This is a genomic window from Pseudomonas sp. PS01303 (genome assembly GCF_029959385.1).
In the GTDB taxonomy this organism is placed as follows: domain Bacteria; phylum Pseudomonadota; class Gammaproteobacteria; order Pseudomonadales; family Pseudomonadaceae; genus Aquipseudomonas; species Aquipseudomonas rustica.
This window is the reverse complement of the sequence record NZ_JASCPK010000007.1, coordinates 1-90030: the sequence shown is the minus strand read 5'-3', so window position 1 is coordinate 90030 and position 90030 is coordinate 1. Positions and strand designations below refer to the sequence as shown.

At 54.1% G+C, this 90030-nt stretch carries 59 protein-coding genes and 11 pseudogenes; 39 read left to right on the top strand and 31 right to left on the bottom strand.

Features of this window, described 5'->3' with window-relative positions; translation table 11 throughout:
* Positions 1-52: 52 nt before the first annotated feature.
* Positions 53-2041 (bottom strand): U32 family peptidase, encoded by a 1989-nt coding sequence (locus QMX93_RS05040; protein WP_282353241.1) that lies wholly within the window; start codon positions 2039-2041, stop codon positions 53-55.
* 405 nt (positions 2042-2446) lie between these two features.
* A complete protein-coding gene (locus QMX93_RS05035; RefSeq protein WP_053120702.1) occupies positions 2447-2827 on the bottom strand; it encodes a RidA family protein in 381 nt (126 codons plus the stop codon).
* 138 nt (positions 2828-2965) lie between these two features.
* Between QMX93_RS05035 and QMX93_RS05030 the strand changes: the two genes are divergently transcribed.
* Entirely contained in the window at positions 2966-3664 is a 699-nt protein-coding gene (locus tag QMX93_RS05030; RefSeq protein ID WP_282353239.1) for an alpha/beta hydrolase, read from the top strand.
* 100 nt (positions 3665-3764) lie between these two features.
* Here QMX93_RS05030 and QMX93_RS05020 read toward each other — a convergent pair whose 3' ends face one another.
* Positions 3765-3974 (bottom strand): hypothetical protein, encoded by a 210-nt coding sequence (locus tag QMX93_RS05020; protein ID WP_159812076.1) that lies wholly within the window; start codon positions 3972-3974, stop codon positions 3765-3767.
* 212 nt (positions 3975-4186) lie between these two features.
* Here QMX93_RS05020 and QMX93_RS05015 point away from each other — a divergent pair, with 212 nt between their 5' ends.
* The 3 genes from QMX93_RS05015 (at position 4187) to QMX93_RS05005 (ending at position 7263) form a co-directional block, all read left to right on the top strand.
* A complete protein-coding gene (locus QMX93_RS05015) occupies positions 4187-4747 on the top strand; it encodes a hypothetical protein (RefSeq protein WP_282353234.1) in 561 nt (186 codons plus the stop codon).
* 302 nt (positions 4748-5049) lie between these two features.
* Positions 5050-6180, top strand: a complete 1131-nt coding sequence (locus tag QMX93_RS05010) for an alkene reductase (protein WP_282353232.1) — start codon at positions 5050-5052, stop codon at positions 6178-6180.
* A gap of 15 nt (positions 6181-6195) precedes the next feature.
* On the top strand, positions 6196-7263 hold the full coding sequence (locus QMX93_RS05005; RefSeq protein WP_282353230.1) for a LysR family transcriptional regulator: 1068 nt from the start codon (positions 6196-6198) through the stop codon (positions 7261-7263).
* A 41-nt stretch (positions 7264-7304) separates the two neighbouring features.
* Here QMX93_RS05005 and QMX93_RS05000 read toward each other — a convergent pair whose 3' ends face one another.
* Complete coding sequence (locus QMX93_RS05000; RefSeq protein ID WP_053120692.1) at positions 7305-8603, bottom strand: MFS transporter; 1299 nt, start codon at positions 8601-8603, stop codon at positions 7305-7307.
* Positions 8604-8911: 308 nt separating this feature from the next.
* The gene (locus tag QMX93_RS04995; RefSeq protein WP_178124156.1) at positions 8912-9805 is read right to left on the bottom strand and encodes a LysR family transcriptional regulator; all 894 of its coding nucleotides are present in this window, start codon (positions 9803-9805) and stop codon (positions 8912-8914) included.
* A 95-nt stretch (positions 9806-9900) separates the two neighbouring features.
* On the opposite strand from QMX93_RS04995, the gene QMX93_RS04990 reads away from it, so the two are divergent.
* Together QMX93_RS04990 and QMX93_RS04985 are read left to right on the top strand one after the other, a co-directional pair.
* Positions 9901-11073, top strand: a complete 1173-nt coding sequence (locus tag QMX93_RS04990) for an MFS transporter (RefSeq protein ID WP_212550679.1) — start codon at positions 9901-9903, stop codon at positions 11071-11073.
* 123 nt (positions 11074-11196) lie between these two features.
* Entirely contained in the window at positions 11197-11475 is a 279-nt protein-coding gene (locus tag QMX93_RS04985) for a hypothetical protein (RefSeq protein ID WP_282353216.1), read from the top strand.
* A gap of 59 nt (positions 11476-11534) precedes the next feature.
* Here the strand turns inward: QMX93_RS04985 and QMX93_RS04980 are convergent, their stop codons facing one another.
* The 3 genes from QMX93_RS04980 to QMX93_RS04970 form a co-directional block, all read right to left on the bottom strand.
* Positions 11535-13925: a TonB-dependent siderophore receptor gene (locus QMX93_RS04980; protein WP_282353214.1), complete on the bottom strand. Its 2391-nt coding sequence runs from the start codon at positions 13923-13925 to the stop codon at positions 11535-11537.
* A 118-nt stretch (positions 13926-14043) separates the two neighbouring features.
* On the bottom strand, positions 14044-15033 hold the full coding sequence (locus QMX93_RS04975; protein WP_282353212.1) for a FecR domain-containing protein: 990 nt from the start codon (positions 15031-15033) through the stop codon (positions 14044-14046).
* Complete coding sequence (locus QMX93_RS04970; protein ID WP_053120679.1) at positions 15020-15535, bottom strand: sigma-70 family RNA polymerase sigma factor; 516 nt, start codon at positions 15533-15535, stop codon at positions 15020-15022. The genes QMX93_RS04975 and QMX93_RS04970 overlap by 14 nt, the downstream gene beginning before the upstream one ends.
* 220 nt (positions 15536-15755) lie before the next feature.
* Here QMX93_RS04970 and QMX93_RS04965 point away from each other — a divergent pair.
* A pseudogene (locus tag QMX93_RS04965) lies at positions 15756-17882 on the top strand (TonB-dependent siderophore receptor).
* A gap of 226 nt (positions 17883-18108) precedes the next feature.
* On the opposite strand, the gene QMX93_RS04960 reads toward QMX93_RS04965, so the two are convergent.
* Positions 18109-19482 (bottom strand): MFS transporter, encoded by a 1374-nt coding sequence (locus tag QMX93_RS04960; RefSeq protein WP_282353210.1) that lies wholly within the window; start codon positions 19480-19482, stop codon positions 18109-18111.
* A gap of 60 nt (positions 19483-19542) precedes the next feature.
* Positions 19543-20481 (bottom strand): 2-hydroxyacid dehydrogenase, encoded by a 939-nt coding sequence (locus tag QMX93_RS04955; RefSeq protein WP_282353208.1) that lies wholly within the window; start codon positions 20479-20481, stop codon positions 19543-19545.
* A 128-nt stretch (positions 20482-20609) separates the two neighbouring features.
* On the opposite strand from QMX93_RS04955, the gene QMX93_RS04950 reads away from it, so the two are divergent.
* A complete protein-coding gene (locus QMX93_RS04950) occupies positions 20610-21500 on the top strand; it encodes a LysR family transcriptional regulator (RefSeq protein ID WP_282353206.1) in 891 nt (296 codons plus the stop codon).
* 8 nt (positions 21501-21508) lie between these two features.
* Here QMX93_RS04950 and QMX93_RS04945 read toward each other — a convergent pair whose 3' ends face one another.
* The 5 genes from QMX93_RS04945 to kdgD all read right to left on the bottom strand — a co-directional run bounded on the left by QMX93_RS04945 (position 21509) and on the right by kdgD (position 27871).
* A complete protein-coding gene (locus tag QMX93_RS04945) occupies positions 21509-22255 on the bottom strand; it encodes a FadR/GntR family transcriptional regulator (protein WP_282353204.1) in 747 nt (248 codons plus the stop codon).
* A 114-nt stretch (positions 22256-22369) separates the two neighbouring features.
* Positions 22370-23953, bottom strand: coding sequence for an aldehyde dehydrogenase (NADP(+)) (locus QMX93_RS04940; protein ID WP_282353202.1), 1584 nt, complete (start codon positions 23951-23953; stop codon positions 22370-22372).
* Positions 23954-24117: 164 nt separating this feature from the next.
* On the bottom strand, positions 24118-25470 hold the full coding sequence (gene gudD / locus QMX93_RS04935) for a glucarate dehydratase (protein ID WP_282353200.1): 1353 nt from the start codon (positions 25468-25470) through the stop codon (positions 24118-24120).
* 41 nt (positions 25471-25511) lie between these two features.
* A complete protein-coding gene (locus QMX93_RS04930) occupies positions 25512-26879 on the bottom strand; it encodes an MFS transporter (protein ID WP_282353198.1) in 1368 nt (455 codons plus the stop codon).
* An 80-nt stretch (positions 26880-26959) separates the two neighbouring features.
* A complete protein-coding gene (gene kdgD / locus QMX93_RS04925) occupies positions 26960-27871 on the bottom strand; it encodes a 5-dehydro-4-deoxyglucarate dehydratase (RefSeq protein ID WP_282353196.1) in 912 nt (303 codons plus the stop codon).
* A gap of 369 nt (positions 27872-28240) precedes the next feature.
* On the opposite strand from kdgD, the gene QMX93_RS04920 reads away from it, so the two are divergent.
* Both QMX93_RS04920 and QMX93_RS04915 read left to right on the top strand, forming a co-directional pair.
* A complete protein-coding gene (locus QMX93_RS04920; RefSeq protein ID WP_282353194.1) occupies positions 28241-28951 on the top strand; it encodes a FadR/GntR family transcriptional regulator in 711 nt (236 codons plus the stop codon).
* A 448-nt stretch (positions 28952-29399) separates the two neighbouring features.
* Positions 29400-30629 carry a site-specific integrase gene (locus QMX93_RS04915; RefSeq protein WP_282353192.1) on the top strand — a complete coding sequence of 410 codons (1230 nt, stop codon included), beginning with the start codon at positions 29400-29402 and terminating at the stop codon, positions 30627-30629.
* 1510 nt (positions 30630-32139) lie between these two features.
* On the opposite strand, the gene QMX93_RS04910 is transcribed toward QMX93_RS04915, so the two are convergent.
* From QMX93_RS04910 to QMX93_RS04900, 3 genes and pseudogenes are all read right to left on the bottom strand, one after another.
* The gene (locus tag QMX93_RS04910; protein WP_282353190.1) at positions 32140-32469 is read right to left on the bottom strand and encodes a hypothetical protein; all 330 of its coding nucleotides are present in this window, start codon (positions 32467-32469) and stop codon (positions 32140-32142) included.
* Positions 32470-33002: 533 nt separating this feature from the next.
* A pseudogene (locus QMX93_RS04905) lies at positions 33003-33155 on the bottom strand (transposase); the annotation flags it as partial.
* A 570-nt stretch (positions 33156-33725) separates the two neighbouring features.
* Positions 33726-34137: pseudogene (locus tag QMX93_RS04900) on the bottom strand (WYL domain-containing protein); the annotation flags it as partial.
* A 978-nt stretch (positions 34138-35115) separates the two neighbouring features.
* Here QMX93_RS04900 and dpdE point away from each other — a divergent pair.
* The 6 genes from dpdE to dpdJ are packed head-to-tail and all read left to right on the top strand — an operon-like array spanning position 35116 to position 49842.
* Positions 35116-38196, top strand: a complete 3081-nt coding sequence (gene dpdE, locus QMX93_RS04895) for a protein DpdE (protein ID WP_282353188.1) — start codon at positions 35116-35118, stop codon at positions 38194-38196.
* A complete protein-coding gene (gene dpdF / locus QMX93_RS04890) occupies positions 38196-40670 on the top strand; it encodes a protein DpdF (RefSeq protein WP_282353186.1) in 2475 nt (824 codons plus the stop codon). Before dpdE ends, dpdF begins: the two co-directional genes overlap by 1 nt.
* On the top strand, positions 40670-41572 hold the full coding sequence (gene dpdG / locus QMX93_RS04885) for a protein DpdG (protein ID WP_282353184.1): 903 nt from the start codon (positions 40670-40672) through the stop codon (positions 41570-41572). The genes dpdF and dpdG overlap by 1 nt, the downstream gene beginning before the upstream one ends.
* The gene (gene dpdH, locus QMX93_RS04880; protein ID WP_282353183.1) at positions 41569-44646 is read left to right on the top strand and encodes a protein DpdH; all 3078 of its coding nucleotides are present in this window, start codon (positions 41569-41571) and stop codon (positions 44644-44646) included. Before dpdG ends, dpdH begins: the two co-directional genes overlap by 4 nt.
* Positions 44633-45385 carry a hypothetical protein gene (locus tag QMX93_RS04875; protein WP_282353182.1) on the top strand — a complete coding sequence of 251 codons (753 nt, stop codon included), beginning with the start codon at positions 44633-44635 and terminating at the stop codon, positions 45383-45385. Before dpdH ends, QMX93_RS04875 begins: the two co-directional genes overlap by 14 nt.
* Positions 45385-49842 (top strand): protein DpdJ, encoded by a 4458-nt coding sequence (gene dpdJ / locus QMX93_RS04870; RefSeq protein ID WP_282353180.1) that lies wholly within the window; start codon positions 45385-45387, stop codon positions 49840-49842. The genes QMX93_RS04875 and dpdJ overlap by 1 nt, the downstream gene beginning before the upstream one ends.
* 229 nt (positions 49843-50071) lie before the next feature.
* Here the strand turns inward: dpdJ and QMX93_RS04865 are convergent, their stop codons facing one another.
* The gene (locus QMX93_RS04865; RefSeq protein ID WP_282353178.1) at positions 50072-50212 is read right to left on the bottom strand and encodes a hypothetical protein; all 141 of its coding nucleotides are present in this window, start codon (positions 50210-50212) and stop codon (positions 50072-50074) included.
* Positions 50213-50376: 164 nt separating this feature from the next.
* Here QMX93_RS04865 and dpdD point away from each other — a divergent pair, with 164 nt between their 5' ends.
* Positions 50377-52554, top strand: a complete 2178-nt coding sequence (dpdD, locus tag QMX93_RS04860; protein WP_282353176.1) for a protein DpdD — start codon at positions 50377-50379, stop codon at positions 52552-52554.
* Between the two features lie 36 nt (positions 52555-52590).
* Here dpdD and queE read toward each other — a convergent pair whose 3' ends face one another.
* From queE to QMX93_RS04830, 6 genes are all read right to left on the bottom strand, one after another.
* Positions 52591-53226, bottom strand: a complete 636-nt coding sequence (queE, locus tag QMX93_RS04855) for a 7-carboxy-7-deazaguanine synthase (RefSeq protein ID WP_282353174.1) — start codon at positions 53224-53226, stop codon at positions 52591-52593.
* Between the two features lie 63 nt (positions 53227-53289).
* Positions 53290-53991, bottom strand: coding sequence for a 7-cyano-7-deazaguanine synthase QueC (gene queC / locus QMX93_RS04850; RefSeq protein WP_282353172.1), 702 nt, complete (start codon positions 53989-53991; stop codon positions 53290-53292).
* Positions 53992-54019: 28 nt separating this feature from the next.
* Positions 54020-55075 (bottom strand): DGQHR domain-containing protein DpdB, encoded by a 1056-nt coding sequence (dbpB, locus tag QMX93_RS04845; protein WP_095965350.1) that lies wholly within the window; start codon positions 55073-55075, stop codon positions 54020-54022.
* Entirely contained in the window at positions 55072-56370 is a 1299-nt protein-coding gene (dpdA, locus tag QMX93_RS04840) for a tRNA-guanine transglycosylase DpdA (protein WP_282353165.1), read from the bottom strand. Before dpdA ends, dbpB (QMX93_RS04845) begins: the two co-directional genes overlap by 4 nt.
* On the bottom strand, positions 56367-57488 hold the full coding sequence (gene dbpB / locus QMX93_RS04835; protein ID WP_282353163.1) for a DGQHR domain-containing protein DpdB: 1122 nt from the start codon (positions 57486-57488) through the stop codon (positions 56367-56369). Before dbpB (QMX93_RS04835) ends, dpdA begins: the two co-directional genes overlap by 4 nt.
* Positions 57485-58420 (bottom strand): hypothetical protein, encoded by a 936-nt coding sequence (locus tag QMX93_RS04830; protein ID WP_282353161.1) that lies wholly within the window; start codon positions 58418-58420, stop codon positions 57485-57487. Before QMX93_RS04830 ends, dbpB (QMX93_RS04835) begins: the two co-directional genes overlap by 4 nt.
* A 181-nt stretch (positions 58421-58601) precedes the next feature.
* Between QMX93_RS04830 and dbpB (QMX93_RS04825) the strand changes: the two genes are divergently transcribed.
* From dbpB (QMX93_RS04825) to QMX93_RS04800, 6 genes and pseudogenes are all read left to right on the top strand, one after another.
* Positions 58602-59657 carry a DGQHR domain-containing protein DpdB gene (dbpB, locus tag QMX93_RS04825; protein ID WP_282353160.1) on the top strand — a complete coding sequence of 352 codons (1056 nt, stop codon included), beginning with the start codon at positions 58602-58604 and terminating at the stop codon, positions 59655-59657.
* 32 nt (positions 59658-59689) lie between these two features.
* Positions 59690-60127, top strand: a complete 438-nt coding sequence (locus QMX93_RS04820; protein WP_282353158.1) for a hypothetical protein — start codon at positions 59690-59692, stop codon at positions 60125-60127.
* 46 nt (positions 60128-60173) lie between these two features.
* Complete coding sequence (queD, locus tag QMX93_RS04815; RefSeq protein ID WP_282353156.1) at positions 60174-60536, top strand: 6-carboxytetrahydropterin synthase QueD; 363 nt, start codon at positions 60174-60176, stop codon at positions 60534-60536.
* Between the two features lie 158 nt (positions 60537-60694).
* Positions 60695-61245: pseudogene (locus tag QMX93_RS04810) on the top strand (IS630-like element ISPpu2 family transposase); the annotation flags it as partial.
* Positions 61246-61606: 361 nt separating this feature from the next.
* Entirely contained in the window at positions 61607-63115 is a 1509-nt protein-coding gene (locus tag QMX93_RS04805; protein ID WP_282353154.1) for an Hsp70 family protein, read from the top strand.
* 35 nt (positions 63116-63150) lie between these two features.
* Positions 63151-63813 (top strand): hypothetical protein, encoded by a 663-nt coding sequence (locus QMX93_RS04800; RefSeq protein ID WP_282353152.1) that lies wholly within the window; start codon positions 63151-63153, stop codon positions 63811-63813.
* 758 nt (positions 63814-64571) lie between these two features.
* Here the strand turns inward: QMX93_RS04800 and QMX93_RS04795 are convergent.
* On the bottom strand, positions 64572-65444 hold the full coding sequence (locus tag QMX93_RS04795; RefSeq protein WP_282353151.1) for a WYL domain-containing protein: 873 nt from the start codon (positions 65442-65444) through the stop codon (positions 64572-64574).
* Between the two features lie 228 nt (positions 65445-65672).
* Between QMX93_RS04795 and QMX93_RS04790 the strand changes: the two genes are divergently transcribed.
* The gene (locus QMX93_RS04790; RefSeq protein WP_282353149.1) at positions 65673-67781 is read left to right on the top strand and encodes an AAA family ATPase; all 2109 of its coding nucleotides are present in this window, start codon (positions 65673-65675) and stop codon (positions 67779-67781) included.
* A 92-nt stretch (positions 67782-67873) separates the two neighbouring features.
* Here the strand turns inward: QMX93_RS04790 and QMX93_RS04785 are convergent, their stop codons facing one another.
* Complete coding sequence (locus QMX93_RS04785) at positions 67874-68623, bottom strand: IS5 family transposase (protein ID WP_282353147.1); 750 nt, start codon at positions 68621-68623, stop codon at positions 67874-67876.
* A gap of 154 nt (positions 68624-68777) precedes the next feature.
* Here QMX93_RS04785 and QMX93_RS04780 point away from each other — a divergent pair, with 154 nt between their 5' ends.
* The 9 genes from QMX93_RS04780 to QMX93_RS04740 all read left to right on the top strand — a co-directional run bounded on the left by QMX93_RS04780 (position 68778) and on the right by QMX93_RS04740 (position 80532).
* Positions 68778-69923, top strand: coding sequence for an ankyrin repeat domain-containing protein (locus tag QMX93_RS04780; protein WP_282353145.1), 1146 nt, complete (start codon positions 68778-68780; stop codon positions 69921-69923).
* Positions 69924-70532: 609 nt separating this feature from the next.
* Complete coding sequence (locus tag QMX93_RS04775) at positions 70533-70787, top strand: hypothetical protein (protein WP_282353143.1); 255 nt, start codon at positions 70533-70535, stop codon at positions 70785-70787.
* A gap of 11 nt (positions 70788-70798) precedes the next feature.
* Positions 70799-71851: an ADP-ribosylglycohydrolase family protein gene (locus tag QMX93_RS04770; protein WP_282353141.1), complete on the top strand. Its 1053-nt coding sequence runs from the start codon at positions 70799-70801 to the stop codon at positions 71849-71851.
* A 467-nt stretch (positions 71852-72318) separates the two neighbouring features.
* On the top strand, positions 72319-73293 hold the full coding sequence (locus QMX93_RS04765) for an ATP-binding protein (protein ID WP_282353139.1): 975 nt from the start codon (positions 72319-72321) through the stop codon (positions 73291-73293).
* Positions 73280-74545: a hypothetical protein gene (locus tag QMX93_RS04760; RefSeq protein WP_282353137.1), complete on the top strand. Its 1266-nt coding sequence runs from the start codon at positions 73280-73282 to the stop codon at positions 74543-74545. The genes QMX93_RS04765 and QMX93_RS04760 overlap by 14 nt, the downstream gene beginning before the upstream one ends.
* On the top strand, positions 74542-76626 hold the full coding sequence (locus QMX93_RS04755; RefSeq protein WP_282353135.1) for a hypothetical protein: 2085 nt from the start codon (positions 74542-74544) through the stop codon (positions 76624-76626). The genes QMX93_RS04760 and QMX93_RS04755 overlap by 4 nt, the downstream gene beginning before the upstream one ends.
* Positions 76623-77276 (top strand): OmpA family protein, encoded by a 654-nt coding sequence (locus QMX93_RS04750; protein WP_282353133.1) that lies wholly within the window; start codon positions 76623-76625, stop codon positions 77274-77276. The genes QMX93_RS04755 and QMX93_RS04750 overlap by 4 nt, the downstream gene beginning before the upstream one ends.
* A gap of 80 nt (positions 77277-77356) precedes the next feature.
* Complete coding sequence (locus QMX93_RS04745) at positions 77357-78679, top strand: DUF262 domain-containing protein (RefSeq protein WP_282353131.1); 1323 nt, start codon at positions 77357-77359, stop codon at positions 78677-78679.
* A complete protein-coding gene (locus tag QMX93_RS04740) occupies positions 78676-80532 on the top strand; it encodes a DUF262 domain-containing protein (protein WP_282353130.1) in 1857 nt (618 codons plus the stop codon). Before QMX93_RS04745 ends, QMX93_RS04740 begins: the two co-directional genes overlap by 4 nt.
* Before the next feature lie 389 nt (positions 80533-80921).
* Here the strand turns inward: QMX93_RS04740 and istB are convergent.
* Positions 80922-81461 (bottom strand): annotated as a pseudogene (gene istB / locus QMX93_RS04735) (IS21-like element ISPre4 family helper ATPase IstB); the annotation flags it as partial.
* Positions 81462-81612: 151 nt separating this feature from the next.
* Here istB and ltrA point away from each other — a divergent pair.
* Positions 81613-82812 (top strand): annotated as a pseudogene (gene ltrA, locus QMX93_RS04730) (group II intron reverse transcriptase/maturase); the annotation flags it as partial.
* Between the two features lie 56 nt (positions 82813-82868).
* Here ltrA and QMX93_RS04725 read toward each other — a convergent pair.
* Positions 82869-83048 (bottom strand): annotated as a pseudogene (locus QMX93_RS04725) (IS21 family transposase); the annotation flags it as partial.
* Between QMX93_RS04725 and QMX93_RS04720 the strand changes: the two are divergent.
* From QMX93_RS04720 to QMX93_RS04700, 5 genes and pseudogenes are all read left to right on the top strand, one after another.
* Positions 83033-83239: pseudogene (locus tag QMX93_RS04720) on the top strand (PAS domain-containing protein); the annotation flags it as partial. The pseudogenes QMX93_RS04725 and QMX93_RS04720 sit on opposite strands and share 16 nt — an antisense overlap.
* Before the next feature lie 876 nt (positions 83240-84115).
* On the top strand, positions 84116-85477 hold the full coding sequence (locus QMX93_RS04715; protein WP_282353128.1) for a sensor domain-containing diguanylate cyclase: 1362 nt from the start codon (positions 84116-84118) through the stop codon (positions 85475-85477).
* 27 nt (positions 85478-85504) lie between these two features.
* A pseudogene (locus tag QMX93_RS04710) lies at positions 85505-86062 on the top strand (PAS domain-containing protein); the annotation flags it as partial.
* 121 nt (positions 86063-86183) lie between these two features.
* Entirely contained in the window at positions 86184-86375 is a 192-nt protein-coding gene (locus QMX93_RS04705) for a hypothetical protein (RefSeq protein WP_282353126.1), read from the top strand.
* An 86-nt stretch (positions 86376-86461) separates the two neighbouring features.
* Positions 86462-86967 (top strand): annotated as a pseudogene (locus QMX93_RS04700) (IS630 family transposase); the annotation flags it as partial.
* 337 nt (positions 86968-87304) lie between these two features.
* Here QMX93_RS04700 and QMX93_RS04695 read toward each other — a convergent pair.
* Both QMX93_RS04695 and mobH read right to left on the bottom strand, forming a co-directional pair.
* A pseudogene (locus QMX93_RS04695) lies at positions 87305-87781 on the bottom strand (carbohydrate porin); the annotation flags it as partial.
* A gap of 277 nt (positions 87782-88058) precedes the next feature.
* A complete protein-coding gene (gene mobH / locus QMX93_RS04690; protein ID WP_282353124.1) occupies positions 88059-89798 on the bottom strand; it encodes a MobH family relaxase in 1740 nt (579 codons plus the stop codon).
* Positions 89799-90030: the final 232 nt, after the last annotated feature.

Genomic DNA, 90030 nt, shown 5'->3' with positions numbered 1-90030 from the left:
GGCTTGGTGATACAGGCGTGCGCGGTGCCGAAGCACCGCGCATGCCGTCCACTCAGTGCGGTGCGCGCGGAATGGTTTTCATCAGGTCTTCGGGGCTGATGTGGCCGACCACGCTGCCCGGTTGCGGCAGGTTGAGGATGTGGCCCTTCATCTTGCCGATGATGTGCATCTCGCACGGCTTGCAATCGAACTTCAGCGTCAGCACTTCATCGCCGTGGATCAACTGCATCGGCGCGACTTTGGTGCGCACGCCGGTCACGCCTTTGGCCTGTTTCGGGCACAGGTTGAAGGAGAAACGCAGGCAGTGCTTGGTGATCATCACCGGCACTTCGCCCGGTTCTTCGTGCGCCTCGTACGCCGCGTCGATCAGCTTCACGCCGTGACGGTGGTAGAAGTCGCGCGCCTTCTGGTTGTAGACGTTGGCGAGGAAGGTCAGGTGCGAATCCGGGTACACCGGCGGCGGACTGGTTTCGGCCTTGCGGCTGCCACGCGGGTGAGCGGCAACACGGGCGGCGGTCAGGGCTTCGATCACTTCACGGCGCAGGGCTTTAAGCTGCGAGTTGGGGATGAAGAACGCCTGTGGCGCATCCAGCTTGATGTCGGTGGCGTGGTACTGCGTGGTGCCGAGTTGGCCGAGCAAATCGCGCAACTGTTCCAGCGCTTGCTCAGGCTTGTTGGCGACGCCGAACGGGCCGTTCAGGGTAACGCTGGCGCTGATGCCTTCTTCGCTGGTAGCGGTGACTTCCAGCTGTTCTTCACGCAGACGTGCGACCCAGCTCAGGGCGACGCGACGTTCTGACGAGGTCTTTTGCAGCGCCTGTTGCCAGTTGTGGTCGAGGTTGCGATTGAGCGGGTGATTCGGACGCAGCTTGAACAGGCCTTCGGGCATTTCGTTCGGCTCGACGCGGTAGCGGTAGCGCTTCTCGCCGTCCTCTTCGAACTCGCCTTTGGCTTCAGCGATGTTGGCGCGGAAACCGACCACTTCGCGTTTCACCAGCACGTTCAAACCGTCGCCGTTGGACAGTGGCTCGTGGGTGATGACCTGCATGTCGCGTTTGCCGACTTTCTCGACGGTGCCCACCGGCAGGCCGGTGAAGGTCGGCGAGTCGAAGGCGCCGATGTCGATCTTGCGATCGGTTACGAAGTAATCGGTGCTGCCACGGTGGAAGGTTTTTTCCGGGTCAGGCAGGAAGAAATGCGCAGTGCGGCCGCTGGAAGCGCGGGCCAGATCCGGGCGGTCTTCGAGCACGTCGTCGAGGCGCTGGCGGTAGTAGGCGGTGATGTTTTTCACATAGCCCATGTCCTTGTAGCGACCTTCGATCTTGAACGAACGCACGCCGGCCTCGACCAGCGCGCGGATGTTGGCGCTCTGGTTGTTGTCTTTCATCGACAGCAGGTGTTTTTCGTAGGCGATCACGCCACCCTTTTCATCTTTGAGGGTGTACGGCAAGCGGCACGCTTGCGAGCAGTCGCCACGGTTGGCGCTGCGCCCGGTCTGCGCATGGGAGATGTTGCACTGGCCGGAGAAGGCCACGCACAAGGCGCCATGGATGAAGAATTCGATGGCAGCGTCGGTTTCGTCGGCGATTGCGCGGATTTCTTGCAGGTTCAGCTCACGGGCCAATACCAGTTGCGAGAAGCCGGCCTGATCGAGGAATTTCGCTCGCTCAAGGGTGCGGATGTCGGTCTGGGTCGAGGCGTGCAGCTCGATCGGCGGAATGTCCAGCTCCATCACACCCAGATCCTGAACGATCAGCGCGTCGACACCGGCGTCGTACAACTGATGGATCAGCTTGCGCGCCGGTTCCAGTTCGTTGTCGTGCAGGATGGTGTTGATGGTGGTGAAAATGCGCGCGTGGTAACGGCGAGCGAATTCGACCAGCTCGGCGATTTCGCCGACTTCGTTGCAGGCGTTGTGGCGCGCACCGAAGCTCGGGCCGCCGATGTACACGGCATCGGCGCCGTGCAGGATCGCCTCACGGGCGATGGCGACATCGCGGGCAGGGCTGAGCAATTCCAGATGATGCTTGGGCAAGGACATAGTTTTTTTAGTCAGGCTGTCACGGTTAGGCGCGCATTCTACCCCCGAAACGCGCGCCCGGCACGCCCGTGCTGCCCGATGGCACCGGGCCCTTGCAGGAGCTACGGCATGCTGCGATCTTTTGACCTTTTCAGATCAAGATCAAAAGATCGCAGCGTGCCGCAGCTCCTACAGAATCCAGCGGTGGTCGCCGAATAGGTGGGCGACACACAAACCTGTAGGAGTGAGCCTGCTCGCGAAAGCGGTGGTGCATCCAACATAGCCGTCGCCTGACCTGACGCCTTCGCGAGCAAGCTCGCTCCCACAGGGTTGGGCAGTGATCGCCAAATAGGCGGGCGACATAGAAATCTGTGGGGGCTTGCTCGCGAAGGCGTCAGTTGGTTCGGCGCAAGGCTGGGGTGAAAATCAGGCCTTGGCAGCCATGGCGGTGACTTCTACGCGCATGCCTTCGACGGCCAGGGACGCAACGCCAACCGCAGCACGTACCGGCCATGGCTTGGCGAAGTAGCGTTTGTAAACTTCGTTAAACGCGGCGCGATCGGCCATGTCGGTGAGGTAGATGGTCAGGTGCATCACGCGATCCATCGAGCTGCCCGCACGTTCCAGTGCAACCTTCAGCGCTTGCAGGGTGCATTCGCTTTGCAGGGTGATGTCGCCGAGTTCCAGGCTGCCATCGGCACGGGTCGGAATCTGCGTGGACATCATGATTCCGTTGAACGTGGTCACGTCCGAGGAAATGGAGTCCGCGTCCGGATCGGGAGTGAAGATGATGTCTTGGTTGGCCATGGGTGATCCCTTGTGTGAGCGACTAAGAATCGCGCCAGTTTACAGATTCATCAGCGACATGGCCCGTTTCGGCAATCGGCACCATACTTCGGCGCGGTATTGGCAAACGATCTTCTCTTCTCAGACAGGAGCAGGGCCATGAGCAACAAACCGACGATTGTGCTGGTTCACGGATTCTGGGGTGGCGCCGCGCATTGGGGCAAAGTCATTCTCGAACTGGCGCGCAAGGGCTACACGGATATTCACGCGGTTGAGATGCCGCTGACGTCCCTCGCCGACGACGCCGAACGCACGCGCAAAATGATCGCGCAACAAAGCGGCCCAGTGTTGCTGGTCGGCCACTCTTACGGCGGCGCGGTGATCACCGAGGCGGGCAATCAGCCGAACGTCGTCGGCCTGGTGTACATCGCCGCGTTCGCCCCGGATGCCGGCGAAAGCCCCGGCGCTCTGACCCAGCAACACCTGCCGGCCGCCGCACCGAATCTTGCGCCGGACAGCGACGGTTTCCTCTGGCTCAAAGCCGATAAATTCCACGAAAATTTTTGCCAGGATCTCAGCGCCGATGAAGCACTGGTCATGGCCGTCGCACAGAAGGCCCCGTTGGCCAGCACCTTCGGCGACACGATCAGCAATCCGGCATGGAAGAACAAGCCGTCGTGGTATCAGATCTCCACGGAAGATCACATGATCCATCCCGATAACCAGCGGCAGATGTCGGCAAAACTCGGTGCGAAAAAGATCATCACACTGGATGCCAGCCATGCGTCGTTGGCCTCGCGTGCTGCTGAAGTGGCGGCGTTTATCGATGAGGCGGCAACGGCTGCGGTGAAACCTTAGGGATCAGACCGGCTGCGTCGCCGCCTCAGCCGCGAGGGCTGCAAGGACACTCGGTCGAGCGGCGATGCGCTGCGTGTAAGCAGCCAGCGTCGGCCAATCTTCAATGCAGCGTAATCACCCGCCGACTCTCGCCAATGCGGATCCGGTCGAGTGCGCGGTTAAGCGCATCCAAAGCGTCCAGCAAAGCTTTGGCCTCGGCTTCGCGACCATCGCCCCAGAGCCGTTCAGCCATTTTGTTCAAGGCCTGAATCGATCGCTCAATCTCTGTAGCGGTGGCGGCTTCTTTGTTTTCTGGCGTTTTCTTCGACATTCATCAACCTGTTCACTGAGTCCAGCCGCTGAATAGAGCGGCTACGACAAACATGTTTCCTCGTCCTGCCGGCCTATCCAACCATTGCGATACAAGCAGGACAAGTTTTTCAGTCAGCTGCCAAGAACCTAGGAACCGCTAGGTGGCTGAAAAAGTGGCTAAGTGCTAGCATTCGCGACTTCGTTGGATTTTACACTCTCAAGGATTTTCGAATGACTTATCTGCGCCTGCTTTTAGCTTCTGCCCTGATCGCCCTCTGCACGGGCTGTGCCACGTCCGCTCAAATTTCCGGCATGACGGTCGCGGCCGATCAAGACAAGGAAAGCACCTATGACGCACAGCTGAAAAATAACGTACGGGTTTCGGAAGTGAATGGCGGGGATAAAACCAATCCTCTGTGGACGTCGGAAATCGACAGCCCTGACTTTGGCGCTGCACTCAAGCAATCGCTCGCAAACGCTGATTTGCTGGGCAGCGAATCCGCTGCTTATGCCCTGCGGGCGAATTTGCTGCGCGTTGACCAGCCGCTGTTCGGGCTGAATTTCGAGGTCACCAGCGAGGTGGAATACACGTTGGTGGAAGCCGCGACCAACAAGGTTGTTCTGCGTGAAATCATCCGTACGCCTTTTACCGCGGGTTTCGGTGATTCCGTTATTGGCGTCAAACGTCTGCGCCTGGCCAATGAAGGCTCTGCTCGCGTCAACATCATCGCCATGCTCAAGCGCCTCAGTGATCTGAAAATCGAGGCCAAACAGGTTGCGTTGAAGAACTAGGCCTTTCCTGAAATGGATTCAGGCGTGACCCTCAGATGGGCGGCTCAAGTAGCCGCCCATTTGCTTTATCTCTCTCGCACCGGCAACAACCCTCCAGAAATTCCGAAGAGAAAAGCCGAATTCCGTTGCTGAAAAAGCAATAGTCATTTGCGATTTCGGCGGATTGTTGCCGTCTGGCTCAGAAGTTAGCATCGATCCATCGTTGCAACTCAGGGCCTTTGGCGCGAGTTCGAGACAGTTCGCACCGCCAACCTGTCGCTCCCGCTGATCGTCGCCACATTCGATCTACTTCGGAAACTCCAATGTCCAAACTCTTCAACGAATTCGCGCTGGGCGACACCACGCTGAAAAACCGTATTGTCATGGCGCCGCTGACCCGCTCGCGCGCACCCCATGATGCTGCCGATGAACGCATCGCATTGTATTACGCACAACGCGCTACCGCCGGTTTGATCGTCAGCGAAGGCACGCCGATTTCCCGTGAGGGGCAGGGCTATCTGTTCAACCCCGGTATCTTCACGGCCGAGCAGATCGCCGGATGGCGCCTCACCACCGACTCGGTGCATGCGGTGGGCGGCAAGATGTTTGCGCAGCTCTGGCATGTCGGTCGCGTCTCGCACCCGTCGATCCAGGAAGGTGGAAAATTGCCAGTGAGCGCCACGTCGAAGCAAGCGGTCGGCGCGACTGCGTTTGGTTACGACGCTGACGGCAAGCCGGCGCTGGTACAGCCACCGGCGCCACGCCAACTGGAAACCGCCGAGGTGGCGCGGATCGTCGGTGAGTTCGCCCAGGCTGCGCACAACGCGATCGAGGCGGGTTTTGATGGCGTGGAAATTCACGGTGCCAATGGCTATCTGTTCGAGCAGTTCATGAACCCGTTGGTCAATGATCGAACCGATCAGTACTCGGCGGATCGCCTGGAAAACCGTCTGCGCTTCACCCTGGAAGTGATCGATGCCGTGGTCGCACGCATTGGCGCGGCTCGGGTGGGCATCCGTATTTCGCCATATGGTCAGCTGTTCGACATGCCGTTGTATGAGCAGATCGATGAAACCTACACCGCGTTGGCAGCCGAGATTGGCGCGCGGCAATTGGCCTACGTTCATGTGATGGATCAGTCCGGGTTTCCGGCTCCGGGTACCGAGGGCGGTGGTGGCGGGCCGAAGGAAACATTCCTCGATTTGCTGTCGACCATTCAGTCGAAACTGCCTGACACCGCGTTGATTCTGGCGGGCGGCATGTCGCGCCAGCGTGCGGATGACCTGATCAATGACGGCATCATCGACCTCGCCGCGTTCGGCACCGCTTACATCAGCAACCCTGATCTGGTGGCGCGGCTGCAGAACGACTGGCCGCTGAGCGAAGCCAAACGCGAAACTTTTTATGGCGGTGGCGCCGAGGGTTATGTCGATTACCCGCCTTATAAAGGCTAAGTAGCCGCTGACACATTGGCAGCCGCCACCGTTATTCGGGGCGGCTGCTTTTACGTGCCCGGTGCAAACAGGCCTGAAAGGATCTCGCGGCGGGACAAGCAGACGAAGTTCTGCTGTAGTGCCCATCAACTGTTCTTGATGATCGGACTTTTTATGCACCTCAAAGCGCACCGGTACTTTGCCATGGTCGCCGTGACTGGAAGTTTCTCGGCGACGGCTCGGCACTTTCGCGTACCGGCGTCCTCCGTTTCTCGCTTCATCGCGGCGTTGGAGCGAGAGGTCGGTCAGCAACTTTTGTATCGAAACACCCGTGCGGTGAAACTGACGGAGGCGGGCGAGCGCTACTACCAGCAAATCCGCGAAGTGCTCGAACTGCTCGATGCCGCTGATGAGGAAATCACCGGCAAGGGTGGCGAGGTTCGTGGACTGGTACGGATTAACGCACCGGTCGCGTTCGGCAGCCTGCACATCGTCAAACTGTTGAACGGTCTGTATGACCAGTATCCCGAACTGACGGTCGAGCTGACCGTCACCGATGCCTTTATCGACCCGGTGCAGGAGGGCGTCGACATCATCTTCCGGGTCGGACACCTGAGCGACTCCGGGTTGATCGGCCGCAAAATCTGCGATCAGCAATACGTCCTTTGCGCCAGTGCGCAGTACATCGCGAAGCACGGCAAACCCGCGTCGCCAGAGGAGCTGCGGCATCACGCCTGTCTGGTTTACAAGGGCACGGGCGGGGCGCAGCGCTGGTATTTCACAAAGCCTGGCAGCGACAAGACCGAGATCATCGACGTGCAGGGGCCGCTTCGAAGTAACAATGGTCAGGTCTTGGTGGAAGCGGCGCTGGCGGGCAGGGGGATCGTGTTCTTTCCGTCCTGGCTGTTTAGCCGTGAGAGTTTCGTGAGCCAGCAGCTCATTCGGCTGTTACCGGATTGGCAAGGATCGGTGGAGCCAACGCCTAGCCCGATCCATTTGCTGTCCCCGGAGAATCGCATGCGCTCCCAGAAGGTTCGCGTGGTGTGGGAGTACTTCATCAAAGCGATCGGCACTCCGCCTTATTGGGATGATCTGGGGGATTGATGCTTAGGCGCGGGCCGCCAGCGTCCGCACTGGCGTGGGACTCAGCGCGTTTCGCACTGCGGCGCCGGCTCGCCGCTCAATGCATCGACCATGGGCGGGTGCTCTTGCACCGCTTGGCGCAAATCTTCGGTCACGCGCAATTCCGCGCCTGTCGGCGAGAAAGTCGCCGCGGCTGCGAAAGGCGCGGGGTTGGCCGGAACCGGGCGTTTGCCGCGCCGCCAGAAAAAGAACGTGACCATGCACAGATTGACCAGAGCGAAGACCCAGAACAGACCGTTTGCGCCGAACGAGTTCATCACCGGCGAGATCATCATCGGACTGATCGCCGAGCCCAAAGAGTTGATCAGCAGCAAACCCTGAATCATCGGCACCAACGCTTCCGCCGGGGCGCGGTCGGCGGCATGACTGACGGCAACCGGATACAGCGCAAACACGCCGCCGCCGAGCAAAAACAGCATCACCGCGAGCATCGTCGACGACAACGGCAGCCAGACGATCACCAGCGACAACACCGTGCACGCCACGGTCAGAAGGGTCAGCACCTGAAGGCGATCCTGACGGTCAGACCAGCGTCCGACCGGGTATTGCAGAAGCATGGCGCCAAGGATCGTCCAGGCCATCATGCTGCCGACTTCCCCCACGTTCAGACCCATGCGTTGCAGGTACAGCGGCAGCAACGTGTAAATCGCCGCGATGCTCACGCCCGAGCCGAAACACCCGACCAGCCCGGTCGGCGTCACGCCCAGCAACTGCCGGGGCTTGAGCGGCTCGACCTGATCGAGCAGGGGCGACACGCGCGGCAGGATCACGATCGGCAGCACCGACAGCGATGCGAGCATGCCGGCAACCATGAACGGTGCGCTGTCGCTCAAACCCGTGATCTTGCCCAGCGTTGCCTGACCCAGCACACCGGCGCCGTACAAGACGATCATGTACAGCGCGAGCAAGCGTCCGCGAATCTTCGCGTCACCCGCCAGCAGCAGCCAACTCTCGATCACCAGAAACACGCCGACTGTGGCCCAGCCATTGATCAGGCGCAGGGCGAACCAGCCCCACGTGTCGTAAAACAAGCCCTGCATGAGGATGGTCACGGCGATCAGCGAGGCAAAGCTGCCGTAGGCACGGATATGGCCGATGCGCAGAATCAGACGGTCGTTGAACAAGGCGCCCAGGGTCAGACCGATGAAATAGGCCGATGACACGACACCGATCATCGTTGCCGACGCACCGGCGGCGTCCAAGCGAAGGGTGGTCAGGGACGACAGAAATCCGTTGCCCAAGGCAATAATGAACAGCCCGAGCAGGGGCGCCAGCGCCATGGCCAGCAAACGCGGAGACATAGAAACCTCAAGGGATCGGGCAGCGGAACGTGCGTCTCTGCGCAGGGCAATGCCAAACCGAAGTGTGTTGTGCAAGCGCCCGCCGAACGGGCAGGGCAGTTCAATCGGCCGCACTTGAGCAAGTGTGGCCAGCCATTCTGGTACGTGATTTTTAACAGCGATGCTTTCAGCCACCGACTCGGGTGACTGTTTGAGAGCGCGGGATTCTAAGGCTTGTGCAGGATTTGCCAATAGCTGTTTGCTGCGACGTTAGGACGCAGGTGAGTTACGGCAGATCCGCCGCCTGAGCATCGAACGATGAACACCGCTTACATCCGGTGATGCTCCAGCAAGAAGTCGACGAACAAGCGCACTCGCGCCGGCATTGTCGAGCCGCCGACGAACACCGCATGAATCGGTTCCTGATCGCCGGGGTTCCAGGTTTCCAGTAGCGGTATGAGGTCGCCGCGCTGCAGATCCTCGCTGACGCTGAACTCGCCGATGCGCGCAATGCCGGCGCCGACTCGGGCGAGTTGTGCCAGTGCTTCACCACTGCTGCATTCGATGTTGCCGCTGACTTTCAGGGAAAACTCGCGGCCGTCGCGCATAAACGGCCAGTTGGGTTCGGCACGGCGAAAGTTGAAGCGCAGGCAGTTGTGACGGAGTAAGTCTTGCGGTTCTTGCGGGGTGCCGTGACGCTGCAGATACGCGGGCGATGCCACCACCACTTGGCCGGTCGTGCCGATCCTGCGCGCGGTCAGCGGGCTGTCGGGCAGATGGCCAAAGCGCACCGCCACGTCGGCCTGGCCAGCGAGGATGTCGACTACTTCGTCGCCGAGCGTGAGGTCGACGACGATATTCGGGTACTGCGCGCTGAACGCGGCCACCAAGGGCACGATAGCCAGCCGACCATGGCCAAGCGCCGCGCTGACGCGCAATCGGCCCTTGGGTACGCCTTGATCGGCGATGGCGTCTTCAACCTCGTCCATGTCCGCCAGAATACGTCGGGCGCCCCGCAAGAATGCTTCGCCCTCAGCGGTGAAGGTGATCGCTCGCGTGGTGCGCAACAACAGGCGAGTGCCCAGACGCTGTTCGGCACGCGCGATGATCCGGCTGACTGCCGAGGGTGTGAGCCCCAATGCGCGCGCCGCCGCCGAAAGGCTGCCTTCCTGCGCCACGGTGACGAACACGCTCATTTCACCTGACCTGCCATTGACGTCCATTTGTGCCTCTTACGCAAAGGTGATTGCCGAAATCGCTATCTACCGCCTCAAACGCCTGGATCGTAGCATTGGCGGCATAGATAAGGAGCCTTTCCATGCGTATCAATCCACCTCTTGTTGCACTCGCCATTGGTGCCTTTGGCATCGGCGTTACCGAATTCGCCCCGATGGGCATGCTGCCGGGCATCGCTGCGGACCTCGGCGTGTCCATTCCCGCCGCAGGCCTGCTGGTCAGTGCTTACGCGTTGGGCGTACTGCTCGGCGCGCCGTTGATGATCCTCACCACCGGCAAAATTCCGCGCCGAACGTTGCTGATCGGTCTTATGGCGATTTTTACCTTGGGTAATCTGATGTCAGCGCTGGCGACCGACTATTACAGCCTCATGATCGCCCGGGTGGTGACCTCACTGAATCACGGGGCGTTCTTTGGCGTTGGCTCCGTCGTCGCTGCCAGCGTGGTCGCGCCGGAGAAACGTGCCGGGGCGGTCGCGGCAATGTTCATGGGCCTGACTTTGGCGACCATCGGCGGTGTGCCGCTGGCCGCGTGGTTTGGCGAGCTGTTCGGCTGGCGCACTGCATTTTGGGGTATTACCGGCCTTGGCGTGGTGACGATGGCAGCGTTGTGGTTCGCGCTGCCCAATCTGCGCGCACCGCAAAGCGTGGGCGTACTGGCCGAAATACGCGTGCTGGGCCGAGGCCCGGTGTTGGGCGCGTTGGCCCTGACTGTCGTCGGCTCGAGTGCGATGTTCACTGTCTTCACCTACATTGCACCGATCCTCAGCAGCGAGACCCACGCGTCCTCCGCGTACATCACCGCCATGCTGGTGCTATTCGGTGTGGGCCTGACGCTGGGCAACATGTGGGGCGGCAAGGCTGCGGATCGTTCGATCGATCGCACCCTGATCGTTTCGCTGAGCGTGCTGATTGTGATCTTGCTGGCGTTCACTGTCCTGATGCGCTGGCCTTTGCCGGCCGCGGTGGCCATTTTGATCTGGGGTATCGCCAGCTTCGCCCTGGTACCACCGCTGCAGATGCGCGTGATGGAAGCGGCCAAAGACGCGCCCAATCTGGCTTCGGCGGTCAACATCGGTGCCTTCAATTTTGGTAACGCCATTGGCGCGGCGCTGGGCGGCGCGGTGATCAATGCCGGGCTGGGTTATCCGGCGATCTCCCTGGCCGGTGCAGCGATGGCGAGTCTGGGCCTGCTGATGGTGCTGGCGTTTACCTGGCGCTCGAAAGCAAGTGCAGCGGCGCTGACCCAACCATAACGAGAGGGCGGTCAGGCGCCATCACGAGTGATTCGAACTTTGCGCAAGACGGTGCTTCGTCAGCCCTTTTGAACCTATTTCAAAACAGCCTGCTCAACCGGGAAATGTTCGGGGGTAGATGTGATGAATGTTTTCAGAAACCAGCTGACGACTGAGCAAGAAGCAAGACTGCTGGCGTTGGATGCCTGGCATCGGATGTCGGAGAATCGAGCACTGCGCATGGACTGCCCCGATGCCTGGCACGACGAACTGTTGCGCCAGTCTGACGAGATGGATCGGTTGGGCATGTTAACGCTGACCGAATGGTGCGACCTGCGAAGGGACGCAGACGAAGCCTATCTGCGCACGGTGGCGGGTGAGGATTATCACGCAGGTCATCAAGCTAGGGTGTATCGAGGTTGACGGTACCCGCCGTACAGCGGGTACCGCTTCCAATGTGCGAGAAAGGCCTGCCTACCGGCTTACCACTTGTAACTCACTTTGGCGGTAGTCTCACGACCCGGGTTGTAGAAGTTTGCGGTGCCGGAACCGACCACGTGCTGCTCATCCAGCAGGTTGCTGAGGTTCACCGCAAGGTCGGTGCCCTTGGTGATTTTGTAGTTGAACGCGGCGTCGAACAGCGTGGTGCCATCGCTTTTGCCGGAGTTGGCGGCGTCGAAGTAATACGAGCCGACGTAGCGCGCACCCAAGCCAACGCTGACATTCGTGGCGGGGACGTCGTAATAACTCCAGAGCGAAGCGGAATGCTTGGGTGCCGTGGCGAATTCATTACCCTTCAGGGAGCTGCCGTCATACAACGAACCGCGCTGTACCTCGGACTCCATATAGGAATAACCACCGATCAGGCTGAGGTTCTGCGTCACCTGCGCCTTGGCCTCCAGGTCGAGGCCGCGCGCACGCGACTCGCCCACTGTCTGTTGCTCAATGATGCCGCTCGGCAGCACCACGGCGATGGTGACGTTTTCCTGGGTCAGGTCATAAACGGCTGCGGAGAACAGGGCGTCCATCCCCATCGGCGCATACTTCACGCCTATCTCGTACTGCCTGCCGGTCTGCGGTGTGACACCAACCTGCGGCGGCGAGACCGATTCCACCATGCTCACATAGGTCGACACCTCATCGTTGACGATGTAGGTCAATGCACCTCGGTAAGAGGTTTCGGAGAAGGTGTCTTTCTCAGTCGATTCCAGGCCTTTGCTGGTCAGGTCCATCGAGTCGTTGCGCACGCCCCCGGTGACGATGAACCGCTCGTAGAACGACAGGTTCTGCTGCAGGAATACGGCTTTGGTGGTCGCGTCTCGCTTGTTCACGGCATACGGCGCGATTGAGCGTGAAACGCCAGTGAAGACGGGGTTTGCAATGTCAATCGAGGTCGTCGGGGCGTAGACCGAGCTTTCCTTGGTGGTCGAATCGAGGTACTCCACGCCCACCAGGCTGCTGCTGTCGATGTTCTCGAAACGGGCATCGTATTGCAGCATCAGATTGCCGTTGAACTGGTCGGCTTCGGTGTCCGTTCCAAACTGATAGCGGTCAACGGTAGTACCGACACGTGCGGCGCTGTCGCTCAGATATACGTAGCCAAAATCATCGGTCAACTTGCTGTAGCGCAGATTGCTGCGCAGCACGAAGCCATTGTCGAAGTCATGGGTGATGTTACCGCTGAGGCTGGTGCGCTCGACATCGTGAAAGTTGTAGCTGGGCTCGCCATAGAACTTGCTGCGGTCGTATTCCTTGTCCAGCGGATAGCCGCCACTGTTGGGCGAACTTTCGGTTTTCAGGTAGTCGAGAATCATCGTCGCCGACGTGAAATCCGTCGGTGCCCAGGTGAGGCCACCCATAAACAACTGGTTGTCGTCCTGCGAGTGATCGTACTCGCGGTCGCTGTTTTGGCCTTTGGCAGTAAAGCGGCCAGCCAGGGTTTTTTCGTCGTTCAACGCATCGCCGACATCGATGCCTGTCTCGACATGGTCAAAGGAGCCGTAGGTCACATAGCCTTGGCCAAACTGCTCGAAGCGCGGCTGTTTGGTCACGAAGTTTACCGAGCCTCCGGGATCGGCCGGGCCGAACAGGGTGGAGTTGGCGCCGCGCAGAATTTCGATGCGCTCATAAGCGAATGGATCTTCGCGCACGCCGCGCATCGAACTCAGGGTCAAGCCGTCACGGTAGGTGGTGGCCTGGAAACCGCGGATCTGGAAATAGTCGTTACGGTCATCCGTGCCGTAGAAGTCAGTGATCACGCCCGGCGTGTATTGCAGCGCCTCTTCCGTGGTGCTGACGCTGCGCTGTTCCATTTCCTTGTTGGTAACCACCGATACCGATGCCGGTGTATTGAGAATGCTGGTGGCCACTTTGCCGCCAACCCAGAGTTCCTTGGCGACCACTGAGTTGGCGTCGTCGTCGGCACTGACCCTGACCTTGGCATTGATGATGAGGGGGGCGAGGCGGTAGTCCTCGATACCCGTTGCGTCGAGTTCAAGTGGGCCGGCAGGCGCTGGTTGAGGTGTCAGCAGGTAAGCGGACGGGCCTTGCTGCTCGATCTGCAATTCGCTTCCCTGCAATAACGTCGACAGTGCGGTCGACGTATCCAGGCTGCCGTTCACGCCTGCCGTTGTGCGATTCGCAACGCTCGAGGCATCGTAGGAAAGACTGATGCCAGCCTCGCGCGCAAAACGGTCAAGCGCCGGCGCCAGTGGGCCGGCAGCGATATTCCACTGCTGAACCTGTTTGCGCTGTTCAGCGCTCGAAGATTGCGCCAGCGACGGCAGGGCGTAACTGCTGACCATCAAACCCAAAATCACACCGTGTACGGCGTGGCTCAGTGGATGGCGCTGTGTGACCGCGGACGAACTCATTTTCTCGCTCCAAGGAAGGGTATCGACAGATTGGCCTGTAAGTCGGCCTTCCTTACAAGTCGAACGAGAATGAGAAACTACCTCATTAATTTTGCTAAATAAGACAAAAGAAGCTTATTCAACTGGCAGCGGTCAACGTCACCCAATAACGCGTCCGATAATCAACGCGCAAATGCAGCGACTGCGCGACCAATGTCAGTACCTGATCGTTGTCGGCGAGCTGAAAAGTGCCGGAAACCCGAAGGTCGGCAACCTCTTCGGCGCAGCGCAATACGCCGGGGCGGTAGCGCGACAACTCCGCGATAAAATCACCAAGGCGCATATTGCGTGCGCTGATCACCCCGTCATTCCAGCCCCAGACATCCAGCCCGTTGTCCCTGTACTCACGGGCGCCACTTGATGTAAACAGCAACTGATTGGCGGTCTGGGCACTGCGGCTACCGCTGGCGGCCAGGGTTTGACTGGCGCCAGGAAATACCGTGACGGTGCCTCCCTGAACCGCGAGCAAGGTGCCGTCGTCACGTTCCCGCGCCAGGAAGCGGGGACTCTGTGCGCGCATGATTCCGTCGCGTGTTTGTACCCAAAAGGGACGCGCGTGCGCCGCGTGTTCATCCGCGCCGACATTCACGATGACCTCACCACGCCGCAGAATGAGCAGACGTCGCTGGGCGTCGAAATCACTGTCGACAGCGCTGTCGCTATTGAGCTGGACAAGGCTGCCGTCATCGAGTTGCACGCGGCGTTGCTCGCCGGTGCTGCTGCGTTGCTGCGCAAGCATGGCCGGTACGGGTGTGTAATCCCGGCCGAGCCAGGCGGCGGCGCCAACCGTGGCCAAAAGGCCTAATAGCTTCAAGCTTTCCCGTCGGCGCAGGCCATGGCGGGAACCATCAAGGGTTTGTCGGGCCAATTGCGGCGGCATGCTCGCGAACTCATCCCCAAGCGATTCCACACGCTGCCACGCCAATCGATGCTCTGGACGCTGCTGCAGCCAATGCTCAAAAGTGCGCTGCGTTTGCTCATCTGCCTTGTTGAAGCGCAGACGCACTTGCCAGTGGATGGCCTGGTCTACAACGGCCGGATCCAGCGCCTGCGACTCATGCCTCGACATAACGCAACCGATAGCAGTGTTGCAGTGCGGTGGCCAGGTCGCGCTCCACCGTCGCCCGGGAAACGCCGAGTTTTTCGGCTATTTGCGCACAGGTCAAACCGTCGAGCCGGGCAAATAAAAACGCCTGGCGAACTCGCGGTTTGAGCATGTCGAGCATGCGGTCGATTCGCTCGAGCGAATCCAGAATGAGCAGTCGGCTTTCTTCCGAGGGCACCTCGTGTTGAGGCAGCAACGCGACGCTTTCCAGGTAGGCACGTTCGAGTTCGCGACGACGATACTGATCAATCATCAGCCCGCGGGCAATGCTACTCAGATAAGCACGGGGTTCGCGCAAGGGGCTTGATTGCCGGGATTTGAGCAGACGCACAAAGGTGTCTTGCGCCAGGTCTGCGGCGTTATCGCGACAACCAATGCGTCGGCTCAGCCAGCCATGTAACCACGAGTGGTGGGTGCGATAGAGCAGCGCTAGATCTGCAGTGCCTAGTGTGTCGTCGCTGCTCATCGGCATCCCGGAAAGTACATGATTGATAATTACTCGCATTCTACTCAGGCGATAGCACCTCAGGCAAATGCGGGCGTAGGGTCTTGGGGGAGGGGAGGTATACCAGCGCTGCATACGTTAATGGGAATTTGTGTCAATTGCGAATGTGTTTGTATAGCATGCGCGGGATTTTGGCGGTTTTACTCCCTGTATTGGCCTATTCGTAAAGGTTTCTCTCTTCATGCGTCGAACCCTGCTTTCCATTTGTGTGCTGCAAGCCTAGTCGCCTGCCTCTTGGGCTGAACAAGTGGAGGGCACACCCTCAACGCTCGAACTCGACGCAACCGATGTGATCGGTACTGCCAATTACGAGAGGGCGGACGGCCCGGTGCAGGGTTATCGGGCGACTCGATCGGCCAGTGCCACACGTACCGACACGTCGATCCACGAAACCCCACAATCGATCAGTGTGGTTTCGAAGGATGTGGTTGAGGATCTGGGCGCCACCCGTTTGCAGGACGCGCTGGACTACGCCGGTGGCGTCGGGCGGGCGAACAATTTTGGTGGCCAGGGCCTGACCACATTTACCGTGCGTGGCTTCACCACCGGCGAGTTTTATCGCAACGGTTTCCCGATCAACCGCGGCTATCCGAACATGCCGGATGCCAACACGATCGAACGCCTCGAGGTGCTGCGCGGCCCGGCCACCATGCTCTATGGTCGGGGTGATCCTGGCGGCACCTTCAACGTGGTGACCAAACAGCCGTTGCCCGAGCGCACCGTCACTCTTGGCAGCCAACTCAATGATCAGGGCATGAAGCGCGGCACGCTGGATGCTTCCGGCCCGCTCGACGAGGAAGGGCGTCTGGCCTACCGACTTAACGTAGTGGGCGAGGGCGGCGACACCTTTCGAGATCACGTTGAAACCGAGCGCTACGGCATCGCGCCCGTGCTCACCTGGCAGGCAACCGACGCGACCAAGCTGATTTTCGAAGGCGATTTCATGCGCAACAACGCGCCTCTGGATCGAGGCGTTACTCGCTATGCGAAGCAGATAGGGACTGCCTCGCGCGACAGTTTTTTTGGCGAAAAAGACGTTGGTAAACTGCATAACGACAACAACATGGCGCAACTGCGTTTCGAGCACATGCTCAACGACGACTGGACGTTAGGCGGCGGCTTCCAGTGGCTCGACGGATCGCTCAAGGGCAATGCCATCGAGGCCAACGGTATTGCCGCTGACGGCCGCACTCTGGGGCGCAATTTCAACTATCGCAAGCTGGAGTGGACCGACAAGGATACCCAGGTCAATCTGACCGGCCATTTCGAAACCGCGGGTTTGCAGCACACGTTGCTCACCGGTATCGAGTATGAGGATTACGACTACAAGTCGATCATTCAACGCTCCAGCGGAGCCGTTGGTGCTTACCCGATCGACATCTTCGATCCGGTGTACGGCCAACCACGTCCGGCACTCACCCGCACGCCCACTGATGACAAGGAAAACCTCAAGACGTATGCCGCGTTCGTGCAGGATCAGGTGGCGTTGACTGACAGACTGAAAGTACTGGCCGGGGCGCGTTTCGAGCGCTTTGAACATGACTACGAAACCTATGTGCCCGGCGCCAAGAGCTGGCAGGCGAGTGACAACGCGGTGACGCCGCGCATCGGCGTCACCTACGACTTGACCGACACATTAGCGATCTATGCCAACACCGCGCGCTCGTTCAAACCGAACACCGGCGCCAGTCGTCAGGGCGGCGGGTTCGAGCCGGAGAAAGGCAAGTCGTACGAAATGGGCATCAAGTGGGAAGCGCTGGATCAGCAGTTGAGTGTCGACGCGGCGATCTATCAGATCGAAAAGCGTAACGTGCTGACCACCGATCCTGTTGATTCGACCTTCAGCGTCGCGGCGGGTGAGGTGCGCAGCCGTGGTTTCGACGTCAACGTGGCCGGCAACCTGACGCCCGAATGGCGCGTGATTGGTGGGTACGCCTATGTCGATGCCGAAGTGACCAAAGACAACGTATTACGCTCCGGCACGCGACTGCTGAACATCCCGAAAAACAGCTTCAGCCTGCTGAATATGTATGAGTTCCAGGATGGCACCTTTAAGGGGTTGGGCTTGGGCACCGGGCTCAAGTACGTCGACGAGCGCGCGGGACAAACCGCCAACACCGCGTTTTCGATGGGCAGCTACACCGTGGTCGACCTGCTCAGCTTCTATAAGGTCAATGACAAGGTGCGGCTCAATCTTGACGTGAAGAACCTGTTTGACCGTGATTATGAAGAGGGTGCATTCGGTAACGTCTATGCCTATCCGGGAGCGCCGCGAACAGTACAAGTCGGTATTGCCTACACCTTGTAACGTGCAGTGCCGGTGCAGGCCTCACCTGCCGCGATCACGCGGGAGGTGAGGCAATGTGCGCCATTCCCGAATGGCAGAAACGGCGACTATGGATTTGCACTGGAAGAGTAAAACAGCTGCATTTATGACGTGGCCTGTATTGTCCGCGTTCGGCCAGAAGCAGCCGGTCACAACCGACGGAGAACAGCCAAAAGCGCATACTTCCTGGCCCCAGCCACTCATTTACTCAGGAGGTTTCCCGGGAAGTCTCTGCATCCTCGATAACGACACGCTCAAATCGCCCGGCAAGTACCACGTAGCCAAAGATTCCAAGCAAACCGTGAGCGGCTACAAACCATAGTGCCGAGTCGAACGAGCCAGTGGTTGCAACAAAATAGCCAATGACTACCGGCGTGATGATCCCTGCCACGTTACCGATGCCGTTAAATACCCCGCCACTTAACCCCACCATGCTTTTGGGCGCTGTGTCGGACAGTACTGCCCAGCCTACCGCTGCCAGTCCTTTGCCGAAAAATGCCAGGGCCATCAACGCTATCACCATCCAGTTGGCATCGACATAATTTGCGGAAACCAGGCTGGAAGCCAATGCCATACCGATGATGAAAGGCGTTTTGCGAGCCCTTGAGGGATGTACGCCTCGACGGATCAGATAATCGGAAACCACGCCGCCCAGCACACCTCCCGAGAAACCACAGATCGCCGGCATCGCAGCCACCCATCCTGCTTGCATGATCGTCATGCCTCGCCCCTGGATCAGGTAGATAGGAAACCAGGTGATGAAGAAGTAGGTGAGGGCGGTGATGCAGTATTGCCCCAGATAGATCGCCCACAGTGTCCGGTTATTGAAGAGCTGGGCGACTTCCTTCAATTTCAGTTTTGGTTTGGTGGCTTTACGCGTGATTTCCAGATCCACCAGAGCACCGCCATCGCGCATGTACTGCAACTCGGGTTCGGTGAGGCGAGGATCACTGTGAGGCTCGTGATAAAGCGCGAACCAGAACACCGTGGCCACCAGCCCAAGCCCGCCCATCCAGATGAACACATGTTCCCAACCCCAGGAATGGGTCAGCCAGGCCATGAGCGGAGCGAAGACCACAACGGCCATGTATTGCGCCGAGTTGAACAGTGCGGAAGCGGTGCCACGTTCACTGGTCGGAAACCAGCAGGACACGATACGGTTATTGGCCGGGAATGCCGGAGACTCTACAAGACCGAGCATGAAACGCATGCCGAACAAGGTGATTGCTGCCGAGGAGCCGACGAGCCCGATCCAGCCCACGGTGCCTTGCATCATGGTGAACAATGACCACAGGAACAGGCTGCAACCGTAGACCCTTCTTGCGCCGAATTTGTCCAGCAACCAGCCGCCTGGGATTTGGCCCAGCGCGTAAGCCCAGGCAAACGCAGAAAAGATCATGCCCAGCATCATGGGATCCAGTCCCAAGTCTTTGATCACGCCCGTACCGGCGATGGACATGGTCGCCCGGTCGGCATAATTGAGGACGGTGACAATGAAAATCATCGCCAGAATGACAAAGCGCCGACGCCCGACATGGGCCTTTTCAAGCGGGATTGCTAGCGGTGCGATCTTGGAGGTCATGGTGCTTTCCGGCTTCCCTCGGGGGGAAGTTTTATTGTTGGAGTAAGTAGCGTGCATTTCTCAGCAAGCGACAGCAGTCGGTAGCGGAGAACCGGCAAAGCAGGCCCGCAAATTGGCCAATACGATTTCGCCCATGGCCAGGCGCGTTTGTTCGGTGGCGCTGGCGCGATGCGGTTGCAGCACCACATTGCTCAGCGAGCGCAGGGCATCCGGCACGCGTGGTTCATCGGCGAACACATCAAGGCCGGCGCCGGCGATGGTGCCGTCGCTTAAGGCCGCTATCAGCGCGGGCTCATCCACCAACTTGCCGCGCGCGACATTGATCAGATAGCCGTTGGCGCCCAAAGCCTGAAGTACCGCAGGTGTGATGATCGCGCTGCCGTTATCGGCGGACGCCGCCAGCATCAGCACATCGCTGCGGCGCGCCAGGTCGATCAGGTCGGGAACGAAGTGATAGCCGCTCTGCGGTTGCTCACGCAGGTCGGTGTAGCTCACCGTCATATCGAAGGCCGAGGCGCGTTTGGCGATGGCATGGCCAACCCGACCCAGCCCGACGATACCCAGTTGAATGCCGGTCACTTTGCGTGCCAGCGGTTGCGCGACACTGCCCCATTGGCCGTCGCGAACGATGCGGTCGCCGGTGACGAGATCGCGCAGGGTCATGATCAACAAACCCATGCCCATGTCCGCGACGTCATCGGTCAATACACCGGGCGTGGTGGTCACTTGAACACCGCGAGCGGCGGCATTGACGAGATCCACTGCGTCAGTGCCGATGCCACTGATCGCGATGACTTGCAGTGCAGGCAGGCGATTCATGATCGAGTTGGACAGACCTTTGGCGCCACCGGTGACCACGCCGCGAATGGTGTGGCCTACCTCGGCCAGAAACGCGTCCTGATCGGCGGCTTCGTACAGACGGTGAACGGCATAAGACGCCTGTAACCGGGCATCGATCAGATCCGGTACAGGTTGGGTAAGGAGGATGTTGATCTTCATGTCGCGTTCCTTGAATTGTATTTATCTGGGCGGGCGACAAGCAGTTGCCTGCGTGTGGTTCCAGAGTAGGAAAACGAACGATGCTGGTCTAACATTGATACTGGATCGATCAATACAAGAATTGAATCATGGAACTCCATCAACTCCGCTGTTTTGTGATGGTTGCCGAAGAGCTGCATTTCGGTCGGGCCGCCAAACGTTTGTTCATGACCCAGCCACCTTTGAGCCGGCAGATCCAGATGCTGGAACGTTCGCTGGGCGTCACTTTGCTTGAGCGCAGTAATCGCAACGTGCAGCTCACTGTCGCCGGGCAGCATTTCCTGCGTGACGCCCGGCACGTCTTGGCGTACACCGAGCAAGCAGGTACAGCGGCGCGGCGTTTGGCGCGGGGCGAAGCAGGGCAGCTGCTTTTGGGGTTTACCGCAGTCAGTGGCTACCACCTGATTCCCGGTTTGCTGGGACATGCTGCGCAACGGCTGCCGGACGTTGGTTTTGAGTTGCACGAAATGGTGTCCGGCGCCCAGACCGACGCCTTGGCGGCGAGCATGATTGACGTCGGTTTCGTACGGCGAGCGGCGCCCCATCTGGGGTTCGACTCGCAGTTGATTTGCAGCGAGCCGCTGCTGGTGGTGATGTCGAACGCGCACCCTTTGGCGCAGCGGGCGACGATTGCGGTGGCCGATCTGGATCAGCAACCCTTCGTGATGTATTCGCCGGATGAGGGGCGCTATTTCTATGACTGCATCGTCGGGCTGTTCGCCATGGCAGGTGTTTCGCCGCGTTACCTGCATTACCTGGGGCAGACCCACTCCATTCTCGGATTGGTGCGGGCGGGCCTGGGTTTGGCGATTGTGCCAGCCGCTGCTCGTGAGCTTTACATGGGGCATTTGCAGTTCCGTCCCCTTGAAGATGCTCAGCCGCGTGCGGAGGTGCACATGGTTTCCAGGAGTGACAACGACAACCCTGCACTGCCACCTTTCCTGCGCATGGCACAGGATTACTTCCGCACAACCGGTTGAGTCAGTCGTTATCTGAAGAGAGCGTGACGTAAACGCTCACGAATACTGCTGAGGTGCAGATGCATGGCCGCCTTGGCAGCGACAGGGTCACCATCGGCAATGCTTTGGTAAATCGCTTGGTGCTCGCGCTGTAAACGCAATCCGTATTCCGTTCGATCCCCACCATTGAGAGCGGCGCTATTCAGGCGCTTGCGGGGTATCAGGTCGATGCCGAGATGGTCGGTGATATCCACGAAGTAACGGTTAGCCGTTGCCATGGCGATCTGTCGGTGAAACGCATGGTCGGCTGCTGCCGCCACATCACGACTGATGGTCGGGTCTGCAAGTATGTTGAGGGCTTCTTGCATGCATGCCAGATCCTGCGGACTTCTACGCTGCGCGGCAAAACCTGCGGCTTCCACCTCGACACTGATACGCAACTCGATGACGGCGATGACGTCTTCAAGGGAGGCATTTGAATTAGGGTGTAAGTCGCAATCCGGTGTGTCGCTGACGAATGAGCCGATGCCGTGTCTGGTAATGATCAGTCCACGGGTTTGCAGTTGCGAAATGGCTTCACGCACAACGGTTCGGCTGACGCCATGCTCAGCCATGACTTGCGCTTCTGGAGGCAGTCTCTGCCCGGGTTCAAATGCACCGCTGATGATTCGCTCGGTCAGTACCTGAGCGAGTATGGACGACAGGTTTCTTGACTGATTCAAACCAGTGGATCGTCGATGAAGGGGATGGCAAGGCTCAATCGTGATGGTGTCCATATCAACCCCAGCTTGTAATGGATCCTGCCGACGGCCCTTGATGCGGCTTGATTCACAGGATGGCGGCGCAAATTTCTGCGCCGCGTATCCGGCTATCAAACCGTGGGTGGCGGCTTAACCGATAGCGGCTTCACTCCACTCGCTGTTGACCAGGCGTTTGAGCTTGAGTGGGTTGCTGTTTTGCAACGCTGGAGGTAAGAGCGCATCGGGATAGTTCTGGAAGCAGACCGGGCGCAGAAAGCGATCAATCGCCAAAGTGCCTACGGACGTGCCGCGCGAATCCGATGTGGCCGGGTACGGCCCGCCGTGAACCATGGCCTCGCAGACTTCCACGCCAGTCGGGTAGCCGTTAACCAATATCCGCCCGACCTTTTGTTCCAGTACCGGCACAAGCCATTGGTACTGTTGGAGGTCGGCAGGTTCGCCAATCAGCGTGGCGGTCAGCTGACCGCGTAACGATTGAAGGGCAAGCTTGAGTTCAGCATCGTCTGCTACTTCGATCACAATCGTGGTCGGGCCAAACACTTCTTCCTGCAACAGCTCGTCACCTTCCAGCAACAGGCTCACATCCGCTTTGAACAGTTGTGGGTGCGCCTGATTGCCGGTCTGAGCAGAACCCGTCAGGTGGGTGATGCCGGCATGGGCATGCAAATGTTCGAGTCCTTTGGAATAGCTGCGCAAGCCTCCAGCGTTCAGCATGGTCTGCGGTGCCTGCACAGCCATTTGGCCTTGCAAGTGCTCAAGGAACTGAGTGTGCTGCGGCGATTTTATGCCGATCACCAGGCCAGGATTGGTGCAGAACTGACCGCATCCCATAACCACGGATGCCGCCAGATCCTTGGCTACGGTCTCGCCTCTGGAGGACAAGGCGACAGGCAGCAGCACTACCGGGTTGATGCTGGACATCTCGGCAAACACGGGGATCGGTTGTGGGCGTTCTGCCGCCATCTTGCACAGCGCATTGCCGCCGCCAAGCGAACCGGTAAAACCGACTGCTTGAATGGCCGGATGCTTGACCAGCCATTCACCCACGCCAGCGCCGAAAATCATATTGAACACGCCCTTGGGCATGCCAGTGCGCTCGGCCGCTCGAAGAATGGCGCAGCCAACTTGGTCGGCCGTTGCCATGTGGCCGCTGTGCGCCTTGAATACGACAGGGCAACCCGCCGCCAGTGCTGCGGCGGTATCGCCCCCCGCAGTCGAAAACGCCAAGGGGAAATTACTGGCGCCAAACACGGCAACCGGGCCTACACCGATACGGTATTGACGCAAATCGCCTCGTGGTAGTGGCTTGCGATCAGGCAAGGGTAAGTCGATGCGTGCGCCGAGATAGTCGCCACGGCGCAGCACGTTGGCGAACAGGCGCATCTGGCCACTGGTGCGTGCCCGTTCTCCCTGAATGCGGCCCGCCGGCAACGCGGTTTCCTGGCAGACGATGGCGACGAAGTCTTCACCCAGTTGATCAATCTCATCAGCGATGGCATCGAGAAACTCGGCCCTGCGTGTCGAGCTCAGTTGACGATATTCGAGGAATGCCGCCTCGGCAGCCAAAGCGGCGCGGTCTACTTCGGCTTCTGTCGCTTGATAAAAATCGTACGGCAGAGGCTGGCCAGTCGTTGCGTCCAGGCTTTTTAGTTGCTGTTCGCCGTCGGCGCTACGTTCGCCAGCGATAAAATTTTCGCCAAGTAGTGTGAACATGTCGGTCTCCATGCGCTTCAGGTTGAGCAATGTCTGCTTGTCTGAAGCCGGTTAAATGATGCGACGCAGGGGAAGGGGCACTGTTGGTGCCCCCTTGTTGCTGAAAGATGAGGCTCTATAGATGAGTTGGCGGTACTTGTGGCACCTGAACGTGTCTCTATGGATCAGCGCACCAGACAAGGTTGCTTGTTGTTGAAGCTCCAGCCAGGAATCAGGAATTGCATCGCGACACTGTCGTCCCGAGCGCCGAGGCCCATGCCTTTGTAGAGTTCGTGCGCCTTGGCCACGGCGTCCATGTCGATGTCTACGCCCAGGCCATGCTTGGTTGGCACCTTGACGTAGCCACCTTCAATTTTCAGCGGTTGCTTGGTCAGGCGCTGACCGTCTTGCCAGATCCAGTGCGTATCGATGGCGGTGATGTCTCCTGGTGCGGCGGCCGCCACTTGGGTGAACATCGCCAACGAGATATCGAAGTGGTTGTTGGAATGAGAACCCCAAGTCAGGCCCCATTCGTGACACATTTGGGCAACCCGGACTGAGCCTTGCATTGTCCAGAAATGCGGATCTGCGAGCGGGATGTCGACCGATTGCAACTGGATGGCATGGCCCATTTCGCGCCAGTCGGTCGCGATCATGTTGGTTGCAGTTTTCAGCCCCGTAGCGCGGCGGAATTCGGCCATGACTTCGCGGCCCGAGTAGCCGTTTTCTGCGCCGCAAGGGTCTTCCGCGTAGGCGAGCACCTGATGCTGATCCCGGCACAAACGGATGGCTTCTTTAAGCGACCAGGCGCCATTCGGGTCAAGGGTGATACGGGCATCGGGAAAGCGTTCAGCCAGCGCCGTCACTGCTTCAATTTCTTCATCGCCACTCAATACACCGCCCTTGAGCTTGAAGTCGTTGAAGCCGTATTTCGCTTTCGCAGCTTCTGCCAGTCGCACGACGGCTTCGGCGGTCATTGCCTTCTCGTGACGCACTCGAAACCATTCGTCTTCAGCATCGGCTTCGTCGCGGTAGGCCAGGTCGGTGGCATTGCGGTCGCCGATGTAGAACAGGTAACCGAGCATCTTCACCGCATCGCGTTGCTGGCCTTCACCCAGCAATGCGGCGACCGGAACCTCAAGGAACTGACCCAGCAGATCGAGCAGGGCGGCTTCCATCGCAGTCACGGCATGAATAGTGATACGCAGGTCAAAGGTTTGCAGGCCACGACCGGCGGAGTCTCTCGATGCAAAGGTTGTCCGCATCTGATTGAGAATGCGTTGGTACTGACCAATGGGCTGACCCATGACCAGGCTACGAGCGTCTTCGAGTGTTTCGCGGATGCGCTCGCCACCGGGGACTTCGCCCACGCCGGTGTTACCGGAGCTGTCTTTGATAATGACGATGTTGCGGGTAAAGAACGGCCCGTGCGCACCGCTCAGGTTCAACAGCATGCTGTCGTGGCCCGCTACAGGTACGACCTGAAAACTGGTGACGACAGGCGACTTGGTGGTGTTGGCAATATGTTCAGCGTTCATGGCAAGTTCCTACAAAAAAGGTCGTTCAGCGATCAATAGGGTCAGTGAGATTTGCTGACGGTCGCAACCCTTGGAGCAACGACCGGTGACGTCAGCGGGGCCGATGGTTTCGGCGAGGTTTTGGCAAAGAACACCAGAATCGCGGCGAGTATCGAAGTACCGGCCAGACCATAGAGGCCACCCTGGATCGACCCTGTTGTTTGTTCCAGGAAGCCGAAGGTCGTTGGTGCCACGAAACCACCCAGGTTGCCGATTGAGTTGATCAGTGCGATGACGGCGGCGGCGATACGAGCATCCAGATAGCCTTGGGGAATTGGCCAGAACAACGAAGACGCGGACTTGAAGCCGATGGCCGCGAAGCAGATGGCGACAAAGGCGAAGATCGGCCCACCAGTGGTGGACAAGAACATGCCAGCCGCCGCGATCAACAGGGCAGTTGCGACCCAGGCTTGCTGGAATTTGAACTTTCCGGACAGCGCAGCGAAGGTGTACATGGCGATGATGGAGATCAGCCAGGGGATCGAGTTGAAAAAACCTACCTGCACATCACTCAGGTCGCCCATCTTCTTGATGATGCTGGGGAGCCAGAAGGTCGCGGCATAAATCGTCAACTGGATGCAAAAGTACAGGGCGCAAAACAGCAGGATCTGGCGGTCTTTAAGCAGTTTGCCAATGGTCGGTTTGACCGTGGTCAGCGCTTCACGCTCGCGCTGTTCCTGATCGATCGCGCCTACCAGTGCATCTTGCTCTTCGCGAGTCATCCACTTGGCGTCATGGGGTTTGGAGTCAAGCCAGAACCAGACAAAGAAGCCCAAAGCGACCGATGCCAGGCCTTCGATGGCAAACATCCATTGCCAACCATGAAAACCGAACCCTTCAATCTGCAACAAGGCACCCGACAGCGGGCCTGAGATCAGCGAAGCCACAGCCGAGCCACTGAGGAAAATGGCAATGGCCTTACCGCGTTCGACGCCTGGCAACCAGCGCGTGAAGTAGTAGATCACGCCAGGGAAGAAGCCAGCTTCGGCGACACCCAGCAGAAAGCGCAAGATGTAGAAATGGGTTTCGTTCTGGATGAAGGCCATCATCGTGGCGACGATGCCCCACGTGAACATGATGCGGGTCAGCCAAATGCGGGCACCGACTTTTTGCAGCAGCATGTTGGACGGTACTTCAAAGAGGGCGTAGCCAATGAAGAAGAGGCCGGCGCCCAGGCCGTAGGCGGCTGCGCCGATACCGAGGTCGTGCTCCATGTGCGTGCGCACGAAACCGATATTGACCCGGTCGATGTAGTTGAGGATGAACATGATCACGAAAAGTGGGAGTACATGCCTCTTCACTTTGCTCACGGCGCGCGCGAGAACCGAATCACCTTCTGGAACGACAGATGCATTGCTTGAATTGTTCACAATTCAAATCTCCCACTGATTATTTTTATGCGGGTTTGAGCGTGACGCCGGCGGCTTGGCCGCCGGTTGTAGCAGTCGAATTACTGGGCGCCGAGTTTCTTGATCAAGACGTCCAGCTCTTCCATTTCGTTGGGCAGCAGGTCGGTCAGTGGTGCTCGTACAGGGCCGGCATCGTGGCCTACCAGCCTGGCGCCGGCCTTGACGATGCTCACGCCATAGCCTTCGCAGCGGTTGCGGATATCCAGGTAAGGCAGGAAAAAATCGTCGATGAGCTTGCCGACGGTTTCATGATCTTCGGCAGCGATTGCGCGGTAGAACTCCATGGCCGTTTTCGGAATGAAGTTGAATACCGCTGAAGAGTAGACCGGTACACCCAGCGCTTTATAGGCAGCGGCATACACTTCGGCGGTTGGCAGGCCACCGAGGTAGGTCAAGCGATCGCCCAGGCGGCGACGGATCGAAACCATGCTTTCAATGTCGCCCACGCCGTCCTTGAAACCGATCAGGTTAGGACAGCGATCAGCCAGTTTCTCCAGGCTGTCGGCGTTCAGTCGGCAGACATTGCGGTTGTAGACCACTACACCGAAGTCCACGGATTTACAGACTTGCTCGACGTGAGCGACCAGGCCTTCCTGGCTTGCTTCGGTCAGGTAGTGAGGGAGCAACAGTACGCCAGCGGCGCCCAGGCGCTCGGCCTCTTGAGCGTATGCAATGGCCTGACGTGTCGGGCCACCGGTGCCGGCGAGAATTGGCACTTCGCCACGGCAGGTATCAACAGCCACTTTGATGATTTCCGAGTATTCGCTGGCTTCGAGCGAAAAGAACTCACCTGTGCCACCGGCTGCAAACAGTGCGCTGGCGCCGTAAGGCGCGAGCCACTCAAGGCGCTTGGCGTAGGTGTCCGCACGGAAGTCACCGGTTGCGTCGAAGTCGGTCAATGGAAAGGACAGGAGGCCTTCAGAGAGGATGGACTTGAGTTCTTGAGAATTCATGTGTTTCGCCTGCATCGCTGGTTTTTATGGGGATGTCTGGTGTGGCTTGTTGATAGACATCATACAAGTGGATTTTTCCGTTCGCAATGCACAGAGTTGTGGTTTGTTTTCATAATGAGAGGGCAGGACAACAGGTTTTGGTTATTTTGCTCAGTGTTTAATGGCTTTTATGCGTATTTTTGAATGAGTTTTGCGAGAGGTGTTGAGCTCGTCCAGTCGAAGTTCGTGCGATTGGCTTGATCTGGCATATGTGTGTTGTCATACAAGTGGCGGGTGTATCATGGCTCCAGTGGAGGGCGTCGGCATTTCGCCAGAGACTCTCTGGCGGGTGTTAAGCTCTTTAAAGCGAAATTCTGTGGACTCAAACCTATGCAAATTGAAAGCGGAACTCCCATCCGTAGACGATCCAATAATCTGGCGCAAGGCGTGGTTGAAGCGCTCACCCAGCGCATTTTGCTCGGGCAATTAAAGCCAGGCGAAAAGCTACCTTCGGAATCCACCATCGTTCTCGAGCATGGCGTGAGCCGCACCGTGGTGCGGGAGGCTATCTCCAAGCTACAGGCTTCGGGTCTGGTAGAAACACGACACGGAATCGGGACGTTCGTGTTGGTGCAACAGCCGCAGACGGGGCTTCGCCTTCATGTAGATACTGTCGCCAGTGTCAGAAACATGCTGGAATTGCGATTGGGTCTGGAGGTGCAGGCCGTTGCGCTGGCCGCTGTTCGCAGATCTGACGAACAGCTCGCTCGCATGCGTCAGGCCTTGAGTGATTACCAGGCTTCGCTGGCTAACAACGACAGTTGCGTCGAAGAGGACAAGCGCTTTCACCAGCTAATTGCCGAGGCTACCGGCAATACGTTTTTCACAGAGATCATGCAGCACTTGGGAAATGCCATGATTCCGCGTACCCAAGTGAAGATGGACGAACGTGGAGGCGCCGATTTTTCGCAATTGGGGCATCTGGCGAATCTGGAACATGAAGCGATTTTCAACGCCATCAAGCGGCAAGATCCCGACGCGGCTCGGGCGGCGATGGTGTTGCATCTAACAAATAGTCGAGATCGGTTTTCGGGAAGCTGAACGGGGTGTCACGCTAGCCTTTACAGATTTTGACTGACCGCTTTTGGCCGAAAGCTGCCTGTTGAAGATAGCCAAACTCACCTGAGTGTCGAGGTCGGATCATCGATGTCGAAGGGATAGAGTTGCGGAAATGACCGAAAAGTTGCGGAAACGATCCACGAAGGGATGACCAGGAAAAGCGAATTGCAGAAACGACAAAGCCCTGAATAATCAGGGCTTTGTCGGTACCAAATATGGCGGAGGCGATGTCCGCTATTTTAGTGTTTTTAGAAGTCCAGCGACGTGTAGTACTTATTATAAAATATCCATAAAAACAGATAGTTATGTTATGTTTTTTCTTTCGACTTCCAACCGTGACCACGGAAAGCCAGGGTCCAAGGTATGGGCTGGAGTATGGGCTGGGATTCATTTAGATTGAGTCATCATCCTTTCAAATAGGAGGTGATTGATGGCATCTCTGACGACGAAAGCGGTAGAGAAAATAGTCAGATCTGGTTTGCCCGGAATGACCAACGATGGTGACGGCCTTTACTTGAAACTGGGCCGTACCGGTAGGGCAAGTTGGATTTTCCGCTACAAGCTTGCTGGCAAGAGCCGAGACATGGGACTGGGCAGGCATCCCGAAGTAAGTCTCTCGGTAGCCCGCGAGAAAGCTGCAGAAGCGAGAAAGCTGAGCAAGTCAGGTGTCGATCCGCTTACCAGTCGAGATGAGGAGATAGAACGGCAACGGCTGGAAAAAGAAGCCGAACATTTAGCTCAGGATGCAGCCAGGGCCAAAGCAACCACTTTCAAAGAGGTTGCTCTCGACTACATTGCTGCCCACAGAGCGGGCTGGAGTAATGCCAAGCATGCTCAGCAGTGGGAGAACACTCTGGCTACTTATGCGTTCAAGGTCATAGGCGATCTTCCGACGCATGCAATAGGCATTGAGCATGTGCTGAAAATCCTCAAGCCGATTTGGACAGTAATACCCGAAACCGCCAGCCGCTTGCGAAACCGTATCGAGTTGGTACTCGATGCAGCAAAGGCCAGAGGGCTGCGTGATGGAGAAAACCCCGCTCGATGGCGCGGACATCTGGACAAACTTCTACCACCTCGCTCAAAAATAGGTGCTGTGAAGCATCACGCAGCGATGTTGTGGACAGAGCTTCCCGCCTTCATGGTGACCCTTGAGAAAGTAGAGCATCTAAGTTTTAAAGCCTTACGCTTTACGATCCTGACTGCCTGCCGAACCAGTGAGGTACTCGAAGCGACATGGGCGGAGATTGACCTGGCTGCAGGGATATGGACCATCCCGGCGTCGCGGATGAAAGCCGAGAAGCAACACCGTGTGCCTCTATCACAGGCGACATTGGATCTGCTCGCAGCGCTTCCTCGCTTTGAGGGCAATAATTACTTGTTCCCAGGCTCCCGTAAAAAACGACCCCTTAGTAATATGGCGATGTTGATGGCATTGCGTCGGATGAAGCGGGAGGATCTCACAACGCATGGATTCCGCTCGACTTTCAGGGATTGGGCGAGTGAGGTCACGCATTATCCTCGAGAGGTCTGCGAGCAGGCGCTTGCACACGCATTAGAGAGCGCGGTAGAGGCAGCCTATCGCCGTGGTGATCTTTTCGAAAAGCGACGGCGGTTGATGGATGATTGGGCGAGATATGCCACGGGCATCATAAGATAAGAAGCAGGTAAGTTTGTCATATCAGATCTATTTCCGCGTCAAATAAGCATGGGGTGCTAGGGGTCGAGTGTTCGAATCACTCCGTCCCGACCATATTTTTCAATGACTTAGCCCGGTTCGGAAACGACCGGGCTTTGTTGTTTCTAGCGTTTGATCATTTTGGTCACCGTTGGGTCACCGTTAGCAAAAAGCTGTGAGTTCACGCCGGATTTGGCCCTTTCTCGCGTTTTGTTTGGCACCAAGGTGGTCGGCATTTCCCTTCCTTGCCCGGCTTTTACACGTGCCAGAAGGCCATCAAGAAGCCCTATTTCCGGGCGATCAGGGCGTTTTTCCTCACCTGCTGCGTAGTGCGAAATCCTGGAAGCACAGTTCCGATTCCCCGCCCTTAATCCGGATCAGAAAAATCTGCTCAAAGCCCCGCCGGCCGTGCCTTTGAAGACAATCGGAAGCGGGTTTTGACCAGATTTCCGATTGTCTGCTTGGGAATCGGAACACGCGGTGGGAAGGCGGGGAGGGCTGTGAGGCTGGCGCTTTGGCTAGAGTCAGTTGCTGACGGCCCCACGGCCCTCTGTAGACCCTTTGATCAAAAGGCCTAGAGCTTGTTTGTGATCAACTCCAACGTGCAAGGTAACGTCCCTCAGCCCCCCAAACTCAACGCCGTTGGGCCCAAACCGCAGTGCCAAACAGACCGCAAATTCACCCGACTTCTGGCTGTTTTGGTGACAAACCATTTTGCAGGTAGTTGGCACCGATTGAGTGCCGCTGAACCCTCGAAAGATCCGTCGGCCGCGGCTTCTAGCGGTCAGCTCGGAATCTCTTGCAAGGTCCTGGTCGGTGCCAAATCCGCTGCTAACTCACAGCTGATTACTTCGGGCTGTATGAGTTGTGCTCCGTACCCGATGATCCTTGCCCGCAGCGTCGAGCTTGCCCGGTTCTCAGTGAAAAAATGGCCTCTCACTGAAGCTGACTTTGCCGAGTAAAAAACCTGCAGCCATTAATCGTTTCCCGGCAGGTCACCCAGGGCGTCGCGGACTTTCTGTGCACGGCATTCCCGTCCACCACTCCTGGTTTTGAGGGCTTGCTGGAGCGCTTTTTGGCTGAGCGCAGCAATATCTTAAAGGGCCGTATCTGAGGCTGCCGCTGCCATTTCGCAAACAGCTGAATGGCGGTGTAGCAGCTTTCCCTTGGTTACCTGTCGCAACAGTGAGATGCTTTTTGCGACAGTCAGAGGGCCTTAGGAGGCGGTGTAGGCGAGACCCCATGCCCGTTGATTGGTTGAGTTGAGATCGTCGCATGGTGAGCGTTGTGGGGGGAGCGATTTTTCTGGTGTTCGGAGAAAGGCCCGAACTGGTGTAGTCAGACAAAGCTTGAAGCGACTGACAAAGTAAGGCTTTCTCGAAGCTCGTTAAATTGAGTAGGCTCGATGTAGTTGCACGCCCATCCATCGTCAGTGCATGCAATGGCTGAGGCTATGGGCGCTTAAAGTAATGCGCCCGGTGCAAACTTTTAATTACTCCTTTTCATCCACGGCTACACTGAACCCGAGGTCTTTTATTATTAGCACGCTTGGAGTTACACATTCAGTGGCGTTAATAAATAGCTTGCCAGTGATGAAATTTTGGGTGTACTCCACCTTCCATGTGAAGAGCTGCTTTGCTTCGGTGTTTTCACCCCGCGACGTAGCGAAGAACAAAGTTTCGAAGTCGACGTCGTCCTCATCATAGGCTTGTTGACTTGTCTGGACAGTATCACCTTGCTTCAAGGTGTCGGAGTCAACCCGAAATTCCTCATTTTTAAGGCTAATCACAGCCTCACCCATACCTTTGATGTAAAACGCCATCGGATTGCACTCCTTGATTAGAGTGGAATTGTAAGGGCGAATCAGTGGGCCAAGCCAGCATTTCGAAAACCGGTGCTCAAGCCGGTTGCCATGCTTCTCTACCGGCCGTTATTCCTGAAGAAGAGGAACTGTGTCCTCATCACCTCAAACCCAATCCTGCTGTGCCTCCCAATAAAGGTCGACGGTGCCGATGTCAGCTTTGGGGTGTTGCTCCCTTTGTAGCTCCGAGGGGGCAACGCAACCGAGGCGCAGGATCGCCAAGAGCCTGGCGCGGATACTCGTTGACTGCTGTGAACAGCACTTCCTCTTCGAGGCGCAGCTTCATTTCCGCATCTGGCTGCGTCCCCTGCGCTTCGTGGTACCACCGCAACGCTTCCAACACGCGAGTCATCAACGGTTCGCCTGCATGCGTTCATTTTGTCGGTCAGTCTCAGAGCTCCCTGTCCACCATCGTTATCCATCGACGCACCGTCATCGATCACTAGTCAGCGCAGCATAGGCAGTCTCGCGTGTTGATCATCCTCCTGTGTTCACTGCACTTGAGGTTTGCTGTAGCACTTTATCCGAGCATAAAGGCTATGAGTCGAGACGCCCAAGCGTGCCGCCCCGTCTGCCACCAGTTGCTTCTCGGTCACCTGATTGACCGGTTGGATTTTGAATTGTTCGGAATAACGCGGGTTGCTCATGGCTCCTCCTAATGGATTTCATTATGAGGCTTGTAGGTGTCTGCGGAACCAGTGGCTATTCAGATTCCGCATTGCAGATGGCCTTCGAGGAAGGTCAAACAGCCCGCCTCAAAGGCGCAAGCGGGCTAATAGATGGACTTGTTTTAATCCACGCCCATTGCCTTAAAACAGCCTCTACTGGTTCGCCACAAAGCTGGTCTGAAACTTGGTGAGCAGTTCGGCTGGGATGCTGGGGATGCCCTCGGCACTGCTAATTGGAAGCGCAACGCGCTTTCCTCCCGCGTCGAAAGCCACTTGCAGACACTCGGCGATACTTTCAACTGGCGTGATGCTGCCGCCCAGGTTCATATCTGCCGAGCACGACCATTTGACATTGTGCAGGCCTGCCCATTAGGCCGGAAGGGGAAGTGTTAGCCGAAGGCAAGGGTGTCGCGGGCGACTGCGAATCTGAAGGAAGCACCTAGGCAAAATGCTGGCCTGACGAACAGGAAGCGGATCAGGCGGCGTAGCAGGGTAAGGTGGCCATGATTACCAAAGCCCAATACTTGCACGGAACACTACGACGTAAATCCGACAGGCCTTAAGCAGCGGTCGCAGTACCTCTGGGCGGATCGAGCGGTCTGGCGCATGCAGTACTTCAGTATGGGCATAGGCCAGAGCCAGCCCGTCGATGTGCGGCGCGCGTTCGTGATTCTGGTTGAGCAGGTGAAAATAGGCGCTGGCACTGGTCATCGATGAGCATTGGCTTGAACGCTTTGCTCGGCACATAGCCCGTCAGTGAATTGCTATATGTAAGGTTTTTAGGCGCATGTTCAATAATGTAGCGGTTGATGTCCTTCGACGCCTGCTGGCGACTGATGCCAAAGCTCTGCATCAGATGCCCTGTGGTCAGGCGGCCCTCCCACCAGGCAATGGTCTCGATCAGGCGATAGAGTAATGCCAGATCCCCGTGGACGTGCTCAATCGGCTGCTCGCGTTTCATGACGCCTCCATCTGTGCGGAAACTTTACCTGTATATGTCTACATGTAGATCTGTAGTCAAAGGCTACATATTCTTCGATTGCGGTTCACGATTGACCGGGCGTGTTAGGGGGCAAATGAGATGGAAGGCATGGGGTCGGTATGGGTGATTTTGGTAGGGGCAGGCTTGGTCATCACAGGCGTTACTGTTTCAAGCATTGCACCTACAAACTATCCCGGATGCTCATGCGCAACGGGCCGACGCCTTAGCTCGCCAGCAAGTAGCCAACAAAAAACTGGCGCAGGAATATCGGGAGGAGTACTCAGCGCTACGAGTGGGACGTGCGCGTGTCTAGCAGTTGCAGCGCAAATTGCTGCTGACCAAGTTTTGCTCACCGATTACCTGACGGGCGTGGGAGTGAGTTTTTGGATGAGTGAGAGGAGGCAATGATGCGATCAATACAACGTTTAGACCAAGGCAAGGAACTGCCCTGCGGGTGTGTAGCTTGATTTTGACTTCGCAGGTCACGCCGGCATGCGTCAGCATTCAGGTCCAGGATAGTGACCTGAACAACGACGGTCAGTGGGACTGTTATAAACGGCATCTGAATGCGATTTGGGTAACGTCCGTCAATGGGACCACGACAACGGCGGCACAGATCGTGAACTCGAAAATTCAGGTAGCTGGGATCCAGGGCGCGGGATACTGGTCGCTATCAAGTCAAGGATGGCTGGTGGGATGAATAGGGTGACTAGCCGTACGAAAAATTACCGTTCACCCGTCTGGTTTACTTTACCCCTGTAGGTGACATGAGTAATGTGACGTTAGCTCATGCAAGACAGGTCACAGTTCTCCACGGATGACCCTCCAAAAGCGTTTCGAAGCATTCGAGACGCCTGATCTGGATCATCTGCGTTCGCTGCTGACTGTCCGTGCCCGAAGTGGTTGTGGTTTTGTTGCACCCGAATATCGCTATATGACGAACATTTAGGGAATGGAATGAGTGGATTGATGGTTGGCGATCTCGTGTGTTCCAGTAACTTTTCCGGTATAGGAAAATTACTGAGCGTGGATCGCAAGAGCAATGAGGGGGTGGTGGGATTTTTTGAGTCGCCCATTAGTTCTGAGTGTCGACTGAAAGCCGTAGATGTTGCTTTGCTTGAGAGTGCGCAGTTGTACGAAGAGTCGATTGTGTATTGTCAGGATCGTGCAAGCGGTATTTGGAGGAGGGGTAGGTACGCTGGTCCTCGCCCTGGTAACAGGCATCTAGTGATATTTCGGGCGGATGGAGATCAGCAAGAGGTCGACATTGATCAACTTAATTGCCTGAATATAGGGCCGGGAGAACTGCTGGACCCGGCGGCGTTTTTGGCTGCACGGTCAAATGACGCACCCTACTTTTGCTCCTTACGGCATGATTTTCTGAGCGCTTATATCGAGCAGCGCGCAGCCTGTCGTTCAATTTCATCAATTCCCAGCAGTAGTGTTGAGTTGGAACCGCATCAGATTGCGGTAGTGCGTCGGGTTTTACGGGATCCAATACCTAAATACCTCTTGGCAGATGAAGTAGGCCTCGGCAAAACAATTGAGGCGGGCATGATCATTCGTGAGCATGTGCTAGAGAAAAAACACGACTCAAGAGTGCTTATCACGGTGCCTGCGGCACTTATCGAGCAATGGCGAGATGAGTTGTCCGGACGCTTTCATCTTAGTGAACTGTTGGCAAGTCAGCTAGAGCCACAACGATTGATTCGAATCTGTTCGCATGAACACGTAAATAGTGTCCTCAAGGGGTGGTTACCTACCTTATTGGTGGTCGATGAGGCTCACCAAATTGCACCTTGGGCATGGGATCAACAGTCTGCTGTGCGTGAGCGCTTTCGAACCTTGGCCGAAGGCTGTCAGGCGGCCTCGGTTGTACTGCTTCTTTCTGGTACTCCCCTAAACGGTAATGAAAAAAATTTTTTGGCAATGCTGCACTGCCTTAGTCCTGAGGCCTATGAACTGTCAGAGGAGGGTGTGTCTCGCTTTACTACCCAGATCGCTGAGCGAGAATTAGTCGGTGGTTGGTACAGCGCTCTAACGCCAAGCAACTCCAACGCAGCTTTGGAGCAGATACTTCAAAATCTGGTGAGCAAATTCCCTGATGATCAGTCTTTACATTCTTTAGTAAATGAGACCCTTCCGCTAGTAGATTTTTTTGCTGAGCAAAGTGGTGATCTGCGAATGCAGGCAGTCCAAACCGTAAGGCGTTATATCGGCGAACACTACCGACTGCACCAGCGTATGTTGCGTAACCGGCGCGAGACGCAGCAATTGGCATGGCTGTTTCCTGGTCTCGCTGGCTTGAAACGCAGGTATTGGCCATTGACGGAGCAAATGCCGTCTTTGGATTTGTTGCTGGAGGAGTATCGCAGTCAAGCAAGTCGCGACCCTGATGATTTCCAAGCGATGAGCGCAGAGGTGTACTTACAATGGGTAGATGATCTATTGGTCAGCCCTTTGCTAGTCGGGCGGCGCGCTAATCAGGCCATTCAACGTCTGTCTGGTTCACTGAAGCAGGCTGAACAGGAGTTGCTTGATGATATATCTCAGCAGGCCATTCACGAACAGATAGCAAAAGATAATTGCTTGGTTGAAAACCTGCGCAATTGGCTTGCTGAACATAAAAACGGTAAGGCAGTGGTGTTCTGTAGTGTTGATGAGGTGGCACAACATATATTCACGTTGCTGGCTTGCGAGTTGGATGTGGCGATTGAACGTTATATCCCCGGGCGAGAGTTACGATTCATCCGCCCCGTGAGTTCTATCAGGGTATTGGTGTGTGACCAGCGTGGTGAGGACGGCCTTAACTTGCATGGTGGTCAGCGAGTTGCTGTGCATTACAGTTTGCCGCGCTCCTTCAGCCGTATTGAGCAACGACTTGGTCGACTTAATCGTTACAGCGCCAACCTGGTGGGGGTGCGACCAGTAGAAAGTTTGGCACTACTTCCTGCGCATGACGGATTAATCCGCCGCTGGATTGATGTTCTAGATCTGTCAGTAGGCTTGTTCAACAACACGGTAGCCAGCCTGCAATATGTGCTGGAGGAGCATCTTGAGAGCACCTGGAAAACAGTAGCCTTGTCGGGTGATGAGGCGCTGCTCTGGAGCGCTGCAGGTTTGGGTGGCGATGATGGTTTGCTTGTGCGCGAGCGACGTCGCGTGAAGGTACAGGAAGAATTGCTGGCGCTAGATGATGAGGTTAGCGAAGCTAAGGACTTCGCCGAACAAATCGCCGACGCCGACGACTCAGCTGAAGAGCAAGCCAAGCGGATGTGCGCATGGATGACTAAGGGGCTGTCCTTCAATTTTGAGGGTGATTTGCAAAGTCCATTTAGACTCCGGTTCGCGGTAGAGGGATCACGTGAAGGTAGCAAGACGTTAGTGGATGTCCAAACCTTTGTTGCTACCTGCCTAACCGGTATCGATCCCGAAAGTGGTAATCCCCCGGCAACCGCACCAATGAGTGTTTCTAGAGCCCAGGTTGCTGGTCAGTCCGGTGTGTATCCATTTCGCTATGGTCAGCCGTTTGTAGACTCAATTTATAATCTGATCACGGTTGATTCGCGCGGAGCAACCAGTGCCTTTATGCGCGTGCTAAAAAAGAGCGACCTCAGAGAACCAAAAATATTCTTCCGTCTCACCTGGTTGGTGACCGCTACTAAGTTAGGTTCTGGGCGTCTGGAACAACTCAGAGGCGATGAGTTGATGTTGCCTTCCGTGCTGAGCCATTGGCTGGCTGAGGATGGCAGCTTGGTGGTTTCTGAGAACACGTTGAAGTCAATGGAATGGCCTTACAATAAGCCTAATCCCGCCTTTCAAGATATCAATCTGCGTAATAACGTTTGGCCTGATTTGGAGTCTTTTCTACCAGCAGTCGAGTGGAAGCAAATGGTTTTGACGATCGCATCAAAGAGTCGAGAGCAGGCTCTAACTGACTCCCCCCAGATTCAGCTTTTGTCGTCTGCTCCACAACTTCATCTGCTATCCATGCATGCGGTAGTTGTGTGCACCGAAAAGATGCTAAGGGAGGCTTGATGCAAGCGCAGTGGAATGCTCTAAAAACTGCATTATCGACACCCAATCTCGTTAGCGAAGTCGGGGCCCTGACTGAGTCTTTTTTTATTCGGTTACTAACGGTTTTTCGTGATCCAAAATCAGGTTCGGCAGACCGCGCATCCGTGTGTCGGGATGCCTTGGGTTGTGCACTGGCGAATAGAATTAGCGATCCTGTATTGCTGCTACCTGAAGGTTCAGTGGATGCCAGGTATCTTTCGCGTACGGGGCTTGCCCGGAATGTCATGACTGGTTACGTGCGCATGGAGGATGTTCTGAATGAAGAGGCGCTTGCTGTCTATGGGCATCACGCTCGTCGTCATCTAAAGCCCGTGCCAATGGATGTGTCTCTGCGACAGAGGCTTAAAAATGAGAGTTTTACTTCATACCAAGGGCTTGGGCAGCAAGCCGCCATACGCACCGTTTTAACGTCCCCTGCGGACAGCACGTTGATCATCAATCTGCCAACCGGTAGTGGAAAGACCCTGGTTATTCATGCGTTAAGCCTATTCGCAGGCAAGAAAAAGTTGGTGTTAGTAATTGTGCCAACGGTGGGGTTGGCGCTGGAACAAGCAAGCCGTGCTGCTGAAGTGCTTGACCGTGCTGGATGTTGCCATGGTGGCAGTTATGCTTTGTATAGCGGCCAGTCTGAAACTGAGACTCAGCAAGTTCTTGAGCGGTTGAAAGAAGGTAGTCAGCGTATTTTGTTTTGTTCACCAGAATCAGCGATCGGAAAGTTACGCCCGGCGCTTTTCCGGCTAGCAGAACAAGGGCAGTTGGAGGCTTTAATTGTTGATGAAGCACATATTATCGATCAATGGGGATCTGAGTTTCGCCCGGAATTTCAATTGTTGGCACCGTTGTTTCGCTCGCTCAAGGAGCATTCGAAGAAAAGCATAAGAACTGTGCTGATGTCAGCAACATTCAGCGAGTCGACACTGCAATTGTTGAAGGATTCGTTTCTTCGTGAAGGAGCGCAGGCCATTGAAGTTCACGGCAGTTTTTTACGCCCAGAACTGAATTTTAATCTGCTTAAAACTGTTGATTCTGAGGCACATCAAGTCGCGGTTTTGGAAGCTATTTTGCGTCTACCTCGACCGTTGATTTTGTACACAACTAAGCAAAAAGAGGCTGAGTCTTGGAGGGATTTGCTACTCGCCCAGGGGTTTGTCAGAGTCGGTTTGTTCCATGGTGGAACCCCTGCGAATCAACGTGACGACCTGATCCGACAGTGGGGTGATGACGAACTGGATATCATGGTTGCGACTTCTGCTTTCGGTGTGGGTATGGACAAATCCGGTGTACGTTCGGTGTTGCATGCATCAGTGCCCGAAAGCTTGGATCGGTTTTATCAGGAGGCAGGTCGGGGGGGGCGTGATGGTAACGCATGCTGGTCTTGGATGATTTATCACCCTGGTCAGTTGCACCTAGCGAAAGGCCTATCGCAGGAAAAATTAATTTCTGCAGGCCTAGGCTTAGAGCGCTGGAAGACGCTATTGCAAACCAAAAAAATTAGCGGCGATTTGTTAACGGTTTCACGTTCAGCTCTACGTCGTGGCGTGCACCGGCATAGCGAGAGCAACGAAAAATGGAATTTGCAAACCTTACAATTGATGCAACGGGCAGGGTTGATTCGTCTATTTTTTGTGCCGCCCGAACCGCCGCGATTCGAAGGCGATTTATTGCCTGAGGATGAGCAACTCCAGACAGAGTATTTTGAGGAGTATTACGATCGGCTCGGCGTACAGATCCTGATTAGCACCCACCTGACAATTGAAGCCTGGCAGCAAGTAGAGCAAAGGCGCGATCAGGAAAAACAAGCAAGAGCCGCGGGTTTTGCTCGTTTAATCGGATGGTTAAAGGATCCGAAGCAACGATTGTGTTTGCTGTTGGGGGATTTCTATCGGCCTAGCGGAGTTGTACCTGAATACAGTTGTGGTGGTTGTCCAGGTTGCCGTGATCTAGGGCGCACGGCTTTCAAACCGACTCTTGGAGCATCTTTCGAATTACGTGGAGTTGAACTACCCCAAGTGCCTTGTTGGATGCCCTCTTCACAGTTGTTGCGTGTTCGCTACAAACCTGAGTTGTACCCCAGAGTTACGGTAAAGGCAATGCTACATGAGTGGCGTTATTGGTTGCAGAGTTTGCTGCGTGCTAGGCAGGTTCAAGCTGTGCGCGCTAGCCAAGCAGTACTAGATGAGATGTTCCAAAACGAGGCACTAAAAGCCTTACCGTTCTGGTGCTCACTAGAACCAAAAGATAGTGCTGGAAGTTGGCTTGAATTGGTGCTGCTAATGCCTGGAGACACTCATTTGCCTGTGCCGGAATTCGACGCGCCTCCCCGAGTGATAGTCGCTTCGGAGGGAGTGCCGGATCCGCTTATGCCAAATCGCAATTGGTGGGAGACCCGTCCGGGCAGTAGGGAATTGGAAAGTTTTGTAAGGGAGTTTCAGTAATGTCGATGGTAAATAATGCGCATGCCGGTAGCAGTTTGAGTTTGCTGAGCCTAATTGATAGGGTGCTCCTGCGGAAAGGTAAGCCTATATCGCGTGCTGAGATTTTTGAGCTTTTAAGACCTGATTATTTACCAAAATCAGACGGTGCTAGATGGCGCTTTGAGGGGAATTTAGACTTTTGGATAAAGGAAGGTTTGTGGCTGCAAGATGAAAGTGGAATGATTTCGGTCTCTGAAGGATCTACGGAGAAAAATCTACCACATAGAGTTTTAGCGTTAATAATCGCTAATGCAAAGGAAACTACTGATCAATCCATTCTGGATGATACGCGGGTAGAGCCTTTCCTTAGGGCGATGACCTGTCTTTTGGCGCAGCAAACTTATACATTTATGGGGGGTAGTCCAGTAGAGCCCGGTAAGAACGGTAACGCGCAAGAAGCTGTCAATAAATGGTTGCCAGGTGATCGAGGCCTTAACTTAACTAACGAGTTAACTACTTTTTTACAGTTTGGAGAGTTTTTAGGGTTTCTTGAACCCTTTGGCGCTGGCTATATCGTCGATCCGACTCGATCGATCGAGCCTTATTTGGAAATTTTGTTTGCTGAAGAAGTAAAGTTATCGCTAAAAGTACTCATTGAAAAGTTGTCCGAGCAAATCCCCCTGTTAGACGGCGGGCGTTTTCGTGTTCTGCTCGAACCACTAATGCAGGAATTGGGCTGGTACCCTCGGGAGATCAATCAGGTCAGTCCGGCACTAAGCCATGCGCTGGTTCGACTAGAAAGTGCCTTTCGCTTGCGCTTTGATAAAGCTTCCGATGACAAAGACAGTATGCAGTTACAATTGCCGAATAATAAAATTAGTTATGTAAGTGAGGTTTTTTATGTTTCGGAGGTGAAATCATGAGTTTGATTAATTACTGGCCCCGGCCTGAATATATCAACGAGTGCATACGTACCGAGGCAGAAGAACTTGCAGAGCATGTCCTGTTGGCAGTTCATGAACCCATGCAACTGCTGCGTGTAGGGGCAGGCGAAGACCGGTTGTGCAATGAAGAAGATTTGCTTGAACACTTTCTCTCTGTAGAACGGCCGATTCCCATAATCGGAAAGTCCGGAGTTGGTAAATCTCACCTTATCCGTTGGTTGGACGCCAAATTAAAACTGCACGCTGATTACGCTAAATGGCACGTAGTGAGGATACCGAAAAACTCCAGCTTACGTCAGGCGCTGGAAATATTATTAGACGGGCTTGAAGGCGATGATTTTGACGAAGCGCGTAAGCGGATTCACTCCGTAGGTGAACAGTTGAAAACTGAGGAGGTTGCGGATTTATTATTGACATTTATGTCGCAACAACTCCAACGTATGTACCAAAGCGCTTCTCTAACAATGGACGAACTTCGTGAGCGTCCAGAACTTCGTGCTAAGTTGACTGGTTTTCAGAAAGAACGTTTGCGAGATATTCAAAAATATACGCTTCCAGGTCAGGGGCTTTCTGAGCTAATCACTGATCCTAACTTTAAGAAAAACTTGCTAAGTCCCAAGCATTGCATATACCAATCTGCGAGTCGGTTGACGCAGGGTGCAAGTGATGATGAGTTGGGCGATAACGATTACGAAATTAAGGCTAAGGATCTTGATTTTAGCTTTAATTTAGATGACTTATCGCTCAGCGCGCGTCAGTGTGTTAGCAAGACTCGACTGACCACTGAGTTAGATGCTAGAGAAGGTGCGGCGCGGGTGTTGAACGAAGTGCTTGGAGAGTCAACCCGTACGGTTTTCCGGCATTTGTTTCAGTTCAATGGCGGCAGTTTTCAAGATCTATTTAAGAGTATTCGCCGCTCGTTAAAAGTGGAAAGTCGTACTCTGGTAGTTTTAGTCGAAGATATGGCGGCTATTTCCGCCATCGAAGATGTACTGATTGACAGTTTGTTGGAAGAGTCTGTGCGCGAAGGCGAGCAGGAGTTATGCACTCTGCGCTCGGCTATTGCTGTGACTGACGGTTATCAAGGCTATTTGCGTCGCCAGGATACGATTAAAACTCGCGCACAATATGAGTGGAATATTCGTGACTATGGCCTGGATCGCGTGCAAACCTTAGAGCGAATTATCGATTTTTGTGGTCGCTATTTAAATGCCGCCAGATATGGCAGTGCGGCGTTGAAAAACTCATGGTTGTCTCGAGGTGGAGGTGTTTGGCCGCAGACTTGGTCTGATCCCAATGGTGGAGAAGAAATTAAGGCATTTGGTTATTCGCCCTCTGGCGCCCCTTTATTTCCTTTTAATCGAAATGCTATTACGGCTCTTGCAGATAACTTTTGTCGTAAGGGCGATGAAGAGCTTAAATTTAATCCGCGACAAATACTGAATGAAGTTTTATTGCGCACACTCCGTGATTATAGAAAAACGTTCGAGGTTCACGAGTTTCCACCAGCAGGTTTTGCAGGAATAAGTGTTTGGTCAGGATTGCAGGGGGTTTTGCAGAGGCTTGAAAATCCGGAGCGGAGCAAAACTGTAGCGGCAATCTGGGGTTATGGTGGTCGTAAAATAGAGGATATTCAAGGTAACCTGGATAGAGGAGTTGCCATTGCCTTTGGTTTAGGCGGCCTAGCAGCGATGCTTAAGGATGGGGTGGTCGTCACACCGGAAGCACGCGTAATTACAGTGGAAACAAAAACTCCAACTTCTGAAGGAGATATTGAGGCAGCAACTGATTCTCGTCAGGATAAATTGCAGAAGTTGGAAGAAGCGGTAACCTTATGGTTTCAACGTAAAATCGAACTCGGGCAAGAAGAGAGTCGAACTTTGCGAGCGGGTCTTCTTTATATGTATGAGCAGTATGTGCACGCAGATTGGTTCGGTCTTGGTGAAAAGCCTTCGCTGAAGAGCGGTGTTTTTGTAAATATAGAGCTTCCTTATGCTGTCGGTAATCGTACCGTAAATAAAGTGTGTTTTTGCTTAGAGAAGGACTTCAAAAATACACAGAGGACCGCTTTTTTACAAGGCATAGCCCTCGCACTACTTCGTTATGAGTATTTTAATCCAAAATTTATTGGTGATGTTGGCTGGGGTTATGTCGGTGGTTTTGAAGACTATCTAATATATCAAAACTTTGCTGCGGATTGGGTACCTGATGCTCTGAGGGCGTTAGCTGCGCAGTCTCGGGAGAGTTTGTCAGATTCGCTCGGTAAGCAGGTTAAGTCTGCGATGATACTTGGTTTGATGGTTGGTGCTAGTAATGACCGACAACGCTTAAATGAATTGCTCCGGTCCGCTGAGAATATACGTGAATTTGAAATAGCCGCAGTTGTTCCAGAGTTAAAACAAGCGCGTGAATTAGTGCTTCAAGGTTGGGATGCTGAGCGTGATGCTTGGTTGAAATTGGTTTCTGTAAATGAACACGGGATGGATGGCGATATTGCCGCTAAAGGACTTAGAGGGGTAAAGGTCAATCCTGATCCGGCAGTGGTGCGTTTGGCCAACATCGTAACTAATGCGTTGCAACCTGCAATAAAAGTGATTACCGTTCTAGACGGTTGTTCTCTGCAGGATGAATTTTTTACTTTGCTGAAAAATATGGCTGATTTAGTACGAGATATTAGTGTGGGTGGACTGCATTATCCAACGCAACCTAACTTTCCAAGTGCAAAAAAAATGGAGAGTTCTTTGCTTGCATTGAAGTCTGAGAGCGAAAATTGGTCGCTGATCAAACGCCTTTCGGCCCTGGACGGTGAAACTGATGTGGTTAAGCGTTTGCAACAGTTTAATCTCATCGATGGTCCCCGCTTAGAGGTGTTGATAAAGGTGCTGATGGATTGGGATGGCTTTTACCAATACGTGAAGCCGCGCTTAGAGTCGGAAAATAAGCGCTGGGGGGGAGATATTTTGAAACAATCTCAAAATAGTGTGACCCGTCTACTTGATGAACTGGCCATAACGGTGGATGACCTGCTGGAGGCTAACAATGAGTCCGCTTGAACAGCAGATCCAAACTCTTCGAAGTGAGCAACTACTAAGTCAGTCTGCGGGGCAAGCTCGCGAGGCTATTAAGGACTGTGAACATATCTATGAACGCTTCCAAGCTATCGTCAAGAGTCTAAAGGCTATGGAGGCCAGTGCAGATGTGCTCAAGGCACTACCGGAAGATGCGCCTGAGTCGATGCAGTTGAGTTCTGAAATACAGCAGCAGTGCAGTAAAGCAATTGTAAGTCTGAAGACCTTTACTGGTATTTGGCAGCAGAAAAAATCCGCAGTCCTCCAAGATGACGCGCTTGATAATGCACACGTGGTGCTTCGGGACCTGGCCACTCAGTTAGAGGCGAAAGTGGAATCATGTTGGAGGTCCTGGACTGCGCAATTGGACAATTCTTGCCGAGTCGAACAGGTAATGCTAGATACCCAGCGTGGTATTCCAGGTGTTGATCAGTTCTATACGGAGTATGTCGCTCTACGTAAACAGTTTATGGCTGAAACCAAACAATTGCCGGAAAATGTCTGGGCAATACAAGGGTTAGAGAAGTTGGCTGCGAGCATGCAGCAAGTGCGTGATCAAATGGTGTTCGACTTGCCAGCAGATGTTAGTCGTTTCTTTAAGCAACTTAATCACCCTGGCAGTCAAGGTAAGGCACCGTTGTCGATGATGACTTTGACGGCTTTTCAATGGCTACAAGAAAATGATCAACTTGGGCAGTACACCGTTAGTCGGAAAATTACTTGATGACCATTGTATTGGCGCATTTGCATGCTTGTTTAGATAAGTTAGAAGAGCAAGAAACAAACTTGCTGGTTTGGGGGGACACTGGTGGTTTTTTTAGTGCAGATGAGGTGATTACAATCTTGGAAGGTGTGCTTCCCGATCATGATCCTTACGATGTACTGATGGAGCTAACCAGGCATGCAATGCTCATAGAGGCGCCGCACCCTGAGGGGCTGACAAATGTGTATCGCACACGGATGGGCGAGTCGGCGTACCTGTACCGTAATTTGCGTCAATGGTTCTTAGGCCAATCGCTTGATCGGTCTCGTACACTCGTATCAGACTTTCGCTTTATTCGGCGCCCACGCAGTTACCCTATGCGTGATCAGTTTATAGGAAAGTTACTGCCTCAGTGGTTACAAATACCGAAACTTATTAATGCTCTACAGTTGAAAGCAGTAATTGAATTATTGCTTGACCCGAACAGTAACCTGCATTTGGCTGGTTTTCAGGCGCGAGCAACTGCGCGAATCTTACAGGCCTACAGCGAGCAGCGCGGCGGTAGTAGCCAAGCCTCAGGCACCATTGTCTGTGCGGGAACGGGCAGCGGTAAAACGCTATCGTTTTATCTGCCAGGACTCGCTTCACTAGCGGCGGATCTATTAAATGATCCCACGCCGCGAGTACGAATTCTTGCAATCTACCCGCGTAACGAACTGCTCAAAGATCAGTTCATGGAAGCTTGGGGGCAGTGCCGAAAACTCGATGGACTGATGCAGTCAGGAGTGGGTCGAAAAATTCGCATTGGTGCTCTGTATGGTGATACACCTTACAATTGGGGTATGGCCGGGAAGGATTATAAAACGGGGAAACAAAAACCAGAGTTTGACCTACTGCGCTGCACTCGCGGCAGTTGTACAGGTCAGATGGAGTGGCATGCTAATCTTAAAGAGGTTAAGTGCAGTCGCTGCGGACACCGTGTTACGGATGATGAGGTGGCGCTGACCCGTAGTTGTCAGACAGACTTACCTCCGGATATTCTGTTTACCACCACCGAGATGCTCAATCGTAGACTTGGTGACTTCAGTTGTAACCACCTATTTGGTGTGGGCCAGCAGGCAGGTCCGATGTTGGTGCTACTCGATGAAGTGCACACATACGGTGGCAGCAGCGGAGCTCAAGTTGCTTACTTGCTTAGGCGCTGGATGAAGCGCGCTCAATGCCGCCCGCACTTTGTAGGGCTGTCTGCAACCCTAACAGATGCTGAACGTTTTTTTGCCGATTTGGTTGGCGCACGCCAAGAGCATGTTGAATTGGTCGAAGCGCTGCCTGATGAAATGATTGATGAGGGTGCGGAGTACCTAATGGTGCTTCGCGGCGATCCAGTTTCCCAGACTGCGTTGCTGTCGACCACCATTCAAGCCTGCATGCTAACTAGGCGTATTCTGGATGTCCGCAAGAGCCGCTCTCAGGGTACCTGGGGTAGTAAAACCTTTGTCTTTACCGACGATTTGGATGCCAATAACCGTCTTTATCATCAATTAGCAGATGCAGAAGGTTGGCGTACTAGTAAATGGGGGCTTAAGCCTCATCACCCCTCACTTGCTAGTCTGCGTGGTCCAAGGGACGGGCAGGATGATGGCGGGCAAGATGCAGTCAATCCGCTCGAGCGTATTCGTCTGGGACAAGACTGGCGAGCGGGTACAGATATAGGCCATTCGCTGGATGAGGATGATCGTGCGGTAATCGGACGCACCTCAAGCCAGGACGCCGGGGTGGATGCTGACGCGGAGATTGTGGTTGCCACGGCGTCTCTTGAGGTGGGCTTCAATGATCCGGCAGTGGGGGCTGTGCTGCAACACAAGGCGCCGCGTGATGTTGCATCCTACTTGCAGCGCAAGGGCCGTGCCGGTCGCTCGCGCACCATGCGTCCGTGGATGCTTGTAGTTCTCTCCGAGTTCGGTCGTGATCGAGTCGCATTTCAACGCTATGAAGAATTGCTTAGCCCCGAAATTAAGCGGCAAGGTCTGCCACTGCACAACAGCCATATTCAAAAAATGCAGGCAACTATGGCGCTGCTTGACTGGCTCAGTGCGCAGTTAGGTAGTGGTGCCGTGTGGACGATTCTACGCAAACCGCAAATTAATAAGAGCAACTGCAAGAAACTACTGATCTTAGTCGAGCAGTTGTTACGACCAGGTAGTCAGCAAGAGCAGTTCATAACCTACTTGAAAGATGCCCTGCAGGTCGATGACGATACGCTGAAGCGCATTCTCTGGGCGCCGCCGCGTTCGGTAATGCTTGAAGTGTTGCCTACGCTGCAGCGCAAACTGGTGACAGACTGGAGTGCTAGCGGCCAACCCTGGGCAGATGTGGCAAAAGGAAGTTCACCGCTCTCGGAGTTTATTCCTGAGGCGCTATTTGCCGAACTTAGTTTGCCGAGTGTGTTTGTTGCTTTGGTGCGGGGGGCGGAGGAGCGTATCGAATGGGCGGATTTACCAATTTTTCAAGCCCTGCGTGAGTTTGCCCCAGGGCGAATTTCTAAGCGATATGCCATTGACAGTAACCTCGATTCAGACTGGTTAATGCCTGCAGATTTTTTACCTGAACCGGATACCATTCAGCAGCGCGGGTTTGATGTCTGTGAGGCTTTTGGCGAGCAGTTACGTGATGAAGGCTTGGTTGCTGGTGATGCGGATAAAACTGTGACGGTACTGCGCCCTAACTCCATTTATACCAGGCGTCTAGAACCAAAGTTAGGCCTATCTGAGAAAAGCAACGCGCGACTGATTTGGCAGTCCGAATTTCGCGCTCCAGCACTAACTGAGGTGCACAAACCCCCAGTTGGCAGTTGGGGCCAGAATTTGGTCGATGTGACTTTCTGCTTGCATCAGCAAATGACACCTCTGGAGGTGCTGCGTTTTAGTACTGCCGCAAATGCCACTTTGCGGTTTAGTAAGGGAGCCACTACCAAAATTCGATTTGACTGGCAGCGTAATGGAGAATCTGTTGCTATTGGTGCCCGGCAATGGGTTGATGGCATGCGATTGCGCTTTGCCATAAATGATCAGGTAATAGCTAGTATGATAGCAAATCCGCAGGTTTTACAAGGATTGCGCCCGATCTACTTCCGGCATCTTGTGGATCAACTGGATATCTTTGGTGGTGACCCATTTAAGGCCAATTGGATCGCTGAGTGTTATCTGGCTGCAGTCGCGGGTGAATTGCTAGATTTGAACCCAAACGATCCGCAACCACTAATCAGTGCGTTGACTAGGTTGCACTCGAATGTCGGTATTGAGCGATTGCGCAGCATTCCACAGAGTTTATTTCAGCCTGATGAGCAATCAGATTCAGTGCAAGAGCAAAAGTTACAGGCAGATCTTCGGGAGTTACTAGATCGAGATGATCTACTTTGCAGCCTAAAAGTGTGCGCAATGGCACTCTGGTCTGATGTGTGTGTACTGTCAGAATTTGGCCAATGGATGCGCAACTTATTGGCCAATACTCTGGCCGCGGCAGCACAGCAATCAATGTGTGTGTTGCTGCCCGATGTTGATGAACGGGTTGTCTTGGCCGATGCGTTGTGGCGTGAGGATTGCTTAGAGGTCTGGTTGAGTGAGGCAGAGGCGGGTGGTAATGGCATCATCACTCGTTTAGAGTTGGCATATTTTCAGGACCCGTTGCGCGTACTTAATGTCTTCGCGCGCAGCCTGCAGCCAAGTGACTATGAGCAAATCGACTTTGATCTCTTTCAGTTGCTCGGCCTGGTAGTGAAAGGGGGGGATCTAGCTGCCTCGTTTGCTGAGGTACGCGGATGCAGTGATTTGCAACAACGGCGTGCTGCCAACGCAGAGTTACACCGTATTCTGCTTCGTGAAGGTTTTGCCCTTAGCCACAGCTTTTTAAGTGTTTTGCACTCAAGGGCCCTCAGGCCAGGCAGCAATATCAACACCGATAAGTACCTTCTAAAATTGCTGGAGCGGTGGCGAAATTTAGAAAGCTTTAGTGGCTTGGAGTGGGGATTGAATATCACCGCTCATGCTTTATCCACCAAAGATCTCGGTGCTCAGGCGTCTGCCGTCGAAGTGTTCCAGGGACTTTGTAATAATCAGGGGTTATTGTGGCCGCGTGGTAACGCCATCCGTCAGTCTGAAATGAGCTACTACAACCCTTTCCAAGTGGGTGTCGCCACGACTGAACGGCTGCTAGGTAACCTTCTCTTTGCTGAGCAAGAGTCGTATGTCCAGTTAACAGAGGATTATTTGGCTGAACTACATCACGTGTTAAGACGAGTAGGACGGGTTGATCTTTTAATTCCGCGTGCGCAGATTGCCTCAATCTCGAAACTAATAGCCGAGATTCAGCTAAATCCGGTTGATCACTCCGGGCTATGGTTGTATCCCCGCATAGGGGCTATGAGGCGGCTACAAGATAGGATGGTACTGAGAATCGAACTGGCTGAGGCCATTCAATAAGAGTTTTGCTATGAATGAACAGCGGCAAATTTTTCTACATGGTCCCCTAGGTCGTCGGCAGTTTCGCGAGGTGCTAGGTGGGCTAATGGCCGGCTTATTGCTTAACCCTGAGCCTATTTGGTTGGTATCGCCCTGGTTGAGTGACTTTCCTCTATTGGACAACTGTTCAGGGCAGTGGGATGCACTAGAACCAGGTTGGGGAAGTAGAGAGATTAGTTTCAATGAAGTACTAGCGACGGCGGTTAATGGCGGGTGCCGCTTGCGGGTAGTGACCCGTGACGACGCGTACAGTCGTCGGTTTGTCCAGCAGTTGAGCGGTCGCATAATTGCCGGTCATGATTTTTCTTGCCAGTTCAGTGAACAAGTTCATACCAAAGGTCTACTTACCCACAGTTGTTTTTTGAAGGGCTCAATGAATTACACCTGGAGTGGAACAAACCGTAATGACGAACATGTCATGCTGACCAGTAATTCTCAGATAATTTCTGAAGCGTTACTGGAGTTTGAAGAGCATTACCGCTTCGAGGCGCATTCATGAATACCATACCGACATGGTTGCAGCCATTTTTCGCGGTCGATAACCAGATCGATCCGGACAAAGTGTTTGCCGGGAAATACCCGCAGCCGTATCAGAATTTATTGGAACCTTTGGTGCGAAGTGCCTGTGCGGGGCAGTGGCCTTTACTGTTGCCATATAGCCGCCCGCCGGAATTATGCTTCTACGCAGCTGCGGAGGATGGCCGGGCTTTGGAGGAGTTACGCCAGGTATTGGCGGCGTTTTTGGGAACGGCGGATACCTGTTTTGATTATGGCCTGATCATCACTCCAAGTAATGAAGGGCAGAGTGCGTTGCTAGCGCATGCCCCAGCCGGGTTATTGCGTATTGATTTACTTGACGAGGTGGACGATCAGCAAAAATACCGTATCTTTACAGTATTAGCTAACGTGCTGCAGTTGTATCGTCAACGTCCAGCGCTTACATCACTAGCCAAGCGGCCAATAGGTCGAGTGTTGCGTGATTTTATGCTTGCCTACCGATTACGTGATGGTGATGATGCTTGGCGTTTTTACGGAGAGCTTAAGAACTCGGGAGGCTTCACTCCACCTAATCTGCTGTCGTTGGAGTTGCAGGCTTTGGCTTCAGCGGATCGTTGGCAGGACATCGTTAGCCATCCCCGGTTGCCCAGTCTGCTCGGCGGCCGTATTCCGTTACGACTAGTTCGCCTATTGCTTCGAGCACTAGGGCAGTTGGGACTTAATCGAATACTAATTACTGAGGCCATAGGCGAGGAGCGCAGGGAAAAATTGGCCGAGTTGTGCCTCCCGTTAAGCCCACTTTTTATGACAGTTCCGCTGTTTGAAGATCACGAAAGCTTTAAACAAGATTGGCAGTTGTGGCTTGCTGGTGCTGCTACTTTGAGGTGCGCAAAAACTCAGCAGCAGGTGCCTGAGTTTATCGACTCAGACTGGTTTCTAAAGTTGCTGCATTGGGCGGATTTGGTTGCGGTAAATCAATCTGAAGCAGAAATAGAATCGGTTGTTGGTGAGTCAGAAGATCAGAAAGAGGGGCCAGGGGCGGTGCAAGCGTTACTGCAACTCTCGCTGGATGTGCCATTAGTTGAGTTGCAGCAATTGTGGCAGCAATTACAGGCCATGCCTGCGTCGTGGTTTGAACCGCTGAAATCATTACCTATGATGACTGCGATTTTGCAAGATTTGCAAAAACGCTATTCTAGAGAGCAGTTGGGTGGTTGGGATAGTTGGTTTCAGTGCTTGGTTAATGCTGAATCAACGACTGGTGCACTGGAAAGAGATGCACAAGAGTATTGCGAAAATTGGACAGTTGAGACCTTTAATTCAGACGGATTGCTTAAATGTATTAAGACCGGATCTCCTGTGGGGCAGACGATTCTTCGTAACACGCTACCGTTGTTGCTAGAATGGTTGGAAGAGCGCGAAGTGGCTTGCCAAGGAATTGTATGGTTAGAGTTGTTGGAATTGCTTGCTCTTGATTCTATAGTCAATCCAGCGCTGCTGTCGCTGGCTGCACAATTGACGCAGTTGATGTTGGCACAACCGTTCGCAGTCGATGAGTATACGCGATTGGTCGACTCTATATTGATGCTCTGGGAGGTCAATAAAGGGCCTGAAGCGTATACCGGCATGCTTGAGTTGATAGATGTGCTGCTGGACGCACCATGCCCAGCAGAGCCATTGCGACGTCAAGTCTGGCAATCACTACAGGATTTCGCGACAAAGCATTGGAGACAAATTAAAGATCCAGCGATGCGCGAGTTGACCTTTGTATTAATGCAGGAAATTTTTGAGGATGGTGAGCCTGTCCCAGATTTTAGCAATAACAAGGGGTCTGAATCAGATATCGATTCAGTGACAGAGTTAACTCCTAATTTACAAGGGAAATTGTTGGGTATTTACACTCTCACAGAAGGTGCCGCGCGCCGCGCTCGGGACGTACTGGAAATAATTTTCACAGGACTCAAGGTCGAGATCAACAGTGATCATACCGCTACTCCAGCCTTGTGCCATCTAGCCAAAACGGCCGATTATTTTGTGTTCTCTTCCCGCAGTTCAAAGCATCAGGCTTTCTATCCGGTGATAAATATAAGAAGGGATATTATCTATCCGTATGGTAAAGGTGCTTCAAGCATAGTTCGTGAGTTTATAGAAGGGTTAAAGCGGAAGGCTGTTTAGGTGTTGGTGTGAGGTGATATCTAAGTCAGACTTGTTCTAAGGGATCATTAGAATTTTGTGCATTTGTAAGCCGAGTTTCCACTTTGGATGCGCCTTGCAATATTTTATGGTCAATTCAGTGTTTAGGTGGGCCTCTGGTCCATCCATTGGCTGGAGATAGAAATGGTTGAAGGTGAGATGTTCAAATTTTTCTGGTTGCGCTTCAGTTTGTGGATAAACTAATTTTAACTCATCGCCTTTAGTGATCTTTAATTCGGCCGTGGATTTAGGACTGACGCAAAGCCAGTCAATCCCGCTTGGCGGTATTATTGTGCCATTGGTTTCCACTGCCACGGTAAAACTATGTTTGTGCAGTGCTTCCACTAAAGCATCATCTACTTGCAGCAGCGGCTCTCCTCCGGTCAATACCACATACTTATGACCTTGATGGGAGATAGGCCATAATGAATTTATTGCGAGTGCAAGGCCATTCGCACCCTTGAATTTTCCACCACCCAACCCGTCCGTTCCCACAAAGTCCGTGTCGCAGAATGTACAGATCGCGCTAGCCCTGTCCTGTTCCCGTCCCGACCAGAGGTTACATCCAGAAAATCGGCAGAATACCGCGGGTCGACCCGCTTGGTTACCTTCCCCCTGAAGGGTGTAAAACATTTCTTTGATGCTGTAAGTCATTTTGTTTACTCATCTGATTCAAATAGGTGGCGAGTGCTCTGATCCGCCACCGCTGAACCATCGTCAATCTCGTTCTTGAATGTACTGCTCATATCCAGTTTTACGCAGATCGCAAGCTGGGCACGTTCCACACCCGTAGCCCCATTCATGTTTCTGCTGTCGAGTCCCGAGGTAGCAGGTGTGGGACTCTTCTTGAATCAGGCTGACAAAATCTCGATTACCTAGATCTTCAGCCAAACGCCAGGTCTGAGCTTTGTTGAGCCACATCAAGGGCGTTTCAATGATCACTGAAGCATCCATCCCGAGGCTCAAGGCCACCTGGGTGGCTTTGAGGGTGTTGTCCCGGCAGTCTGGGTAGCCTGAGTAGTCGGTTTCGCACATTCCCCCGACTAGCACTGTGAGGCCCCGTCGGTAGGCAATCGTGGCTGCGAACGTCAAAAACAGCAGATTCCTCCCGGGTACGAACGTATTGGGAAGTCCGTTCTTTTCAAATTCTATGGTTTTCTCAGCGGTCATCGCCGTATCGCTGATCTGGCCGAGTAATTTGAGGTCAAGCACGTGATCCTCACCGAGTCGCTTGGCCCAGTTCGGAAATCTGTTACGTACTTCCTGCAAGATATTCAGCCGACATTCGAGTTCGATCCGATGCCTCTGGCCATAATCAAAGCCAATGGTCTCGACATGCTCGTAGCGTTCCAGCGCCCAGGCAAGGCAGGTGGTTGAATCTTGTCCGCCTGAAAAAAGAACTAAGGCTTTGGTGTGCATACTGCTCTCCTCGGAACTGGGGCTGGATTTAGCGCCGTTTCAGTTCTTGCTTGAGTTTTTCGGTCAGATACTTAGTGAGCAATCCGATATCAGTGGGCGTGTTCTGGATACCATTCCAGGGGCGGCGGTCGGTTTCAGAAATGTGCCAATCGCCACTTGTCCATGCCGTATGAGGTTTCAAAAGTTTTAGACCTTTGATAAAGCCTTCCTTGCTGGTTGTGCCTTGATCGGAGTAAAGCAACTCCATAACGAAGCTCAAAGAAACCAGGCCCGCCCCGTGCTTCAAACGTGAATTCCTGGGCGCTAGACCTTCCCATTCCGATTTGAAAACTACACGCACTGCATGGAAGAAGTTATTGATAAGTTCGATGCTGCGCCCCTCAAAGTCATCAAACTTCATGAAGCTACGAATCGCGCCATCATTCGCAGAGTTCATCACGAACTTCTGCATCGCCATGTCGCTTAGTACTCCTCTAGGATTCGTATGTTGTTTGATCTCGCCAAATAGAGAGGAGTTAGGGAGAAAATTCAACAAATCAATAATGCGAGCAGCAAATTTACGACTCGTGAACCGTTCTGGCAGGCCGTCAACAGTCGGTAAAAGTTCATAGATCAGCGATTTTGGCAGCGGTCGCGTATTGTTGACGAGCACAAACTGCTGTCGCAGTTCGTTGTAGTCTTTACAAATCAATGCAGATACAAATACCTGGAATCCAGGTTTTTCCATCGTCGCAAGGGCGCTGAGTCGTTGTTGTCCATCGACCACAAAGCCTGGCTTGGATTCGGTAGCATCAATAATGATTTCTACAATACCCTCGCCGAGGTCTTTAATCGTTACCCCATCCAGAAAGGCCAAGATAATTGCGTTAGGAAGCAATGCATCGTCGCGCTGAAGATAGTCACGAATATCTCTGATGTGCGACGCGACTTGATGGCGCTGAAAGCCTTTGAGGTGGCCTTCTTCATCGCGGCCGACTCTCTCAATTTCAGAAAAATCTAAAATTTCATTTGGAGTGGCCGCAAACGAAAATACATCATGCCCGGAGGCCTGTTGGGCGCGCACACCCTTAAATCGATAGATCATTGTTTCGAAAGTTCCAGAGTTTTCTGAAGGTGGCGGTGGTACACGCCTAAGTTATGAAATCCGCGTCTTTTGTTTCGATTGCTGGCTCGAAAGATAATAGTTTCGATACCCGCTGACTGACAAATCGAACATTGGCATTTTTGCCACGGTTTATCTCTCAGCGTGGGTGAGATTAGTCGGACATGCTTGGCGATTTCTTTTTCCATTTCTATTGATGATGATATCGATCCGGAAAGAGTCAGTCGGAGATAGTCTACTAGCACGGCTAAAGTTGAATCAAAGTCGAGCAGGTTTTTATCGTAGTCGCGGATCGCTAGCAACGCCGCTTTTTCTTTGATTTGTAATTCTTCTGCGCTCAGAGTGCCTTTTTTTATTCCTTGCATCAGGCGTGGATTTTCAATCGCCTGAGGAATGCGGATAGCTGTGTAGTAATCCAGTTTACTTGTATTGTTGCCCATGTAGTAATTACACTTCGCATCTTTAAATGCGCGTATAAGGGGAGAGGTTGAGTCAAAACTGGTAATGCCATATCCGGTGAATTCATGGATGTTCTCAGCTTTAGCAAAGCCCAGTAGATGAATATTTGTCTCGGGCTTAAGGACCGCTCGAAGCTCTTTCAGAACCTCATGGATTTGATCGACTTTCAAAGGTACTAGACCTCCGATCGCCAAGTAGCGATAACCCATGTCTTCGAGTTGTTTTGCAGCGTTCGCCATGCTTTGAGGAGACCAACCCTGTACCGCTCCAAGAGGTTCGAAAGGCCATTCCGCGTCCTTCACTAAACGCAGAAACTCTTGCGCATTTTTGAGCGTAATTTCGTACCGAAACAGCACATCTTCCGACTGGCTCAGCGCTGGAGGATTGCTGGAGTCGCAGTTGAATATGATGTGGTCCGGCGAGCAACCGTGGGTGAATCCTGCATCTGAGTAGAACTCTACTACTTCGCTTGGGCTATACGCAGGGGTAGGGTGCTCTACATAGGCGAAAGCCCCGCAGTCACCTAGGACCATCGTATCTTTGAACTGAATGCCATCGAGTCGTAGAAATTTGCGCGCGCCTTCTCTGAGGAAGCGCTGCTGCTCGGAAGTCGAGTACCGAACCTTTGAATTAGCGACGCCATTTGCAGGTCGCACTGCGCTCATCGAGACCAAGAGCCCATCATAAGGGACGGGGGTCATCATTTCGTGCGCATACTGGTCATCCCAGTATCTCTTCCGGCCCGGTGCATTTCGATCGTTGATGAAATCGTAGTCCGGGTCTACGTAGTCTTGGGTGTCGGCGTATAAAAATTTCATTGGTGAGCGCTGGTCATATAGAGGCGGATCAAGGTTTCTTGCAGCGCCTTGATATCTTGAGGGGTGCTTTGGATTTCATTCCACTGGACATTAATCATCGGCCACTGACCTGTTGTCCATGCGCAGTAAGGGGCTACTCTGGCCAGTTCTTGTAGCACGGCTTCGTAGGTTTCGCGCTGACCACCGATTTTGGCGTAGATCCGATCCATAAGCACTCCCATGGCGATGATCCCCGCTGAGTGCATGAGTCGACTGCTCTTGGATTCAAGTGCCCACGCCTCTGGAAACGTATCACGCACTGCCCGCCAGAAGGTCGTCAGTAGGTTGTACATGGACTCAACGTTCGCCGCACCGTCGGTGCTGGAGGTGTAGGGAGCCAACGCCCCCAACGGATTACTGATGCTATTGCGGATCATCGTTATTACAGCGGTGTCAGTGATCACTGCTTTGCTATTTTGCTCGGACGGCCGCTTTATGAGTTTGTGGAAAGGGGAGTTGGGATCGCGGCTAAGAAGCCCGCACAACTCAGCTGGTGCCTTGCGAGCACTCAGTTCGCGGGGCAAAAGGATGCTGCCTGTCTCCGGCAGTAGTTCGTTGATCAGTCGAGTGGGCAAGGGTTTGGCCTTGTTGACCAAAATAAATTGCTCGCGCTGGGTGGTCAGGCTGTCGGATACAAAACCGATCACTGGCACAGGAAGATCCGAATTGGCCGCTTTCGCCAACGCCAATGAGCGCTGTTGCCCGTCCACGATCCAGGCAGACCTCATTCCCTCTTCCCTGATAGGGATCGTCAGCGTACCCGCTTGCGAAAGCCCCGCGTCGCCTGTCGGCTTGCTTCCGCGTGCTGCAACAAAACGTAGGTCAGGAGACAGCGCTAAGATAATTGCATTGGGAAAAAGTACATTTCCCTGATTGAGGTACTCAGTGATCCCTTTGACATGACTCTTAATCTCGGGGCGCTGAAAACCCTTGAGTGGATTGCTGTCTTCGCGCGACAGGCGGCTGATGTCGGCAATTCGGACCAGGTCAGATCCCCTGATGAATAATGCATACACATCAAGGTTGTCGCCTTGCGTGGTGCGTAGTGCACGCACCACAATCGCATCTTCGCTCGTCATGCTTTGCTCTCTATGCTGTCTTGACCTTTGATGTCCTGCCAGATCCTCCGAAAGCGCGATTGCTCGCACGACACCAGGGCGTCGTCCCTTAAGTAGCGTAACAATCGGGTGGAACTGCCTTGGTAGTCAGCCCACACACACTCAAGCATGTAGGCAATTTCACTGTCCGATGCGCGCCGCCGGATGGTGGTTTTTGCTAGGGATAAAAGATCCATCGCCGCGCTGACGCTCTTTCGAGCGATCTCAGCAGGAGCACTCGACAGTTCAAGAGTCTCAATGAAATGACGCAGGGCTCTCTGAGGGAAATCGTTGCGAGTGCCTGGTAGTGTTGAGGTTTCAAGGCGTTCGTCATAGGGCATCGCGATGCGTCGTAAATGGCTGGGAAGCATCTCGATGCCTGGGCGCGAAGTGAATATTCTGAGCTTGTCGATCTGCGTGTCCCTGATTTTTCCAAGGTCTTCGCCTATCAACTGGACATAGTTTGAAGAGAGGGCAATGAGCACCAAGTCGATGTCGGGTTGGCTCACGAGGTCCGCTAGGGCGCTTCCCTTTGATTGGGTGACATTCACGGCTTCCCACCAATCTGATGCGCGCACACCCAATTTTTCGAGGCGTGGGATGATAGAATTCGGATCCTGAGCCACCGTCAGATTGTACGGTGGACATCTCTGATCGCCTTCAATCAACCCTAAGCCGGTCGACGCAAACATTAGCTTCGCGTCCAACTTCGTTGCTACGCGCCTCGCGTCAGAAACGCTTCTGCCTACGTAAAGTGAAGATGCCATCAGAGTGGTGGGACGTTCGTCTATTTGCCCCTTCCACGCCTTTGCCATGGCTGCAATCGATGAATAACACTCGTCGTTCAGCACCACCGGCGGCAGGCCGTCGAGACGTTTTCGATTGGTGCAGTTGGTGATGATGACGGTTCTCATGGGAAAACTGTAGGCCTGTTTTGACGGGAGTTGCATTTATCTGAGGCTGACAATTTACCATTTAATAACTGTATGGGCCAATGTGCTTAGGCTAGTTTTTATGCGAAAGGGTTGGTATAAGAGCCTCAATACTGCTGCTACCCCTCTTTCTGGGGGGGCGTTCGATGAAGGAAGAGACTCATTGCTTAAGTTCAGCGCAATCAAGGCGTTACAGAGCCCAACCCACCAAGTGGTATCGTTTGCGGCTACCGTTGAGCAGATTTTGGCGATCGCTAGCATCGACCGAGTCAAGCGTGATGATCGTGGCGCCCTTCATGGCTTTCAGCGGCCACAGGTGTCCAAGCACATACGAGAGATCCGCGACTACCTCTCCCGTCCCGATGCGGTAATGCCCAATGCGGTGGTATTAGCGTTTACCAGCGGAGTCCGGGTGGTGGAAGGAAATGGAGCCTATGCAGAAATTGAGGTGGATATTTCATCTGGCCCTCCTGGGTTCGTTGTGGATGGTCAACAGCGCTTATCTGCGTTAGCTGGGCTCGAGGGGAGTTCGTTCCAGCTACTGGTGTCTGCTCTTGTGTGTGAAAATCAGGAAGAACTTCGCCGGCAATTCATTCTCGTCAACAACACCAGTCCATTACCGAAGTCGCTGGTATATGAACTGCTCCCGTCTGTCAGCGGCCTTCCATTCAGAATGACTTCCCGTGCCCGCGCAGCCCGCATCGTGGAAATGCTGAATTATGACGATCGATCTTCTTTGCAAGGACAGATTAAGCAGCATACCAACCCCTCAGGGGTCATCGGCGATACGTCGCTCCAGAAACTGGTAATGAATTCTCTATCCGACGGTTACTGTCGGGAGGTGATTGAGTTGTCGGGAGGTGAGGATCGGTGTTTCTTGGCCATCAGTGAGTTTTTCCAGGCGGTCCAGGAGGTGTTTGGAAATGCTTGGCATGGTCATACACCTAAAAGCTCTCGTCTCGTCCATAGCGCGGGGATTATTTCCATGGGGTTCGTCATGGAGCAGTTGTGTGCTACAGGAGCGCCACTGGCCCCAGTATTCAAGTTAGGCCTTAGAAAGCTACAAGGATATACAGCTTGGACGCTCGATTCGGGAGAGTGGTCCTTTAAAACAGGCAACCGGCCATGGAATGGAGTTCAGAATTTACATGGTGATATTCATCTTTTGACTGATCATTTGACCAGGGTGGTTCGAAGTTCGGAACTCATACCTAGCTAACTGGTGCTCATTACAAATATTTAGGAGGCATTATGACTACTTTGGTAACCTCGGATCTGTCTCCAGCCCTGGCCAGCGACGCCAGTGTAAAAGAGTTCTCAGAAATCATTCTTCATCTATCCATGGCTTTTCAGGAGGCATTGAGAAGGCTTGCCGGGCAGGACGAAGCTTTCCCTTCGGAAGGGTATGGCATGCTGACTGAAGCCTACGGTTTGCGGACGCGTGCGAATATTCTCTACCTGACGCCATCTACCCATGTGGTGCAGGCATTAGATTTTTCCCAAACCGCTATGTTGGGGAAATTCGAAGAAATATTGAATTGTCTGAGTGATGTAACTGACTTGCACACTGTTAACTCCATTTTGGTTTCCGTGATCACTATTGCATCAGCGCTGGGTGAAGGGCGAGCCAAGGTTGTAGAGTTTTTGTTTGAAACGCTATGCGTCGACCTTGAGTCTTGGAAGGTTTAGCCTAGTTGTTTGGGTGTTTTTTGTTACCTGAGATGTAGGGGGCTTAGTGGAGATTTTTAAAGAATTTGTTTTCGAGGCCGCTCATCGGTTGCCCAATGTCCCCGAAGGGCATAAGTGCGGGCGCCTGCATGGTCACTCCTTTCGTATTGCGATTTATATTGAAGGTCCAGTCGATAAGAGATCGGGTTGGGTTCTGGATTTTTCCGAGATAAAGGAAATATTCGCGCCTCTGTATGAGCGTCTTGATCACAACTACCTAAATGAAATTCCAGGGCTGGAAAATCCGACGAGTGAGACTTTAGCTGTCTGGGTTTGGCAGGAACTAAAACCATCGCTTCCCGAGCTTTCCGCGGTACGTATTCACGAGACTTGTACCAGTGGATGTATTTATAGAGGGTTGGAGACATAATCAGTTTGGTGCAAATGAGGTAGGGCTATGCATACCCTAGACTTTAAATTGAGTTTGCTTATTAATTCGTTACCTCTGGCTAGTGGGCTGAGCGGTTAATTCATTTATCTACTGGTAACGATATACTGTGCGTCCAATGTCATGGATTGGTTATGCGCATGGCCCGACCGACTTCCCCCTTCGCTTTAGCGCCTTCTGATCTCATCGCCCTGCAAGGTTGGTTGCGTATGAGTTCGCTGGAACAGAGCCTCGCCCAGCGATCGCGCATCCTGCTTCTACTGGCTGATGGATTGACGCCCAAGGCCGTCAGCGAGCAGTTGCAGGTCACGCCGCCGACGGTATTCAAGTGGCGAAAACGTTATCTGGAGGCGGGAATCGAAGGCTTGAGCGATCTGCCGCGCAGCGGCCAGCCACTCAAACTGGGGCCCGAAAAAATCAACGAAATCCTGACACTGACCACCCGGCGTGTCCCCCAGGAAGCCACTCACTGGAGCGTTCGTTTGATGGCTAAAAGTATGCGCGGGTCACGACGTGGCAGGTTAGGCAGGTCTGGGCCGCTTCCGACCTCAAACCTCATCGTCTGAAGACCTTCAAAATCAGCAACGATCCTCATTTTGCCGACAAGGTAGTCGATGTGGTCGGGCTCTATCTGAACCCACCGGATAACGCCCTGGTGCTGTCGGTTGACGAGAAAACCCAGATCCAGGCGAGTATTGCAGTATTGCGGCCATCGTGCCGAGCTTCATTGACTCACAAAAGCCATCCCCGCAGCCAGGGCGCGCTTGGGAAGGCCAGGGTGATCGGCGTACTTGGCATCAGCGTCTGGGGCGGGGATTGGAAGGGGTGAACAGACGGGTTTACTGTTCCCTTACGTTGTGCCTTTTGGGCCTATGCGCGCAGTGATCTTGATCTCAAGGTCTATGCAGGCGTGTAGTGCGAGATGGGGCGTCCATCACATTGCTACCATTGAAAGCCAGATAAATGGCTACATTTTGCCACTACTCCACTGACAACTTCTTCATTCTTCTATAGATTCCTGTCGTATTGCACCTCCAAGGCAGAAACCGCGCATGAAAATCGGTATTGATTTCGGCACCAGTTACTCCAGCGCTGCAGCTTTCCGCAACGGCCGCATCGAACACATCATGTTCGATGGGCAGTTGCAATTCAGGACATCGGTATTCTTTCCAGACCGTGCCGTCGATATTTCCGGATTTGAACTCACGTCGCTTAACGAGCACGAAATCAGCGAGGGAATTCGCTCTGCCAAAGCGTCTTTCGCCAAGCGACTTTCCGAGTACAATAAGGATATCGCCGCGATAGAGATGCGCGCTCGAGCCGCAGTTCGTAACAAAGCACCGATGTCCGAGGAGGAAAAAGCAGAACGCCGCGCCATGATCGCGAAGCCATTTCTGAGCAGCGATCAGGACCTTCGCGAGTCGGCCATCAATGCAATCAAACGTCGCTGGCTGAGCGATGAGATCGCGAAGGCCAAAGAGGCTGACATTCACTTAGATACCGCGATCTTTGGCGAGGAAGCCATTGATGCCCTGTTCATCTACGAGTCCGGTCGGCTGGTCCAGTCGCCAAAGTCGATGCTAGGCTTTCGCCTGGAGCGGGCCCAGCGTGGCTATATCACCGGGATCGTGACACGCATCCTAAAGCACATCCGAGAACAAGCCAGCTCGCAACTTGAGCAAGAGGTAACGCAAGCGACTTTGGGTAGGCCGGTGCAGTTTCGCAGTTCGATAGGTCCGGAAGGAGGTTTGCAGGCCATCGCCATACTGACCGAAGCCGCCGCTGCTGCTGGCTTCGATAAAGTCGATTTTCTGCATGAGCCTTCCGCGGCTGCCGTGGGTTACCACAGCAGTTCAACGACTGCTCACTATGCGTTGATCGTCGATATCGGGGGTGGGACCACCGACATCGCATTGGCTAAAGTCGGCACCGGGGACACTCAGCCTCATATTCTGAACACTTGGGGTGAGCCCAAGGGCGGCACTGATGTTGACCTCGGTCTTTCGCTCCGCTCAGTGATGCCATTGTTCGGCAAGGGGGAGTGCCCCGAGTTGTTGGCGCCCGTATTTATGGATGCTGCGTCTGTGAGTGACCTTAATCGTCAGAAGTCCTTCCGGGACCGCCGTTTTGCTCATACCCCACTTCCATACGCGTCCCGATTGGCGGAGTTGCAGAAGCCGGGCATCCCCGTGCGCCTGAACCGTGACGTGGAGAAGATGAAGATCGAGCTCAGCGAAACCGCACAGAGCGAACGTTCGCTGGATTACATCGAGCAGAGCCTAGTGGCGCAAGCGACCGATAGCCACTTGGCATTGGCCGCCGAGAGTTTCATGCGCACCTTTCAAGCGCTTCTTGCGCAAGTCGCCAGCGAGATCCAGGACTATACCCCTGTGCTGTTTCTGACCGGCGGCATGTCCCGCGCGCCCTACGTGATTGAAGCGGTAAAGCAGGCCTTCCCGCGTTGCGATATTGCACCGAGCGAAGCCTCTCTGGGAGTCGTCGATGGATTGTCGGTCTACGCCTCACTAACCCGGGAGGCCCGGGCTCCCGAGCCCGCTTGAACACCCCCATACCTTCCTAATGAACAAGGAATGTCATGATTGACTCAGTTGTTTCAGTATCCGAACAAGCATTTTTCAGCATCGTCACGTCCGCACTGGAAGCCTACAAACTGGAGCATGTGCTAACCAACGGCGACTCGGCGGCAGGTGTGGAAACGTTCGGCCACTTGTGGGGTTACTGTCAGCAAACCATCGGCACCAACATGATGTACCGAGTGGTATGGGCAGACACCTCCACGGCCGTTGAAAGAGACCAGGGCTCAGTCGCCTACACCGATGAAGCCCAGGAGTTGAAACAAGGGTTTATCGACACGTTTTTCCCGGAGGTCTGCTACCTGGGCGACTATCACAGCCACCCCTACAGCCACGGAAACGACGAGATCAAAACCGAACTCGAACTTGAACGGGGTCACTACTACCGATTCTCCGACACGGATTTCCGGGCAGTTAAAGTCCTGCAGGATGAAAATGCTCTGGACTACCGTGTCGGCCTGGTTGCCACGGTGTTCGAACGTGACCGGAAGGTGAAACGATCATTGAAGACGCTGGATGGCGAAAGCTGTATCCGGTTTCAGTACATGAACATGACTATCTGGTTGAAGGCGTATGTCTGGACCTCGGATGACTACGACAACTACCGGCGCAAGGCGGACAAGATGGTGCGTCTGGTGTGTCCGAGTTTAAATTTGTTGGCTTAGTGACGCGGTATGGGACGTGTTCGGATCGACAGGTCGGCAGCGTCGATGTGTAGGCGCCAAAGCCTGGGGAGAGCTTGAAGGTGCATGGGCTGACGTACTGATTGCGCTAGTTTCCAGTCTCAGAAAAAACGTTCTCTTGAGGCAATGATGCCATCGTCTCTCGTGCATGCTGGATCCGCTCAAGCGGGTGATCGTCCGTGACAGAAAGGATTGGATGCGCCCGCGTGCACACCCTGTATGTGGACAACCCGGGGAAGGGTCACAACCTGATGCTGGCCATGCCCGGGTCATACTCGGGCACACCGTCTTTCCAGAGGCGAGCCCCATTGATACCCCTATGGAATTAATCCTGCTGTCCGGCCAGGCGGATACCTTGCCAAAGCTCTACCCAGCATATTTCACCCTGCTGACCGCTAGATACTCGCTTGATGGCGGGGATATAGCGCCCTTGGCTTATTTGCTCAAAGGAATGCTCAGAGTGTTTAAGAATGACCTTAAGTTCATCTCCCGAAGGGTTTCTCCACTTTCCGCCAGGAGAACAGACGCGAAGGCGGATCCTGTAAGCTGCGGGAGAAAAGCTCACCCCTTACTTGATCCGCTGGAAGGCCCATGTCATTCAAGAATGCTCCCAACCTGATACCTCGATTGCCAATAACGCTCTGAGCCAAGGCCTCACGTCAACCTCGTGCAAAAGTAGATTCGGTTGCTGCAGACCAGCAAGTTATTGCTTTAGCAACAAAAAGCCCCGCCAGCCCGGATCAGTTGTACAGCCAGGGCTCCAACTCAGTCAGGTTCTTCACCACAATTTGCTGGGCTTCAGGCCGGGGCTCCATTTTTGTAGGATCGATCTGATAACGCTGCAACACATACTTCACCAACGCCCTGCGCGTAGGAATCAGAAGTTGGCCGTTCAGCATGCCGAAATCGGCTTCGATGATCGCCTTTTGTGCCGATGTCAGTCGCAAGTCGGGTTCGATGATCACCGTTACTTCGGTGTTCCATACATCGTCCTGATCAATCACATTCTCGGATTTGCCGTTCGGCTCGGGTTCGCCGCGCAATCGACTCAGCACAAAGTCGCGATACTGGCGGTTCTTCTCGCAATAGGCTCGTACGTGCCAGCGCATGCCGGTGTAGACCAGTGTGTGTGGTGCGATGAGCCGGCCTTCTGGATTGGGATTGGACAGTGACACGTATTTGACTTCGAGACGCAGTCCCTCCCGACAAGCTTTGAGCAGGGGCCGCAGGATTTCTGCGCGAATCGTCCGGTCTGGAACTTCCAGCACCTTCGTGTGGGCATAGGCCAGGGCCAGGCCTTCAATGTGCGGAGCTCGCTGGTTGTTTTGATTCAGCAGATGCAAATAGGCGTTTGCACTGTCGTCGATGAACAGCGGCTTGAACTGTTTGCTCGGCACATAACCCTTGAGCTGCTTGTCATATGTCAAGTTTCGGGGCGCATGTTCAGTGATGTAGGTATTAATGTCCTTGGACGCCTGCTGGCGACTGATGCCGAAACTCTGGATCAAGTGTCCCGTGGTCAGCCGGCCTTCCCACCAGACAACGGTTTCGATCAGACGATAGCGCAGTGCGAGATCCCAGCGGACCTGTTCGATGGATTGCTTGCGTTTCATATCCCCTCCATGTGTGCAAATACTTTACCTGTATAAGTCCACAATATAGACCTGTCGCTGTATTTTACATATCGTTTGACTGTCGTTAATAAGAATCGAGCTCCCGCAAGGAAATGTGCGCGGGTGTATTGGTTGCAGCTTCGACAGCTGCAGCGTAGTACCCGAGCGCCACATTTCGGCGTAGCTGCGTTTCACCGTCCGGTCATATCAGGTACAGGAATTACCACGATGCCAATCCGCCGCTCGATCAATAATGCCCCAATCCGCCGCTCCGGCCCCCACAGTCCGGACACCTGTGCGCTTTCATTGAAATGGGCCTTCAAATTGATGCTCGATCACGGCGGGCACAGCAACTTGATTCAGCGTGACTACTTCAATGATGACGAGCTCGCCGCCGAGCTTGGGTTGCGAGCACTCATTGGCGGCGATGACTTCAAGGCGAGTCAGGCGCGGTTGCGCTTGAGAGCTGAGCGCAAGGCTTTTGACTTGCACTTTTGCGAGCCTGAGTACCCTGACCGTTTGAGTCATAACCTTAAGGCGCTGGCGCAGCTGATTGAGTTGGATGACGCAGAATTGAGTATTCTTGGTTTTTGCGTATTGATGCATACCGATCCTGTGCTCAGTAGCGCCACCGATCTGCTAGGCCTCATGGGATACAACCGCATGCTGCGGGTCTTGTCGGTATTGCTGGATATCCCGCAGAAATTGTTGGCTCGATACCTGGCGCACGATGGCCAGTTGGTGAGGGCAGGGTTGCTTGAAGTCAATACGGTTTCTTGTACGGTCACTACCTTGAACAGTCGGTTGGAAGTGGGTAGCAGTGACCTTCCAGGCTTGCTGCGCTTCAACCGGGGGCAACCGATCGAGCTCTTCAAATACGCCTTCCGACTCAGTGCGGCCGGTACCCTGGAGGAGGACGACTACGCGCACCTCAAGCAACCGATGAAGATCGCCAAGGCGCATCTGACCAAGGCCCTGGCTGAAGGCCGGCCAGGGGTGAACATACTGTTGTACGGGCCGCCAGGTACCGGCAAGACACAACTCAGCCGTCTGCTGGCAGCTGCACTTGATACACCTCTGTATGAAATTGCCTGTAGCGACAGCGACGGTGATCCGGTCAGCACCAATCAGCGTTTATGTTCATTGCGTTCGGCCATGAGTGTGCTCCGTTCGCAAAAAGCGTTGTTGCTGCTGGATGAAATCGAAGACGTTTTTGGCTCGCCTGCATTGTCTCCGGACAGAAAGGCCGGTGCTCAAAAAGGCTGGGTCAACCGCATGCTGGAAGAGAACGTGTTGCCCTGTTTTTGGCTGAGCAACAGCATCGAATCACTGGATAACGCCCATATCCGCCGGTATGACCTGGTTATTGAACTGCCCAACCCGCCAAAGGCTCAGCGCGAACGTATTATTCGTGGCTGCGGCGGCGATAAGCTTGGTGACGAACTTGTCAGCAAAATGATTGAGCACGAGCACATGACCCCGGCGGTCATCACTCGCGCCGTGAGCATTGCTCGCAGCCTTCATCCCCGTCCAGGCAAGGCACTGGATGCCACCGTTGAATGCCTGGTGGACAGCACACTCAAAGCCCAGGGTTTCGAGAAGTTGGAGCGTAATCAAGGTCATTCACTTCCTGCCTTATATTCGCCCGAACTGATCAACACAGACGTGACGACCTCCGGATTACTGGATGGCCTGCGCGAACACCCCGAAGCGCGTCTTTGCTTTTACGGGCCTCCAGGCACAGGGAAGACCGCATTCGGTTGCTGGATTGCCCGAGAGTTGGGTAAACCCCTGATGGTGCAACGGGTGTCCGACCTGGTATCGCCTTACGTAGGCATGACCGAGAAGAACCTGGCCGCAGCATTTGAAAAGGCTGGGCAAGATGATGCGGTATTGCTGCTGGACGAGGTCGACAGCTTTTTGCAGGACCGGCGCAAAGCCACGCAAAGCTGGGAGATAACGGCAGTCAACGAAATGCTCACGCAAATGGAAAGTTACCGCGGCCTGTTTATTGCCTCAACCAATCTGATACGCGATCTGGATGAAGCATCCTTGCGTCGATTTGATCTGAAAATCCATTTTGGTTACCTGCGCCAAGCTCAAGTTCAGCAATTGTTCAGTGCACATATGCAGCCGCTCAAGCTCAAGGACCCCTCCGGCGCTGCGGGGTTGCGCTTGAAGCATGAGGCTCATCTGACGCCGGGTGATTTCGCTGCGGTAGCCCGGCGTGCGCGCTTCAAGCCCTTTGTCAGTGCTGATGAACTGGCCAGTGCGTTGCTGGCGGAAAGTCGTTTGAAAACCGTCGGGTTGCAGCGGCCGATCGGGTTCGTTCATTAGTTCACAAGTGTCACATTCGAGATGTTCAGTGGCTTATCGCCATTGTCTCAATGGTGCAGCTATGCATTAATTTACTAGGGTCTGTTGACGTTTCACATCGGTAGCCATAGGACCCCACAGGCCATGGCCACCACACTTTCGTAGTTTCTTTTCAACTTATCGTATCGGGACGCCACTGCTCGATAGTGTTTCAGTCGAGCAAAAGCGTTCTCTACCAGATGCCGGTATCGATACAAGCCTCTGTCCAGGTCGGCATTGCCCTTAACGGAGTTGCGCCTTCTCGGGATGACGGCCTTGCTCCCTTTCGCCTCAATCTGCTCGCGTATCCGCTCACTGTCGTAGCCTTTGTCCGCGACGATCACTTCAGCATGAGGCAGCTTGGCTATCAACTCCGGGGCAGCAGTGCAGTCATTGACCTCACCGCCAGTGATCAAAAACTCGATGGGTAATCCATAGGCATCTACCGCCAGATGGATCTTGGTCGTATTGCCCGCTCGGCTTTTGCCGATGGCCTCAGTTTCACCACTGGCAGCCCCCGCGCTGTGCTGATGGGCTTTGACGTAACTGCCATCAATAAACTCCCACTCAAGGTCTGGCTCGTTCACCAGCACCTTGAAAACCCTGAGCCATTTACCTCCTGCTGACCAGGCATTGAATCGTTTGTAGATCGAGTTCCAGCACCCGAAAGCCTCGGGCAGGTCTCGCCAGGGACAACAGACGCGCATGCGATAGAGCATGCCTTCTACCGTCATCCGTAAATCGCGCTTGTTATAGATGGACTCTTGAAGCAGAATTTTTTCCAGCTTCGACCAGAGCTCGTCACTGAGCAGTAATCGGGGCATTGCAAACTCGTTTTGTTTTGGTGTGAGAGCTTGAACAATACGAGTTTGCTCTTTTTTATCAAAGGGTTAGCGCGAAACGTCAACAGACCCTAGTACGTTTGGTGCAGCACCAAACAATTGCCCGGTTGGGCCTCGGTCGGCAGCGAGCTAGCAGATGAATGAATTCACACATCACCGGCAGGACTTCTTTATCCCTCGTGTCAGGACTTCAGGCGACCGAGTAAAGGTGCTCGTTGTTGACATCTATCAGATTGGCGGCCACTACGCCTATGTCGATTGGCGTGAACTGATCAATGATTTCGCTCGGCAGTGGTTGGCGCGGCACCCTCATCAGAGGCCTGCAACTCTCTGGTTCTCCAGAGCCTATAGCAGTCTGTTCAACGGTGGCGATTGCTGGCATGGAGCTTGTAGTTCGAACTTGCCTGAAGCTTTCCTGGTGGAGCTGGCGGCATTTTTGGCCAACGCGCTGGAAGGGCACGTCAAAATAGGCGAGGAAGTGATTGTAAATGAGGAGGAGGGCTGGCGACCTTATCTTCACTTCGAGGCCGGCAAGGTCTGGGACGAGGACGAGATCGAGAGGGGCGGTTCAGTGGATCTCGGTCCCTGTGATGCATCCATGTCCAGGGTAGGCATCGAAAGTGACTTTAATGGCTCCAATATTTACGCTGATCCAGCTGGGCGATCGGTTCTGGAAAACCTTCAGCGAGCCAACACGGCTGAGTTCGAGGAAACACTAAAGTCTCGGGATAACGGTGAGATTGAACACTATGTCACTCGACACGCGGACAAGCTTTCCAATCCGGACTTGTTCCTGCATGGCGACACCCCGCTGCATATGGCCGCCTTGGCCGGTCACACGGACGCCTGCAGGCAGTTGCTTGAACGTGTCCATCCTGCGATCAGAAACGCGGCTCAACGCACCGCACTCATTCATTTGGCGAAATACCGGCGTCACGAGTCCTATGGTCGAGTGATCGAGATGCTGTCTTCGACCATCGATGCAGCGGATGGAGCTGGCAGGACCGCACTGATGTATGCCGCGCTGGGGACGGTAGGGCTGCGAGGCAATACCCGACTGGTAAAGGCACTGGCGCGTAACGGTGCAGATTTGGCTTGCCCTGACAATGAAGGTCAGACCGCACTTAAGTTGGCAATGCGCGATAACAGGGACGGGGGTAACTCAGCGGTGGTTGAGTTGCTCAAGAGGTTCACGATCGAGCATGCCGCGCTTCAATGTTTCAATGCCCAGTATCACTACGGGTTCAACTGGGAGGGGGATTTCACTTTCAGCAGCCGTTGACACACGAGGTGATTTCGAAGTCGCGTGAAGACCTGCAGTAACAGACCTCCGGCATTTGATCTTTTGGTGGGCAACAGATCAACGCCATCGCCAACGGGTTTTGCAAGCCTGGCAACAACGGAGGTTTTCACGCCTCTGAGAGCGCTGTTTCGTGCTCAAGCTAGAGTCCCTTCCACCTGGCCACACTTCCGTGGTGACGCAAAGGGTGCAATTAACCCGACCCCTGTGCGAGTAAAAAACGACGCCAATGATTTCGCTCGGACAGCGTTTCCAATCAGCGTGTTGGGTAGTGGCCGCAATGTGTAAAGTTTGAGGACGTATGTTCTCTGGTGCATCCACTGAGCTTCGAACACGGTTGGATCGGTTTATGCGCAAGCACTGAACAACCTGCCCCGGATCTACCGGGTTAACTGCTAGGCAATACGCTTGGCTGACCAACAGCAAAAACCCACTTTTCTACAAGTCTGTTCGCCGGATGCAGGCGTTTCGTGCGCCCTTCATGTGTGCGAATACTTTACCTGTATAAGTCTACATTCTAGACCTGTAGTTAAACACGACATATCGTTTGTCTGTCTTCGAGATGAATCGAACTCACGGAAGGAAGTGGACATGAGTATGTCGGACGCAGTCTCGACAGGTGCGTTACTGATGATTGGACTGATCTTTTTGGTGCTGTTGATGCAGTACCTGCGGTTGCGCGAGATCTGGCACCTACTGCTTGGCAATCAGAAGGCGGCCCGTTGGGCGCGCATCCGGGAAATGGAAAACCGAGAGTTGCGTTCGGCCTTGCGGGCGGAAAAAGCGCACGTGGAACAGTTGCAGAGAAAACTGGAAATTGTGCTGGCGATGGTGCCGGTCGCGTGAGGGGAAAGAACATGAACCGACTGGAACGAATCAAAGGATGCTTGCTTGGCGGTGCTGTTGGCGACGCGCTGGGCGCTTCGGTGGAATTCCTCGAGTGGCCTGCTATCGAGGCCAAATACGGCCCTCAGGGGGTTGTCGATTTCACCCCGGTCCGTGGCGTTACCGGTGCCATTACCGGCGACACTCAGATGATGCTATTCACCGCCGAAGGTCTGTTGCGTGCCTTTGTGCGGGGCAGCTCTGGTGTGGCTTGCCATGTACCAAGTGTCATTCACCATTCACTGCTGCGCTGGCTGATGACCCAGGATTACCCATCGGCAACGTCGGTGAGAGTCGATGGCTGGTTGATCACCGAGCCGCACCTGTGGTCGCGCCGTGCTCCCGGCACCACCAGCCTGAGCGCACTCAAGGCCAGCTCGCACCTGGGGGCAAATGCCGAAAACAACAGCAAGGGCTGCGGAGCGTTAATGCGAGTGGCGCCATGTGCATTCTTCGCCAACGCTTTCGACTACGCCGCTCAATCCGCCCGCCTGACCCACGGACATCCCTCCGGTTATCTTGCTACGGGTCTGTTGGCTGACATCCTCCAGCGTCTGATTGATTACCAGACCAGCCTGGAAAATGCGGTGACTTCAAGCCTGGCCCAGCATGGTCAGAAAGCGGGCATGGAGCAAACGCGCAGCATGCTCGAACGTGTGTTGTTTTTCTTCTATGAAGGCTATCGCCCTACACCCCAGCGAATCGCCGAGTTCGGTGGCGGGTGGTTGGCGGATGAAGCCTTGGCCATTGGTCTTTGGTGTGCGCTTTCGGCTGACACCCTGGAAGAGGGCATCATCAATGCGGTGAACCACGATGGTGACAGTAACAGTACCGGGCTGATCGCTGGCCATCTGCTGGGTATCCAGCATGGCACAGCGGCGATCCCGTCGCGGTGGTACGAGCGATTGGAGTTACGTGGGGTGATCGAACAGGTGGCTGAGGATATTGAACGCGTGCCTCGGGATTACTGTGGCCATGGCGGGGAGTTCGATGAACAGATCGAGCGTGCCTACCCCGGGAGCTGAGTGGGCCTAGCCATTAAGTGTGTATCTGAATTTTGGAGAACTGCCATGCCCATCAAGCCCAGGCCTCTTACTTACGTTTGCCGTGATTGCGGGTGGAGGAAAACAGTGGCACCGCAAAGTGATGCACTGCGGTCAGGAGAGTGGTTTGATCGATGTCCCAAGTGCCAGAGCACGTCGTTGACTACCCGACTTCCAGGGTTTTTGGAGCGGACATTGGCCGAATTTTTGTCGCGCCGGTAAATCTATAACAGCCGTATAGCATGCAGGAGTGATATCTAAATGGCATTATTGGGCCCACATGGTTATCTGGCTCAAGAATGTACGTCTTTTGTCGATAGCGAATGAGTTAACCGTCCATCCAAAGGGCAGTTTACCTGCTTAAGCCAAAATCGCGCGTTCATGGGGTATTAGCCTTGCGCTGACAGAACCCGGAGCGCTCTGTTGTAAATCAGTACAGGTTGGACAACATGTCATCAAAGGAATATTTGCATAGCCGTATACGGCAGCAGTTCAGGGAAGGGCTGGACGAGTCCAAACCCGTCACCGGTGACCCTGCGCTGTGCCAAGTGAAACCAGCGCGCTATACGCTCAAGGACGTTGTGCTTTGCGCCTCGGTCCGCCAACAACTTGACGAAGCTTTGGCAAAGATCAAGTACTTCCAGACGATCTACGTCGAGTGGGGATTTGCCAGTGTGGACCCTGCAGGCAAGGGGGTTGTGCTGAACTTCTATGGCCCGCCGGGGACCGGAAAGACGCTTACCGCCGAGGCGTTGGCTGGCAGTCTGGGTAAACCCCTGATGTTCGTCAGTATCGCCGATCTGGAAAGCAAGTTCATGGGCGATACATCAAAGAACATTGCTCAAGTATTCCAGACAGCCCGATCCGAAGGTGCGGTGCTTTTCTTCGATGAGGCGGACACTTTGCTTGGCAAGCGGTTGTCATCGGTTACCCAAGGGATCGATAACGAAGTGAATGCCATGCGCTCGACGATGCTGATCGAGTTGGAAAAGCATGAAGGTGTTGTCGTTTTTGCCACTAATTTTGGCAAGAACTATGACTCTGCGTTCGTTAGCCGTATCTCTCAGCACGTCAAATTTGAACTGCCTGCCATTGAAGAACGCTGCGCTATCTGGTCGAAGATGATTGTTGCAGGTATTCCTCTTGAAGGTTCTCGCGAGGCTTTAGTAGATGCCGTTGCGGCTCTTTCAGAGGGCTTCTCGGGACGGGAAATACGCACCTGTATGCGCCTGGCTCTGCCCAAGCCATTGCTGGAGCAAAACGAGCCCAGACTTGCATTGCGGCATCTGGAAGCAGCGATTGCACAAGTGCGGACAACACTCGCTGACCTGGCAACAGAATCCCGCTCGAGCGCAAATATTAGTTTGGACGCGGCAAGAAAAATGCTTGGCGTCAATAAAGGAGATGGTCATGGGGTGGTTTAGTTCTTTGGTCAGCGGTGTTGCTTCGGTTGTATCCACGGTAGTGAAGGCAAGCTCGACCCTTATCAAAAAAGGCAAGGAAATGGCCGCTAAAGCAATCGGCTGGCTGGCCGATGAGGCCGAGACTTTTGTTGGTGATGTTCAGAAGGTCTGGCGCACGGTTCAACCTTATATCAGTAAGGCGCGGGCCGCTCTGCTGGTGGCCGCGAAGGTAGCGCCTTGGCCTTGGGCCAAAGCTCTGGCGGCGGGTCTGGAGCGCGCGTTGGCGTTCGTGGAAAACCTGGATAAGCATCCAATCGCCGAAAATTTGCAGAAAGCCGTTGACTGGGTTATCCGCATGGCGCGTGAAATCAAGACTAAGATTCTTGATGACCTTGAAATCAAGACGGCCGAGCGCAATGCTCAGGATATTGCCGAGGCCATGTCCATGGTTCCCGAGGAAGAGCGTAAGGCCCTCAAGGCAAGCGAGTTGGTCAACAACTACTTGCTGGTAAAAACCAAGGTTGCTCGAGCCGTCAATCAAAACACAGTAACCGATTTCGAGCATTACCTTCGCATCCGCGCGGCGCAAAAGCTGTTGGCCGGCTATGAGCAAATCATGGATAACTTGCAGTCCATTGATAACGTTGATCCCGATCTGTTTTTCATAATCGAGGTGTCAGCTGGGCTGATTTCGGAGCAACCCGACTTGAGCGAGTCTCAAACCGAGCGGTTGGATCTGCTGACCATCAAGTTGTTCGGCAAGCCGTTGGTGCCATTCGTGTTCGAAGAGATGATTATCGCCTGGGCTCTGGATGTCGACGCCATAGAGCAGCAGTGGGCTGTTCTTAACAAAGAACTGGCCAAGGACAAGGTTATGCGCCGACGTCTAGAGTTGAGCCAGGATATCGAACCGTTGACAGCAGAAGAGCAGGTCTATCTCACCAACCTTGTCATTAGCACTGATAAGGACAGTCAGACATTGCAGTCACTAGATGTCGCGGCGCGGGAGAAACGCAACTATGTGTACGCTTCCGAAGGCTTCCTGCAGTTACTGGAAAAAGACGAGGCCACACTGGTAGAGGAAGATCGCGAATATCTGGCAGAAGAGGGTGCAGAAGTCGGAAAACTACTGATCGAGTGCGCCCAGAATGGACGCGCATGGACCTCGCTGACGCCACAAGAGCGCTCGCTGATCACTGACTTCGCGAACATCTTCAAGGCTGACTGCAAAGCACGTGGTGCAGCGTTCAAGGAAGTCGAGGTAACGGTGTGATTAAGGATATCGTCGAGTTTCTGACTCCCGGGCAGGAGCCCATACAGATCACCTTCTTTTCGATAATCACTCTCGGGGTGGCACTGTCTATCCTGCTGGTGAGTTTCAAGGCCAATGCCAAATCCTGGCAGCGTAAATGGGAGGGTGAGGCGCTCGATGCTTCGCCGACAGGCCTGGAGGTCGAGCACGGCTCTATAAGCGAGCTGAGCCAGGCAGTTTCGACACCCGCAGAAAAGCTTGCCAGCATGATGCCTGGCCTGCTGTTGATTATCGGTTTGTTAGGGACCTTTCTGGGGCTGGGCCTTGCGCTGGACAAGGCATCCTCGATCCTGCAGAGCAGTGGTTCGTCTGTAGGTGCGATGGACGACTCCATGCAGAACCTGATGGCAATGATGCAAGGCCTGGGTACGAAGTTCAAAACCTCTACCTGGGGCATCATCGCGTTCATTCTGCTCAAAATCTGGGAGTCCTGGAGTGGATTTGAAGAGCGCCGGCTGACCTGGTGCATCAACAAGATGAAAGGCGAGCTCGGCCAGGCTCGTGATTTGCGCGAGCAAGAAAAACTGGCCAGTGAAGAAAAGCAACACGACTCGCTGATGGGCTCCACCCAATTGATCGTTGACGCATTACGGGCCCAGACTGAAGGCCTGAGAGTGGAAATGGCCAAGCAAAACGTTAGAGCGCTGCAAATGGGTGAGAGGCGCCATAAGGACTGGTTGGAAAACTTCGAGGCGGTGGTGCAAGGCTTCGCCGGGCTGAAGGTGAGCAATCAAGAACTGGCTGAGCAGGCAGCCGCGCGTGATGCGAGTCACTTCGAGGCTGTGGTGCAAGGCGTCGCCGGATTGCAGGCGAGCAATCAGGAACTGGCCGAGCAGGCAGCCGCGCGTGATGCGAGTCACTTCGAGGCTGTGGTGCAGGGCGTCGCCGGACTGCAGGCGAGCAATCAAGAACTGGCCGAGCAGGCAGCCGCGCGTGATGCGAGTCACTTCGAGGCTGTAGTGCAGGGCGTCGCCGGACTGCAGGCGAGCAATCAGGAACTGGCTGAGCAGGCAGCCGCGCATGATGCGAGTTTCATCAAGGCTATTGAGCCGCTGGGCGATATTGCATCGTTTACGGGGCAATCGAATCAGCTGTTGGCCGACTTCACCGGAAAAAGTCGTGAGAACCAGTTAGCGCTGCAGCAAGCGGGTGAAACCATGGGGACGGCAGCTCAACAGGTTGCGACCGCAGCCTCAAGCCTTGAGGCGGTCGTGGATAACCTGAGCCGGGAAATGTCGGAAGTCCTGCAAAGTGTCAAAACCGACCTCAATGGGGTCATGACAGGAATGAACAAGGACTTCACTCGCAATCTGTCCGGTATGGCCAATCAGATGGAAGGCGCGACCAACAAACTGGCGGACATCATGGAGTCGGTCAAGGCCGACCTGGGTGGCACCATCCAAATCATGAGTGACGGCTTCAAACAGAACATGGTCGGCATGGCCGGCGATTTGCGCCAGGCCACTGACAACATATCGACTTCGATTAGCGGGATGTCCGAGACCGTCAACACGGCTATGGAGGAGGTGGCGAAGAATATCGAAAACGCTTCGAAGATCCAAAAAGCGACCAGTTTGCAGTTCTCCGATATGAGCGCAGGACTGAGCCAGAGTGTCGTGGTGATGACGGCAAACATGGATGCTATCGGGAAGCGTATGGACGATGGCCTTGAATCTGTTGCCTCCAATACCCAAAAAATCGGCGGGTTGGCGAAAAAATTCACAGTGATTGCCGACTCCATCGAGACGCTGCCCACCACGTTGCAACAGGTTGCCGAGGGCGTCGAAAAAAGCTCCGCGAATGTCTCCTGTGGCCTTGAACAGGTCGTCGGTATTCTTAGCCAGAGTGACCGTTATTCCAGTGCTGCCGAAGCCATCTTGAAAATGCCTGGTTCGATCGACGAGCTGACCAGTCGGCTTGCGCTTCCTCGGAACGAACTCTTACAGATGCAAAAGTCCCTGACGCAGTTGGTCGCAGTTGCCAATGGCATCAAAGACCGCGTGCAAGACTTCAAACCCGCTGAGGACTTGCAAGAGGCATGAAAGAGAAACCTAACGAGTGGGTCTCGATCTCCGACCTTATGGCTGGCGTCATGGCAGTCGTCATGCTGCTGTTGGTCTTGTCGGTTCTGCAGAATAAATTTGCCGCACTCAAGCGCGAGCAGGAGAAAAACCAGAGCGTGCAGACAGCGCAGCAACGCATGGTGGACATGTTGAAGTCGATGCAGACCACCATGGACGAGCAGGGCGAATCCGGTCTGGTGTCCTTCGACCTGGCCGGTTCCAAGATCACCTTGCGCGACCGGATTTTTGCCCGTGGCAGTGCTTGTGTGACCGATGAGGCCCGGCATGCCCTTTCGCGTCTAGGGGCGAAAGTAGCTGAGTTCGTCAATGGTTCGACTCAGGCTCAGGTATTCGTGGAGGGTCACACCGACAACGTGCTGGTGACAAGGCCAGTGACCGATTTTGGCAAGTTCTGCACCGTCTATGACGACAACTTCACGTTGTCTGCGGCCCGCGCCAGGGAAGCACGCAAACTGTTGATTCAGATGCTGGACGAGCAACAAGCTAAGCGCGTCATCGTCGCAGGGTTTGGTGATTCGCAACCCTTGCCGGGCATTGAGCCTGGCGATGAGCGCAATCGACGGGTAGAAGTCCAGTTTCTCAATCGTCCGTCTGCGAGAACGTTATAACCAGAGGCATCAGTTTTGCTGTCCATTCATAGGGGGAGGCTTGAAAACCCTCCCGGGTGCTGGAAAGGAACTCCGATTTAATGGCTATCGTTTGCACACAGGTATCAACAGTCAAGAATCTGCTGGAGATGCAGCTGTATGTCCCTGACTTTCAACGTCCCTACAAGTGGCAGACGCATCATGTCAGTCAATTGGTAGAGGACTTGATCGGGCATCAGAACAAGAGCCGATACCGTTTGGGGACCGTGGTGTTACATCAGTCAGCCGACCAAGCTTCAAAAGCAGTCGTAGATGGCCAGCAGCGCCTCCTGACCTTGACATTACTGTGCCATTTGCTGGATGCCGACCAGTTTTGCCGGCCACGTTTTCTAGAGCAGCGCTTCGATAACCCGACGACTGTTCGCAACTTGCAACACAACGCGTCCGTCATCGATGCCCGACTCAAATCGCTTGCACAAGCGGAGCGTGAAGGGCTGCTGGATTTCTTGCTCAATCGCTGCGAGCTGATTTGTGTTGTGCTGGATGATCTGAATGAAGCCTTTCAGTTTTTTGATTCGCAAAACGCACGTGGAAAGGAACTGGCTCCCTACGATTTGCTCAAGGCGTTTCATCTTCGAGAGATGTCGCATGAGTCGGAGGCAGAGCGGATTGAGTGTGTCGCCAAGTGGGAGGTACAAGTCCGCCCTCGGGATCAAACGCCAAGCCTGCGGCTGATCATGAGCGACGTGCTATTTCGTATCCGGCGCTGGTCCGTGGATCGTTCTGGCATCGGATTTAGCCGGCACAACATCGATGTATTCAAAGGTATCAGTTTGCAGAGCAACCACTACCGTTTGGCTAAACCCTTGCAGGCGCTGAACTACCTGGTCGATCAGTACAACGCGGATCCGATTCGGCAGTGGGACAGACAGCGTATGGTTTTCCCATTCGTTGCCGATCAGACACTGATGAATGGCAAACGATTCTTCGAATTCGTCCAGCACTACATCGAGCTCTACACGGAGCTGTTCGTTCACGAGAAGCTTGAGCTTGCCCCTCTTATCCATACACTGGCTCGCTACAAAGGGCGTCATCGCGCGGGTGATCGATATGTGCGTCAGCTTTTCGAATGTACGCTGCTTTTCTACTACGACCGCTTTGGCGATCTGGAGCTGGAACGCGTGGCAAAGCTCTGCTTTCTGTGGAGCTATCGAATCAGGCTGGAGCAACAGCGGGTGGTGCAGGAATCCATCGATAATGCGGCTCAGGCCCAACGTGGTCTGTTTCGGGTAATTCAGCGCGCGTTGCATCCGCAAGAAGTCATGGCGTTTACCCAATCACCTGTAACCGCTATCAGAGCGACGAATGTTGAAGATCTGGCCGCCATTTTCCAGTCGGCGGGCTACCTGGAGCAAGTACGATGAGTGAGTTCATACAGGCGTTATCGGTCGCGGAATTGTTTGGTGTGGGTGCCTATAAGATCCCTCTCTACCAGCGCAACTATGCCTGGGGAGAGGCAGAGATAGAACAATTGCTGCGCGACATCCTGGACATGGCCCTGTGTGATTGCTCAAGCACCTACTACCTCGGCACACTGGTCGTGTGGCGGCGACCCGACGAGGCCGATGTATTTGAAACCATCGACGGTCAACAGCGGCACACGACCCTGAGCCTGATACTGGCGGTACTGAAAAATGAGTACTTGGAGTCGCTCGACGGAATTTCGCAGATCAATCTTCATTTCGATGGGCGCCCCGGATCAGAGCGAACCCTGGCCAGACTGTTCAACACAGCCCGTCATGATGAGTCAGAAGAACCAGCATTGCGCGCGGGGTACGAAATTGCCAAGCGTTACCTCAGTAATGAGCGCCGCGAGTCAGTACAGAAACTGAGTCAGTACCTGTTGGCCAATGTACGGCTTCTACGGGCGATCGTTCCGCACGATACTGATTTGAATCATTACTTCGAAATCATGAACAACCGGGGTGAGCAGCTCGAAAAACATGAAGTTCTGAAGGCCCGTTTATTGCAACAGCTGGACGTCCATGAACGCACCTGCTTTGCGCGAGTCTGGGAAGCGTGCGCCGAGATGAACCGCTACGTACAGTTGGGTTTGGGTACTCTTTCTAGAGCTCGGGTATTCGGCGAGGACTGGAACGATTGCCCAGCAGATCCGGATGCACTATTCAGCGCATGGACGGATGACGACCTATCTAGTGTGGCAGAGCCGTTGCACCGTATCATTGCCCTGCGACGCTTCCATGAGCGTGAGCAAGTCAATGCCGAAGACGTGGAAACCGGTGCCTTCAATTCGATCATCAGCTTTCCGAATTTCCTGTTACAGGTTCTGCGTGCCACTACGGGCCGTGATATTCCGCTTGATGACAAACAACTACTGAGCGTTTTTGACAGTCATCCGCTTGACCCTCGTAGTTTCATTCTCGACCTGCTGAAGTGTCGCCTGCTGTTCGACCGCTTTATCATCAAGCGCAGCAGTGCAGATGATTGGAGTCTTCAGAGTTTGAAGCGTTACGCAACAGGATTTGGTTACGTCAACAGCATCGATAACGAAGATACCCATCAGCAATTGATCATGCTGCAATCGATGTTTCATGTGTCATTCCCTGCCCAGGTCTACAAACACTGGCTCAATGCGAGTTTGCGTTATCTATGGCAAAACGGGAGCGCTGGCCGCGACTTTCTGGCGTTCCTTGAAACCTTGAGTAGTGGGATTTTCTACGGGCGCTTTGGTCGCTCCCTCGTCGACTACTACGACCTGATTTACAACAATGCCAAACCTGATGCTTATTTCGATACCCACTGCTTGAACCAGGGCACACTGGTTCAGAACTTTGTGTTCAACCGGCTGGACTACCTGCTCTGGAAAGCCGTTCCACGCAAGAATTTCCCAGGGGTAGAAATGGACTATATACGGAGTCGACACAAGCACTTCAAGTTCACATTTCGTAGCTCGGTCGAGCATTTCTACCCTCAACAGCCTATTGCAGGTCAGGCATTGGTGGCATCGGAAGCGTTACCGGCCGGCGTCGATAACTTCGGCAATTTGTGTCTGATTAGCCATGACCGCAACTCGAAACTCAGCAATCACTTGCCCAAGGCGAAAAAGGATTACTACCAGACGCAGGCCGGTGGTGAGCCATTTACCGAGAGTCTGAAACAAGCGTTCATGATGAGCTATGCGGATTGGGGACCGGAATATCCCGAGAACATCACCGCCCATGCTGCAATGATGGTGGAAGTTTTGCTGGCTGGGTAAGCGGTGCGCTTCAACAAGGTTGCGCTACGCAACTTGTCGTCTCAACACGAATAATGGGCTCATTGACGATTTATCGAGGGTGCACCTCATGACCCATAACTCTGATCATTCGCTGCTCGACAACGTTCTGCCGACCGCCTGGCACGGATTAACGCGGCGTTTGCTCAAGCTGAGGAGTTCATCATGGTCATGCCTGTGCGACCTTTCACCCATGTCTGTGAAGATAGCGGCCGGAGTCGAACGGTCATTCCCAGCAGTGATGTGCGGATTCCACGACACTTGGACACTCAGCCCACGATCATTTGGACACTCGTTCCACGCTCACTTGGACACCTGATCCACGTCCACTTGGCCAGGCAGTCGGAGCGCAGCGACGCAGGTTTGCATTGTTAGTCTGAAGTCCCTGCCGTCGTCAATTTCGTTGCGCGCCTGCGCATCGATTCGCCCTTCAGTTCGATCCGATAAGCGTTGTGTACCAACCGGTCGAGGATCGCATCGCCCAGGGTCGGATTGCCGATCAGCGCATGCCATTTGTCCACTGGCATCTGGCTGGTCACGAGCGTCGAGCGGTTGCCGTAGCGGTCGTCCAGCAGTTCGAGCATGTCGCGCCGTTGCGCAGCGGTAAACGGCGCCAAGCCCCAGTCGTCCAGGATCAGCAAGTCGGTCTTGGCATAACCCGCCATCAGTTTCGCGAAGCGCCCATCGCCGTGGGCCAGGCCCAGCTCTTCCATCAAGCGCGGCAGGCGCAGATAGCGCACGCTGTAACCGTCGCGGCAAGCTTTGTGGGCCAGCGCGCAGGCGAGCCAGGTTTTACCTACGCCAGTCGGGCCGCCGATGATCAGGTTCAGGCCGTCGCGCAGCCACTGGCCGCTGCCCAGTTGCAGGATCAGCGATTTGTCCAGGCCGCGCGGGCTGCGGTAGTCGATGTTGTTGGCGCTCACGCCGAATTGACCCACGTGCTGACGCAAGACTGACCCATCTCCAAATCCGCACAAATCCAGAAAAAGGTAACAGTTCGCTAGGTATCAGACTGGGTCACTGGCATCTCGGCAGCTGGGTCAATTCCACGTCGGCGCCAACAATCGAGGAGCCGCTGGGATAGATGAACAGTCTATTGACCAGTTTGAGCAGAAGCTGCAACGGAACCTGTACAAGGTATGGAATCGGATGTCATCAGGTTCCTACTTTCCACCGCCAGTGCGGCAAGTGGAAATTCCGAAGCAATCAGGCGGCAAACGCAAACTGGGTATTCCAACAGTGGCTGATCGGGTGGCTCAGACCGTCGTCAAATTGCTCATAGAGCCAAGTCTGGACTGTCTGTTCCATCCGGATTCCTATGGATACCGGCCGGGGAAATCAGCCAAACAGGCGGTCGAGATCACTCGCAGGCGCTGCTGGAATATGAATTGGGTGGTGGAGTTTGATATCAAGGGAGCTTTTGATCATATCGATCATGAGCTGCTGCTCAAAGCAGTAAGGCATCATGTGAAGGACGACTGGATTCTGTTGTATATCGAACGGTGGCTTAAAGCGCCGTTTGAGACTGCTGACGGCGTTCAAGTACCGCGTGAAAGCGGCACACCCCAAGGTGGGGTTGTCAGTCCCTTATTGATGAATCTGTTCATGCACTATACGTTCGATGCCTGGATGCAAAGGTCTTATCCGGGATGTCCGTTTGCCCGCTATGCCGACGATGCGGTGGTTCACTGCCGCAGCGAAAAGCAAGCGTATGAGGTCATGGCGGCAATCAAGGCACGGTTGGAAACATGCCTGCTGACCATGCACCCGGAAAAGTCAAAGATCGTTTATTGCAAGGACAGTAACCGCAAAGCAACCTACCCGATGACGCAGTTCACGTTTCTAGGATTCACCTTTCGGCCACGAGAGGCACAGGGTAATAATGGACGCCGCTTCACCAGCTTCCAGCCTGCTGCCAGTAACGAGGCTTTGAAACGGATGCGCCAGCAAACGCGCCGCTGAAATATCCAGCGGCAAACACCGGCCAGCCTTCTGGATCTGTCAAAGCGGTACAACGCTACTCTTCGAGGGTGGTGGAACTACTATGGTGCGTTTTACAAAACAACGATGCACAAGGTCTTCGATCATTTTGACTTGAAGCTAAAGCGATGGGCACGTCAGAAATACAAACCACTGGCCGGGCACAAGCGCCGCAGTGCTGACTGGCTCAATCGAATGAAGAAAGCCTGTCCATCGTTGTTCGTGCACTGGCATGTCTTTGGAAATGCGGTTCGACTGGGCAACGGGAGCCGTATGAGTTGAGAGGCTCACGTACGGTTCTGCGAGAGGCTGAAGGTGAAACTCCTTTGGTCTACTTACCAGCCTTCCGGGTGGCTGAGTCGATACTCTTGCCAGAGCAAAGCCAGGGTTACGCCGGGGCGGCGTAATTCAGCGTGGACATGAGCCCAATCAGGCATCGGCCGTTGATCGCTGGGGAGGTCGGGTGGTGGTGGGTAACGACACTGCTGCAACTGCGCATCGCTCGCTGCGAACGGCCATGGGCATTATCGAGTTTAATTTAGACGGCAGTATTCTTGATTCCAGCCAGAACTTCCTGAATCTGGTCGATTACAGTCTGGCGGAACTCAAAGGCAAGCATCATCGTTTGTTCTGCAAGCCTACGCTAACCAACAGCAGCGAATACCAGGACTTTTGGCGACGTCTGAAGACAGGTACCCACTTTACAGGCAGCCATCCAATAAACATGGGGTGTTGGACGGCCTACGCCAGTGATGTTTAGTTGCAGGAAGCGTGAGCCCATGAATGCATCAGCGAAGTTCGCCTGTTTTACCGGGGCTCACCCGTGAAGTTCGTGCGAGGCGGGTATTTCACCTAATCGGGAAGTCTTTTCCAGAGCTTTTCTAGGGAGGGTCTGAAGCACCAGATTTTTTGATGCTCTTGCTACTTCTTTCTCAAAAATCATGAGTCGTTCGAAAAAGCAGACCTTCCCCAGCAGAAACTATTGTTAGATTTTTTAATTGTGTTTTTTGATCATTTAATTCAAATGGTATTTTACTGTGATTGAGGTTTCTAGCCATAGCCAGGGTTGATAGCTGACAGTAAGAAAGATTTTCAATAACATAATTGATAATACGTTTTTTGTTCAGGAGGTTTAAAAGTTAGTATTTTTTAGAGGTCGCCTAGAAAAACACTATCATCAGCCAAGACGGGCCTGAGGTTGTGCTGGGCGGAGTAAAAGCATGTGCTTTATTTGGCCGCTAAGTAATTGTTTGTCTGCTGATAATTTCGTCATCGAAAACTGGGTATTTAATTATCGGTGCGGACGTTAGTTTCGAATTGTGTGGCAGTACAGATTTCACTAGCGGCTTTTTAAAATACTATTTAGAGAGCTGCTTGTACAGCGGCCTGCTGGCCTTTAAGGCGATACCGTATCTACCATTTTTTACTGTCTCATGTGCGACGAGTGCGGCAAGAATGGTGGGACTGATACTGTTATACTCTAAAAGATTTGCTACTCCTCGTGCAAAATAAGCTGCGCTAATGTAATCTATAATGGCATAGAGATATCATTCAATGTTTAACGCCTTGCCCGGGGAGGAGCGTGATGGATATGAATAGTGGAGCCATTATAGGATCCTTGGCAAAAATTTTGCCGGAAGTCGAAGATTGCTTTTCGCTCAGGAAAATTACAGATTGGTTAGTTCATGAACTACGCGCTGACTCTGCTTGGCTGTTAAGCTTTCGTGTGACCAAATCATACAACATACTAGCTGAATCTTCCGCGAGCGATGCCATGTTGACTAATTTTATCGGTTCGACTGAGGGGGAGCGCTCGGATCGGCTAGAGGCCATCAAGCAGGACACCTTGAAGGACGAACTTAGCTTTGTTAGTTATCCAGGGTCAGAGTCCAATGTGAAGTTTGATTTTTTCTCCGTACCCATAAGGAATAAGAGCGGGGAGATAGACGGTGCATTGATAGCTGTATTTTCAGGCTGGTCCTCGGACTCCTCCCTGCGTTTTAGCACTCTCGAACTTTTGGCCATAAATGTTTCGCTTCTCTGGAGAGTGCAACTTGTTTCTGACGAGCCGGGATTCTATGTCTCAAAATTAGAAAACAAGCGCAATATGATTTTTGAAAACTCCCCCATCCCTATTAATGCATTCAATTCGGCAGGTAGATGCATAATTTGGAATAGGGCCTGTACTGAGCTGTTTGGTTGGAGCGTTGATGAGGTACAGTCCCATGAAACCCCATTGTCACTTTTTTACCCGGACCAAACAACCTTGACAGAGGTACTTTCAAGTATATCCACCGCTTTTGCGCGCGGCTCCCGAGATTGGAACCCTCTAACAAAGAGCGGAAAGGTCCTAACCACTCGCTGGTCTAATATTGAGCTGCCCGATGGCCTGATATTAAACATAGGGCTTGATGTGACAGAGGAGAAGCGTTTAGAGTCGGAGTTAAAGTTGCTCGCCGCCACTGACCACTTGACTGGGCTCCTTAACAGGCGAGAGTGCCTAACTAAAGTTAATGCTGAGATCCAGCGCAGCCGGCGCTACCCTGGGCGTAAATCAACCGCGCTACTAATGGATCTCGATCATTTTAAAAAAATAAATGATACGCATGGGCATTTGGCAGGTGATGCAGTTATATGCCATTTTGCAGAGATCATAAAGTTAGAGGCTCGCAGTATTGATATTGCGGCTCGAATTGGTGGAGAAGAGTTCTTTATCTTTCTTTTAGATGCCGGTGTTGAGTCGGCATTAGTGCTCGCCGACAGAATGATCCATCGTCTTCGCTGCACACCTTTTACCTACATGGGGGCTGAAATTAAGCTCACAGTTAGCATCGGAGTTTCAGAGCTATCTAAAACGGATGTTACGCCTCAAGATTTATTTAAACGTACGGACGAAGCCATGTATAAAGCAAAAAAGCTTGGTAGGAATAGAGTTGAAGCCCTATAGGTGGTGTTTTTCATGCTGAACAAGCCGCTTCTGATCTCCGCGGCTTGGAACGCTTACATGCGTCGCCAGATAAAACAGCGACAGGCCGCCGAGCGTGCGTTGAACGATCAACTGGAATTCATGCGATCACTGGTCAACGGGACGTCTCACCCGATTTACGTGCGTGATCGTCAAGGGCTGCGGCAAAGTTGCAACGACAGTTACCTTGAAGCGTTCTGTGTGAAGCGTGAAGACGTTATCGGCAAAAGCATCATGCAGGGCAACTTGAGCAATGCACTGTAAGCCCGGGACTATCAGGCCGACTATCTACGCGTCGTGACCGAGGGCATTCCGCTGGTTCTCGACTGTCCGCTACACATCGGTGGCCGCAGGCTGACGATTTATCACTGGATTCTTCCCTACCGTGATTCGAGTGGTGAAGTGCAAGGCATCATCGGTGGCTGGATCGACATCAGTGAGCGGCGACAATTGTTCGATGATCTGCGTTGCGCGAAAGAGCGCGCCGATGAAGCCAACCGGGCCAAAAGCACGTTCCTGGCGACCATGAGCCATGAAATCTGCACCCCGATGAATGCAATGATAGGGTGAATTTGTAGAAAATTAATCGAGCGTTGACTGCCCGGTCTCTTTCCGACTAGCGGATCTAGTGACCCGCAGCAAATAGTATTACTATTACCGGATAAAAATTTTATGGGTAGGGATGCTTGTGAAAGAAAACGAAAATTCACTCGGCTTTAAGACATGGCAATGTGAGTTTCTCCAAAGCCATGTCTTGGATGAGCAGGACTATGACCGCGCCTTTTCCGCCGCCGAAAGGCTCAAGTTTCGCGATGCGGTGACTGATGGAGAATGGCTAGAAATGGTCTGGCTAGCCAATGCGGCTTTTTGTCATCGCTGAATATAGGAAAAAAAGCCCATGCTAGTGTCCTGTCTCAGAAATAAATTTCTAGCCTGAGCTATGCTTCTGTGGCTTGGAGTGATCACATGAACTCTCAGGACATCGTGCTCAGTGAAGACGAACAAATTGAACTGAGTCGACGCATAAGGTCAGCCACTATCAGTCAGCGCGACGGTCGTCGGGCGCGGGTGATTTTACTGGCGGCTCAAGGCCGTTCGCGCAACGAGATTGCCCAGTAACCGGCCTCTCCGTTGTGTCAGTCACGCGCTGGTGCAAGCGTTTTCAAGAGCTGCGTCTGCAAGGCCTGGTGGACCTGCCCGGACGAGGTCGCAAGCCATCCTTGCCGGCCGAAGCGTTGAAGCGAACCCTTGAACAAGTCACTCAGCCGCGTATCGGTCAGCCCCGCTGGAGCTGTCGAAGCATGGCTCGAGTCGCCGGCATTTCACCGGCCAGCGTCCAGCGGATATGGGCCGCCAACGACATAAAACCGCACCTGACACGCACCTTCAAGCTGTCCAACGACCCGAACTTCGAAGAGAAATTCTGGGACGTCATCGGGCTGTATCTGGCGCCTCCCGATAAAGCCCTGGTGGCCTTCAAAAAGCTGCGCCAATCGGAGCTGCTGTACTGGCGGCCCAGGTCTGAGTGAATCATCACCTCCTGCTTCGGTTTACGCCTCCACCAAAGGACTGCTTTTGGCCATCAACAGAAGCAGGCACTAGACTGACATGGGCCTGACCGGACAACTAAAGGTGCTATCTCAACGGCTCAATGTAGCTTAAGGCCATTGCACGATGATTGCTGAGTACTGCAGCGTGGAGTTTCGGTTGCTGGTTCAGGCTGCCCCGTAACCTGATGACAGGGTTACAGCAAAAAAACCGCAGAATCCGGTGGGCAGCAGCGCAAACCCACCCCCGAACGCAATCAACTCAGAAAGTCGTCTTTACTTGCAGCCCAAATACCAGCGCGTTATCAATGTTCTCTCCCGAAAACGCTCCCGGCTCAATGATGTATTGCACATCCGGGCGCAGGGTCAACCAAGGCCTGGCCTGGTAACCATAGCTCAGTTCGATCAGTTGCTCCGCGCTATCCAGGTTAGGGAAGGCTTCGCCGTTGGCCTGAGCGGTGTCTTCGAGGACGTCGCGACTGCGCGGGTTGGGTACGGCGCGACCGTAACCCAGGGCGACGGTGTCACGTCGACGGCGTTCGAAGGGTTTGTACAGGACGACGCCGGTACCGTACCACTTGGTAAACGGCGAAGCGGCGCTGCTGGCTGCCGAATACTGACCGAAGACATGCAGGCTGCGGCCAGGCGAAGCCTCGGAGTTCCACACGGCCTGGTCGATCAGCAGGTACTGGCCGCCGCGGCCGGCCACTTCCTTGTCGCTGCCGATGCGCTTGACGTTGGGGACGGCGCAAACACAGCAGCCACATGTTCGCTGCGCGGCGAACAAAAACGATCATCGACTGACACTTCGGTCGATCAAGCTTGCGTCCTCGATGCCCGATGATGCTGCACGAGTATAGATGTCATAATGATATTGTCGTCAAGCAGGGCGCCCAAAAAAAATTTTGAGACTAAGTCAATCATCGAACTCTATGAGCTGCTGGAGAGCGGCAATGGAGCGGTTCAGTGGCGAGTGCCCCCAGAGTCGATTCTGCGTGGCGAGCTCTAATGGGATGCTACGGAAATTTAAGCTTTTCCACTTTAAGGAAAGGATTGTCGGCAGGTACAGGTGCAGTTTCGAATAACAGTGCCGGTTTTTCTAGTAGGTAACCTTTGAGTTTTGCTTTCTTTCGAGGACCTTCGACCTGACAGATCCAGATGTTCAAACCATCACCCCGTTTCCTATGGACCTTCAGTTTTTCGAACTGCTTCTGCACCCAACGCCATTCTTCAATCTCTTGATCGGCACCATTGGCGATGCCAGGAAACTCCTGAACATAACGTTGGAAGAGACCAGGTGTTACCAGAAACACAGTACCGCTCACCGTGTGGATTTTAGCCTTGCTGTCGTTGATGATCAGCTTGTGGCTCAGGATGCCTTCCTTGATCCAATTCAGGAATGCCTGGCCTGGGTTGTCCGAAGGGAGGCTCGAACTTTCGCGAGGGATTTCTGAGTGTGTATCACTGGTCTCGGGATCAGCCAATTCGAACATGTCCAGCAGTGTTCCGAGGTAGTCGGCATCTTCCATGGCCAAGGGATCTAGCTGCGATTGGCGTTGACGTGATTCTGTAATGGCCGCTTGGGATACCAGTGGCGATGCCGGAGAGGGAGTCGGGTTGTCCTCGACCGCAACGCTCACCGTTCCGGTGAAAGTCTCGGGACGGTCTTCGTTCCCCCAGATCAATGACGGTTGAAGGCGCAGAAAGGTAAAGCTCTGCTGCCAGTTGCCTTGAGTCACGAGTGCAGTCCAGATGGCTTTGCCTTCTGGAGTCGACTCGACTAGCCCATGCGATTGCAGTTCGTCGAACACGGCGATATTGGACGAGGGAATGCCCTCAACTGATTGCGCCAGCAGATAGGATCGCAACTTGTCCGTGACCGCCTTGCTGACGAGCCAGAGTGCGTCTTGAGTCAACCAACCCGCGGCACCCGGCTGGTTGAGTTTCAGCTGGTGCTGAACCAGATGGCGTAGCCCAGTGATCAAGTGATGTTGCAGGGCATGGATCGACGCTTGTAGTGCCTTGCTTGGGTTGCCACCGATGTTTTGCGCGGTGGAGACGCGGTCGGCCTGAATCACCAGTTCGCCGAGTACGCCGGCGCGTTCGTATTGGCCGGCCAGGACATACAGCAGGCTGGCCCACAGCGACGGAAAGCCACTGAGCCAGTCCAGAATAGTGCGGTCGAGAATCTGGGTGTGGAGCAAGCCTGCGGCGGCGCCGTGCAGGTGGTAGTCGCGACCCTTGAGGTAGCGAAAGCGGTAGGGCTGATCCAGGGGACCCTGCCAAGGATGCCAAACACGGCCATCCTGGCGTTCGACCTGCAGGTCGACGGCGATCTTGCCGATGTCATGCAGCAACGCGCCATAGGCGATAGCGGCGGACCAGGCGTCGGTTTGGGCGGCTTGGTCTTCGGGGGCGGCGCCGGTGGGGAGCAGATAGGACTGGCGCAGTTTCAAACTGCAGGCGACCAACTCCAGGCCATGGTCGAGCATGCCGCCGAGGTACGCATGGTGGTGCGTTTCGCTGGCTGGGAGTTGCTGGACCTGTTCGGCGTAGCGATGGATCGGATTTAAATAGAGCTGGATGAACTGCGCCTGGGAGAGGGCGGTGTACTGCCAGATGCGATCGAGCAACTGGCGGCGGTGTTCCGCGGCTAACAAGCTGTGGGCCTTCTCGACGGGCAGGTAACCTTCGGCGACGCTCACGGTCGGTGGCGGAAGAGGCTTCTGCCTTTTGCGGCGAAATAGACTGAACATCGTGACCTCCGGCAGGTGGCGAGGTCAGTGGCCTTTTAGCCTTTTCGGGTAGCGCTCTTACCCTTGAGGCCCCATTCCCTTCCAACCCTTACCCGTCCTTTTGGCTGGTAACCTTTTGCGCGGCAAGGGGAATATCGATACTGCTGGGCATCGTATTGTTGAGGGGCGTGCTGGTTCGGAAAAGGCAAGAGTCGGTACACTGCGGGGTATATTTTTTGGGGCGAGCGATGAA

Excerpts from the sequence above, each read along its gene's own strand:
- QMX93_RS04990 (WP_212550679.1), top strand. The coding sequence starts at position 9,901 with ATGCGTATCAATCCACCTCTTGTTGCACTCGCCATTGGTGCCTTTGGC.
- QMX93_RS04830 (WP_282353161.1), bottom strand. The coding sequence starts at position 58,420 with ATGAGAACCGTCATCATCACCAACTGCACCAATCGAAAACGTCTCGAC.
- dpdH (WP_282353183.1), top strand. The coding sequence starts at position 41,569 with ATGAGTTTGATTAATTACTGGCCCCGGCCTGAATATATCAACGAGTGC.
- QMX93_RS04915 (WP_282353192.1), top strand. The coding sequence starts at position 29,400 with ATGGCATCTCTGACGACGAAAGCGGTAGAGAAAATAGTCAGATCTGGT.
- QMX93_RS04780 (WP_282353145.1), top strand. The coding sequence starts at position 68,778 with ATGAATGAATTCACACATCACCGGCAGGACTTCTTTATCCCTCGTGTC.
- QMX93_RS05040 (WP_282353241.1), bottom strand. The coding sequence starts at position 2,041 with ATGTCCTTGCCCAAGCATCATCTGGAATTGCTCAGCCCTGCCCGCGAT.
- QMX93_RS04875 (WP_282353182.1), top strand. The coding sequence starts at position 44,633 with ATGAGTCCGCTTGAACAGCAGATCCAAACTCTTCGAAGTGAGCAACTA.
- dpdG (WP_282353184.1), top strand. The coding sequence starts at position 40,670 with ATGTCGATGGTAAATAATGCGCATGCCGGTAGCAGTTTGAGTTTGCTG.
- kdgD (WP_282353196.1), bottom strand. The coding sequence starts at position 27,871 with ATGAATTCTCAAGAACTCAAGTCCATCCTCTCTGAAGGCCTCCTGTCC.
- QMX93_RS04960 (WP_282353210.1), bottom strand. The coding sequence starts at position 19,482 with ATGACCTCCAAGATCGCACCGCTAGCAATCCCGCTTGAAAAGGCCCAT.
- QMX93_RS04975 (WP_282353212.1), bottom strand. The coding sequence starts at position 15,033 with ATGTCGAGGCATGAGTCGCAGGCGCTGGATCCGGCCGTTGTAGACCAG.
- QMX93_RS04950 (WP_282353206.1), top strand. The coding sequence starts at position 20,610 with ATGGAACTCCATCAACTCCGCTGTTTTGTGATGGTTGCCGAAGAGCTG.
- dpdA (WP_282353165.1), bottom strand. The coding sequence starts at position 56,370 with ATGAAATTTTTATACGCCGACACCCAAGACTACGTAGACCCGGACTAC.
- QMX93_RS04740 (WP_282353130.1), top strand. The coding sequence starts at position 78,676 with ATGAGTGAGTTCATACAGGCGTTATCGGTCGCGGAATTGTTTGGTGTG.
- queE (WP_282353174.1), bottom strand. The coding sequence starts at position 53,226 with ATGACTTACAGCATCAAAGAAATGTTTTACACCCTTCAGGGGGAAGGT.
- queC (WP_282353172.1), bottom strand. The coding sequence starts at position 53,991 with ATGCACACCAAAGCCTTAGTTCTTTTTTCAGGCGGACAAGATTCAACC.
- QMX93_RS04765 (WP_282353139.1), top strand. The coding sequence starts at position 72,319 with ATGTCATCAAAGGAATATTTGCATAGCCGTATACGGCAGCAGTTCAGG.
- QMX93_RS04940 (WP_282353202.1), bottom strand. The coding sequence starts at position 23,953 with ATGTTCACACTACTTGGCGAAAATTTTATCGCTGGCGAACGTAGCGCC.
- QMX93_RS04985 (WP_282353216.1), top strand. The coding sequence starts at position 11,197 with ATGAATGTTTTCAGAAACCAGCTGACGACTGAGCAAGAAGCAAGACTG.
- QMX93_RS05035 (WP_053120702.1), bottom strand. The coding sequence starts at position 2,827 with ATGGCCAACCAAGACATCATCTTCACTCCCGATCCGGACGCGGACTCC.
- QMX93_RS05030 (WP_282353239.1), top strand. The coding sequence starts at position 2,966 with ATGAGCAACAAACCGACGATTGTGCTGGTTCACGGATTCTGGGGTGGC.
- QMX93_RS04785 (WP_282353147.1), bottom strand. The coding sequence starts at position 68,623 with ATGCCCCGATTACTGCTCAGTGACGAGCTCTGGTCGAAGCTGGAAAAA.
- QMX93_RS04945 (WP_282353204.1), bottom strand. The coding sequence starts at position 22,255 with ATGGACACCATCACGATTGAGCCTTGCCATCCCCTTCATCGACGATCC.
- dpdE (WP_282353188.1), top strand. The coding sequence starts at position 35,116 with ATGAGTGGATTGATGGTTGGCGATCTCGTGTGTTCCAGTAACTTTTCC.
- QMX93_RS04775 (WP_282353143.1), top strand. The coding sequence starts at position 70,533 with ATGAGTATGTCGGACGCAGTCTCGACAGGTGCGTTACTGATGATTGGA.
- dpdJ (WP_282353180.1), top strand. The coding sequence starts at position 45,385 with ATGACCATTGTATTGGCGCATTTGCATGCTTGTTTAGATAAGTTAGAA.
- QMX93_RS04770 (WP_282353141.1), top strand. The coding sequence starts at position 70,799 with ATGAACCGACTGGAACGAATCAAAGGATGCTTGCTTGGCGGTGCTGTT.
- QMX93_RS04980 (WP_282353214.1), bottom strand. The coding sequence starts at position 13,925 with ATGAGTTCGTCCGCGGTCACACAGCGCCATCCACTGAGCCACGCCGTA.
- dbpB (WP_282353163.1), bottom strand. The coding sequence starts at position 57,488 with ATGACGAGCGAAGATGCGATTGTGGTGCGTGCACTACGCACCACGCAA.
- QMX93_RS04760 (WP_282353137.1), top strand. The coding sequence starts at position 73,280 with ATGGGGTGGTTTAGTTCTTTGGTCAGCGGTGTTGCTTCGGTTGTATCC.
- QMX93_RS04995 (WP_178124156.1), bottom strand. The coding sequence starts at position 9,805 with ATGGACGTCAATGGCAGGTCAGGTGAAATGAGCGTGTTCGTCACCGTG.
- QMX93_RS04800 (WP_282353152.1), top strand. The coding sequence starts at position 63,151 with ATGATTGACTCAGTTGTTTCAGTATCCGAACAAGCATTTTTCAGCATC.
- QMX93_RS05015 (WP_282353234.1), top strand. The coding sequence starts at position 4,187 with ATGACTTATCTGCGCCTGCTTTTAGCTTCTGCCCTGATCGCCCTCTGC.
- QMX93_RS04795 (WP_282353151.1), bottom strand. The coding sequence starts at position 65,444 with ATGAAACGCAAGCAATCCATCGAACAGGTCCGCTGGGATCTCGCACTG.
- QMX93_RS04865 (WP_282353178.1), bottom strand. The coding sequence starts at position 50,212 with ATGAACTTGTTCACTGAACTGGCAAGAAAAATCATGACCGGCAATTAT.
- QMX93_RS04805 (WP_282353154.1), top strand. The coding sequence starts at position 61,607 with ATGAAAATCGGTATTGATTTCGGCACCAGTTACTCCAGCGCTGCAGCT.
- QMX93_RS04955 (WP_282353208.1), bottom strand. The coding sequence starts at position 20,481 with ATGAAGATCAACATCCTCCTTACCCAACCTGTACCGGATCTGATCGAT.
- QMX93_RS04750 (WP_282353133.1), top strand. The coding sequence starts at position 76,623 with ATGAAAGAGAAACCTAACGAGTGGGTCTCGATCTCCGACCTTATGGCT.
- dpdD (WP_282353176.1), top strand. The coding sequence starts at position 50,377 with ATGAATACCATACCGACATGGTTGCAGCCATTTTTCGCGGTCGATAAC.
- QMX93_RS04745 (WP_282353131.1), top strand. The coding sequence starts at position 77,357 with ATGGCTATCGTTTGCACACAGGTATCAACAGTCAAGAATCTGCTGGAG.
- gudD (WP_282353200.1), bottom strand. The coding sequence starts at position 25,470 with ATGAACGCTGAACATATTGCCAACACCACCAAGTCGCCTGTCGTCACC.
- QMX93_RS04910 (WP_282353190.1), bottom strand. The coding sequence starts at position 32,469 with ATGGCGTTTTACATCAAAGGTATGGGTGAGGCTGTGATTAGCCTTAAA.
- dbpB (WP_095965350.1), bottom strand. The coding sequence starts at position 55,075 with ATGATCTATCGATTTAAGGGTGTGCGCGCCCAACAGGCCTCCGGGCAT.
- QMX93_RS04715 (WP_282353128.1), top strand. The coding sequence starts at position 84,116 with ATGGATATGAATAGTGGAGCCATTATAGGATCCTTGGCAAAAATTTTG.
- QMX93_RS04920 (WP_282353194.1), top strand. The coding sequence starts at position 28,241 with ATGCAAATTGAAAGCGGAACTCCCATCCGTAGACGATCCAATAATCTG.
- QMX93_RS04970 (WP_053120679.1), bottom strand. The coding sequence starts at position 15,535 with ATGAGCAGCGACGACACACTAGGCACTGCAGATCTAGCGCTGCTCTAT.
- dpdF (WP_282353186.1), top strand. The coding sequence starts at position 38,196 with ATGCAAGCGCAGTGGAATGCTCTAAAAACTGCATTATCGACACCCAAT.
- QMX93_RS05000 (WP_053120692.1), bottom strand. The coding sequence starts at position 8,603 with ATGTCTCCGCGTTTGCTGGCCATGGCGCTGGCGCCCCTGCTCGGGCTG.
- QMX93_RS04820 (WP_282353158.1), top strand. The coding sequence starts at position 59,690 with ATGACTACTTTGGTAACCTCGGATCTGTCTCCAGCCCTGGCCAGCGAC.
- QMX93_RS04790 (WP_282353149.1), top strand. The coding sequence starts at position 65,673 with ATGCCAATCCGCCGCTCGATCAATAATGCCCCAATCCGCCGCTCCGGC.
- mobH (WP_282353124.1), bottom strand. The coding sequence starts at position 89,798 with ATGTTCAGTCTATTTCGCCGCAAAAGGCAGAAGCCTCTTCCGCCACCG.
- QMX93_RS05020 (WP_159812076.1), bottom strand. The coding sequence starts at position 3,974 with ATGTCGAAGAAAACGCCAGAAAACAAAGAAGCCGCCACCGCTACAGAG.
- QMX93_RS05010 (WP_282353232.1), top strand. The coding sequence starts at position 5,050 with ATGTCCAAACTCTTCAACGAATTCGCGCTGGGCGACACCACGCTGAAA.